Consider the following 115,343-nt stretch of genomic DNA (forward strand, 5'->3'; position numbering starts at 1 on the left):
AGGTATCGCAGTAGCGTTCAATGGAATGATAGAAACGTAAGCTAATAATAAAACCCACCCTGTTGAAAAGCCAACTTTATTGCCGAACTCTTCCCTCGCGAATGTATACTCTCCACCTTTACTTCGATATTTACTCATCAAAACAGAGTAATTACTTTCAATAATCGCAATCATAACAATTGCAACAGAAAATCCAATCAAGGTATTTAATACGCCTGCGTTATTCAAGAAGAAGGTCCCCGGAAGCATAAATGCCCCCCAACCTATAACTGACCCTAATGCAATAGTAAATAATTCGATTTTTCCAATATTTTTCATAAAGTTGCTATTTTAGTGGTTAGATAAATATGCCGGTTTCTCTAATAATACTCTATTAATAACTCCCATTCCTTTCGGGGTGAAAGCACTATTACTAAACTACAGCGAAATATTTGACATCAAGAGTTAATCCTTGATCAGTTTTCAAATTTTCCAATATTTCCCCCATTCTATATCGAATTCACTTGGTATTATCTTTGCGTACCCGCGGTTGGGTGCGAAAGTTAACTCGCCGAAGTATACATCATTGTTGATTGTATATAAGTCTACTCTTACATAGTCAAAATCTACAGAGAGTGACCTAGAAATAGATAATAACTCTGATAAGTTGTCTGGTTTCAGATGAACTATCGATGATTTTTTATTCAAATAAACAACATCTAATTCATTCCATTCAGTATCATATATGTCATTTGTTGTATGAGAGCTATTCGCCACTTGTATGAATTTTGCCTCACCATGAAAACAGTGAATTTTTATGTCAGACGGCAACTCTCCCTTGTCTAACATTAATTTTTCGATAATGATTCTTGGTTGGATGTTCGAGTAGTGGCGCTCTCTTGATTCGCAACCATAGTCATGTTGCATTGACAACCATAACTTCTTTTTTATCTCAAGTATATAATCTTCTTTACTACTTTTTTCGACAATAAATACCGTGCCACTATCATGTGTTGTTTTAATTACATATTCATCAGGCAACGACTTAAAATCTATTTGCTCAATATTATCGTATACTCCAATTAAAGGTATGAGTTTGCAATTAGATTTTTTGGAGACAAATTTTCTAACCTCATACTTGTCCGAGCATTCAGCGTATATTATATCCTTAGGCAATTGATTTAGTTTTCGCCATTGAATTTTTTCGCTGAACGAAACTGGGTTTTCAACGTTTAACTTATAGCCAAATTCATTTTCAAATCGAATCTTAAAGTCCGAATAATCACTTTTAATCATTGATTTTAATCGATGCTTGATTTTTCTCAACCTTGGATACGCTTTAGTTCCTTTGATTCTAATAATAATTTTTTCTTTAGTTTTCATATTTTAATGCCTAGAATTATATGCATGAAATCCCATATTATAACTATATCATTCAACTTACGATCAGTGATATCTTTGAGTTATAATGCTTCTGTTCCATTTTGATAATGACAATTTTATTAAGGGCAAGATTAGGTAAACCTTGCCCGTAAGGAATAGAGAAAGATAAGTATTGTTTCGATACCCTCTAATAACTTAAAACTTGCTCCTACCGTCATTAGAAACGCTATATTGCGAACAGCTGTGAAATTCTCACTACTTTATTCACGCCGATTACGACAACTAACTACATTTATACCAACATCAAGTAGCAAATATATTAAGCCTTAAATGTCCAACGAACTAGTGTTCGTTCTAGCATCGCTTTTGCGCTTTGCTAAACTGATGAAGTGTACAACTTACATAGTTTCTGAGGCGAGCATCCTTATTGATGGGCGTTGTTGATCAATTCCAATGACAGAGCGCACTGCTCCTAGGCGCACTGGCATTTCATGTTGCTTCACGTCGAACAGGCATTCCTAGGTCTATGACTTTGTTCATTGCTTTGATGCCAGCCAGGATCTCACCCACCTGTGCATTGTATTTGCGACAGCTCACTTTACTGCTTATGAGCTGCTTGTAACGATACATTGCTGTCTCAGAGAGTGACCTTTGATGATAGTCATTTTCAACTTTCCACTCAGGCAACTTATCGGCTTGTAGAGCCATGACGGCAGCATTTCTTGGGTGGTCTTTTTCCCACAATGCAGCATTGGAACGAGGCGGTATCGCTGGCTTAATCCCTTTACGTTTAAGCACTTCATGGCATCTTTTCGTATCATAGGCACCATCCGCAGATACTCGGTCAATTTTGCGGCGCAATGGGTTCAGTAACGTGGGCAGAACTTCATTGTCGCCAACTGAAACCGTGCTAACTACTGCTCTGATAACTTCATGAGTGTCAGTATCGACTGCGAGATGTAACTTGCGCCAAGTTCTACGCTTCGCTACCCCGTGTTTTCGCGCTTTCCATTCACCTTCGCCAAAGACTTTAAGGCCAGTGGAGTCAATAGCAATGTGGGCGATTGAGCCGCGACTTTGCTTTCGGTAATTAACTTCTACCGTCTTCGCTCGCTTGCTAATACACGAGTAGGTGGGAGACCTAAGAGGAGCGCCCATTAACTCGAAAACGGAGTTTACGAAGCCTTCTAGCGACCGTAGCGAAAGGTTAAAAACGCCTTTAAGCATAAGCGCCGTTTCGATAGAGACATCGCTAAACTGATTGCTTCTGCCACGGCCACCATGGTGCTCAGTACTGTACCAAGTGTCTTTCGCGGAATCGTCTACCCAAAACGTAATGGAACCACGGTTGACCAAGGCTTTATTGTACTCAGACCAGTTGATGATTTTGTGCTTCGACTTACCCACTACGCTTTCCCAAATGTTGTCTTCTGTTTGATCAGATCGTCAAACTTAGGAAAAGTTCAGCTCATTTAGGAAACAACGCCAATCAAAGTTATCAATATCCTCCCAAACTTCAGCACTGGATATAGCTGCAGTCCCCATTAAAAACATGAGTTTGTGAGGGAGTGTTTTTCTTTTCACTCTTATCCTGTATTGTAAATGACCGAAATAAGCTTAAAAAGACTTGTTTCCTTCATGGTCGCTCCCCTTTTAAAGAAGTATTTGATCACCTCAGCAAATGGTCGTCTAAACGCATCTAAACTTAGCTACAAATCTGCGAGTAGAAAGTAAATTTAGTCAATATTCGATGTAACTTTGAGTCTTTTAAAATAAGTCAGTTTCATTAACACGCCCTAAACAGGTACAACTCGGACCAGTTTCACCTGCGTATTTTCTGTTGAGTAGTGCAAACCTCAAGCTACCCTTCTTTAGAGTTAGGTTAATTATCCTACCCAAATTGAGTAGACTTGTCTGTTACCAACTCTTCATACTTTTTTGTTGCAAAGTTCCTATAAATAAAACAACTCACACTAAAGACAGAAAGATCAATAATCGTTACATCAGGAGTATCGGTATCAATAACTTTCATATATTAACTCGTGTACTGTTTGATATTGTTAAGTGCACACCGCCAATCACTTGGATTCAGTTTAAATATTGTTTTTATCTTCGAGCAGTTCATCTTTGAATTTGCTGGACGTGCTGCGGGAGTCGGGTACATTTCAGTCGAAATCGCGGTAAGCTCGGGAGTTTTTAGTAAGCCTTGGTTTTCAGCATGTTTGAAGATTTCTTCAGCAAACCCATACCAATTCACATGAGGAACCCCTGAGAAATGATAAACACCGTAGTGGCTTGGATTGTCATCTATATATAATTGATTCATCATGGCGATTAAAGAGCCTGCGATGTCACCCGCGTAAGTCGGTCCACCGTATTGGTCGCCAACGATGGTCAGTGTATCTCGGCCTTTCCCTATGCGAAGCATTGATTTGACAAAATTGTTGCCATGCTCTCCAAAGACCCAAGCGGTTCTCAAAACGATGTGCTTGTCATTTGCCTTTGATAGAGCAATCTCACCTGCTAACTTACTTTTTCCATAGACACCCAATGGTCCAGTTTCATCATCTTCAACGTATTCACCTTCTTTGTTGCCTGGAAAAACGTAATCAGTGGAGATATGCAGAATTGTTGCGTCAACCAACTTAGCTGCTTCAGCTAGATAAAGAGGCCCATCGCGGTTAATCGCGTATGAAAGGTCGACTTCTTCTTCAGCTTTATCTACAGCGGTATGTGCGGCCGCATTAATAATGAAGTTAGGCTTAAATTCCTCTACTGTTTGAAACACAGCATCACGGTCAGTAATGTCTAGGTCTGTTCGGTCTACAGCAAGTAGCTCAACTTTATTTTTGAGCTGTTTCACTAGGCAGTGACCCACTTGGCCATTACATCCTGTCACTAATACGCGCATTACTCAGCGTCCCTCACAAGTCTCATAAGATACTGGCCATATTCATTTTTCATCATAGGTTGTGCAAGCGAAGTTAATTGTTCTTTAGATAGCCAACCGTTGCTGAACGCAATCTCTTCCAAGCAAGCCACTTTTAAGCCTTGCACGTTTTCGATAGTCTGCACAAAAGAAGAAGCCTCGTGCAAAGACTCGTGAGTACCAGTATCCAACCAAGCAAAGCCACGCCCCAGCAGCTCAACGTTTAGAGAACCATCGTTTAAGTACATTTCATTGAGAGTAGTAACCTCAAGCTCACCACGCTCAGAGGGGGTCACTTGTTTTGCCATCTCGACCACACGGTTGTCATAGAAGTACAACCCCGTTACTGCATAGTTAGATTTGGGCACTTTAGGTTTTTCTTCAATCGACACTGCACGCATGTTGTCATCAAATTCGACCACACCAAAGCGCTCAGGGTCTTTAACTTGATAACCAAATACCGTCGCACCTTGTTCTTTGCTTGCTGCACGCTTTAGTGCGTCACTAAAGTGTTGGCCGTAAAAGATGTTGTCCCCCAGTACCAGACAACAGTTGTCATCACCGATGAACTCTTCGCCAATTAGGAACGCTTGCGCGAGACCATCTGGACTCGGCTGCACTGCATATTCAAGGTTGATACCGTAATCCGAGCCATCTCCAAGTAGGCGTTTGAAACTGTCGCTATCTTCTGGTGTGGTAATAATCAGAATGTCACGAATGCCAGCCAACATGAGTGTAGAAATTGGGTAATACACCATTGGTTTATCGTAAAGTGGCAACAACTGTTTCGACACACCACGAGTAATTGGATACAGACGTGTACCAGAACCACCAGCTAAAACAATCCCTTTCATAATTATTTCACTCCTAAACGCTCGCCTGCGTAAGAACCATCAATTACGCGACTCCACCACTCTTTATTATTCAGATACCACTCTACTGTCTTACGAATACCTGACTCAAACGTCTCTTCTGGCGTCCAACCCAATTCACGCTCAATCTTCGATGCGTCGATGGCATAACGAACATCGTGTCCAGGACGGTCAGTGACATAAGTAATCAGGTCTTCGTAGTGAGAAACGCCTTCAGGCTTATTAGGCACTAAGTCTTCTAATAGCGCACAAATGGTTTTAACTACTTCAATGTTCGCTTTTTCATTGTGACCACCAATGTTATAGGTCTCTCCTACAATGCCCTCTGTAACCACTTTGTAAAGTGCACGCGCATGGTCTTCAACAAACAACCAGTCACGAATCTGCATGCCGTCGCCATACACTGGCAGAGGCTTTCCATCCAAAGCATTGAGAATCATCAACGGAATGAGTTTTTCAGGGAAGTGGTAAGGACCGTAATTGTTTGAGCAATTGGTGACAATTGTTGGTAGTCCGTAAGTTCGAAGCCAAGCACGTACTAAATGGTCACTGGACGCTTTTGAGGCGGAATAAGGGCTCGATGGTTCGTAAGATGTTGTTTCTGTGAATAGGTCATCAGTTCCTTCAAGGTCACCGTACACTTCATCGGTAGAGATGTGGTGGAAACGAAAGGCTTGTTTCTTATCTTCGTCGAGAGCGTTCCAGTATGCGCGAGTGGCTTCGAGAAGCGTGTAGGTACCAACAATGTTAGTTTCAACGAAAGGAGCTGCACCGTCAATCGAGCGGTCTACATGCGACTCTGCCGCAAGGTGCATTACTGCGTCTGGTTTATGCTCAGAAAAAATTCTATCTAGATCAACACGGTTACAGATGTCTACTTGCTCAAATGCATAACGCTCATTTGAATCTACTTCTCGTAGCGACTCTAAATTGCCAGCATAAGTTAATACATCAACATTAACTACACTGTCCGATGTATTTTTTATGATGTGACGAATTACCGCTGAACCTATAAATCCAGCGCCACCAGTGACGAGTATTTTCATTTTATTCTCTTTATTTTTGTTCATGAATATCTCTAAGAGTTTAAAGATACATTAATTACACTTTATTTTATGAATGAAAAACGACTCGATTTTTCATAAGCCATGAGACACTTTTCAGCCATTTTGAGACAGTCCATTGTGGGCAATCCCTTATAAAACCTTGGTTTGCTACTTTTCCAAAAACTGCCCCAATAGGTCCATAAAAATATCTATCTCTATGCAGCTTAGGGCTTTGAGTGTCTGACACGTATCTAGCCGAGTTTTTGTGCATCATTATTATTGGAGACCGTTGTAGCTAAGGTCCCAGATATTTGCTAAGCAAATTCTGGGATGACGTAGACCCTCAAACTCTGGGATTACACAAACTCGCAAACTCTGGGCTACACAGACACGAAGGATGACGAACAAGATAAAGCTGGGTGTGCCTTACCTACACTTTAGCGCTGTTTACTCAATAAACTTACGCATCACTCTTGTATGCATAATTGTAGTAACCATAGGTGTAGTAACTAGACGCTGTTTTCTCTACTGCGTTGAGAATAACGCCCTTAGTTTCAACACCGGCTTGTTCTAGTCGGTCGCTGGCCACTTCGAGTTCTTTCGTTGATGTTAAGGCGAATCGGGATACCATTAATGTAGTACCACTGTGGCGACCGACGATTGCTGCATCTGTTACAGCAAGTACTGGTGGTGTATCGATTAGAACGATGTCGTAGTTTTCACTCGCCCATTCAATTAACTCGGTAAATCTTGCATGCATCAATAGCTCTGATGGATTTGGTGGTGTTTTACCTTTAGAGATAAAATCTAGATTATCAAGCACAGAAGTATGAAGCGCTTCTTTAACGCTTTTGCTACCTACTAAGATTTCAGACAGACCCAAATTATGAGGAAGCTTTGCACTAGCACCAATATGCCCTTTACGCATATCCGCATCGATAATGAGTGCTTTTTGTCCACTACTTGCGATAACTGCTGCAAAGTTAGTTGAAACAAAAGACTTACCAATATCCGGCGATGGACCCGTAATCATAATAACGTTGTTTTTCGCTTCCATCATAGCGAAATGAAGGCTCGTACGAAGTGAACGTAATGCTTCAATAGCTAGATCTGCTGGGTTAATCTCCGTTAACAGAGCATCCTGAACAGGTATTGCCTTTTTCGCTTTCTTTAACTTTTGTATCTGCTTGTTTAATTTCTCTTGTTGCTCTGATCTAGGAATCGTCGCATATACAGACAAGCCAATTTCTTCGATTTGGTCAGGGCTTTCAACACCACGATGGAATGCCGCGCGAAGAAGCACAAATGCCACACTCAACATACCGCCTAATAGCGTTGCCAAAACAGCAATCAGCGGTTTTTTAGGTTTTACTGCTATACCATTAGACTCTGCTTTATCCAAGATACGAACGTTACCTACAGTACTTGCTTTAACAATCGCCAGTTCTTGTGATTTGTTTAGAAGTTGAACGTAAATTTCTTGGTTCACTTGAACATCACGCGTTAGACGTAACACCTCACGTTGAGTTTTAGGAAGCTTTTTGATTTGACCTTCTAATCTGCGCTTTTGCGCTAGTAACGTTTTACGTTTTTCCAATACTGCAATATAAGCAGGATGCTGTTTAGTAAAGCGCTGAGCAAGTTCACTTTCTTTAAAAGTTAATTCATTGAGTTGAGACTCTAACTCAACCATTACTTTCAACGTAGATTGTGCTTCTAGACCTAAATCAACAGACTCATTGTCTTGACGGTATTGATTTAGAGCATCCTCATTGATTGTGAGTTGGTCTTTTATCTCAGGAAGCTTATCTTTCAGGAAGTCCAAGCTGTTTTCTGCTTCAGCCGCATTTCTATCAACATTCTGCAAAAAGTAATTAGTTGCAACGTCATTGAGTAAGTCAATGTTTTGGCTAGCGTCTGGACCTTCAAACCCGAAGGAAAGAATACCTGATTGCTTGCCTCGTTCAGAAACGGTAAGGCCTGCAGAAAGCCAGTTAATAGCGCTTAATTTAGAACGCTTTGCAAGATTAAATTCTTGGTCCTGCGGTCCATCTAAGTAAGATACGAAAATAGAGAATGGCGTTTGTTCATTATTGATAGACTCATCTGATGATTTAGCTAACTCACCAACTTTACCCTTCAGTACCAACGTATCATTGAGATCGAATAGTGAGTACTCACCCGTTTGCGGGTTATTCAGCGTAAGTGTATAACCGCCAGCTTCTGCGTAGTCAGGAATGTCAAAACGCTCTACTTTAATATGCGCTTCATTTCCTAAGCGTGTTGCAAGCCCTTTACCAATAACAGGAAGATAATTTGGCTGTGCAACAGTCGTTAAATTGAACTTATCAACCGTCTTACCCAATACCATACGAGATTTAATAATCTCGATTTCAGTTGCCGCATTAGACTCTTGTGCAAACATGTCGCTTAAGCCTTCACTTAACACCGGCATGCCACTATTTTTTTGCTCCACCTGCACTAAAGCATCGGCTTTGTAGATTGGTGTCGCCAATAACGCATACGTCACACCTAGAGCAGCAAAGACAAAAGTAGTAAAGATGATGATCCATTTACCATCAAGTAATAGACCTAGCAATTTACCTAAGTCTATTACGTCTGGTTGTGGTGGCTGTTGAGAGCGCTGTGAACGAGTATTTTGGGTCATATAATTTAATGGTTCTGGGATTTATTAATAGGGGTCAGCTATCAGCTATCAGCTATCAGCTATCAGCTACAAGTTTTAAGATTGAAGCTAGCAACTAGCAACTAGCAACTAGCAACTAGCAACTAGCAACTAGCAATTACAATTTTTTTAGAGGCGCTTGAGCCATTCTTTGGCTGATTTATCAATCAACTCATATACATGTTCAAACGCTTCAAAGCTTTGTTTATATGGATCTGGGATTTCTTTGTTTAACCAGTGTCCATACAACATCGTTTTACCGCGTGCAGCTGGGGCAAGTTTAGTAATAGCATCAATATGCCCTTTTTCCATAACAAGAATAAGGTCATTATCAGCAATCATTTTAGTTGTTATTTGGCGAGCTGCATGCTCAGTTAAGTCTACATCATGTAATGCTGACACTTTGACCGAGTTCTCATCTGCCGGCTTATCGACAAGCGCACCTAAACCAGCGGAAGTTATTGTCTTGGCAGGTAATGCTTGCTTTAAAATTTCTTCGCCAATTGGACTGCGACATATATTACCAATGCAGACCACTAAGATATTATTAAACATTGTATCACTTCGCTACGTTGGCAAATTACCAGTTACGGACTCGGTTAACGAACTCACTACCATCATTCAATGCAGTAATCGTCGGCAACAATTGACGAACAACACGGTTATATTGTTCGATTGGTGCAGCGGTGACATAAACAACATCGTATGCTTCTAGCTCAAACTCAGTGCCTGTCACTAGGGCAGTCGCATCACTAATATCTAACTGATAAACATTAGCGACGATATGTTCTGGTCTTGGTTGCTTGCCTTGTTTTGCCAGTTCTTGCTTCTCAGCTTCAAGCTCTTTTCTTTCGTCTTCACTCAGTGATTGGTCTCGAACCTGTGCTAAATATTCTTCGTGTTGCTTATCGCGCTGGCCACTACGGAAAACGAACACACCCGTCGCATTAGCTGCTAATTCATTGATGCCACCGACTTCACTCAATGCTTCAGTAAGGGTCATGCCTGAACGATCAATCTTCAACTGTGTTGGATTATTGACTTCACCTAGCACAAATACTTTTTGTGCATCATTTCGAGGAACATGGATAATATCCCCTTTTTGCAACAAGCGGTTTTCGGTCAAATCACCATTTTGCATTAAATCATGCAAAGACAGTGTCTCCGCCTTACCATCACGCGTAAGGGTAACGTTACGCCAGTCTGCATCCGAGGTTAGGCCACCAGCTTGATTGATAGCATCTAAGAAAGTAAGGGGCACGTTAGTAAGCGGCTGATAGCCTGGCTGGCGAATCTCACCCGTTACATACGCTTTTTGGGAACGGAAACCAGCAATGTTAACGTCAACCTGTGGGCTCTCAATGTAACGAGCTAAGCGGTGGGAGATTTCTTTACGTACTTCTGTAACCGTTCTATCCGCAACTTTTACAAACCCAATGTATGGATAGAAAATTGTTCCATCAGCATGCACCCAGTGACCCGCATCTTGCGCACTACGGTAAGAACCCGCAGGAATCGTTAGTTCAGGATGATCCCATATAGTGATATTAAGAATATCACCAGGACCAATGACGTACTCATAGTTTGCAATCTCTGCATCAAGAGCAGGGTTACTACGAGAATGAGCCTCTACATTAAAATCGGCAGCAAAACGGCTAACAAACGATGGCGATAAAGGATAAACGTTAACCACGTTGACTGGTGTTTCAGCTAATTCTTGTTCAGACATTTGAGATTCGTCTGGAGAGGTGTTGTAAATTTGCTTATCACCAAGATCAACCGTTGACCCCGGCATAGTACAACCCGATATGGCAAGCATTGTTGCTAACGGCAACACCGTTTTAAAATGAAGTTTCATAAGAAGGAGTATAAGTTCTTTTTGAGTGAGCGGTATTCTACACGATTTGCGCAATTTGGATACGCTACCGCCCAGAGGATTATTCGAAATTCCACGATTCGATGTTGTTTAGATTTGAGGTTAACCCCCACTAATTATGCACCCAATGCAAAAGATTGCATTTGGGCGGGGATTTAACACTCTTAAGCGATGCAAATCCTTGATCCGCATCACATTTAAATTCGTATTGATGAGCTTTATGGTACCTTGTACCTTTAATTCATTCAACTAATTCATAACGCTTATCTGTAAGTTTTAGCTATAAACAAAATGCTAAAAAATCGATAACAGAGCCCACATTAAAAACTAACAACAAATGATAGCCAAATATGATTTCCAATTCATATTCCATCTGATGGACGTGGCGTAAAATGACAGATTATTTTTACAACTTAATGAATAGCATCGCTGAATAATACTTTCGAGGTAGAACAATAACTCTAAAAACATCAATATATCAAATTATTTTGTAAAATATCAAAAAAATATAAGCCTAATGATGCATAAGGTTTAATTTAGATCAAATTGATATTTTCAAACATCATCATTATGTAACAAATTGAAATTAATACTAAATATGTTTTGCTCATCATTAGTTGTGGCTAATTTGTATATGGCAGGTAGTAAGCTTGATTTGATTGGGACTGTTCTGGTTTTCGAGACGATATTTAACAACAATCGTCTTGAGAAGAAGTATCATTTCGTCTAAATGGCGGAAATTGATAACAATATTCCTGTTGTGGCGCATCAGCGGCATTTGATGATGACAAGTGACGATTGGCTGAAGAGATCCTCGATAGGAGCACTCGAGGATGACGTTTTTTATTCCAGGGGGAGTGATTCAGTAAAAAGTACTTCAGTTTTGGATGAGCTAACTATACCTAACGACAAAGCAACTCCACTAAGTCGTCGTCTCCGAGGGTTTTTATCGGAGACCTTTTCAACTGAAGAACGATTAGATCCTCGATAAGAGCGCTCGAGGATGACGTCTTTTATTCCAGGGTGTGTGATTCACTAAAAAGGGCTTTAGTCTCGAATGCACACAAATATATCCAAGAACAAACAACTCCACCAAGTCGTCGTCTCCGAATTTTTTTATCGGAGATCTTTTCTACTGATGAACGATTAGATCCTCGATAAGAGCGCTCGAGGATGACGTCTTTTTTATTCCGGGGGAGTTATTCAGTAAAAAGTACTTGAGTTTCGGATGAGCCAAATATACCCAAGGACAAAGCCCCCGACCAAGTCGTCGTCTCCGAGTTTTTTTATCGGAGACCTTTTCTACTGATGAACAATTAGATCCTTGATAAAAGCACTCGAGGATGACGTCTTTTTAGTGATATCTCTAATTTCCCTATACTTTATCGCTGCAAACCTATCCTTTAAAACCTTTAGTTATAACTATTGTCTTTTTATGCTTTGAGCATAAACATAAACAATCCACTACCACCACCCAGGTTAAACTATTGATATTTATAGCTTAATTTTCAATTCAGCCATAAGAAACCTTCTCTTAGTCCTTACTCGCCTATCTTAGACTGTTTGATTATGAGTCAAATGCTCTGTTTGTTGTTAGTTTTCTAGCACACCGAAACAATAGGGATAGAACTTTCGACTATGGATACAGCCAGACTTACTCACTTAAAGGCTCTAGAAGCTGAATCAATTCAAATCTTCCGTGAAGTGACCGCTGAGTTTGAGAACCCAGTAATGCTTTACTCTATCGGTAAAGACTCTTCGGTATTATTACATTTAGCTCGAAAAGCTTTCTACCCAGCGAAAGTTCCGTTTCCCCTTCTGCACGTCGACACGAACTGGAAATTCAAGCAAATGATTGAGTTTCGAGATGAACTGGCAGACAAATATGAACTCGATCTTATCGTCCACAAAAACCAACGCGGTTTAGACATGGACATCAGCCCTTTTACTCACGGTAGCGCTAAGCATACCGACATCATGAAAACTGAATCCTTAAAACAAGCACTGGATGAACACGGTTTCGATGCCGCCTTCGGTGGTGCACGCCGAGATGAAGAAAAGTCACGCGCTAAAGAGCGTGTCTATTCATTCCGCGACCAAAACCATCGTTGGGATCCAAAGAATCAACGCCCAGAACTTTGGCAAGTTTATAACGCCCGAGTCGACAAAGGTGAAAGTATCCGTGTCTTCCCGCTATCAAACTGGACTGAGCTTGATATCTGGCAATACATCTATCTAGAAAACATCGACATGGTGCCTCTGTACTTTGCTAAAGAACGTCCTGTCGTTGAACGCGATGGCACCTTAATTATGGTTGATGATGAACGTATGCCTCTTGAGCCAGGTGAAACCCCAGAAATGAAGAAGGTTCGTTTTAGAACTTTAGGTTGTTATCCGCTGACGGGGGCTATTGAATCGCAGGCCGAGACTTTGCCTGAGATTATTCAGGAAATGCTTTTAACTGCCACTTCTGAAAGACAAGGACGAGTAATTGATAATGATTCTTCTGGGTCGATGGAGAAGAAGAAGATGGAGGGGTATTTTTAGCGGAAGCTACAAAGTGAGAGCTACGAGTTTTTAGCTGCAAGCTACGAGATAAGAAGTAAAGACTAAAAACTAGAAGCTAGAAGCTAGAAGCTAGAAGCTAGAAGCTAGAAAATTTAATCATTTTTTCAAACCTTGCAACTTCTTCATTTAGCCAAGCTTTGTGAGTGTAGGCGGTGAAGATGAATTTTGAAAAATTGGCTGTATGGAAGCGATCTGTCAGGTTATCGGCGGATATTTACATGGAAACAAAGTGCCTTAAAGACTTTGGATTTCGTGACCAGTTAACACGTTCTGGTTTATCTGTACCTAGCAATATTGCTGAGGGTATGACTCGTTCTAGCCCCAGAGAAAAGATTCGGTTTTTAGATATTAGTCGCTCGTCTCTTGCTGAGGCAAAAACGCAGATAATAATAGGCTACAAAATCAATTATCTATCAAAACACAAAGTTGAAGTTTGGCTACAAGAAACCGACGAATTGTCCGCGATGATTACAGGACTGATGAATAAGCTAAATGCTACTAACTAGAAGCTTGAAGCTAACAGCTAGTAGCTATAAAGGGAGTTAGAATGAACACAATTTCAAATTTGCTTTCAGTCGATGTGGAAGCGTATCTAAAGCAACACGAAAACAAAGATCTGCTGCGTTTTATCACTTGTGGCAGTGTGGACGATGGTAAATCAACCTTGATTGGTCGTTTGCTGTATGACAATCAAATGATTTTTGAAGATCAGCTTTTGGCCATTCAAAAAGACTCAAAGAAGTACAACACTACAGATCAAGAGTTTGACTTAGCGTTGCTCGTTGATGGATTGCAGTCTGAACGAGAGCAAGGTATTACTATCGACGTTGCTTATCGCTATTTCACTACTGACCAACGCAAATTCATTATTGCAGATACTCCAGGGCATGAGCAGTACACTCGCAACATGGCAACGGGTGCTTCAACGTCTGATCTCGCTATCATTTTGATTGATGCGCGACACGGCGTCCAAACCCAAACTCGTCGCCACTCCTTTATCTGTTCTTTGCTTGGCATTAAGCACGCCATTATCGCCGTCAATAAGATGGATACCGTGGACTTTAGCCAGCAGCGTTATCAATCTATCAAGAAAGAGTATCGCGAATTTGCCAAGGAATTGAATTTCGAAAGCATTCAATTTGTTCCTGTGTCTGCCTTGCACGGCGATAATGTGGTATTTCCGAGCAAAAATATGAGTTGGTACCCTGGCTCTACGTTAATGCGTTTACTTAACTCGGCTAAAACTAATAAAACAAAAGAAGAAGGCGAATTTAGATTCCCGGTTCAATATGTTAACCGCCCTAATTTAGATTTTCGTGGCTTTTGTGGCACGGTTGTATCAGGAGAGATTCGTGTTGGTGATCGCATTCAGGTATTGCCATCAGGCAAAGAGAGTAAAGTTAAATCGATAGTAACATTCGATGGCGACTTAACCTCTTCATATGCAGGACAAGCGGTTACGCTCACTTTGGAAGATGAAGTCGATATTAGCCGTGGTGACATTTTAGTGCGCCCCGATCAACAGCCACATTATTCCAATGCCGTTTCATCGAATGTCGTGTGGATGAATGAAGATGCTTTGCAACTCAACCGTGAATACCTGATAAAAGTCGGCACTAAAACAGTGACCGGACAGGTTTCTAAGATTGAGCACCGCGTCGATGTTAACAGCATGCAAAAGCTAGAGGCTAATCAGTTAAACCTAAACGAGATCGGTCTGTGTCACCTCAATCTTAATGAAAAAGTAGTGTTTGACGCCTATGACAGCAATCGTATTACCGGCGCGTTCATCATCATCGATCGACTGACTAATGCTACTGTCGGTGCAGGTATGATTGAAGGCGCTCTAGAGAGTAAGCGTCAATCTGGTCATGAATATTCTGAATTTGAGCTTGAGCTAAATCAGTTGGTTCGCAAGCATTTCCCACATTGGGATGCTAAAGACTTGCTTAGCAAGGGCTAAACAATGGGCATTAGCTTGCAAAGTGGAATTGTATTGGTGGTATTCATTACCACCATCATTGCACTCATTCGCTTTCAGAAACATCCAGCGCGTGTGTTTGGGCTAGCGCTGCTGGTACTTTTCTCTTTGGATCTCGTCTCTAGCGAACAAGTGATTAACGCAGGTTCTAACCAGGGCTTGCTCACTCTGATATTGCTAATGCTGTGCTCTATTGCTCTCGAAAAGACGCGCGTACTGAGGATTATGGCGCAGTACGTTATCCGCCCGAGTTACGGTACAACCTTTGCTCGATTATTTGGCTTTACTGTCGTGTTCTCTGCATTTCTAAACAATACGGCTGTTGTATCTAGCTTATTGTCCCCAATACGCAATAACCCACATCACAGTGCGACCAAGCTACTTTTACCGTTATCTTACGCGGCAATATTGGGGGGCACACTCACGCTTATCGGCACCTCCACTAACCTGATAGTGAACAGCCTTCTTATTGATACTGACCTGCCGCCGTTGGCATTTTTTGATTTTACAGCGGTTGGACTATGCGTCGTGGTGGCATGTGGCCTGGTTTTAACTCTGTTATTGAGATTTCTGCCTAGTTCCGAAACCAATACGCCTGTCAGCGACAGTTACTTTATTGAAGCCAGTGTTTCAGCTGGCTCCACGCTAATTGGTAAAGATATAAACCAGAACGGCTTGCGTCATATGGAGTCATTGTTTCTTATTGAAATGGAGCGTGACGGAAACATAATCAGCCCTGTATCCCCTAGCGAAATACTGCAAAAAAACGACCGACTCTTTTTCAACGGTGATGTATCGAAGGTATCTCAGCTCAAGCATTACAATGGACTTGAAATATTCGCTGATAAAGAGGGCTTAGCGTCGCACAGTTTTGTTGAAGCTATATTGCTACCACAAAGTCGCTTAGTTAATCGCTCACTCAAAGAGTGCAATTTCAGACAAACCTTCAACGCTGGTGTTGTCGCCATAAAGCGCAATGGCGTACGCTTATCTGGTAAGTTGGGAGAAGTAAAACTTAAAGCTGGGGACTACTTAGTTTTGACCGCAGGTGAGCCGCCTTCACTGGCACCAAGCTTTCAAAAACACTTTATATTACTCAGTGATATCGCAGTCGAAAATAAGATTCAGGGGATTGGTGAAAAAGCGACGTTGCTTGGATTTGTCGTTGCTCTTTTCGCTGCTTCATTAGGTTTGGTGTCACTGTTCAAGGCAATGCTACTGTTATTTGGCGTATTACTATGCTTTGGCGTACTTAATATAAACGATGTAACTCAACGTTTTCCCTATCACATATGGCTTATCATCACCTCTGCCATTGTGATGTCCTTTGCAATTCAAAATAGTGGATTATTCGAACACTTAGAGTATTTGCTAACACAGAACAACCTTACATTAAGCCCACATTTGGCTTTGGTGTTTGTATTTTTATCTACATTATTACTGACCGAGCTGGTCACCAACAATGCAGCGGCTGCTGTCACATTCCCGATCGCTTACTCTCTTGCTCTGAGTCTAGACGCGAACCCTATTGCATTTGTGATGGCTGTCGCTTTCGGCGCGAGCGCGAGTTTTATTAGCCCATATGGTTATCAAACGAACTTGATGGTGTTTAATGCTGGGCAGTACAAGTTGTCAGATTTTGTAAAAATTGGCGCTCCGATCAGTGTGATTTATAGTTTTACTGCGATATTTGCGATTGAGCACTTTTTTGGGTTGTAGGAGAATTGAGAGCTATCAGCTAAAAAGTATCGTCATTCTCGCGAAAGTGGGAATCTAATTGGTAGCTAAGCACAAAGATCCCCGATAAAAGCGCTCGGGGATGACAAGAAACCATACTGGGAACACTAAAGATATTTAGCGTAACCCTAGACGTCATTCTCGCGACGGTGGGAATCTAATTGGTAGCTATGCACAAAGATCCCCGATTAAAGCGATTGGGGATGACAAGAAACAATACTGGGAAGACTAAAGACATTTAGCGTAACCCTAGACGTCATTTCCACGAAGGCGGGAATCTAATCGGTAGCTATGCACAAAGATCCCCGACAAGAGCACTCGGGGATGACGAAAAACAACACAGGGAAGACTAAAGGCAATAGCCTCACTCTAACCGTCATTCCCGCGAAGGCGGGAATCTAATCGGTAGCTAGGTGCAGAGATCCCCGATAAGAGCACTCGGGGATGACAAGAAACAATACAGGGAAGACTAAAGACAATAGCGCCACTCTAACCGTCATTCCCGCGCAGGCGGGAATCTAATCGGTAGCTAGGTACAAAGATCCCCGATTAAAGCGATTGGGGATGACAGAAAACAATACTGGGAACACTAAAGACATTTAGCGTCACCCTAACCGTCATTCCCGCGAAGGCGGGAATCTAATCGGTAGCTAGGTGCAGAGATCCCCGATAAGAGCACTCGGGGATGACAAGAAACAATACAGGGAAGACTAAAGACAATAGCGCCACTCTAACCGTCATTCCCGCGCAGGCGGGAATCTAATTGGTAGTTATGTACAAAGATCCCCGATAAAAGCGCTTGGGGATGACAGGAAACAATACAGGGAACACTAAAGACATTTAGCGTCACCCTAACCGTCATTTCCACGAAGGCGGGAATCTAATCGGTAGCTAGGTACAAAGATCCCCGATACAAGCACTCGGGAATGACGGTAAAAATACATTATCAAAGGCACTTCTAACACATAAGGAAATACAAAAAACATGGGAAACCAAAACATAGTATGGCATCTGGCATCGGTTACCCCAGAGCAGCGCCAGCAACTAAAGGGGCATAAGCCTGCAGTATTATGGTTCACTGGGCTTAGTGGGTCGGGGAAATCAACCATAGCCAATGCCGTTGAATTGAAATTGAATCAACTCTCTATACACAGCTATTTACTAGATGGTGACAATGTACGTCATGGCCTTAACCGTGACTTGGGGTTTTCAGACCAAGATCGAGTTGAAAATATTCGACGTATTGGTGAAGTGGCTAAGTTGTTCGTTGACTCAGGTAGTTTAGTGCTAACGGCTTTCATCTCCCCTTTTATCGCAGATCGAGAACAGGTTCGCGCGCTTTTACCTAAAGATGAGTTCATTGAAGTGTTCGTCGATACTCCAATCGAAACATGCGAGTTGCGCGATCCAAAAGGTCTGTATAAAAAAGCTCGCAAAGGCGAGATAGAGCATTTTACTGGCCTAACATCAGACTATGAAGCTCCGCAGTCAGCGGAAATCCATTTAAAAACGGATCAAAATTCAATTGAAGAAAGTGCCGAGCAAGTTGTTCAATACCTAAGAGATAACGGCTATGTCTAAACAACCTACGCATTATGACGTGTTTAACGGGGATGCTGACGGAATTTGTTCTCTGTTGCAACTTCGACTAAATACCCCAAAAAACTCGACACTCATTACTGGAGTAAAGCGAGATATTCAGCTAATACAACAAGTTGACGAACAGCAAGATGTTACTTCAGCAACGGTGTTAGATATCTCTATGAAGACAAACCAATCAGCCTTGCAATCTTTATTAGATAGAGAAGTGGACGTATTCTACTGCGACCATCATAGAACTGGGAACGTCCCAATCTCACCCTATTTAAAATCTCTTTTAGATGCCTCGTCAGACGTTTGCACGAGCCTACTCATAAACCTGTACCTCAATAACTATTACTATTTATGGGCCTGTGTTGGTGCCTTTGGTGACAATTTATCAGAACAAGCTACTGATTTAGCTTTGGAACACAGCGTGGCCAGTGAAGACATTGATTTTCTCAAACAACTAGGGACACTGATCAACTACAACGCTTACGGTAGTTCGATAGAAGATCTTCATTTCCATCCTAAAGCTTTATTTGAGTCGCTATTAAAATACCCAAACCCACTGCTCCTCAGAAACAAAAACAATGGTGTGTTTGATCAGCTAAAAGCAGGGTTTGATAACGACTGGAGTCATGTTAAATCTATTCCAGCAACCTACTCTTCTCAAAATATCGAAGTATATCAACTTCCCAACGAGGCATGGGCAAGGCGTATAAGTGGCACATACGGAAACTGGCTCGCCAATGAGCATCCGAACAAGGCCTTTGCTGTTTTAACGGCAAATTCTTCTGATGAGTCTTATACCGTTAGCGTTAGAAGCCCACTAACGAATAGAGAAGGTGCAGACGATGTTTGCTCACAGTTTGCAACGGGTGGCGGTAGGAAAGCCGCAGCTGGGATTAATGCGTTGCCTGAAAAAATGATTGACCTGTTTATTGAAAAGATGGAAGAACAGTTTGGCTATTAAAAAACACATACGTTACAAATGACATTACATTCCTTTTCTAAACAGAACGATTTTAATCGTCTTCAATAGAATATAGATATCGAGGTTGATATTTAAGTTTTTAATGTAGTAAAGGTCGAAACCTAGCTTCTTTGAAGTTGCTTCATTGGAGTCAGTGTAACCTTGTTCTATCTGAGCCCATCCTGTAATACCTGGTTTTATAGTATGACGATAACTATAAAATGGGATACTGTCCTGAAATGTTTTAGCCAACCCTGGTTGCTCCGGTCTCGGACCGATAAGCGCCATTTCTCCTTTGAGTACATTAAACAATTGAGGAACTTCGTCCAGGCGGCTTTTTCTTAAAAAATGCCCCAATGTATCTACTCTGTGTAACTCACTAGTAGCAAATGACTCGTCAGTCTCTTCATCGGAAGACATAGTCCGAAATTTATACATAGTAAAAGTTTTACCTCGATAGCCTATGCGCTTCTGCTTGTATAAAATAGGTTCTTCAGGGCTGTTAAACTTAATCACAAAAGCTGTCACTGCTGCAAGAAATAGTGAAATGGGAGCAGCCACAATCACAAATAATGACTCTAATACATACTTAACCTTAATATAGGTAGGGCTTGGGCTAAAAAGAGTGATACTTATAGGGTTAAGATTCTCCGTATTAACCTGTTTAGAGAGTCGCTCTATCAACAAGTCTGCATGGTAAATAGGAATATCATGTAAGCTGCATTCTGCTAGTAATCTAGAATCATTCTGATTAAGCGGTTGATGGAAGTCAGATACAACACCCAACTTAATATCATTAACTTGTGTAGCATCTGTTGTATCTATCAATTTAATACTTGAAAACGGGGCAAATCGTAATGAGTCAACCGTACTAAATCTATAAAGGATTAACTCCATATTCTTAGTCTGAAAGAATCTAAAGATGATAAACCAAGCAAACGTAAACCCAAAACCCGTAAGTAACACCGGCCTTGAGTAATCAATACGCATAAATGCAATAGCGGCAATATGAACACAATAACAACCGAGTAACACTGCGATCACTGGGTATCTCTTGCGTTTCAGTATTGACGGTATCGGCGGAGGAATCAGCAACAAGCTAATGTAAAAGCAGGCCACCACACCAATAGAACTATTGGTAATACTGATTTGTGGCTCGGCGTACACTATCCCGCCCCAAACCTGAACGACTACGATAACGATAGCAATGGCTAAGCCATGCATTAGTGATATTTTGCTAAAGCGCATCTTCCTTGATTAACTTTTAACATCTGATAGTAAGAGTGTAATGAGCTAATCTAGTGTTTGACAGCTTTTTTGTTGCATCAAAGTCACAAATGTATTGGTTCGTAGTTGGATTTCGATTTAATTATCAAATTAACATTAATTCGTCATTTCACCTCATTGCCGAGCTTGTTAAGATGAGAGGACTGTTACTGAGTTTTGCAAAAGGGATCGCCAGCTAAATGAAGGACATAGATGTCATAATGGCGACATATAATGGAGAAGCTTATATAACTGAGCAACTTCAGAGTATTGTCGACTGTAGAGGCTTCGATAAGCGTGTTAATCGCATAATCATCTCAGATGATGGCTCTACTGATGGAACTAAAAATATCGTAAAAGAATTCAAAAGCGAGGCTATAGAATTCTATTTAAACAAAGGTAAAAAAGGCGTTATTAGTAATTTCAATAATGCAGCTGATCAGTCAAACGCTAAGTACGTCGTTTTTTCGGATCAAGATGATGTTTGGCTCAAAAACAAAATAGATATCCTCTATAAAGGCATAACTGAGCTTGAACGTGAAGACGAATCAAAGCCTTGTCTATTTTTTACTGATTTAGAGGTAGTGGGGCAAAGCCTTGAACCTATTGCTACATCATTCTGGAAGCACCAAAAACTAGATCCAAGAATGACAGAATCTTTTTCATCTATTTTGGTCCAAAATATGACCCCTGGTTGTGCGATTATCGTTAACCGCGCACTTTTAGACATAGCATTTCCCTGCCCTGTTGATGCTGTTATGCATGATTGGTGGTTGTTACTGTGTGCGAAGACTTTTGGTAAAACCGGATTTAGCGAGAGTCAAACCGTTAAATATAGGCAGCATGACTTAAATACAGTTGGTGCAAAAAAAAGTACGTTCCTCAAAAATGTATCTAGGGTGCTAAGAGATCCTACGGATAGGTTCGATAAAATCGTCCAACAGTCGACTTTACTCGCAATGTTAATGCCCGTTAACCATGAATATATTAGCTTAATTGAGAAATTTAGTAATATAAGAGCACTTTCGATTTCGTCAAGATTATCGCTTTATCTAAGTATAGTGAGCCCTTTTCAATCTTTTGAGCGAAAAATAGCGCTCTTAACCCGCCTAATGGTTATGAAGTAAATGTTATCTATATCGATTGTCACATATAACAACTCTATTGAATCGCTAAATAAATGCTTGAGTAGTTTTATAAATTCATCATTGATAGATATAGTGTGTATATATGAAAATAGTGAAGTTCCTTGTTTACAACAAGAAGAGGTGGTTAAAAAGCACACTAAAGTGATTTACTGTTCTGACAAGCGTAATCTTGGATATGGTTTCGGACATAATCAAGCATTTAGACTATGCCATGAAAAAGTACATTCTAAGTACCACTTGGTTATGAATCTTGATGTTGAAGTTAGCATAGAAACCATAAACACCTTAGTTTCTTATATGGAAACATCTCCAAATACACTTCATTGCATGCCAAAAGTGCTTAACTCTAACTTAAGCATCCAACACGCATGCAAAAGACTTCCTTCTCCTTTAAATCTAATCACAAGACGATTTTTCCCATCATTCTTCAATCGCATTTCCATTCAGAAACAGTACGAGTTGCGTAGTTATGATTATTCATATGTTCTCAACTGCCCTTATCTATCGGGGTGCTTCATGTTACTTCGCTCAAGAACTTTCGAACAAGTAGGCATGTTTGACACTCGCTTTTTTATGTACCCCGAAGATATCGACTTAACCCGTCGTTTACATCAAATTGGAAAAACGGAATGCTATCCTTTTGTCTCTATTATCCATCATCACGAACAAGCTTCATATAGTTCATGGCGTATGACATGGGTACACGTAAGATCAATGATAAAATATTTTAATAAGTGGGGCTGGGTTTTGGATAGTGAACGGCGTAGATCCAATACACGAATTGAAGAGACTATTAGTCTTAATTCTCCTAAAAACTAATGCAATTTACCTTTCACTCCAAGTAATCCGTGATAGATCCCTTTAAGACTATAGCCTAGCTTTTCAAATTTATTACGTTCAAATAGCAGTATAGAAATCAACGAGTAGATTCCAATATAAACATCATAAAGTATCCAGTTAGGAAAAGTCCGATAGAACTCCCGATACATAAATATTGTATTTCTAGCAATATAATATCGCCTAAAACCACTATGATTGAGTGTACGTACCTTATTCCCCAGTAGGTTTTTTACTTCAGGGTTACCGAGGTTATGTAATAACTTGGCTTGACTACTAAAAGCTATTTTATATCCTGATTGAATCAGTTTTAAACTCAAAAAGCTATCCACATAATCAATAAAATATTCAGTAGGAAATCCTCCAACCACCTTAATTTTAGGGATAGAAGTCAAACAACCAGAAGTAATCGCCAAGATTAAATCATCCCTATCTCTATACGACATATCAGTAAGTTCAAAATATATTTTTTTGTTATTTATTAATAACTTACTTATCTTTCGTGGGTTACTACTATCTACCACTGTCGGTGTAAGCAATGCTACATTTTCACGCGATACTAAATTATTAAGTGAAGTACACAATTGGTAGATAAAATCATGCGTAGGTTCCGAATCTTGGTCCATAGTGACCGCCCAATCAAAGCCATTGTTGCTCGCGATTTCAATACCTCTATTGAGTGAATATGCTATTCCTGAATTCTCTTCATTTCTATATAAAGTTACCTTTTTATTAAGTGAACATATCGTTAATATCTCTAACGATATAGGCATCTTTGACCCATCATCAACAATAATAATAGAGTTTACTTGTTTGCTCATTGTTTCAATATTTCTTATCAGAGCCTGATTCGGTTCATAAGTAGTAAATACTGCAATTACATCTAATGGCTTTAACATTCTTCTTTTATTCTCGCCTGTAAGCCAAATTGCATATACTGAATATCCTGACCAAAAATAAAAATTGGGATACTGTATTTTAATATGCTCTTAATCCAACTTATTGATTTTTCCTTATCTCCATATATACTATTTATACCTTTTATTCTTATAATTTCAAAGTGATTTCTTTCAAGTAATGTCAATATGCTTTTTTGGGTAAAAAACCGTAAATGCGTTCTATCTAGAATTCCACTGTCTTTATATTCCCAATCTTTAAAAACTAGCATTTCTTTAAGATGAGAGATATGCCTTATATTTGGGATAGAAGCGACTAAGCAACCATCCTTCTTAAGTTTTTTCCTAAAATATTTAAATAATTCATCTGTATTTTCAACATGCTCAATAATATCATTGCATACAATTACGTCAAAATATCTGTCTGGCAATTCTTTTTCTATATTTGGAAATAGCCCTTCTAGAAAATTAGCTCTACTATTTTTATCTCTTCCTAGAGCAATCGCGTCGGCATCTGGTTCTACACCCCAATACTCAACAAATTGGTTTAAGTTCTTAGAAAACTCTCCTTCACCACACCCTATCTCAAGAACTGTTTTATATATTTCGGGCATAAACTCAAGCATGTCATCTCTACCAGAACTACGATATCCTTGCGGAACGGATGTAACAACCTTATTTTCCTTCATTCGGTAGCATACTCCTTGAAACAATCACCAAAATAATACAATCAATTAGACTTCTTAAGACCCATACTATTGCAACGCCAATTACCCCGTATTGTTTGATAGCATAAGTTAGTAATATCAAATATGGGAACAATTCGCACAAATGAATAATTGCGGTTGTTTTTGAATAACCGGCTGCTAATAATTTCATAAAAGGGATCTGTGCAATAGCATTAAAAACTAGGCCAATACATAATATGTTAAAAATTGTTGTCGATAATTCTGTGGATTTATCACTAATAACTAAATTTAAGAATGAATCAGAATAAACAATCAGTAAAAACAAAAAAGGAACAACCCCGACTATAATTGATTGATATCCAAGCCTAGTACTTCTATGGCCGTCAATCGATATTCTTGCCATTAACACGAAGAATACTCTTGAAATAGCCGTTGGAATAATAGCAATTTTTATGGCCAATTCAGATACAGCAAGATATTGCTCAGCAATTTCCAAACCAAACTCACCAGATACAAAGAATCGATCAAAATAAACCATTACAGGCCCGATAATACTACTAATGGTGAGCCATCCACCAAACTTGATCATTCCTCCTACTTTGGTTTTTGAAAATTGCTTTCTCTCTATTAGCTTAGGTCCAGAACAATAATAATAAATAAAACTCAATGTTACGTACTTACCAATGCAAAATACTATTAATAATGTATACAAATCACCATAAATAAGTAATATCGTGATTAATAGCAATGCCTCTAGCATCGAACTTACAAGTTTTATTTTGAGAATTGCCCCATACCTTAGTGACCCTTCTAGATATGCATAAAATAGTTGGTTCAATAAAATAGCTGGCAGAGCAAAAGCTGATATCTTTACTCCTATTACAACCGAGCTAGATAGACTAAAAAAAAGCTGTGCAACTTGCGATCCTATCAGTAGGATCAAGGTCCCTAGTAGACCTAAACCTAACATAGTATAAAAACCTGAAGCTAACGTGATCTTCGTTTCTCTCTCATCGCTATGCTCAGAAGAAAACTGTTTAATTAACGCTCGAGACATACCTAATTCTAATAAACCGCTGTAACCCAAAGTTGTCATTATTATCAAGTAAGTGCCAAAATCACCCGCAACAAGATAACGAGCGCTTAAAGCCAATACCAATATCGGAAATAGTGCAGGAAGCACCATTGAAAGAAAGCTCATGAAGCTGTATTTGAAAAACTTCATAGAAAACGTTGTGTTTCTGTTTATGCGACTAAATACCATTCAACATACTATTTTGAGCAACAAACGCTTCAAGGGTGATAGCAGTTTGGTCTTTTATAGAAAGCTCAGGCGGAACGACTATACTCGGCCACTCGACACTAATGCTTGGATCGTCCCAAGCAATACTCACCTCTGCTTCTGGATTATAATAATCGGTGCATTTATAAACGAATTCAGCTTCTTCACTTGTAACGTAAAAACCATGAGCAAAGCCTTCGGGAACCCATAGTTGTCGTTTGTTTTCTGCTGACAGGTACTCTCCTATCCATTGCCCAAAGGTTGGTGAGTTTTTTCTTAGGTCAACCGCTACATCAAACACTTCTCCTAATATGACCCGTACTAGCTTTCCCTGCGTATTTTCAGTTTGAATATGTAAACCACGTAGAGTCCCATATTTTGATTTAGAATGGTTGTCTTGAACAAACTGTGTCGGTTTTCCGGTTACCTGCTCTTCAAATCTCTCTTGATGCCAAGTCTCCATGAAAAAACCGCGATCATCTTCATGGACTGTTGGTTCTATAATTTTTACGTCAGCAATAGCGGTATCTATGACCTTCATTGTTACTCCATGTACTTACTGATATCGTTCAGTGCACTTTTCCAGTCGCTAGGCTTTATTCTGAACTGTTGGTAAATCTTGTCACAACATAGGCGAGAGTTACTAGGTCTCTTGGCTTTTGTTTGGTATTGATGAGCAGCTATTCCTTTAATTTCCATACTACCAGTAATATCACTTTTGATAGCTTGTTTAAATACAGTATCAGCAAAACCTCGCCAAGTGACTACTGGCAAACCCGCCAAGTGATACAGGCCATAACCTAAATTTCCTTGCTCCAACGAATCAATAATAGAGAGTAGAGCTTCTGCGAGGTCTCCAGCATAAGTAGGGCCTCCGAACTGGTCATCTACTATTGATAGCTCCTGGTGGGTTAAGCCAAGCCTCAACATAGTTTTTACGAAATTATTCCCATATTCACTAAATACCCATGAAGTACGAACAATAATATGTTTCGAATGGGATTCAGCAATGGCTAATTCCCCTTCTAGTTTACTCTTGCCGTAAACACTTAAAGGCTCAGGAGTATCAAACTCAGTATAGGGCCCAATCTTTCTTCCAGAGTACACATAATCTGTAGAAAGGTGCAGCATTACCGCATCAATTTTCTGAGAGCCAAGAGCCAAATTACGAGCTCCATCTCGATTAATAGAAAAACATTTACTTGATTCATCTTCCGCTTTATCTACCAAAGTGTAAGCCGCTGCATTTATTACATATTGGGGCTTAATATCCTGAAGTGCTTTCAGTACAGCGTCGTGATCTGTGATGTCTAGTTGTCTCTTATTTTGAGCAACTACATCCCAGTTTTCTGGCATTCGTTCCATTAAGCTACGTCCAACTTGGCCATCACAGCCAGTCACTAAAACTCGCAACCTAAACCTCTTTTGCAATTTTAGCCAAATATTGGCCATAATCATTCTTTGCCATTGGCTTTGACAACTCCAATACCTGCTCTCTAGTAAGCCAACCATGCCTAAGTGAGATTTCTTCCAAACAAGCGACCTTAAGACCTTGTACATTCTCTATTGTTTGTACAAAAGATGACGCTTCATGCAAACTTTCGTGAGTCCCTGTATCAAGCCAGGCAAAACCACGTCCTAATATTTCCACCTTCAAACTACCGTCTTGAAGGTATAATTCATTGATATCTGTGATTTCTAACTCGCCTCTAGCTGAAGGTTTGATCTTTTTGGCAAATTCCACAACACGATTGTCGTAAAAATACAGGCCTGTAATGGCACAGTTCGATTTAGGACTCTTAGGTTTTTCCTCGATTGAAATAGCTTTGTGTTGATGATCAAATTCCACAACACCAAATCGTTCAGGATCCTTCACTTGATATCCAAATATCGTTGCGCCTCTCTCTCTATCATAGGCATTTTGCAATGCTTCAGTAAACCTTTGACCATAGAAGATATTATCACCAAGTATCAAACAGCAGTTGTCATCTCCAATAAAATCCTCTGCAATAAGAAATGCTTGAGCTATACCTTCTGGCTTCGCTTGGACTGCATATGTCAGTGCTATCCCAAAATCAGTACCATCACCTAATAGACGCTTAAAATTATCTTTGTCTTCTGGCGTGGCAATTATCAAAACATCACGAATACCCGCTAACATTAAAACTGATAATGGGTAGTAAATCATTGGTTTGTTATATAGCGGTAAAAGCTGTTTTGAAACGCCTCTTGTTATTGGATATAAACGAGTTCCTGAGCCACCCGCAAGCACGATTCCTTTCATAGAGTTACTGTCCTTGACCTAAACGCTCTCTAGAGTATGAACCATCTAAAACTCGGCTCCACCATTTGTGATTCTGTAAATGCCACATTACAGTTTTTCGAAGTCCTGACTCGAAAGTTTCTTCGGGCTTCCATCCTAGTTCTCGTTCAATTTTAGAAGCATCAATAGCGTAACGAAGATCGTGACCTGGTCGATCTTCAACAAATGTGATCAATGAGCGAAAACCTGAGATATTCCAAGTGTCGTTGTTTTGAGTGATTAATGGGCTCAAATCTTCTAAGAGGTCACAGATAGTTTGGACTACGTCGATATTAGTCTTTTCGTTGTGTCCACCTATGTTGTACGTTTCACCCACTTGGCCTTGTGTTGCCACTAAATATAACGCCCTAGCATGATCCTCCACATGCAACCAATCTCTCACTTGCATGCCGTTTCCATATACAGGTAATAGTTTTCCTTCCAACGCATTGAGTATAACCAAAGGAATTAGCTTCTCTGGGAATTGAAACGGTCCGTAGTTATTCGAGCAGTTTGTAACTATGGTTGGTAACCCGTAGGTTCTGAGCCACGCCCTAACAAGGTGGTCGCTAGAGGCTTTCGAAGCAGAATATGGGCTTGATGGGAGATAAGAAGTCGTTTCTGTAAATAGTTGCTCAGGGGCCTCAAGGTCTCCGTAAACTTCATCTGTAGAGATATGGTGGAATCTGAAGTTTTTCTTCTTTCCCTCTTCAAGCTCATTCCAGTAACTTCGAGCTACTTCTAGCAGTGTATAAGTCCCAACTATATTGGTATGAATAAAATCAGCAGGACCATCAATAGAGCGATCAACGTGTGATTCAGCAGCTAAGTGCATGACTACATCGGGTTGGTGAAGAGAAAATACTCGGTCTAGTTGTGGCCTATCACAGATATCAATCTGTTCGAAAATATACCTTGGGTTATTATCAAAACCAGTAAGCGATTCTAAATTACCCGCGTAGGTAAGCTTGTCAACATTGACTAGAGTGTCTGAAGTATTATCAATAATATGGCGTATTACAGCAGAGCCAATAAAGCCCGCCCCACCTGTGATAAGAAATTTCAATCAATATTCCTTTTGTCGAAAATTTCAGTTTGTTCAATTATATAGACTTCTAAGTGATCATACTCACAAAAAAGGGACAATCCATTCATTGTGCAGAAGTCAGTAGGTTTTGTTTGCTAATGCGGAGAGAATCAAATAAAAGCGAACAACTGCAATATAAACGTAGCGATTGCCACCTAAAGCATACGCAACATCTCCGACTCACTAAGCCAAGCGTTTTCATAATCTTAGTCACGCGGTATCGACTCAAATTAGTGAAGCGTTTAGCGAAGTTACCTAAGAGACACCGCCCTCTTCAAGTCTTTTGTCGAAGTCCCTTCAACGAATATACTATTAAAATCGTTGGTAAACCTTAACGTATTACTCAACATTGATAATCTCCTTTCACTTCTGCGGCACATAATAATCGTCTCGCGCTTGGAGAAGTTTAACGAACGTGGTTTTGCGTTTATGTAACTGCTCAAGGTTCGCTTTATATTCGGTAAATACCCCAAGTGCTCTAGGGTTGGATTTTATCTGTTCATAAATTTTGTCTAGTCTTTTATCTGCCCAGTGGTAGTTTGCCTTAGTGCCCATTTGGATATCACGAGAAATGCTGGTATCCAATAGATTCAACGCATAGTCAGTCTCATCTATCAACAAAGCTAATCCCAACTGTTCAACAGCCGGAGTGCCATGATTTTGAGCTATATAAGGCTTGCCCTTCTCTGGCTGTGAAAAATGCAGATAAAACAAGATAAGTACCTGTTCTATTTCTGACTCGAAAGCACTATTTATGGCTAAATCGAGACAACGTATAAGTGACTGTTCAATTTCTTGTCTATGGTGGGACAAGTCAATGTGTAATTGTTCGCAACTTTTAACCAAGTGCTGCCACACTTCACAACTGGGCTTGGATTCAAAGTTTGCAATGGCTTTTTGCCAAACTTGTTCTTCATCGCCTAAGGCATGCAAAACCTGTAGCTCCATTTCATTCCAACGTTGTTGGTCGAAATCACCAGATATTTTCTGCTTAGCACGAAGTAACCAATCTTCAGCATCCAGTTCTTCATCGTGTTTTAAACAGATCTTCGCTAGTTGCAAATAGTCATCACAATCTTTGGCGATTAGCGCCTTATATTTTACCTCTTCTTGCCATGACGTAGCGCCATTTATCAATATGCGGATGAGCAACCGTCTATTATCATTCGTCAGTTTTACGTTTGACTCTAGTTTGGACTGGCACAGAGAAAGGACTAAACCACGAGTTTGGGCATCATTTTCTATAGCTTGCTGAAGCACCTCCGCGTACATCTCACTACTATTAAGTAGCTCATTTACCAACCACTTGGCTTTCTGGTTATTGTCCCAGGTGATGTCACTATAGCTTTGCTTGAAGCTTTCCCTAATGCTGTGCTCTAGATCCAAGCGATATCCATAAGAATCGTCTATTTGGTATAAAACTGATCCCAATCGATTCATCAATGCGCCAAAGAAATCTATCTTTGCGTCAGGCTCTAGGGATTTCGCTATATCTAATGGCGCTTGAAGCTTTTCTGTCGCATTTTGAAAGTAATTTGCTACCTTTTGATAATCCCAAATAGAGCGCTTTGGTAAAGCTTTCGTAATGAGCTTTTTCAGCTCTTTTTCAGAAGGAGGGTTTAAAGAAAGCTCCATCTTTTGATACCAAATGGTACGCAATGTTTCATCTTGCTCTATCACCTCAAGCAAAGATTGAAGCAATTCTGGTTTCGACTTTTTACTTAACCAGTTTTCGAGGGTAGGATGTTTTTTTGAAGAGCCTTGTTCATAAATTATTGCTAATGCGACCATATGCTTACAAATAGCTTGGTAGTCAGCAGCGGGACAAGTACAACTGCCATGTAAATGAGCCCCGCTATCTAAAGCTACGTTATATCGATGAGTACCCAGCACCTCTCCAACCACTGTTGAACCCTTCACTGACACATTGACCACTTTGCTTTTATTAACAAGTGCCACTCCACGCTTAATTATTTTTTCGTCTACGGCCGATTTGATTCGTTCTACTAACAACAACTAATGTGTTTCCTAATTCAGGGTGTATGAAAAGAGAAGTTAGATTCCTTCAGAGGATGAGTGTTTCGTTAGTATCAGTAATCCATCTGACGCTAAGCCGCGAACTCTTTTTAACCTATTGGCTACAAATGCCAGTTCAACTTGTTGTTTAATCTTAGAAAATGCGTTTCTATATTATGAATGCCAAGTGCCGATAGTCAAATATGAGGTAGGTAGCATGAGAGGAAAATTAAATTATTAGCTTAAGTATGAGGTCGTCATTTAATGGAATAAAAACTTAGAACAGATCCCCATATAAGTCTCTCCACTGCGAGTTAAATTTGTTCACTAAGTGCTCTTTCCAAGCTCTATTCCACTTCTTAAGCTGCTTTTCTCTTAAGATTGCAGATTCCATTGAGTCATGCATTTCATAATAAACTAGGATAGAAGCGTTATATTGGTACGTAAACCCTTCTACAACCTTATTTTTGTGTTGCCAAACTCTTCCAAGCAAATTAGACGTCACACCAATATAAAGAACGTTTCTGTTATTTGATGAGAGTATATAGACGCAAGGATGCTTGCTCATGTTGGAAGTATCCTTGTCATTTTTTGGTACTCTTATTGAGCTGTGGAGCTAAGTAGGTTCCCGATAGAAGCGCTCGGGAACGACGGTTTATGTTCAATGGCAATACATCTAATCGCAGACTCTATATCGATATAGCAGAGCGTAATCTTGTCATCCTCGAGTGCTCTTATCGAGGATCTCAACGCCTATTGAACTCATTAGGTTCCCGATAGGAGCGCTCGGGAACGACAGTTTATGGTTAATGGCAATACATCTAATCGCAGACTATATATCGATCTAACAGAGCGTAATCTTGTCATCCTCGAGTGCTCTTATCGAGGATCTCAACGCCTATTGAAATCACTAGGTTCCCGATAGGAGCACTCGGGAACGACAGTTTATGGTTAATGACAATAAAGCTAATCTCAAACTTATATATCGATATAGCAGAGCATAATCTTGTCATCCTCGAGTGCTCTTATCGAGGATCTCAACGCTTATTGAAATCATTAGGTTCCCGATAGGAGCACTCGGGAACGACAGTTTATGGCCAATGGCAATAAAGTAAATCCCAAATTATATATCGTTCTAAACGAATGTGACCTTGTCATCCTCGAGTGCTCTTATCGAGGATCTCAACGCCTATTGAACTCATTAGGTTCCCGATAGGAGCGCTCGGGAACGACAGTTTATGGTTAATGGCAATAAAGCTAACCTCAAACTTTATATCGATATAGCAGAGCCTAACCTTGTCACCTCCGAATGCTTTTATCGGGGGTCTTTTTAAACAGCAATTGCTTTCAATATCTTTAAACAAACTCGAATAAATCATCCCATTTAGGATTGTTCGTCGTTATTAGTTTCCTCAAGTCGATCTCAGGTAACATAGTCAACTCTTGTTCGCGAGTACGCGCATCTATTACGTTGTCGAATTGTTCCACATACACCAATTTTTGCTCGAAGATTGTAAGCCCTAGGTGATCGGTTGTTCGCTTTTTATGTAGCCAAACCTTTGACTGCAGGTGCTCTGTTTGGCCTATATAAAGCAAAGCGTCGTTGACTGAGCTCAGTATATAGACACTGAACTGTTGAGTTACGGAGTAGATGTGCTTTAAAACTGGATTTGAATTTTCTTCGAATTGCGCTTGAGCAGATTGAGTTTTCACGTCTAAGTCCTTTTCTTTTTTACTGAGACTCTAAAAGTAAGAGCAGACCGTGATAATTCGAATTTTTGTGTAGCACCCTTGGATCTACTTCCAGCAATCTCATACTTTTGGACATACACGTTCCTAAGATCCTGAATCACGTTCAGGATGACGCTACTGTGAAGCCTCACTCCCCCTCCCTTTTTCCAAAAACGAATAATTACTTCCCAAGATGAACACTATTCATCATACAAATAGGAGGTTACATTTATTGCCACGTATTGCATTCCATCGCTATCAACATCCATATACTATGCGCCACTTTGCGCACACTTAGGAAACGTTCGATGAAAGTTTTAAAACTCGCATTGTTGGGTATAGGCGTTGCTTCTCTTAGCGCTTGCTCGCAATTGCACCATGTACAACTTAGTGATATTGACCAGACGCAAGGTGAACTTACACCTATCAGCATCAAGGTGAACGAATTGGGATTTGATGCCGCAGGAACCGCGCGCATTGGTTCTAAAGTTGCAACTAGCGAACGTGCTTCGGAAAATATGGAGATTGTCGCAACTGTTCTTGCATTGATGAACATGGGGCCGACTACTGGCAACCCCGTCTACAACGACGCCTATGCTGACCAAATCATGCAGCAAGTCGATGCTCAATGCCCAACTCATAACCTTACCGGCTTAACATCTGTTCGCGAATCAACTAATTTCGGCACCATCAGTGGCGAGGTGGTTCGAGTTGACGGTTTCTGTATCAAGTAGGAATTCATACCATGTTTAAAAAAGCACTTTTATTAGCCATTGCGGCTGCATCACTTTCAGGCTGTGTAGGTCTAAATACTGTCTCTCTCACTTCTGTACCAGCCCAACGCGATCAGGCCGTTACCGCTTCGGCATCTGACTGGAACTTCATTGGTATTAACTTTAATAACGACATTGTTGATGAAGCAGTCACCAACCTTAAGCAGCAATGTACTGGCGGGAAAATTGAAGGCGTAATGACCAAGCATCAAACCACTGGTTACGTGCTGTTCTTCAAGCGTGAAATCATCGCAACTGGTTACTGCAATAAGGCGTAATGATGAAAAAGCTAATTCTTCTATTGCCGTTTTTTTTAGCTGCTTGTAGCAGTAGCGTTCATATGTCTCAGGTGAGTAATGACCCAAGCGTTCATCTGAACAACCCGCAGACAGTTGAGGTAGAAACCTCTCAAACTGTGGTGATGGGGTTTGCCTTTGATACAGACTATGTTGACGACGCTTACGCTCAAGTAATGCAGCAGTGTCCAACCGGCGCCTCAATGGTGAATGTTGAGTATGTAACCGACCATGGTTTTCTACATTGGACCAACATCATCCGAATGAAAGCTCTTTGTTCAAAATAACTTTGCCTAAACACTGAGAGTTTTCTCGCACCGTTTCGTTTAGGCACACATTGATTCCATCGCACTAAGTAAGGATAGGCTTTATGATTACCAACGAGCTAGATAGCGCAATGCCAGAGTTAGAGTTGTCGCAACTGCATTACTCTACTGATAAAACACTAAAGAGTGTTTGGCTAAAAGCTCGGCTTTTTGTATTGAGTAAAGTCTACCATTCCACATTTACCCGCATTGCCTCACTAACGAGCAATGAGTTATTTAGAAATGCAGTAGAACAAAAACCTCGTCTTCTTGAAAAAGCGCTAAAGCCTTATTTGTTTGTCGATACTCCTGTTGCAGAACGAATGAAGCTGATCGAACAACACTTCAATCTACTTAATTCAACCTTCGGTAGTTCGTTCAAACAAGCGTTTGGTGAAGGTGGTTTACCACTGATTGACTTAGCCGATTCAAAGGGCAATCAATTTACCCTGATTATCTTTGATGGTGAGATGCGTGAAGGTTCACTTGGTCTTCGTCTTATTAACGATCTTGGTCAGACAATTTACTCAATTACCTTCAATCTATCCACCAGCCCAGTAAAAACCATGCACATAGGGGCATTGAAAGGCCCAAGTGATCAAGTCGAAGATCGTAATCAAGTGATTAAAACTCTCACTCGTTCTTTCCACGGACTTCGCCCTAAAGCGCTAATGGTAGAACTAGCCTTAATGTTTGGGAAGTCGCTAGGTGTGACTGAATTTATTGGGGTGTCTAATAAAGGTCACATCTATCAGGCACTTCGTTATAAAGGCTCCAAGAATAAAGCGGTAACCTTTGATTATGACGAGCTGTGGGCAGAATATGGCGCGGAACAAAGTGACAAATATCGTTATGAGATCCCAGCTTTTCCTGAACGTAAAGACCCTTCTGCCTTGAAGAAGAACAAGCGTCGTTTGTATACGAAGCGATACGCTTGGCTCGATGAGATGGAAGTGGAGTTAGATAAGAAAGTTCAAGGGATTAAAAGTACTACGGTTGAGTTGTGAGTGAGGGTTGTGCCCTAGTATTTTAGACACGTAGAAGACGTAGGCTTTTCGTATCTAAGGCCCTGACTTTCGTCAGGGTGACGTTTTGATAAAGCCTTGCACTCTATAAATAGTCATACTGGAAACTACGCAGTAGTTATCCAGTAACTTAGAGACGTACAATACTCAGCCTTTTCACACCTAAGATCCTGAATCAAGTTCAGGATGACGGTTATTTAGGCTTTTGTGCGTGGAGTCTAGCGCAACAATTGCTCACAAAGTCTCATAAAGATCATTCCATTTAGGATTCATCTCATCAATCAAAGCATCCTTCCAGGCGCGCCGCCAAAACTTTAGTCTCTTTTCCTTTTCGATTGCGTGCTCCATATCATCGTGAACTTCATAGTAGACTAAACGAGTGACGTGATAGCGAGAGGTAAAACTAGGGAAGTAATGACTTTTGTGTTGCCACACTCTGCCTTTTAGGTTGCTTGTAACACCAATATACAGAACTTTTCGGTTTATAGAGCTAAGAATATAGACGCAGGGAGCTTTCACTAGATTCCCTCACATGAATGATTTCTTTGAGGTTAGATGAGAAAGCTTGGTCGAGATTAATAGGAGGTCTGTTCTTCGTATGAGGTCGAAAAAGTGCATGCTTTTGTAATGCTTGGACTACCTCGTCATACAGGAAGCAATGAAGTAGTTATTCTGTATCTTGATACGCACATTACTCAGCCTTTTCGTACCTAAGATCCTGAATCAAGTTCAGGATGACGACTCTTCGAGCTTTAGTACTTGGGTTAGAGTTCAATTCAGCTAAAAACCTAGCCCTAAACCCACGTCATACTAGAAAACACAAAGTGTTTACCCTGTATCTTTGGCCGTATAATACTCAGCCTTTTCGTACCTAGGATCCTGAATCAAGTTCAGGATGACGACACTTCGAGCTTTGGTACTTTAGGTGAAGTTAAATTCAGCTGAAAACCTAACCCTCAACCCACGTCATACTGGAAAACACACAGTGTTTATCCAGTATCTTCGGACGCACGAGTACACCCTAACCTACAAAACTCAAATCAACCGCTTGATAGTATTTGTTTTTAAGGATCTTTCCTTCCTTAATCATTACACCGTCTTTAGCTATCGAATCTTGGTTACAAAACACTATGTATTTGTCATTTTTCAATTTGTAATCAGCGCTGACGCCTTTTTCAGAGTACACTTCAACGGTTTCTTTTGCCTGTTGCTCATCAAGCGCGGCTTTACTCATGTTGCTCGAATGTACTGCATCCCAGCATTGCTCGAATGGGATATCTAGTGTATTCGCTACATTCAAAAGTACATCAACTTGGCGTGCAATAGTCGTATCATTTAACGCTTCATGACCCGCATGCACAGCGCGACCAACGGCAACATAGACCGTATCGGTAATAGCATCGGCCTGGTCTTCTTTGTTGGTTGCGCGCGCTAGTTCGGTCAACTCTTCTATCATTAAGTTTGAGTGCAGGTGGCATAGCTTGTCGCTTTCAATACCTGTGTTGATAGGCAGATTAAAAAGTTGGCGAAACTCAACGATGTCTTGATAAAGCTTATTCCAAAGCTCAGGCGTTAGTAGGGTGAAGGTTGAGAAGAATTCTTTATGTGCAGTCACGAGGGTATCCAAAAATGAAAGTGATTAACAAAATAAAAGACGCAGAGAACCGTCCAATTTAACAAGGATACCATAGACATACAGACAAGACTTCTTAATCCGCAACAGGCTTTTTCAGCTCAAAGTCATCACTTTAGCACCGATTAATTGCATATTAAGCTACTAAGTCTAATGTAATGCACTAGACTTCATACTTGTAATCTAAATAACCATAAAAACAAATACTTATGGAAAGATGTAAGATCACGTATTACATTTGTATAACAGAACGAATCTTCGCGGAAATTGGAATTCAGTGAACGGTGAACAATACATGTCCAATCATATAAGCGCATTACAATCCAAAACAAAAACGATTGTAAGAGTTATCCCCTCATCCCTGCTCATCAACTTATTATCGTTGGCTATTCCCTTAGTGGTATTGCAGATATACGACAGGATATTACCTAATCAGAGCTACGGTACGGCATTTCTTCTCATTGCTGGTGCCAGTATCGCAATTTTATTAGACGCCTTTCTTCGCTATGTGCGTACTTGGATGCTAGGTGCTGCGGCAGTAAATACTGAGCACGCCACCTATCAGGTAATCGTTGATAAATTGAATCAAGCAACTTCGAAACAGATCAAGCAGCTTAGCCCAGGGGCTTTACAAGAGAGTCTCAAAGGCGTTGGACTGATCAAAGATTTCTACTCCGGTGGTTTTGTTAGTGGCCTTATTGACGTGCCTTTTGCCATTATATTTTTGCTGTTAGTCAGTTATGTTGGAGGAAGCCTTGTTTTTGTTCCAATTGTAGTTTGGGCTATCACTTTCGCTTTTGTGTGGCTATTTACTCAAAAATCCAGTGAGCATGCAAAAAACGCGGCCTATTCCGAACAAGACCGTATGAATTTCTTGATCATCGCCTTTTCTTTTCTTGATGGAATCAAGAAGCAAGCCGTCGAATCTAAAGCCTTTCAACGCTTTCGTGCTCTCAACAAAAGTCGCACTCTTTCACTAGCGGAATCAGAACGAAAAGTTGCTGTAGCACAAGAACTGATACAGATAGCCGCTATGGGCACCTCTGTTGCGGTAGTCCTAATTGGCAGTCTCAGCGTGTTAGATGGAAGCTTAACAACAGGTGGTCTTGCTGCTTGTTCTATATTATCGGGACGCGCAGTCGCGCCGCTAAGCGCATTGATGGGACTTCGTCTTAAGTACAGCTCATTTATGGTAGCAAATGAGTCACTCACACAGTTGATTGATAACCTCAAGCGTGATCAAATTGACATCCAACCATTACCTTTTTATGAATCATTGATCGCCGAAGATGTTGAGTTTGAGCGGTTTCAGCAGAAATACCACTACTCCTTTGCGCTATCAAAAGGTCAAATGTTAAATTTCGCTCACAGTGAACTTGATATCGCAGGGCATGCGAGTACTGTTATCGCTGGAAACGAACAGCCCACTAATGGCGTGTTTAAATGGAATGATGAGGTGGTCGACAACGAACATTATGCGTGGCGACGACAGTTTAGTTATGTCCCCGCAAATCCAGAGCTAATATCTGGCTCTTTAATTGATAATGTATGTGGCTTTGACAAGTCAAGGCTAGAGGAAGCCCATCTACTTGCTGATGCATTAGGGTTGAATAAAATAGTATCTGAGCTTGCCGAGGGAATGGAAACCAAAATAGGCTTTCAGCTAGGTACTAAGTTAAGCCGTGGCGCAATCAAACTCGTCGGCTTAACCGCTCAGTTAGCTAAAAGTACGCCTATAGTTGTGCTCGACCACCCGGAAAAAGACCTCGATATTGATGCAGTAAATAGACTCAAATCTGTCATAGCGTACTACTTGTCCAAAGGACGTACTTTTATCATTAATACTGAAAATACAGCCTTACTAGAATTGTCTAACCAAACAATAAATATCAGCGAGGTGGAGCACGTATCATGAATAAAGAACTGATACAGTCAATGCATCGCACTCTTGATGCCATGGAAGTTGAACCGAGTGTCCAACATTTTGCCAACGAATGGATTTCTACTAACGTAATAACCAACAGTGCCGATATATTTGATTTACTCGACCGTTTGATGATTCCTTATGGTGTGTATAGTGCCAATGATAAACTCCACAAACATGAGCATATTGTTGCCATCAAATTCTCCGGAGATGAAGCCATTACTTGTAAGTACACCCTCGACGGTTACTTTGAGTATGATGGTGAACAGTTTATTGAAACAAAGAAGAACAATCAGATATCCGACCTTGTGATTCTTATCTATGGTCCTCCTTTAGAGAAGAACGACCCCGATTGGCTAGCCAACAAGTTAAAACGTTTTAAGCCTATTATTCCAAAAATTTTACTCATTAGTTTAATCGCCAATATTTTTGCCTTAGCTATTCCTTTTATCACTATGTCTGTATATGACCATGTTATTGGCGGAGACGCAGGGCATGAGGTCATTGGAATTGCAGTCGGTGCATTTTTATTGTTTAGCATGATGATGCTATTAAAAGTCATACGTAGCCAGCTATTGACCACAATTGCCAACCGTATTAGCCGTGAAGTCTCTGAGTCTATAATGCAAAAACTGCTATTCACTTCTTTGATGCAAAATAGACAAGCGTCAACATCAATGCTCATAAATAGACTTTCAACCGCGGAAAGCTTGAAAGGTATTGTTCAAGGGCCTCTTGGTGGCGCACTGTTTGACCTGCCGTTTGTCATTATATTCATCATTGCGATTGGCATATTAGGTGGATGGTTAGTCATAGTGCCTATCATTTCATTGTTGCTTTACTTTGTGCTTGCCCAGCGAAGCCAGAAACAACGATCGATAATGAATAACCAACAAACTATTTCAGGGACATCTCGCAGCACTCTTCTAGTTGAGTTGAACAGTAAGCTCAATTATCTTCGCTCTAGCCAAGTATTGCCTTTTTGGATGAATCGATTTGACAAAGCAAGTACATTAGCTTCGAAAAGCAGCTTTAATCAGCTTGGGCATCAAGCTAAGTACACTTCGATTTACTATGCTATTGGGCTACTCTCTACTCTTGCAGTTATAGGGTTAGGTGTCGATCTGATTTTTATACAATCCCTTACCCCTGGTGGTTTAATTGCCACTATGATGCTGATATCACGTGTCACCAGCCCTGCGCAAATGATGTGCAACAGCTACGCACGATTGCATCAAACTAAGCAGGCAAAGGCGCAAATTAACCAATCCATAAACCAGAAAGGAGAAGGCTCTTTTTCTTTTCAGCACCATCATCTTCCTCCGGCAGCACCAAGCTTAGAACTCGACCAAGTAACATTACGATTTCCAAATCAACTCAAACCTGCTCTTTCAGGTATCTCATTCTCTGTTGAACCTGGTCAAGTAGTTGCAGTGACAGGGCCAATGTCATCAGGAAAAACCACTTTACTCGAGGTCATAGCCAATCTGGTTAGCCCACAAAGTGGTGTCGTCAAAGTCAATGGGCGCAACCTCACTCAATATGATCCGCAACTGCTTCGTAAATGGTTAGGGTACTACTCTGATCTTCCTGAAATGCTACCTATTTCAATTCGTGACTTTGTTGCTGATAACAGAGCTGTAAACGATGACGCCATTATTGCCGCCTTTGAAGTTATTGGAGGAAAGCAGTGGCTTGAGTGTTTAGATTCGGGCATTGATACACGCTTAGATGAGATAGAGTCTATGTCTCACCCATTGTCGAATTTTGAGGCAAGTATTCTGACTCAGGCAAAATTACTTTGCCAACCCTATCCACTCGCACTATTAGATAGCCCTAGTTCATCAATGAAGGACCAAAAAGGGTTCATACAATGGGTCGAAAGTTGTCGTGGCACTAGTACTATTATTTTCACTTCACACGATGCAGAGCTTATAAAGATCGCAGACCAAGTTGTAGTACTGGATTCAGGTAGCGTGAGTTATGCCGGACCACTTCCAGACAAAAGCCCGACTGACACCGTAGAGGAACAATAATGAGTAGACAAGCTATCGAAGTCATTGAGTCTGGTGTTACTAGACGTTTATTAACCCTTAGTACTTTACTCATCGGCATGTGTATTATTCTATTTGTATGTTGGACTGTGTTAACGAAAGTTGATGAGATTGCCAAGGCAAAAGGAGCGGTTATTCCCGAAGGAGAGCGCCAGGTTCTACAAAGCGAGATTGGTGGTAAGTTAAAAAAGGTGTTTGTTAAACGAGGACAATTAGTAGAGATTGGCGATCCTATTGTCGAATTTGACGCTACATTCCAAACTACAGCTCTCGAAGAGCTAAAAGCCGAGCAAGCAAGTTTAATTATGAGCATAGAGCGTATGTCTTCGCTTATCGATGAACGCAAGCCAGACTTTTCTAAATTTGAGGATAAATATCCCGAAGTGGTCGCAGAACAAAGAGCTCAACTCGCCGCAACCATTGCAAACTACTACCAAAAGCGCGTGGTACTCGAGAAAGAAAGTGAACGCATTGCAGAAGAACTGAATGGGGTTAAACGAAGGGTTCCTGCGAAAAAGCGTCAATACAACTCTTCAAACCAGGAACTTGAAATCCTGTTAAAAGGCCAAAAATCTGGAAGCGTCTCACGAGTAAGAGTGCTCGAAATGCGTCAAACTCTTGCCTCTATTGAAAGTGAACTTGAAGATGCGAAAAGTAAACGTTCAGTGCTAATAAAGCAGGCTGAGTCCAACAAAAGTAAGATTAATCAATTACTTGCCGAAGGGAAACTAGAAGTCAGCAGAAAGAAATCTGAGGCCGTTTCTAAATTATCGTCACTAAATGCCCGTGTACGTTCCGGTGAAGCGAAATTAAATAATACCGTTGTCACATCCCCAGTTAAAGGTTTAGTGCAAAGCCTACCAACTACACGCACAGGCGGCGTTATTCAGCCTGGTGGTACCATTGTTGAATTGGTGCCTATTGATGGCAAAGCCGCATTCAAAGCGAAGCTTTCCCCACGAGATATTGGCTTTGTAACTGAAGGCCAACCTGCCAGAGTTAAAATAGATGCATTCGATTACAGTCGCTTTGGTGCGCTAAAAGGCAAAGTCACAGCCATTTCTCCAACCACTAGCCAAACTGAGCGAGGAGAAATCTATTACGATGTATTTATCGAGGTTGAGCAGGCTTACTTTAGAGATAACCCTGAGAAGTTTTCTATTTTACCGGGTATGACAGGTGAGGTTGATATCACTACCGGTGAAAAAACTGTATTTCAATACCTTTGGAAGCCAATTTACACCAATGTTAGCCGAGCATTTGGCGAGCGGTAGTGATGTATACTTATTGATTTGAAAGGAAAACAGCGCCAATTTGCGCTGTTTTTTTATATGCAGTTATTGCATTTTAGTTCAATGGTAACAGGTCGCATGTTACTGCTCCTAAAATAGGCGTGACCAATGCAACCCATTGATTTGATGCTGTATTTAGGCCACCATACGAAGCATCGCATGTTACGATATCCGAGCCACTACGAGATAAATTGATTTCAATATCACTTTGGCTTTGATCTAACACCAACTCGGCTGAGATAGCTTTCACTACCACACCTGTTTTACCTAACCCAACTTGTTCAGCACCACTGTAAGTAACCTTAATATCATAAGGTTGAATTTCAGCAATATCGGCTGCATTAAAGACATACACGGAATATTCATTGGTACTTGCGGTTGATGTGGGGGGCTTATCTACAGCCAATTCATAAACTGGTGGTACAGATTTGGAATCACCGATAGCAAAGATCAACTGTTTACCTGTTCTGCTTTCTACTTGTAGAGATTGCGTTACTTTCGCTAGCTCAGTTTCGTCGTCATCTTCTTCGTATTCCAAATAATACTCTAAGACGTATAAAGGGCTTTCTTCACTATCCCTTATAGACAGGAATGACGAATCACCAAACAAATAATTCGGTAGCTCTATTTCAGTATCTAATTCGCCATCAACTGGATGAGAGTATTCAATCTCAACCTCTAAAGATTTATATATAGGGTCATTTATCCCTAAGCCTTGATCAACCAAGTTAATAACTTGAAACGAGAGCGTATTAACATCGTTATTTGGTTCTTCACCGCCACCATCACTACCGCCGCAAGCGGAAAGCAGTAACGATGATGTCAGTACACTTAACAATTTAATCTTCATAGGTAACGTCCTTATTTCATACCTTTATTAACTATGGTCCATGTAGTCATTTGGGTCAAAATGATGATCTATTGTTGGTTCTTCATGTTGGTGCTTATCATGTTCATCAACCGATGTATCTTCATCATTTACAAGGCTATTACCTAACTCATCTAGATGAGCTTCACTTCCAGTTAAATGGTCAGCCTGAGCTAAAATCAAATCCATGTCACTTGGAGCTGCTTGATCAACACTTTCAGAGCTATCACCTTTTTCAATACCTAATTGAGCCAAGTAGTGTTGCGCTCCACTCTGGTGCTCATGCGCATCGCTAGCTAAAGATTCAAGCGTGATGGTTGGTGAATCTTCAACTCCAGAATCAAACCCTGGTTCATCGTAAGCCACACCTGTAGGTGGCGGAGGCGGTGGTGCAGGATGACTAATCGCAGGTGTCACATCCATACCCACCATATGGGTAGAAACTGTGTTGTGACCACTGTGTCCATGAATATACGTTATATCTAAGTTCACTTTTACATCCACATTTGAAGAGTGAACATCATGGTAAAGAACTTGGAATACATCATGATGCTCTTCAGATGTGGTTGACCCAACCCAATGAGTGCCACCTTGCGTTTTTTGACCTGCTGTTGGAGCTTGGCTATACACATAGTCGACCTTACCGGTGTGCGGGTCTATAGTAAGGGTTCCGTATTGACCGTGTAAACTCAATACACTATGACCATGCCCGTCAGAAATCCCCCAACCGCTGCCTAATTGTGGATTGAGCTGCTGCAGCAATGGGGGAGCTACCAACACTCCGGTCATGTGAGAACCAAGTCCCCCTCCACCAGTGGGCTGCGGCGGCGTTTTAAACCCTAACATTGGTACTTGGTTGGAAGAGTCTTCTACAAATAGTGGGCTGTTCGTTGATACATGGTTACCTGCGTTATCACTTACGCTTGCGGAAACATCGTTAACACCACCATGTAATGCTTGAACATCAGCCGAGCTCAACTGAGTTGACCATGCGCCATGTTGAACTTGCGCTTGATGGTGCTGACCTGCAATCGTAACAGTGACAAACTGGCCATCTTCTACGCCATTAACCGAACCTGAAATAGTTAACGAGTGGTTTTTCTCAGTGGCATCTACAATGTTGTCTGATGCTATAGGGTTCACCGTGATGCTTGCATCAGTATCTATTTTGATATCCAAAACCGATGATACCGCAGGGGTTACTGAAGCCGGTGCTAATGCTTTAGCTGATATGTGGTGGCTTCCATCACTCAATGTTGAAAGTGACGCACTATAATCCCCATTTGCATCAGAAATCGCATGTCCTACGGCAGTCGAACCATCATAAAGGGTTACTTTCGAAAATGGGATTGCTGTAGTGCCACTTATGGTCGGTGTATTATCATTAGTAACATCATCCGAGTGCGAAATCCCACTATCGCTTGCTGCGGTTAAATCTACCGTGACACTATTGGTGGGCGCGACATTACTGCCGCTAGGCATGCTAGGTTGGCTGGTCGTAATGGTTGGCACATTAGGTACTGTAGTACTAATAGTTGGTTGGTTACCAGTGCTTGCCGTCACTTGCCCGTTTGCGTCAAATGTGATGAATTTAGAAGCTTCTCCACCATGGTTATCTGCTACTTTGACTTCGAATACGTCTAAACCATGATAGGTTTTAGTCGCCGTGTTGTAACTCATACCGGCAACGGTTCCATTCGGAGTATAAGAGTATGCACCGGAGTCGGGGTCTACCGTTAGGTCGCCAAATTGACCATGTGAAGTAACCACTGAAAATGAATGCGTATCTTGGGTATCAACATCAGTTTCAGTTAATTTACCCGTAGTGGGTGTCGATTGCTGTACTGCCAGTGTAGGCTGATCATTGGTTCCAAACACCGTAACAGTTAGTGTATGCGTACCACTGCCATCAAGTGAAGAAACAACAATTTTCTCTTCAAAAGATTCACCAGCACCTAAACTTTGAACAATACCGCCCCTATTATCAATTTGATAATCCCAGTGACCATCTTGTTGTATATGGAAAACGCCACCGTGAGCGGTTGTAATATCTTGCGTCTGAAGGCCACTTTCTCCATGATCATGATCGAGTACATCAAGACGCCCCCCTGCATGTAACATGTTGGGGTAAAAAGTAATGTTATGATCTTCCTGTACGCTCTGTGTAGAAGGAGAAGACTGAGGCATAGCATCGACAATAATTGCAGTGTCTTGTTCACCATTAATTGTAATTTTAACCGGTAGCACTTGGCCATCACTAGTGGTTACATTAAAGGTGTCTGTCAATGTTTCTCCTGGTTTAAGTGATTCAACCAACTTCTGATAACGGTGATTTTGAGATGCTGAGTTGAGTTTAAATTCATAGGAGCCATCTTGCCAAACAGTCAATGCTCCATAGTCATGAGAGCCGTGATAGACATCAAAATCAAAATGAGAGTTGCTTGAATCAATATCTGAAATCTGAAAATTCCCCCGCACAGCTTGATGATGAGCTCCAATGTACCCACTTCCAATTGCTTCAGTTTCGGTAATATCGAGATCTGCAACCGTTACCTTTGCAAGGTCATCAGTACCATGCACAACGATTGTCAAATTTTCTGTACTAGAAGCATTCTGTTCATCAGTGACTGTTACCGGAATAGTAATAGTCTGATCTTGTCCTGCACCAAGGTGCTGATATGAGGAGTGAGATGGGTCAAAAGTGTAGCTTCCATCAGCATTAAAGGTAAGACCATCTACTTGATTTGCAATACCGTAGGAGAGATGCGTATTATAATCTTGGTCAGTTGCCTGCATTTGCCCTTTTAGAGACATGCCATCTTCTGTGACAGAATGTGTTTGTGCAGTGAGAAGGGGCGCGTCATTAGTTCCGTGTACCGTTATAGTAATATCGTGTGTTGTTCCATCAGCAGATCGAACTTGATAGACTACATGTTCAACATCTCCTTCATGAAGATACTGCAGAGCACTATTGGCAACTTCATAGCCCCAATTACCTTGAGCAGTTATGTGTAACTGACCATGGAAAGGATCGTGAATTGCTTTTTCACCTAGCTGACTCCACTGAAAATGGTCTTGTCCAGCATCGGGATCTGTGACTGAAAGAGTTCCGGATACTGCAACGGGGTGTGCCGAACTATGTCCAACATTCTGATCTTCAGTAATAGAATCTTTATCATCACCAGTAATAATCGCAGCATCTTCTGTCCCTTGTACATTTACCTGTATATGCTGGGTCGCTTTTGAACCATCACTTGAAATGGCGACAACATCGAACCCTTCAGCTTTATTATCTGAGCCTCTAAGTTGGTTAGCTTTACTTGGATCTAAATCATAATGCCAAGAACCATCACGATTTACCGACAACGTGCCATAAGCACCTACGGAATTTTGCGCCTCAAAATGCACCGTATCATCAGTATCTAAATCATGGGCTTGTAAGGTTCCAGAAATGGTGGTTTTACTATCTTCAACTGCAGTACCTTGTGTGGCTGTTGTGGCTGCAGGCGTATCGATGATCACATGATCATCTGTACCACGAATCGTCGCAGTAATTGGAATTCGGGTACCATCTGCCGTTATCAAGGTCATTGAGTCCGTTAAGCTCTGTCCATCTTTTAGACCTTGAATTTCACTGTGGTTATTATCGGCGACATAACGCCATTTATTATGGCCATCTGTGCTATGAGTAGTAACAAAGCTGCCATGAGAGCCTTGAAGAGATAGTGCGAAATCTGCTGGAACCTGATGTATCACACCATTAACTTCAATTTGAACAATATTAGCTTCAGCGCTGCTATCTACATCGATCGTATCAAGGTTGGTCCATGGAGAAGCGAGCTCATGAGAAGCAGGACGTGAAATGTTATCTTCAGTGACTGTAGCAGATGAGAACTGGCTAGCTAGGCTGGATGCATCATTGACTGCTGTTAGAGTGGTGTTTGCACCTGTATGCGTGATACCACCGTGAGCATCTGTAACATCGTAAGAAAAATTAACTTGTCCGTTGTAGTTGGCATCGGGATGGAAGGTAAAAGTTCCATCTTGGTTATCGACGATCTTGCCGTGATCAGCAACTAAATTAGCAACGTCTAATTGACCTATATCGTTATGATCGATATCTGTTGCATTCGCTAATAGGTCAGCCTTGCTTAATTGAATATCAGTATCTTCTGAACCTGGTGCTAATTGAACTTGCGCTGAAACAATCGGCGCATCATTAGTGCCCTGCACTGTTACTGTTAATAACTGGCTTGCAGTACCATCAAGAGAATGCACGGTATGAGTTTCCGTAAACGATTCACCGGCACCTAACTTTTGAACTTCATCTAATGAATTATCAATAGTGTAGTTCCAGCCTCCATCAGCGCTAATGTTGAAATGCCCTTGGTGCGCGGTATTGATGACTTCAGCTTGTAGGTAAGATTGATCATGGTCTGGATCGACTACTTGTAAACGACCGCCTGCATATAAGTGCGTAGGGCTGGCGTTTACAAAATGATCTTCGGTAACGGTTTGACTAGCCGATAATAAATTAGGCAACGGTACATTAATGTGTGCATTACTGTCTTCGCCCGTTACTCTCACCATTACTGTCAATGTTTGACCATCAGAGGTTTTTATTTCATATGGGAAATCTATTGATTCTCCCGAATGTAAACCGCCAACTAGATCATCCGCATGGCGGTTGAGTGCACCTTGTAATCTAAATTGATAAGAACCGTCAGGCCAAATTTCAAACGCACCTGGTGCATAACCTTGTCCTAGATATTGGCCACTAAATACAAATTGAGTATTGTCGCCGGTATCAGGGTCGACTAACTGCAACTTGCCACCGTAACCGTGTTGTGCACTATCAAGAGCTTGTGTCTCAGTCATCTGAATGACATTTGAAGCTAGTGTTGCTTTGTCATCAGCCCCAACCATAGTGATCGTCGCAGTAGCAGAAGTTTGCCCACCATGATTGTCATCAATCATGTAGTGCACAACGATATCTGCTTTTTCTCCAGCACTCAGGTGCTGGAATATCTTCGCATGACTATCGATGATAAGTGAATGCCCATCTTTAGCGATCGTTACACCTTGCGGCAACCCTCCTGAACTCCCTTCAAAAGAAGCTTGGATTTGGCTAATAGATAGTGTGTCACCATCAACATCTGTCGCTCCGGCGAGCAAGTTTACAGCGTGATGCGTATCTGTATCCTCTGTTAATGAATCAATAACAGGGACGTTGTCAGGACTATCATTAACCGCGGCTAGTGTTGTAGTGGCGCCCGTATGTGTAATGCCTCCATGATTATCTTTCACATCATAAGTAAAATGTACATCACCGTTATAATCTTTCTCCGGTGTAAATGAGAAACTCCCATCAGGGTTAACAGCAATTGAGCCATGATCGGGGTGAAGATTTTCAATCGTCAATAGTCCTACATCATTATTATCAACATCAACCGTATTTTGTAATAGTTGTGCAACTGTAATGGTTTGGCGTGTATCTTCGGTGCCGGCGTTAAGTTGCACTTCTGATGAGCAATACGGGCGGTCATTACTACCATGAATAGTAATAACAATATCGTGCGGTGTACCGTCTATAGAATGGACCGTGATGGTATCCGTTAACGTTTCACCGTCACCAAGTTGGTCAATTGCAGTACCTCTGGTAGTTGGTCTTCCACCAATATGGCTAACGCTGCCAGCATCGGCAACGTAATGCCAACTGCCATCCGTGTTTAAAATTAAATCGCCGTATGTACCGTGATAGTTATACGCATTAGTATGGGGAGGAAAGCCTTGTTCGCCGGTGTCTGGGTCAATTACAGTTAATTGACCATCAGCATATAGCACGCTGTTTCCGAGTGTCGCCATACCCGAATGGGCATGATCCGGTGACATGTTATCGCCTGCTGTTTTCTCAGTTACTGACCCTGTATCAACACCTTGAATAACAGCCGCATCCCCTACCGCGTTCACAGTAAGCATCATGCCAGAGATGCCAGCTTTGCCAGTGTTAGGGTCTAGAGCTTGCGCTCCATGATTGTCCATCACCGCATAGGTAAAAGTTGCCTGACCATTGAAGTCTTTCTCTGGTGTGTAAATAACGCTTTTGCCATCTGGTGAGACAACTGCAGTTCCGTGATCAACGTGTAATTGCTCTATATGAAGCGTATCACCATGATCTATATCTTTTCCTACCCACATGAAACGTTCAATTGGAATGCTTACCGCTTTGTCTTCATCGGTCGTAATTGGGTGAGGGCCACCACTTAAGTTTCCGTAACCAGAGAAAATAAGTTCAGGGTTATCATTGGTCCCATGAAGGGTAATGGTGATACGCTGTTTTGTACCATCCACCGTCGAAACTTCATAAACAATGTCTTTTGTTTCCCCCTCCGCCATACCTTGTACAAGGCTGTTGTTAACAGAAAAATACCAAGAACCACTATCTGAAATGATTAAACCATTGTGATTGAGATTATATGGGTCATCAATTTTAGTGACCGATATAAAGCGTGCTTCTCCTCCATCAGGATCAATCACATGAAGTTGTCCCTGCAACTCTAATTGAGTGTGATATTGGTCAAGCTTATCTTCGGTTATGTCTCCTGTGTGCTGACCTGATATTTGAGCTGCATCCGCCACACCTTGCAATTGCATCGTTGCTCCGGTAGCAGTTGCTCCACCATGCGCATCTTTTACATCATAGGTAAAATGCACTTGTCCGTAATAATCTGGATCTGGTGTAAAGGTAAAAGAACCATCTGCATTAGTTGCAATAGAGCCATGGTCTGCATGCAGGTTCGCAATGCCTAATCTACCTGCATCATTAGCATCGACATCTACTGTGTTTTTAAGTAATTCAGCAACTGTAATGGTCTGCGCTGTATCTTCCTTACCGCTATTTAGCTGTACTTCCGACAAGCAGTAAGGGCGATCGTTGTCGCCATGAATTGTGATGACAATGTCATGTGTAGTGCCGTCCTTAGTAGAGACTGTTACGGTATCGATAAGGGTCTCCCCTTCACCAAGTTTATCGATCTCTGTACCTCTTGAAGACAGTGCGCCACCGACGGTTCTGATGCGCCCTGTATCTGCATAGTAATCCCAGTGACCACTCTCCGTCAGATGGAGATCACCATACTTACCTGCATATTCATAACCTTGCCCATGTGTCTCAAATACAGACTCACCACTGTCAGGATCTATGATGGTCAACTGACCGTGAGCACCAATGGTTGTATGACTCAGAATCGCCATTCCTGGTTGTGCGTAATTCGGTGACATGTCCACACCGGAAGTCTGCTCCGAGACGTCCCCAGTATCTACTCCACCTACTACTGCAGCATTATTGGCTCCCGTAATTGTAATGGTTAAAGGTTGAGTACTGGACGCATGATGCTCATCCGTTACCGTAACAGGAATAGTCAGCGTTTTTGTCACGCCAGAAGGAATAGATTGATAAGTCGCGTGGCTTGGATCAAACGAGTAACTACCGTCTGAGTTGAAAATAAGACCATCAACACTTGGTGTGGTGTATGTAAGCACTGCACCTGTGTCTATATCTTGCCCCTGCATCTGTCCTTGCATTAAGGCGCCTCCCTCCGTTACAGAGTGAGACTGTGCACTTATGGTTGGTGTGTCATTAGTGCCATGAACGGTAAATTTCATGGTGTATGTCGTACCATCAACGGAATGGATCACGACAGAATCTTGCTTCGTATCCCCAGCAGCAAGGCCTTGGATGTTTCGGTTGTCTAGCGTGTAGGTGTAGGTACCATCTTGGCTTAACACCACATGGCCACCCATTTTGGTGTCGTAGCCGATTCCCATATAGGTTTGTGGCCCGATATTAGGATCAAATTGAGCTTCACCCGCATCAGGATCTTGAATGTTCAATTTACCATCGTAGTGAAGCATATAATGGGTATCAATATACCCTCTATCTTCAGTGACTCCCCTTACATCGAGATCCGGTTGTGCATCAGTAATAACTGCGTTGTCTGGACTTGCCGCAAGATTAAATCGTGCCTGCGTATTTGTCGAACCGCCATGACCATCTTGAACACTGTAGGTTAAGTGAACTTCACCGTTATAGTCTTTGTCTGGTGTAAAGGTATAGGTACCATTGTGGTTATCCACTAGCGAGCCATGATTAGCTTGCAGATTGGTGACAGTTAACACATCTCCAGAATCGACATCCGTCGCATGAGTTAATAGATCTGAGGCTGTGATAGTAACGGATTTATCTTCTAGGCCATCAGTGAGCTGAGTCCAAGCAGAGATTACAGGTTTGTCATTGGTGCCCGATACACCTACTGTAATAGTTTGTTGTACAGCATTACCCGATGAATCTGTTGCCGTAACGGTAAAGATTTCTTGTGCTTTTTGGCCTTCACTAAGCGCGTCCGTCGCGGGATTGCTGTTGTTTAACTGATAATGCCATTGACCATGTTGATCGACGGTCAAATCACCATAAGTACCTTGTCCCTGAGCTACAGCCCATGTCAGCGTATCTCCGGTATCAGGATCCGTTGCTACTAAATTTCCTGTAGCCGTTGGTGAGCCGACAGTACTAGCACCAGCTTCGATCACATCTCCTGTTGTAGTACCAGAAATAACAGGTAGATCATTGGTGCCGTTAATGGTCACTTTGACGGTGGATTGCGTACCGTCTACTGACGATACCGTGAAGGTTTCCTCTACTTTATCGCCGACATTTAAGCTGTTAAACGCTCTGTTCGCGGTAAACGTCCAATGACCGTTTGCATCAATAGCAAAGTCACCGTTGGTGCCTGAGGTTGTGCTCGGCGTAAACGTATTGTCTGGACTGTCCACGTCAGTACTGGTGAGCGTGCCTGCTGTGGTAATCGCGGTATCGGTTTCATCTACAGCAACAGTAGCTGAGCTCACCGTCGCACTGTCATTGGTGCCATTAATGGTCACTTTCACGGTTGATTGGGTACCATCTACCGACGATACGGTGAAGGTTTCAGTAACTTTGTCGCCGACATTTAAACTGTTAAACGCACTGTTCGCGCTAAACGTCCAATGACCGCTTGCATCAATGCTAAAGTCACCGTTAGTACCAGCAACACTGCTTGGCGTAAACGCATTATCAGTATTATCCGCATCGGTACTGGTCAGCGTACCTGCAGTGGTGATCGCAGAGTCCGTTTCATCTACAGCAACCGTAGCTGAGCTCACCGTTGCACTGTCATTGGTGCCATTAATGGTCACTTTCACGGTTGATTGGGTACCATCTACCGACGATACGGTGAAGGTTTCAGTAACTTTGTCGCCGACATTTAAACTGTTAAACGCACTGTTCGCGGTAAACGTCCAATGACCGCTTGCATCAATAGCAAAATCACCGTTGGTGCCCGTGATCGCATCGGGTGTAAATGCATTATCGGTATTATCGACATCGGTGCTAGTTAGCGTACCTGCAGTGGTGATCGCAGAGTCCGCTTCATCTACCGCAACCGTTGCCGAGCTCACCGTTGCACTGTCATTAGTGCCGTTAATGGTCACTTTGACGGTGGATTGCGTACCATCTACTGACGATACCGTGAAGGTTTCCTCTACTTTATCGCCGACATTTAAGCTGTTAAACGCTCTGTTCGCGGTAAACGTCCAATGACCGTTTGCATCAATAGCAAAATCACCGTTGGTGCCCGTGATCACATCGGGTGTAAATGCATTATCGGTATTATCGACATCGGTGCTAGTTAGCGTACCTGCAGTGGTGATCGTGGAATCCGTTTCATCTACCGCAACCGTTGCTGAGCTCACCGTCGCACTGTCATTGGTGCCATTAATGGTCACCGTGACTTGTGAAGGCGTGCCATCTACTGAGGTGACATTAAAGGTTTCAGTGACTTTGTCGCCGACATTTAAACTGTTAAACGCGCTGTTCGCGGTAAATGTCCAATGACCGTTTGCATCAATGCTAAAGTCACCGTTAGTACCCGTGATCGCATCGGGTGTAAATGCATTATCTGGATTATCGACATCGGTACTGGTGAGTGTGCCCGACGTTGAAATAGCAGCATCTTTTTCATCCACTGCAACACTTGCTGAACTAACCGTTGCTTGATCGTTCGTACCATTCACCGTAATAGTGATTTGATGTGGGGTGCCATCTGCCGAGTGCACCGTGATGGTATCAGTTGCTGTCTTACCTTGGCTTAATGCTTGAACCGTTGGATTCGTGTTATCTAAATCGTACGTCCAACTACCGTCTTTATTGATATGCAGTGAGCCAAGAGCACCAACTAAGTCTCCAGCTTGAAAATGGTCTTGTCCCGCATCAAGATCAGTGACTGTCAATTGACCAGCAGTGTGTAGGTGTGTGTCTTCTGTTGTAACTCCAGTATCAACACCACCGATAAATGCATTATCGTCAGTACCGTCGATCAGAAGTGTTATTGGCTGTTCGGTACCATCAACAGTATGAACCATTAAGGTTTCTAACAGTGATGAGCCCGATGTTAACGCCTGAACCACAGATTGAGAGTTATCGACCAAGTATTGCCAATGCCCATGACTATCAATGGTTAATATTCCATATTTACCCTGAACTGTTTCTGGCTTCAAAGCACTTTCATCGTGATCTTGATCGACGGTCGTAATCTGGCCTCCTACTGATAAAAGCCCCTGACTATCCACATTATGGTCTTCAGTAACACCACCAGAAATGTCACCTGATATGGTTGGCTTTTCATTTTGTCCAGATACAGGAATACCGATTGCAACATGTCTTCCATCGGTCATTTGGACACTAAAATGATCGACTGCTGCCTCTTTACCTTGAAGCGTGATGTAGGCTATGAGCTTTGGATTTAGTTCATAGGTATACGTACCATCTGGTTTAATCGTTAGAGAGCCATATTTCCCCTGAATCACTTCAGGTACATAATTGGGTACCGTAGGGGGTTGCGAATGAGTTGCTGTTGCATTTTGATGGTCATCAACATGAGATGTGCCGACTGCCACAGTAGCGGGAGTAATAGCCACAGGTCGAGAGTAAACAGGAGAATGATGAAAGTGGTGTCCCGACGTAGCGTGATTTACAACAGAATCAGCATGAGTATCTTGTGCTTCATGATGAGAAGCCGTGGAAGGGATAACTGAACTATTTGTTGCTGGTTCATTCGCATGACTCGTCTCTTTTAATCCACCTAAATGAGTACCCTTAGAGCTTGAATCATCGGTTTCCAATCGCTCACTTTCATGTTCAGCAGCCTTAAGTTTGAAGCTAGGAAGAATAATTGCGAGCATCGATGCCAACGGAACGTAAACTTGGCGAGCTTTACGGCGCTTTTTGATACTTACCCTTTTTTGAGGTGCTACAGACTCTGATTTCTTCTGATCGCCTGAATATTTTTCTTTCTGTTTTGCTTCAATTTTTTTATTCTTCATCTGCTCAACTGACTTTTAGACGCTCATTTAAAAATACTAGTCTAATTTCAGTGAGTTACTATCTCCTGCTGCGCTATTTTTTTTAGCCTAGGATTTAGTCGTATAGATAGAAAATTGTTTAAAAGAAACATCAACTAAGATAATTGAGCCAGTGTTCGAGATAACCCTATTAATATTGCAAGCGATTGATTTGATCAGCTAGGCAGATTAATACTCCCTTAGAGTGTGTAACTAGCAAGTTGCATATTAAGTTTTATCAGACATTTTGTGAAAGATAACCCGTTTTCTACTTTGTGCTCTTTAAGATCATGGCTCAAGCCAAGATGACATTTTTTTAGAAATAACACCAACTCTATAGAAAGAAATAAAATCTGTCTTTCCATATATTGCAATATTCGTGACTCATTTTGTTATTACACACTTTAGTGAACTCTATCTCTTCGGAAGTAGATACTGTGTTACCTAAGGTCCTGACTTCCGTCAGAACCTTTGCGCTAGATTATGTCCACTCCTCTACCCATGGTTATCCGTCCAATCATGATGATCAACCGTCGGATCATCGTGTAGGTGAAGTTCATCATGATGTTTGTGACCATTATCTGCAGAATTTGCATCCGCACTACCAGTATCAGCAACTACTAGTCCATGCTCATCCAACACCGGAGCATTGTCCGAATTCAAACCCAAATCCAAGTCCTGTGGTTGCGATTGAGCACCCAATTGATGCTGAGGCTCAGTGACACCTAATTGATTTAGATACGCTTGTGCTCCTGTATGAGCATCTTGGTTTGATGCTAAGGCTTCAAGGGTTATTGCCTCCACTGGTGTATCTTGAATTGATTCGTCAGCAGATACGACTGGTGCTGGAGACGGTGCTGGCTGTGATACTTGTGGAGCTACATTCAGTATAGCCGTGGCTGGGGTAGATAGACCACCTAGATCAGACACCGTGTACCCGAGCTGAATATCACCTGTATATCCGTGCTCTGGAGTAAGAGTCCAAGTACCATCCTGATTATCCGTTATGACCGCGTGTTGTGCGGTTATTTGTGAAATATCGAGCTCTGCATGAGTATTATCCGCATCATGAACATTTAACAGTAAGTCTGCTTTAGATAAGATCACTGGCGTATCTTCTTGTGTATGCAAACTAACACTACTCGTTACGGTTGGAGCATCATTTTCACCTGAGATAGTCACTTCAAGCGGGTAGGTAGTTCCATCTTTTGTCGTAACCATGACTGTATCAATGAGCGTTTCACCATCTTTAAGCCCCTGTACCGCAGCATTATGTTGACCTGTTAGCACATATTTCCACTGTCCTGACTCCATGATCTCAAACTGACCGTACTGACCTTGAAGGCCTGCTTGAGCATTAAACAATTCCTCAGAAGCCCCATCGGCATCGGTAATCAATAGATTTCCAGCAGCAACACTAAAAGAGGAATGCTCACGAACCATCGCAGGAGAACCAACGGTAATGTGTGCTGGATCATTAACTGCAGTTACATGAAGCGTTGCAGTTTGAACTCCAGATTCAGCATGACCGTCACCAACCTTGTAATCGAAGTGTGCATCACCATTAAAATTACTCGCTGGATGGAAAACTAAATGCCCGATTCTACCTGCCGGTATGCTCTGACCTGCTCTAACCACCTGCCCGTTTAGAAGTAATTGGCCATCACTGGCATCAGGGACAGAGGTAATGATTACCTCCGATAACTTGTCAGCGCTATCCGCATCATGGAAACCAAAATAGCCTTTTCTAAAGGTTAAATCTGTATCCTCATCGGTACGTCGAACAAGCGCTTGGCTGATCATTGGTGCATCATTGGTACCAGTAATGGTAATGGTAATATCCTGAGTATCCCCACCCAATGAACGCACTCGATAGGTAACAGTATCAGTTTCACCTGCACCAAGTTTCTGTATATGGGCGTTAGGCACCGAATAAGTCCAAGCACCAGACTGATCAAGGCTCAAGGTGCCACCATATGGGTCATGGACCGCGTGAACATTGCGATTAGTAGCAAAGCCACCTTCACCAGCATCAGGGTCTCTCACACTAAGAACACCAGTTGTGAAAACCGTATGGTCTGCGTCACCTTGTACAGCAACGTCCTCTTGAACATTACCTGAAGTATCCCCACTGAACATGCCAGGATCATTGACCGGATCAACGGTAAAGGTCGCAGTTGCGGTAGCTTTAGCTCCATAGCTATCGACAACCTCATAGGTAACCGTTACATCACCATTGAAGTTACTTGCCGGATTGAATACTAGGTTGCCGTTACTATCCAACGAGACAGTGCCAGTTGCAGATGGAACACTTGGGTTCTCGATATGCAAAACATCGGTAGTATCTACGTCACTTGCGTTGGCTAACAAGTCCGCTTTAGTAATGGTTAAGCCTTGGTCTTCTGTCCCATGACCACTAAGTGTTAGTGTGCCAGATACCGTTGGTCCATCGTTGGTACCATTGATAGTTATAGTAATTACTTGCTGAGTGCCATCTTTCGATTCTACTGTAACCGTATCTGTCATACTGTCACCAGCACCCAAGCTCTGCACCTCTGGCTTACGATTATCTATATAATAATTCCAGTTACCATCAGGATCTATCTCTAACTTTCCTCCAAGTGCAGAAGTGTACGGGGCTAAATTAGGATGAGTTGATACACTAATCAAAGTTTTGTAGTCAAATCCAGACTCACCAGCATCAGGGTCAGTAGCTACCAAGTGGCCCCGAGCCTGAATCATATAAGCATAATTACCTTGAACGGGTGCATGAACATTTGAGTCCTCCGTTACTGAACCAGTCACATCACCAGTAATCACAGCCGCATTGTTGGAACCCACAATATCCACGCTCACCTGATGGAGTGTCCCATCAACAGATTCAACGGTAAACATTTCAGTTACTGTTTGACCATGAGGAATAGCTTCAATCGCATCTGGATCATCAACGTGATATTGCCAATGACCATCGGCAGTGATTGATAGATGGCCATAAGCAGTCTGCTGTAACCCTGTGCCGGCTTGGGTGCTATCAGGGGCAATGTTTTGTTCAGCAGCAAAGCTATTTTCATCATGATCAGGGTCGCTAACGCGCAAGTGTTCCACTTGCGTAACTGTTGTTGCAGATATACTTGGCCCATCGGTTACCGTCGTATGGCTTGAACCAGAGATATTTGCGGCATCATTTGTACCTGTAAGATGAATAACTAGCTTTTGAGATGTACTGTCACCGTGGTTGTCGCGAGCCACTATTGGAATTTCAATATCCTTGGTTTCACCATCTTGTAACGAATTGTATGCATGAGGATCAAAGGTATAGCTACCATCAGGATTCAGTGTGAAGCCAGCAACCGACGAACCTTGCAAATGATAGGTTGTTAGTTGCCCTTGGAGGTTATCACTGTCGACATCAGACGACGTAAGTTGCCCATTAACCACACCATCATCTTCATTGGCATTAATCTCAGCAATCTGATTAAGAACAGGGACATCATTTGTCCCCGTCACAGTAATAACCAGGTTCTTGATATGACTAGCACCACCATGGTTGTCCTCAACAACCACAGGGATAGTCAGTATTTCCTGCTGACCTTGAGCAAGATGCTCAAAGCTTGAATCTTTCATATCCAATGTATAAGAACCATCAGTATTCAAAGTGAAACCAGCATGGATATAACTCGTTTTAAAGGTCAATATATCTGCTGGGTTATCTGACGTGCGAGCGCCTTGAGCATCAATATCTGTAGCACTTAACTGACCGGATACAGTGTTACCACCCTCTGTGCCATTCCTAGCTGTGATCGCCTGAAGTACAGGGTTATCGTTATCACCTTTAATATCGACGGTTAGGTCGTAGTGTGTTCCATCTTGCGATGTTATCTGAAAGTGCTCAACAAACTTACCGCCTTCGCTAAGTTGCTGCACACCAGGTTTGTCGCCGCGAGTGAGCACGTAATTCCAGTTGCCGTCCTTATCTAGCTGAAGATAACCAAACTGACCACCGATATGACTGTTCGCATGGAAGCTTTCTTCATTGTGTCCGTCTACATCAGTAATACCCAATTGACCATGAGCGGTTGCCTTGCGATCTTCTTCAACAAAGTCTGGATGTGGGTTAGTAATAACTGCCGGATCGTTGGTTGGAGTTACCACGATCGCAGCTTGAGCCGTAGCCTTTGCTCCAGATGAGTCTGTTACTTCATAGGTAACATGAACAGTGCCATGGAAATTTGGATCTTTTGGTACAAACTGATACCCACCAGTTACAGCCTTAAATGTACCGTATTGAGCATCACCAGAGACCAAAGTTGGAGTGCCAGTCAGATGCAGTACATCCTGGTCAGTAGCAATGTCTGGATCCTTGATATGATCAAGAAACTCTTGCTCCGTAAATACACGTGTAGGTTTAGGTGTCGAAGTAGTTGACTCAGTTACAGACCCTAATCTGAAGTCCGCAGCAACTGGATTATCGTTTACCGCAGTCACAGGAAGAGTCGCACTGACAGTTCTCACTTGGGAGTGAGGCATACCATCGGTAACCTCAAACGTGAAGTGGAGGTCGCCATGTTGGTCCTGTTTAGAGGTAAAGATGAATTCATCCTGACCGTTATCTTGCACTGATACAGGTGCTCCACCTGATCCTGTGATTTTCACATGTGTAACATGCAAAGTATCACCATCAGGATCCGTTGCACCTGCAAGCGTTAGTAACTCTTGTGTCGATACTCTGTGAGTAACAAAGTCCTCTTTTTGAGCTGCTAAGTGTATATCTGTATCGGTCACTTCTGGCGGTCTATTATGACCAACAACCGTTAAAGTGATTTCTTGAGTATCTGTACCTCCATGCCCATCAGTAACCTCAATCGGCACCCTAAACACTCGGGTTTGACCTGGGGGAATGGTACCAAAGTGAGCACTATCAGGGGTGAAGGTGTAACCGCCATGACCATTCACAGTCAATCCAGCTAGATGGCCATGCCCATCTAAAAATTCTTTGGGCAGAATTTGTCCTTGACCGTCAGTTGGCACTCCAGCTTTATAAGCTAATAGTAGCTCATCACCATTATCAATATCCCTTGCTGTAACTTGACCAACTACATGGGTAGTATCAACCTCAGCAATATCAGTGCCTGAAATCATCTGATTTTGAGCATTCTCTATATGCTGAGCTACATGTGTGATCTCTGGGTCATCATTGGTACCAGTGATAGTCACTACAAGGGTTGTAGGTGCTGCGTTTGGCCCTCTTACCGTGAAGGTTTCAGTGGCTGTTTCGCCTACTGCCAATTTATTGATTGGATCCGTCGGACTGTTGTGTTGATTCAGATGATATTCCCAACCACCATTGGGCTGTAACTTCAAATAACCATACGCTGGCGAGCCATCACCGTGCGCATTAGGCTGCAAATGGTTAGCGCCATACACATCATCGTGGTTGTGATGAGTACCTGACACGTGTACTTGATGGATCGTACCGATGACGTTGTCTCTACCCTCAGCAATCTGAATGTTGTAGATGTCCTGTTCGAATTTATCTACATCCGGTGGAGGCGTAGTTGTAGTTGTACCTTGATTATTATTACCACCATTGGATGGATTTTGTGGGGGCAACTGTGGCGGAACATGACGAGCAACCTCAAAGGAGGTATGCATTGGTGTTGATGCAATTCCATCGGTAACTGTGTAGTCGATTTCTACTCTACCAGTGAAGTGTGCCGCAGGGATAAAGTCGTACCCACCGTTACCATCTTGCTTCAAAGTGCCGACACTTGGATCATGTAAGTGAACATCGGTGAGTTTATGTCCTGCACCTGTGGCGGAAAGTTTACCGATCGTTAGCTTATCTCCAGTATCAGGATCTGTAGCTCTATCCAGAAACATCTTATCGTCGAAGTGAGCCGTTGGATGACTCACTAAATTACCTTGGGAATCATCAACATACAAATTAGGTAATGGAGCGCCGGTAGCTTCCGGCGCATCATTCGTACCGGTAACTCGAATCTCGACGGTATCCTTGACCGATGCACCACTTGAATCAGTGATTGTCACAACCGCTTTTACTAACTCGACTATACCTTCTCGAAGATGGTTATAGGCCGTAGCAGTTGGATCAAAGGTATAGACACCAGTATCAGGATCAATGGTGAAACCTGGCACAGGTGTGTCCATAGTGAAATGCAACACATCGCTCGTATCCTTGTCAGATACATGCAACTTACCAATTACTGGGTGTCCATCTTCGATAGCAGCAACTCTATCTACTTGCGTTACCTCTGGAACCTCATTCTTACCAGTAATATCAATATTAATAGTGTGAGGAGTACCATCAGCAGATCGGAATATGACTGTATCTAGCATGTGCTCGCCTGCACCTAACGCAAGCACTGCAGGATCTTTATCATTTAATGTGTAGTGCCAATGACCACTTCTATCGATTGATGCAAAGCCATGAGTTCCAGGAATTGAGCTTGTCGCCCTAAAATGATCTTCGTCTTTGTCCGGATCCGTTACGGTTAGATAGCCTTCAGCATGCAAATCACTACCATCTGTCACACTCAAATCTTCAGGTTTTGTTGTGTCTGTGACGATCAGTGCAGGATCTGGCAATGGATTCACATGTAAAGTTGCGTGAGCGCTAGGTGTTTGCCCATGCTCTGCCGTTTGAATGTCTGCTCCGGAATATCCATCCGAAACAGTAAAGCTAAATCTAATATCATGACCAAATTTATGACTATTCCAGTTCGGTGCTGGAGTAAACAACCAACCACCGTTCGGATCTTTGGTTAACTGACCAGCACCCTGTGTATTTAATTGAAGAGACGTAATATGCAAATCACTGTTCGGGTTATCTATATCCGCTGTATTTGCTAGTAGTTGCGCTTCACTAATGTGGATAGCTTGAGAATCCTCATCTATCTGCGGCAACCCGACATTTTTGACATTTGGTGCGTCATCTACAGGATTAACATGAATATAGCCACGTTCTGTAACCACCCCTCCATGGTTATCATCAATTTTAAAGACAATCGGTACATCACCATTAAAGGTATCTGAGTTCTGGTTATGAGCTGGAATAAATTCAAATCGTCCCATACCATGGTCGACCAATCGGCCATATTTAGGGTCTACCGTTGGGTTAAATACATCGAGTTTATCCTGTTCAACATCTAGGATTTGAAGAAGCGGATTCCCCCAAGTTGCATCTGCTTTACCCAAGGTGAATCTGATTGCGCCATCTTCATCCACATGTAGTGGTGCTACTTGATTTACAGTTGGGTTATCGTTTTGACCATTAACCGTAAAGTGCATGTGTTGCTGATCGTGTGCACCGTGGTTATCAGTAACCGTAACCAGAACATCAACCTTAGCGTTCTGACCCACTTGCAAATGCTGATAAATCTGAGCGCTCGCATCAAATACGAAGTGACCATCATTATCTAAGGTTAAGCCAGCATCTTTAGCCGAAACGGTAGTTTCATGGCCATGTTCATCCGTTACTTTAACAAGCGTGTCAAAGGTATAGGTATCGCCTGATGGGTGACTTGCATCTTTATGATCATCGACATCATTGAAGAAGATCTTCCCTGATATCTGGCTATCTTCATCGACTGATAGTTGGGGTTGGTGAGCATTACCACCAGAACTGCGCATCCCTTGCTGAGAGCTATACTGCCCTGGATTATTCTCAACCTTCAATACTGTGAGATGCGGTTTGTCGTTTGTACCTTCAATGGTAAGGTGCAGAGTCTGCTGAGTCGTGCCGCCATGTTTATCATGCACCGTTACTAAAACATCTTCAGTCATGGACTCTCCTACAGAGAGATGCTGAAGAATACGAGCATCCGTATGGACTGTAATTTGTCCTGAGTGAGAGTCTATATCTATCCAACGCGGGTGGCTGTTTCGAGTGTCTAAGTGGTCATCAATACTGTAGGTCAGGTCAATATCATCAACATCACTTACGTGCGGTAACGCTACTGTTTGAATGTGTTTATTCTGGCCCGCTTTTCGTTCATCTTCATGAAATGTTACTGGAGCATATGCAGCAAGCACAGGATCATCATTGGTTCCGTGAACGGTAACAGTAACTTCTTGTTCTACAGGCTTACCTGATGAGTCGGTAACCAATACCGTGAAGACCTCGGTAGGGTTCTGACTGTTTTGAAGCTTTTGTGTATCCGGATCTGAATTGTCTAGCTGGTAGTTCCAATGGCCATTCTGGTCGATGGTGAAAGTACCATACTTACCAACACGAGTCTCTGTCCCAGTAGTCGCACCATCAACAGACCAACTCAACGTACCGTCGTTGTTGTCGTAGTCGGTGGCAGTAAGATCTCCAGCAATGCTTGGAGTACCAGCATTCGCATTTGCAGTGCCTCCCGCCTCAGTTACAGCACCTGTATGGGTGCCGCTGATAACAGGAACGTCATTGGAGCCCGTTACCGTTATCACTACCGTATGCTTGACAGGTATGCCTGATGAGTCGGTATCAGTTACCTCGAAGGTATCCTTGACCACTTCATTTTCATTAAGCCTGTCTGCTGGGCCACCTTTAGAGTTGTCTAGAGTGTACTCCCAGCGTCCCGTACGAGCATTAATTACCAATGAACCATATGCACCTTGTCCAGTAGTCACTGCCCAGTGAGCAGGGTCGCTTTTATCCGTCTCTTGAGCATCCAAGGTGCCAGATATACTTGGTGTCCCAGTTTCTGCGCTCGGATGGCGATGACCATCAGGATGAGAGCCCGCCTCTACAACCTTTCCCGTATCTCCAGTATTCGCAATAACTGGCAGGTCGTTAGTACCATTGATGGTGATCACTACCTGATGCTCTGTACCGTCTACACTGTGCACTATGATGGTATCTACAAGCGAATCAGTCGCTTTTAGCGCTTGAACATCGTGCTGATTATTGTCGGCTTCATAATGCCAATGACCATGTTCATCCACAGTCAGAGAGCCGTATTGACCGTTAATTGTGCCAGCCTGGAAGTGGTCTTCTCTACTATCAACATCAGTAACAGATAGATCGCCACTTGCATGAAGTTGATCTTGAGTATTGAGAGCTTTATCTTCAGTTAAGGTCGCAGTGTCCTGACCTGTGATATGTGCTTGGTCGTTGCTGCCGGTAACATTTACGGTGATCTGATGGTCAGCAGTCAGACCTTGGCTGTCAGTGGCCCTTACAGTAAAGGTTTCAGTTACATGCTGACCATTGGCCAATGCCTGAGTTACAGTTCGGCTATTGTCTAACGTATAAGTCCACAGCCCCTGAGCGTTGACCGTCAGATGTCCATAGACACCATCACCAGCAACGTGCCCACCAACTGGATTGATAATACTCCAAGCTTGTGTATCACCACTATCCACATCCGTTCCGGTTAAGTGTCCAGTAGCTGTTGCAGAACCCGAAATAGGTTGACCCGTAGCGGTAGTCCCTGCCTCAACCACTTTGCCTGTATCAGTATCACTGCCGTGCATTGAAATGACAGGTCTGTCATTGGTTCCAGTTACCGTCACAAGAATATCTTGGGTAGTGGTACCACCCTTGTTATCTGTCACTAGAACATGCAATGTTTCAGTATGAGTCTCACCAAGAGCTAAGGCTTGTACTTTAAGGTTGCTGTTATCCAGTGTGTAAGTCCACCCTCCAGAGCTCGGATTTAATGTGAACGTACCGTATTGTCCATGTAAATTATTACTAGCAGAGTACTGAAGAGTTGCGTGCTGGTCGGTGTCAGTTGCGGTTACCTGACCGCGTACAAATAAAACATCGTCTTCCTTGACCGCTTCCGCTTGCGGGTTACTAGTAATCACCGGAACGTCATTGGTCCCTTGCACATCAACTGTGACTTTCTGAGTAACCTTAGCTCCATGCTCATCAGTAACGGTAACCAACATATGCTCTTGATAATGCTCACCCTCTCCGAGTAACTGAGAGGCCGCATTATTAAGAGAGTAGTGCCAAGCACCACTGGTTTTATCTAAAGTAAATACGCCATATTTCCCTTGTAGGCTATCAGGCGTATAGGTAAGTACCGCCCCTTTATCTACATCGGTCGCTATTACCTGTCCACCCGTGTCCAGAGCGTGGTCTTCTGTAACTGAACCTGTCTGTGCTTGGCTGGTAATTACAGGCCTATCATTGGTGCCTTCTACCTCAACTGTCACCTGCTGAGTAGTCTGAGCTCCATGTTCATCGGTAACTGTTACAAGTAAAGTTTCAGTATGGCGCTCACCTTGAGCAAGATCTTGGTGATTCTGATTGTCCAGTGTGTAAGTCCACGTGCCAGAACTCTTGTTAAGGGTAAATGAGCCGTACTGCCCCTGAAGATTGTCCGGCGTATAAGTCAGCACTGCACCTTTGTCGACATCTGTCGCAGTCACTTGCCCACGAGCAAATAAGACATCATCTTCTTTGACTGCCTCTGCTTGAGCTTGACTTGTAATAGTCGGTCTATCGTTGGTGCCTGATACCTCTACCGTCACTTGCTGTGTGGTTGTTGCCCCGTACTCATCGGTGACCGTAACCAACAAGGTTTCAGTGCGCTTCTCACCCTGAGCAAGGTTTTGATGATGTTGATTATCAAGTGTGTAGGTCCAGGTGCCAGAGTTCGCGTTTAAAGTAAAACTGCCGTATTGGCCTTGGAGATTATCAGGGGAATAGGTAAGAACCGCTCCATTATCCACATCAGATGCTGTAACCTGCCCCCTAGTGAACAGTGTGCCATCTTCATCAACTGAACCCGTTTGTGCTGTACTCGTTATTACGGGTTTATCGTTGGTGCCCTCAACGGTTACTACTACGTTTTGTGTGGTCGTAGCTCCTTTATCATCTGTAACGGTTACATGCAGTGTTTCTGTGTGAGACTCTCCCAATGCCAACGCCTGATGAGCCGCATTGTCTAATTTGTAATGCCATACGCCAGAGCTTGGATTTAAGGTAAAATTTCCATATGTCCCAGTCATCTCACCTTGTGGTGCCGAATAAGTTAATACGGCTCCATGGTCTACATCGCTAGCCGTTACTTGCCCTGTTGCTGTTAGTACATCATCTTCTTTAACTGTCTCTGCTTGAGCTGAGCTGGTAATGACAGGTTTGTCATTAGTTCCCTCGACCTCTACGGTCACCTGTTGAGTAGTCTGAGCTCCATGTTCATCGGTAACTGTTACAAGTAAAGTTTCAGTATGGCGCTCACCCTCAGCTAGTGCTTGGTGTGCAGCATTATCTAGTTTATAGGTCCAAGCCCCTGAGCGTTTGTTGAGAGTAAAAGACCCATATTGCCCTTGTAGGCTATCCGGGGTGTAAGTTAAAACAGCGTGGTTATCTACATCAGATGCAGCTACTTGCCCACGTACAAATAAGGTTGCGTCTTCTTTAACAGAACTTGTTTGTGCTTGGCTGGTAATTACAGGACTATCATTGGTGCCTTCTACCTCAACTGTCACCTGCTGAGTAGTCTTAGCACCATGTTCATCGGTAACTGTTACAAGTAAAGTTTCAATATGACGCTCACCTTGAGCAAGATCTTGGTGGTTCTGATTGTCCAGAATGTAAGTCCACGTACCCGAACTTGAATTCAACGTGAAGACACCGTACTGGCCATGAAGGTTATCCGGTGAATAAGTTAGCACGGCTCCCCTATCTACATCAGATGCAGTCACTTGACCACTAGCCCTAAGAACATCATCTTCTTTTACCGCACCAGTTTGTACTTGGCTGGTAATTACAGGACTATCATTGGTACCTTCTACCTCAACAGTCACTTGCTGAGTAGTTTTTGCACCATGTTCGTCGGTAACTGTAACCAGTAGTGTCTCAGTATGATGCTCACCTTGAGCAAGGTCTTGATGATTCTGGTTGTCCAGAGTATAAGTCCACGTACCCGAGCTTTTATTAAGGGTAAATGAGCCATATTGCCCTTTCAGATTATCAGGGGTATAGGTAAGTACAGCATGATGATCTACGTCGGTTGCTACAACCTGACCACGCACAAATAGCACATCATCCTCTTTAATCGTTTCGCTTTGTGCACCGCTTGTAATTACTGGCCTATCATTGGTTCCAGTAACTTCGACTCTAACCTCTTGAGTCACTTTTGCACCGTGCTCGTCGGTTACCGTAACCAACATAACCTCGGTGTGATGTTCACCAAGGGCTAGATCTTGATGAGCACTGTTGTCCAACTTATAAGTCCAAGTGCCCGCCCCTGAATTCAGGGTAAAACTGCCATATTTTCCTTGTAAGCTATTAGGGGTATAAGTAAGCACAGCACCATGGTCAATATCTGTCGCGGTTACCTGACCACGCACAAATAGCACATCATCCTCTTTGACTGCGCCGGTTTGAGCCTGGCTTGTTATTACTGGCTTATCATTGGTGCCTTCAACAGTAATCGTGACCGTCTGAGTGGCCTTTGCTCCATGCTCATCAGTTACGGTAACCAACATTGCTTCGGTATGAGACTCGCCCAGAGCAAGTGCCTGATGAGCGTTGTTGTCTAGCTTATAGGTCCATCGACCTGAACTAGAACTTAGAGCAAACGAACCATACTGCCCTTGGATATTATCAGGGGTGTAGGTCAGAAAAGCCCCGTGGTCCACATCCGACGCCGTTACCCGACCATTAACAGCCAAAACATCATCTTCTTTGACTGCGCCAATTTGTAGTTGACTAGTAATCACCGGTTTATCGTTAGTGCCCTCAACATCAACCGTGACCGTCTGAGTGGTCTTTGCACCATGTTCATCCGTTACTGTGACTAACATGGTCTCAGTATGATGTTCACCTTGTGCTAGAGCCTGATGACCTTGATTGTCTAACGTGTATGTCCATTTACCCGTCGAAGGGTTGAGGGTAAATTGACCATATTGACCCTGGGTATTATCAGGGGTGTAAGTCAGCAAAGCGCCATGATCGACATCTGAAGCAGTAACTTGTCCATCTACGAATAAAGTACCGTCTTCTTTGGTTGCCCCAGCCTGAGCATGACTAGTGATAACAGGAATATCATTGGTACCCCGCACAGTTACCGTAATATCTTGTTGTACAGATACACGGGCGGCACTGGTCACTGTTACATGTAAAATTTCAGTGTGAGTTTCGCCCTGAGCAAGGTTTTGGTGATGGCTGTTGTCAAGAATATAACTCCACTCACCCGTGTCTTTGTTTAAGGTAAATTCTCCATATAAACCATGCAAATTATCTGGGCTGAACGTTAGTGGCATGCCCTTTTGAGCACTGTGAATATCAAGAGTTCCTGATACCGCTAATGTTGTATCTTCAACTACCGTGCCAGATTCAGGAACTCCTACAACAGGTGGCGTTAGATAAGAATAATCCTTGTGCCCACCAGTATGTGATGCAATCACAGGAATTGGAGTAATACTTGTTTGTCCATAGTTATTGGCTAACGTTCCAACTAAAGGCGTAACTGGTTTTCCGTAATGATTGTCATGTGTAAAGTGATGATTACCATTGTTCTCTGTATGATGTATTGGCTCGTATTCTCCACCCGCAATGTACGGAGTAGGCTCGGGATGAACGATATGTTCACCTTTGCTTTCAATCGGCGTGTAGGCTTCATGTTGGGGATTCCCAGCGTATTCTGTATGAGATATTTCAGACTCTAAACCCTCCTCTGCGGAGGTAGAACCCACATGATATGAGGGTAAAACAAATGCTACAGTTGAAGGACGTGGTACATAAACTCGAGGAATTACGAAGCGACGTGCTTTACGCGCCTTTTTCTGTTCACTGCTTTTCTTTGATACTTCAGTAGCTTGCTTGTTTTTGTCTTCGTTCGCCATCTAATACATCACCCACAATCATACATAAACAAAAGTATGGTCCATTACTACGAATTTGATGAATAAATCATAAAAAAAATGCTTTCATCACCAATCATGTTCTTTAGGTACTTTTTAGATGCAACTCCCTGATTAATATATTGAACTCCTTAGGTTCAATTTATTAATTCTTTGCCTAAAATCTAGAAAATAAGGACATGATTGTGTACGCGAAGGTACATTGGACATACTGCTGACTAACTACTGTATAAAAAAAGGGACTGATACACAGTCCCCTTTTTTACAAACTAATTTTTACATATATGAAAACAAGCGCTAATTAACCGTATAAATAGCAATCTATACCTTATCAGCCTTACCCGCAGGACCGGCTAATTTAGCCAATAACTTGTCTATGACAAAAGGCTTCTGCTCTTTGTCTTCTGCTGTTTCTTTTCGACGAACGGCATCTCGAACCATCATGGCTCCTAGCCAGCGTGCAGGCTCTGGAGGAAAGTACCCTCTGGGACCCCCCGTTAGCGCACAAACTGCATAGTTGTTATTTTCACCAAGCACCATCGAAGATAAAATTTTCCCACCAATACGTGTCTGAGCTACACCATTGCCTGAATAGCCTAAGCCATAAAACACATTGCTTTGTTGCTTGATGTTGCCAAAGAACGGAAAGCCGGTCGTAGAGCGGTCAGAGCCTCCGGTCCAATTTGCTGTAATCTGCTCTTGTCCGATGGTAGGGAAAAGGGTATCAAATGAATGTTTTAATAAGCCCAAGTACTTTGATTGTTGGTTAAACATTGGCTCGACTTGGTTATTAAAGGAAAACTGATTCCCTCCTTTGCCTAGCATCAAACGTCCATCAACCGTATCTCGATAGTAATGTACAAAAATACGCGAATCGACCACCGTTGCACCGTTGGCTAACTTAGCCTGTTTCAGCTTTTCTGGGCTTGGCTTAGTGATCACCATATCGGATGAAACCACCACAATACTGTTCTTAAACGTCTTAAACTGCTCTACCATCCAAGCATTGAGGGCTAATACGACCTTCTTTGCTATGACTACGCCTTGCTTAGTGACAACCTTTGCCGGTGCACCATATTCCAATTTAGTCATCTCGGTGTTTTCATAAATTTCGACACCAAGCTGCAGCGCGACTTTTCGCAACCCTCGGGCCAATAAAGCGGGTTGAACACTGCCCGCCGCTTCAGAAAAGTAGCCCTCTATGTGCTTATGAGAACCTGTATTCTCTTTTAACTCATCACTACTGGCTCTGCGCCAACTATTTACCCCAACAGCTTCCAATTTCTCTACTGTTGGACTCATCGAGCCTTTCTGTGCGGTGTTAGTGGCAGTGTAATAAGTGCCATGGCGACGAAGACCTGCATCAATATCGTGCTCTTTACAAAAGGCTTCAATCTCATAAATGACCTGCTCGGACTCTTGCACAAGAAACTTTGCTTGTTGCTCACCAAACAGTTTTACCATAGACGAGTATTTTGTTGCCCAAGTCAGCATGCAACCGCCATTCACACCGGATGCACCCGATCCGCAAAAGCGTTTTTCTAATACAACTACTTTGGTTTCTGGCGATTTTTGTTTGAGCATAATCGCGGTCCATAGACCCGTATAACCACCGCCAACAATACAGACATCAGCTTCGATATCATGTTGTAAAGGGCTAGGCTCTTCCCAATTTTCCTTTTGTTTGGCTTCTGCAATCCAATGACAAGGATGAGTTTTTTCACTCATGACACACCTGCTTTTGAGTTATTTTTGTACAATACGCCGAATTTTAGGCGTGAGAATTTAACCCAGAGCTTTTGTCTGGGTTGTGTAAAAAGTTAAATGATAAAAATGTGGTTATTCGAACCACGTCATCCTGACGAAAGTCAGGACCTTAGTGAGCACTTAGCTAGATTGGACAATGGCTAACTTCGGTTCTCTCTAAGATCCTGGATAACTGCTTTGCAGCTTCCAGGATGACGATGGAGGTAATGGAGTGCGAGTGGAGAGACAACGTTATCGATCCCTCTCCACTCGCATCAAACCTCGCCTGAACTACCGAGTTCACATCATTCGAATAAAACTTCATCCAAACCACCGTGTCTGCATCATTCGAACAAAACCTCACCTGTACCACTGCCTCATCCTGACGAAAGTCAGGATCTTAGTGAGCACTTAGTTAAATTAAGTAATGGCCAAGTTCAGCACTCTCTAAGATCCTGGATATCTGCTTTGCATCTTCCAGGATGACGATGTAGTCATGGCTAGCGAACTTCACCACCTAGCAACTAACTCACCGCTCCAACTTAGCAAACGACTCGATACAAATTGCATCATGACGCCAGCATTCGATATCACAGTCAACAAGGTTACCGTGTTGGTCGTAGTTCAAGCGCTCTACCATCATTGCGGGACTGCCTGACGTGGCGCGAAGCGCGGTTGCTGTTTGCCCTAGCAATGAGGTGGTGCTAACACGATAGCGGGTCTCTAAGTACTCAATGCCGAAGTGCTCTTTGTAAAGTTCGGTGAGTGATTGAGACAAATCATGATCAAGAAGATTTGGCACTATTTCAGGCCGAATATAGTTAATCACATACACCACAGGTCTATCTTCAAGGTAACGAACACGCTCTACCTGAATGACATCTGAAAACGGTGGCAAATCAAGCAACTCAGAAGCCTGCTTAGTCGCCATCACGTTCTTAGACAACGCCAGTTCTGTTCTTGGTATACGATTTTGCTGTAACGCCATGTTATTAAAGTTAAGAGTTCGGGTTGGGTCATAGCGCAATGGCGCAGGAGAAATAAACCAACCACGGCGATCTTCTCGATAAATCTTCCCTTCGGCTTCAAGCAATGACAGTGCTTCTCGTAAAGTGACTCGCGTGGTATCAAACGATTCAGCTAATTTGCGCTCAGAAGGCAGTTTTTGTCTTGCGCTCAGTAAGCCTGACTCAATTTGTTCAACGATAACGTCTTTAATTTTTACGTACTGCACGGAGTTTCCTTTTCGTTCGTTACAAGCTTATCGCTTACGCCAGGCTTGAGTTTTCTTTCCTAGCACTTTGTCTAGTACGACATGCACCAGTTTAGCGGTTGCTGCCGAAATCATGATCATCACGGCCATTGCTGCGGCTGCGCCTGTTTGCCCAGTATCATCCATATTCAACACCGAAACAGAAGCAGGAATAGTATTCGTAGAATACAAGAATACTACTGCAGAGGTCGTGGTTAAAGCATTGATAAATAGGTATGTTGCAATATCGAGGATAGCAGGTAGGCAGACAGGTAGCGTCACCTTAAAGAACAGCTTGTATTGGGGTAATTTCACCGATGCCGCTGTAGACTCTATTTCGGCAGGTATCTGCTTAAGTGAAGTAACAGCCGTCATGTGTCCAACAGTGTAGTAATGCACCACTGTATTCACCACCAAGAATGCCATAGTGCCATACATAACATTTAACGGGTTATTTGCATCATTGAAATAAAAGATATAACCCAAGCCAAGTACCATCCCCGGCACCGCCATTGGTACCACACTTAGCATCTGCATAGCTTGACGCAACGGAGCAAACGCTCGCCCCTTCTCAATACAGTACGCACCGATAAAGATAATCACTGTACCAATTAATGCGGTCCAACCGGCTAGGGTCAATGAGTTAAAGTAAGGGCTCCATCCGTAAGTACTTAGCTCACTAAAGTTATAGTTATTTAGGGTCAGCGCTTTATTCCAAGGCCAGAATGTGACAAATGAACCGTACACTGCCATGCCCAAAACACCCAACACTGCGATACAAATTACAATGCAGTAAACAAGGCAGGCATTATCACGAAGCTTGTTTGGTGTTGGTTCATACGCAACCGAGCGAGTATCGAATAGACTTTTTTGTTTCTTTTGTACCCAACGATCCACAGCAAATGCAAGCAGCGCAGGCAACAATAGTAAAATACTGGTCACCGCACCCATCGCAAAGTTCTGTTGTCCTACTACTTGCTTAAATATGTCGGTAGCCAAAACGTTGTAGCTACCGCCAATGACCTTAGGAACACCAAAGTCACATACCACTAAGGTAAAAACTACAATTAGGGTGCTGATAAGGCCGTACTTTGCAGCAGGGAGAGTCACCATGAAAAATGTCTTTAGTGGTGATGTTTTAAGAGCTCTCGCCGCTTCATAAAGCCTTGCATCAGAAGTGCGAAGTGAGGTAGTCAAAATCATCAACGCATGAGGGAAGGTCCAAAACACCAGTCCCATAGTGATACCAATCAAACCATAAACTGACTGACCTCCAAGCCAATCCTTAAGCACGCCTTGATTGCCAAACAAGAAGATCAAACTGATAGCGGGCAGTAGCGATGGCGCTAATATTGGGGCCATGCCCAACACCTGAAATAGCGTCTTAAATGGCATACATGATCGTGTCAACGCAAAGGCGTAACCAAACGCCAGCACACCCACAATCACCATGACCAAAAAACCAACGGTTAATGTGTTAGTCAGGGAATACCACAGACTTGGTGATGAGAAGTAAGTGATAAAGTTCTCAAGGCCTACAAACTCACCACTAGAGTTCTGTACACTCTTGGTCAGCATCGCCCACAGTGGCATCAAGATGAACACCAACATGAAGAGCGATAGGACACCCAAAATCCCCAACAACATAAGGTTGTCACGACTCAGTTTCTTGGTCCAAAACGTCCAAATATTGGCACTAGGCACCTTTGTCGGTACAGGATTATGATCCATTGCACTTGTACTCATGACTAGGCTGCCTCTTGCACGGTTTTGTTAGCGAGTGGGTAGGCATGCATATGCTTAGTGACAAACTCAAGATAGCGTATTTCATGAACCTTTAAATTCAGTTTTCTCGCTTCCCTAACTGGTACATCAACACCAATCAGTGGTAACTCAGGATGGCCATAGATACGGCAATCCACACGCATATAAGCTCCTTGGAATTCCAGCATTTCAATCATTACTGTGAGTGAGTTATGGTTGGATTCACTAAAAAACAGACTTTCTGGTCTTAAGGCCAATTCAAACTTGTCGCCCAGAGCTTCAGCAACCACTTTGTTTTGCATGAACTTGGCACACTCAACATCGATCAAATGATCATGCACCACCACTTGAGTGTCACTCACTTTTTTCGCTTCCAAAAAGTTCATGCTACCCACGAATTCAGCAACAAAGCGAGTGACTGGTTTCTCATAGATCTCTTGCGGTGTACCCACCTGTTCAATCACCCCGTGATTCATGACCACAATACGATCAGCCATAGAAAGGGCTTCTTCCTGATCGTGAGTCACCATAATGGTCGTGATACCCAACTTACGTTGCAAGAGACAGATTTCCTCACGAAGGTGAGTACGTACTTTCGCATCCAGCGCTGACAGCGGTTCATCTAATAGCAATAACCCCGGAGACAGAGCAAGTGCACGCGCTAAGGCAATACGCTGCTGCTGACCGCCAGATAACTGACTAGGGTATTTGTTACCTGAAGTGGGCAGGCCAATGGTGTCTAACCATTGATTCACCGTTTCTTCAGCCTCAGATTTACTAGAACCTTGATTGCGCAGACCGATCGCAATGTTGTCTGAAACGGTCAGATTGGGGAACAGTGCATAGGACTGGAACACGATCCCAAAGTCACGCTTTTCAGGTGGCAAGAATGTAATATCTTGATCTGCTTGTTCAATCTGACCGTAAGTTGGCAAGTCTAAACCTGCGATTGCGCGCAGTAAGGTTGTTTTTCCACAGCCAGAAGGACCAAGGAAGCAAACAAACTCACCCTTGTTAATGCTCAATGAAATGTCTTTAAGTGCAGTGAATTGACCGAATTGCTTCACTACATTATTAATCTGTAAATAGGTTTGATTGGTATCCATAACACCCTCCAAATGGTATATACCAACTTTAGATTTATTGCATGACAGCCAGATTACACTTAGGTAGACAAATTATGACAATTTCGATAGTCCGGTATGAACGGAAAATAGGGTGCTGGATGTTTGGTTCTAGGTCGACATTGTAAAAACATAGGCTAATCAAACCGTCGCCCCCGAGTGCTCCTATCGGGGACCTTTTCAATCGAACTGCATAAACACAGATGCCCGATAGAAGCACTCGGGCATGACCAGGGACCTTAAGCTCGGCCGCACTCATGGGATGCACTGATAGTTGATGGCTCGATTTTCATAAACGAATTTGGTTAGCTCTGGGCACAGGGCCATAGGTAGACATTGAAAAAATACACCAAACAAGCTGTCGTCCCCGAGTGCTCCTATCGGGGACCTCTTCAATCGAACTGCATAAACACAGATGCCCGATAAAAGCACTCGTGCATGACCAAGGCTCTTAAGCTCAGCTGTACTCAAGGGACACATTGCCAGCGGCTAGCGGCTAGCGGCTAGCGGCTAGATTCTCAAATATATGCACGTAATGCATAGATTAATCCACTTTTTATCATTTGCTTCATGCGTGCTCTATCCTTAGTATTCGCGCCTTCAATTTCGAACAACCTTTACCTATGTTCTCACAATCTTTGACCGCACAATTAATACGCTGGGCTCTTGCGCTTAGCGTCAGTTTGCTAGCGGTACATAACTGCCAACCCATGCTAGATGTGCTCGCAGAGCAAGCTATGGCTGCAGGTTGCCACCAGCATGATTCTATAGAAAGTCACATGCACGCTGAACATCATCAACACCATCACTAGGAGCCACACATGAGCATTTTTCGTTTCCCACCTATCGTGTGGATAGGGATTGGTATATTGATCATCAGTCTCGGTATCAGACAGTCGTTTGGTATCTTCATGATGCCAATCTCAGACTATTTTGATACCGGCCGTGAATTTTTCAGCCTAGCTATCGCACTGCAAAATCTGCTTTTTGGAATGTTCCAACCTTTTGTTGGTATGGCCGCTGATAAATGGGGGGCTAAACGCATTATTGTCATGGGTGCTTTGGCCTACGGCTTAGGCCTATTTTTGACCTCAATTACGACGTCTACAGCCGTGGTGTACTTATCATTAGGTGCATTAGTTGGGCTTGGGTTGAGTGCGACTAGCTATGTGATCATTTTGGGAGTAGTCGCGAAAGTGGTTCCTGCACAACATGCCGCGAAAGCATTTGGTTTGACTACCGCTGCAGGGTCTTTTGGTATGTTTGCCATGATTCCAGGTGCACAGGCTATGCTTGCTAACTTCGGTTGGCAGGGTGCAATGCAGGGGTTTGCCATGCTATGTACTTTAATTATTGCCTTTGTTGTCTTTATGAAAAGCAACAAGAAAGCTAAAGTCACCAACGCTCAAGAACCGAAACATCATGATGACATCACTCTAAAAGAGGCGCTAAAAGAGGCATTCTCACACAAGGGATATTGGCTAATTCACCTAGGTTTCTTTGTGTGTGGTTTTCACGTGATGTTTATCGCGACTCACTTGCCAAGCTACCTAGCAGATAAAAACCTGCCGGCAACTAGCGCGGCTATGGCTCTCGCTTATGTTGGTATATTCAACATCTTTGGCTCATATTTTTGGGGCATGATGGCGGATAAATTCGATAAACGACACATTAGCTTCGTTCTATATCTGCTTCGCGCAGCCATCATTGCTGCGTTTGTGACACTGCCCATTACCGAGTTCAGCGCGACGATATTTGGAGGTGCGATTGGCTTCGTTTGGCTAGGAACCGTGCCTTTAACTTCAGGTTTAGTACGTCAGATTTTCGGTCCGCAGTACATGTCGACACTTTATGGGTTAGTATTCTTTAGTCATCAAATCGGCAGTTTCTTGGGTGCTTGGGTTGGCGGTAGCATTTATGATCACTACGGTTCATACGAACCCATCTGGTGGTCTACCGTTGCCTTGGCTCTGCTAGCTGCAATTGTACACTTACCGATCAATGCAACGCCTATTGATCGCAGGGTTACGGTGGAGAATTGAGATAGGTTAAACATGTGCACTGCGTCATCTTGGAAATTGCAAAGCAACTATCCAGGGCCTTAGAGAGTGAAAGTTCAAACTCTATGCGCCCTAAGAACCTGATTTTCATCAGGATGACGGGGTGGTAAATACAAAGTTCATAACCACGTCATCCTGGAAGTTGCAAAGCAACTATCCAGGACCTTAGTGAGTACAAATTCAAACCATGTGCATCCTAAGAACCTGATTTTCATCAGGATGACGGGGTGGTAAATACAAAGTTCATAACCACGTCATCCTGGAAGTTGCAAAGAAACTATCTAGGACCTTAGTGAGTGCAAATTCAATCTATGTGCACCCTAAGGTCCTGATTTTCATCAGGATGACGAGGTGGTAAATACAAAGTTCATCGCCACGTCATCCTGGAAGTTGCAAAGCAACTATCCAGGATCTTAGTGAGTGCAAATTCAAACTCTGTGCACCCTAAGATCCTGATTTTCATCAGGATGACGGGGTGGCAAATACAAGGTTCACCCCGACGTCACCGAAAAGCACGAATTACTTCGCTTCCGACTTGCCGTCAAATTTATCAGACCATGTTCTTAGTACGTCTGAGCGCTCGTTGCCCATGCGTGCGAAGTCCATTTTAGCCATTTTCTGTTGTACGTTAGGGAAGTTAGCGATGGTTGCTTCTACGTCTTTGTGCCCTACAACTGGGTACATTTCAATGTAAAGCTCATTGGCTTCTTTTGAGATAGACCAATCCACGACACGCTTAGCAGCGTCAGATGGATTCACTATGCCTACTGCCTCTGATTCCCAGCCAATACCTGCAGGAGTAATTACATCTAACGGCGCTCCTTGTGTTTTCAGCTTTGCGCCGCGACTTGCCATAGAAATACCGATAGCAACTTCACCCATTCCTGCTTCTACACATGGTTTAGAACCAGAATGCGTGTAATGAGCAATATTCTGGTGAAGGTCTTTCATGTATGCCCAACCTTTATCTTCACCCATGTTTTGTAGCCATGCCGATACCTGCATGTAACCCGTGCCTGATGACGCAGGGTTTGGCATTGCGATTTGGCCTTTGTAAACAGGGTTGGTTAGATCTTCCCAAGACGTTGGTTTTGGCAGGTCAAGTTGCTTAGCTACTGCTTCGTTGAAGCACACAGCATTAAAGAATGCATCATTACCGTACCATGCTTGCTCACTTTGAGGGTCATTCAACTCAACACGTAACTTGTCTAGTCCGTTTGGCGTATATGGTTTAAGAATGCCTTCTTCTTTCAATAGAGCCATTGAAGAACCAGCAAGTCCCCACACTACTTCCGCTTGTGGATTATTCTTCTCAGCCAATAACTTGGCAGTCATGATGCCCGTTGAATCACGAACCCATTTAATTTGGATATCTGGGTTAGTTTTCTCAAACGCATTTTTGTATTTAGCAAGAATGTCAGCTTCAAATGCGGTGTAAACCGTCACTTCCGTTGCTGCAAATGCATTGGTTGCCAGTGTCGCTACTAGTGCTGCTAGAGAGCCCTTAATAAAACGGTTTTTCATCTACTTATTCCTTAAATATTGATGGTCTGTACCAGATAACGGAAGCTAGGTTAGAGCGCTTTGATTACGGTTAAATGAACAAAAAATGGCATTTATAAGACGGAATAGAACAATGATTGTCATTTTGAGTCGTTAGATGAAGGTTTTATGAAACCTGCTTATTGCCTATTTACCCATCGATAGTGGTCTTGTTATGGTGCACACATAAATTGGTATAGTCCAAAAGAGATGAGAACATGCAAAATGAATATCTATTGCTGACACCTGGCCCTCTATCAACTTCTGAAACCGTTCGTGAGGCAATGCTTAAAGACTGGTGTACTTGGGATGACGAGTACAATAAAGAGATCGTTGAGGTCATTCGCCGAAAGTTGGTCACACTAGCAACAAAGAGTGCCGGTTATACCAGCGTATTAATGCAAGGCAGTGGTACAGCCTCTGTTGAAGCAACTATCGGCTCCGCTATCCCTAATGATGGCAAGCTATTAGTGGTAGACAATGGCGCTTATGGCGCGCGAATGGCAGAAATTGCCGACTACCTTAATATTGCCTGTGAAGTATTAGCGCCAGGAGAGACTAGCCAACCCTCAGTTCAAGCGGTTGAGGAGCAGCTTCAACGCGATAGCGACATCACCCACCTTGCGGTTGTTCATTGTGAAACCACAACAGGAATATTGAACCCAATCAATGAGTTAATCACTATTGCTAAGCGCTATAACAAAGTAGTCATTCTTGATGCTATGTCTAGTTTCGGTGGAATCACGATGGATATTGGCGAGATGGGAGTCGACTTTATGATCAGCTCAGCCAATAAGTGTATTCAAGGCGTGCCCGGATTTGGTTTCGTTATTGCAAAGCAAAGTGAACTGGAGAAATGTAGCGGACAGGCACGCTCGTTAAGCTTAGATCTTTATGCCCAATGGAAGTGCATGCAAGACAATCACGGTAAATGGCGATTCACTTCACCGACTCACACCGTGCGTGCCTTTTATCAAGCATTACTTGAGCTTGAATCCGAAGGAGGCATTGAGGCTCGTGAAGCTCGCTATACAGAAAACCAGCGAACATTAGTACAAGGTATGCGCTCTCTTGGCTTTACTCCCTTGTTAAATGAGGAACTTCATTCACCCATCATTACCTCATTCTACTCACCCACGCATAGTGACTACCAGTTCAAAGAGTTCTATAACCAATTAAAAAATCTTGGCTTTGTTATCTACCCAGGCAAAGTCTCTAATGCCGATTGCTTTCGTATTGGAAATATAGGTGAAGTCTATCCGTCAGACATCAAACGCTTAATCGGCGCTGTTAAGAAAAGCATGTACTGGGAGATAGTGAAATGACTGATACAGCCACCATGAAACCTACACACTTTCGAAGTGAAGGGGATGTTAACACTACCCCTGCACGTATTTTGTGGAATGAATCTTTACAGCATGATCCCACTCAGGCCCTTCTAAAACGAGATTCTGAGGTATTTCTACATCAAGCGATGTCGACACCCTGCCTTGATTCATTAGAAAGTGCTGATGGCATCTATCTAGAAGACACGCATGGCAAAAGGTATATGGATTTTCACGGTAATAACGTCCACCAGCTTGGCCATGGTCACCCAGCCGTACTTAACGCCATCAGCGAACAATTGACAAAATTGCCTTTCTCTCCACGTCGCTTTACCAACGAAACCGCCATCACCTGCGCCGAAAAACTGGCACAGATTTGTGGTGGCGAGCTAAATCGAGTTCTGTTCGCACCCGGCGGCACTTCTGTTGTGGGTATGGCGCTAAAGTTGGCTCGTCACATTACTAGCAATTTCAAAGTGGTATCGCTGTGGGACTCTTTTCATGGCGCCTCTTTAGACGCTATATCTGTGGGCGGAGAAGCTTGCTTTAGGGAAGGTATGGGCCCGTTGATGTCAGGCGTAGAGCGTATCCCACCTGCGGTATCCTATCGAGGAGCCTTGCCATCTCAAGATGGTAGCGATGTACATTATGCGGACTATTTAGAATACGTTATTGAAAAAGAAGGTGGCATTGGCGCTTTCATTGCAGAGGCGGTGCGTAACACAGATGTACAAGTGCCGAGTAAAGCCTATTGGAAGCGGGTGAGAGAAATATGCGACAAGCACAATGTCATGCTCATCATCGACGATATTCCTAATGGAATGGGACGCAGCGGCGAATGGTTTACCCACCAAGCCTACGATATTGAACCGGATATTCTGTGTATTGGCAAAGGCCTTGGTGGCGGTGTAGTGCCAATTGCAGCCATGGTAACAAAAGACAAATACAACACGGCGGCGCAAGTGTCCCTTGGGCACTATACACATGAAAAAAGTCCTATCGGTTGCGCTGCAGCTCTTGCCACCATGCAAACCATTGAACAAGACAAACTATTGGAAAAAGTACGTCTCGATAGCTTGTATGTTAAAGCCGAACTTGAACGCATGAAAGCGCACTATCCAATAATTGGAGATGTTCGAGGTATTGGACTTCTTTGGGGGGTAGAGCTAGTCACAAATCATGTCACTAAAGAGCGGGCATTCGACGAAGCCGAAGCCGTTTTATATCAATGTTTGAATGATGGACTGAGCTTTAAGGTCTCTCAAGGCAACGTAATCCAGCTGAGCCCGCCGCTGATTATTTCTCGTCAAGAACTCTCGAATGCACTTCAAATATTTGAAAGTGCGATTGCTAAAGTATGTAAGGATTTTAACTATGTCTAACTCATCTATTTCACCAGTCCAAGCCGTTATCTTCGATTGGGCTGGCACCATTGTAGATTTTGGTTCATTCGCACCAACCAGCATCTTTGTTGAAGCATTCAAGAAAGAATATGACTTCGACCTAACCTTAGGAGAAGCCCGTGAGCCGATGGGGCTTGGAAAGTGGGATCATATTCAAGCAGTAGGTCGCCTTCCATCAGTAAACACTCGTTGGATCGAGCGATTTGGACAGCCTATGGGCACACAAGATATCGATAAGATCTATCAAACCTTCATGCCATTACAGAAGGCAAAAGTAGCAGACCACGCAGCGCCGATCCCTCATGCACTTGATGTTGTTCAAGCGCTTAAGGACAAGAAAATTAAGATTGGCTCATGTTCAGGCTATCCACGACAAGTCATGGATATACTGGTTACTGCAGCTTCAGATTACGGCTATCAGCCTGATTGCGTTGTGGCAACTGATGATCTTGCGCAAGGTGGTCGTCCGGCACCATTTATGGCACTGAAAAACGTCATTGAACTGGGCGTTAGCGACGTTCGCACTTGTATCAAAGTTGATGACGCCGCACCGGGCATTGATGAAGGCCACAATGCAGGTATGTGGACTGTTGGCTTGTTACTGTCGGGTAATGAAGCAGGCTTAACACTTCAACAATACCTAGATGCAGATGAAGCAACACTGCAAGCAGGTCGTGACAAAGCCCGCGCTAAGCTAGGAAAAAGTAAGCCCCACTACTTAATTGATACGATTGCTGATTTCCCTGAGGTTGTCGCCGATATTGAGCGTAGATTGTTGGCAGGCGAAAGACCATAGGTATAGGGGCTATTACGCACCTTCATTTCCGAGCGTTCTTATCGGGAATCTATTTATATTCTCCAGATGAAAAGGTCCCCGATAAAACACTTCGGGGACGACGAGCGCAAGAAACAACACATCGGCACAAGTCATTCCCGAACGCTTCTATCGGGAATCTGTATTCTGCAAATCCAAGGAGGTCCCCGATAAACACTTCAGAGACGACGAACGTAGCAGACAATACATCGGCACGAGTCATTCCCGAGCGCTTCTATTGGGGATCTGTTTTCTGAAAATCCAAGAAGGTCCCCGATAAAACACTTCGGGGACGACGAGCGTAGGAAACAATACATCGGCATGAGTCATTCCCGAGCGCTTCTATCGGGAATCTGTGTTCTGCAAGTCCAAGGAGGTCCCCGATAAAACACTTCGGGGACGACGAGCGCAGGAAACAACACATCGGCACGAGTCATTCCCGAGCGCTTCTATCGGGAATCTGTGTTCTGCAAGTCCAAGGAGGTCTCCGATAAAACACTTCGGGGACGACGAGCGTAGGAAACAATACATCGGCACGAGTCATTCCCGAGCGCTTCTATCGGGAATCTATTTTCTGAAAATTCAAGAAGGTCCCCGATAAAACACTTCGGGAACGACGAGCACAAGAAACAACACATCAGCACGACGTAAACACTGGCACTTTACGATATGTTTAATTTCCACTAACATGGAAATATTAACTGGAGATCCCAATGCAATTAGAACACGTCGCAAAAGCCCTGAAAGAACTCGGTCACCCTACTCGTCTCTCAATTTATAAACAGGTAGTGCGTGCCGGTCATAAAGGGATTCCTGTCGGTGATATTCAGCAGGTGTTGAACATCCCAGGTTCTACTTTGTCACATCATATCTCTAGCCTTTCTTCGGCAAACCTCATCACCCAGCGCCGTGAAGGGCGCACTCTTTACTGCCTAGCTCAGTACGAAAATCTTAATAGTGTTATCGATTTCCTACAAAACGAATGTTGCATCGACGAATGTGAGTAAACTTTAACCTGAATACTTTCAATTAGTTATTGTTTTTCACTCTTTTATTTCTATATTTATCGAAATAAAAGCTTGACTCATTTCGTTACATTTCTATAATTCCAATATATTCGAAATATAGAGTTTACCATTATGAACAACGAAATAATGACTATGGCGCAAGAAGCCGGTCACATGTTTTTATTCTTAGCGGCAGAATTAACTGTGCTATTTCTTGCCATCAGCTACTTAGTTGGCGTATTGCAAGAATTTATTACACCGGAGAAGATCCAATCGATCCTGAGCTCGAAAAACGGCAAAGGGTATTTTGTTGCTGCCCTTCTTGGCTCAATTACTCCTTTCTGCTCATGTTCAACTATCCCATTTTTGAAAGGTTTGTTGCGCGCTAGAGCTGGCTTTGGACCTATGATGGTGTTCTTGTTTGCAAGTCCGCTACTTAACCCAGTGATCATTGGATTATTTGTAGTGACATTTGGCTGGCAGGTTGCACTATTCTATTTTGCAATCGCAATGACAGTATCTGTTGTAGCGGGTTATGTACTTGAAAAGTTGGGTTTTGAAAGATACGTTCGCGAAGAAGCGTATCAAACTGATACTTCAACAAGCTCTTGCGGCACTAGCTGTGATGACACGCCAAAAGCTTCAACTTGTGGTGAATCAAAGCCAGCAACTAGCTGCTGTGAACCAAAGCCAGTAACAAGCTGTTGCGATTCATCTGAAGAGAAAGTTGAAGTGAAAACTAACTGTGATGGCACGTTAGCAGTAGAAAAAGTAGAGCCAAGCCGTTGGGTTCGTATTTGGAATTCGACTTGGAAAGATTTTAAGCAAGTACTGCCTTACCTAATGTTAGGTATCTTTATTGGCTCATTTATCTACGGGTTTATTCCAACAGATTTAATCGCTAAATATGCCGGTGAAAACGTATGGTACGCCATTCCAGTAGCTGCAGTTATCGGTATCCCACTTTACATACGTGCGGAAGCGGTAATCCCTCTTAGCGCCGCGCTGGTTAAGAAAGGCATGGCACTAGGTTCGGTAATGGCGTTGATCATCGGCTCTGCAGGCGCAAGTTTGACTGAAGTGATCTTGCTTAAGTCTATCTTCAAGAACCAAATGATTGCGGCATTCTTGACGGTAATCCTAGGCATGGCAATGGGCGCAGGTGTTTTGTATAGCTACCTATTTTAAGCCGGATACGCGTTATCCAATCCACCGCGTCATCCTGATGAAAATCAGGACCTTAGGATGCGCTTAATTTAGATAATCACCCACCAAGATCCTGGATAGTTGCTGTGCAACTTCCAGGATGACATTTTAACTTTCGAGTTACTTACGACGAGCCTTCTTAGCCGCCTTGCTCTTCTTTCTATCTTTAGCCTTTTTAACACCCGCCTTACGACCAACATTACCTTCAACGCCAAAGCCCCCTTTTTTAAGTAGCGCTTTTCCTTCTGTAGAGTTCATATAGGTTCGTGCTTGAGCATCACCTTCATTGGCTGCCTCTTGCAACATCTGACGCAGCGGCATCGGCGTTTTCACTGAACGCATTTCTTTAAACAGATCAATCGAGCGTAATGCAACCACTGACTTGATATGTGCAACCTTTGTTGAGTCATCCGTTTGCGCCACTGCTCGGTCAAAAATCTTAATTAAAAACTCTTGATGCCCTTCAGCCTGTCCGATCACATCAATCAGTTGAGCTTCCACTTCCAAAGCAATTGGTAAATCCTTATAAGACTCAACCATCAAATCGGCGCTCTCTTGAACGGACACCCTTTTACATACGGCTTTATTATCTGAAATAAACGCCGCATAACCTTTGAAAAAATTCAACGCTGGAGCTTTCTTTGCTTCTGCCTCTATCAAACCGGAGCGCAGTGAACGTAGTGCGACTTCATCTTGTGAATCTGCTTCATAGCGTTTAATTTTCTCAAACAAATCTAGGGTTAGAGAGGCTTTATGCTTAGCCTTTAGACCTTGCTGAATAAACTCTAAATACGTTTCATTATCTAGCTTGTAGGCTACTGAAAGCATAATCGATAAAGCTTCGTGATTGCCCTTCATCGCAGCTTCCGATAGATAATCGAATCCTAATCTCGATTCTTCAATATTAGTGAGATATAGACCAAATCCGAGAAATGCCTCTCCTTCTTTGTCGTATTGAAGCGCTTTTTTGTAGAGATCTTTGATCTGTTGTGAGGTCTTATCCACTAGATGCTTTTGGGCATAAGCGTTAGCAAGTAGTAACCACGTACTTGTACATCCCTGAAGAATCGCTTTATCTGACCAATACTTCACATCGAGTTGCCAGTTAGCGCGCTGTTGTTTACTAGCAAACTCCTTGGAGGAAAGCTTATCTAAAAAATGCTTGGCTATGCTGTAGCTTGATTGGTAACTACCACTTAAAGCAAAAGCAACTGAATCCGCTAGCTCGAGGGAATGATTCTCTTGCCATTCTGGCATCTGATTGTGATCAATGTTCAAAACCTTACCCGCCACATACTTGGCTATTTCATGCATCCCTTGCATAAGCTCGCACATACGTGAATGTGACAAGGTAATTTGCGCCACAAAGTGACCATGACTTTCGCTGATGTGGACTGATTGATTACCTAAATGACGCAGAGTGTTCATACTTTCAATCACCCAATCATCAACTTTTCCAGAAGCCTCAAGCTGCTTAATTTTATTAATTAAATCACCTGAAACTGGTGGTTTAAGACCATAAAATCGCCCTAGTTCATGGCATGCGAGCTCAACAAATAAGCGCATTTTTACCAAACTGGATTGAGAGTCAGAAGTGGCATACTTTTCAGCTTGTATCGCTTGGATATATAACTCATTTAGTTCGATCTGCAAAAAAGTGTAGTTATCGACTGACTGGGTCGTGAATAGTGAAACGTGTTGAGTTTGGGACATTATTTAAGCCTTTTATTTAATTATTTGCGGTAATAATAACCAGATAGGCGACAAATAATGTCTCGTAACACAGATGTGTATTTTATAAGCAGATCAATATTGGGTTTTACCTAAGGTCTTGAATCATGTTCGGGATTACGGTTGTCATAACGCATTGTGCCTGTAGGATAGTAAGCTGTTAAATTTCTTCACCCAAGGATGATTGTGAGCTGGATTCTCTTCACTTTTTTGGCGGCCTTTAGTCAAGCATGGCGCAATGCATTTCAGAGTCAATTGAGTAAGACTCTCAATGTAGCTGGGGTAACACTGGCACGTTTTCTTTGGGCAAGTCCGCTAGCCCTCATTTATCTTGTAGCGCTTTATCAATGGCAACCCACCGATTTACCCACGTTCACTGGTCACTCTTGGTTTTTCTTGATTGGCGCCGCCATCATGCAGATAGTTGCAACTGCGCTTATGGTAGTCCTATTTAAGCAGAAGAATTTTGCTATTGGTGCTGGGTTAGCTAAGTCTGAAGCCCCTGTTTCCGCCTTTCTAGGGGTGCTGTTCTTCGGCACAAGCTTGACGTTTCTTGGTTGGATAGGGGTATTAGTCGGCGGTATCGCTGTATTGATACTCAGTTGCCCGCAAGGCTTTCGAAGCATATCTATCAATACCGCGGCATTAGGATTGGCCTGCAGCAGTGCCTTTGCTCTTACCTCTCTTTGGGTACGAGAAGCTAGCCTCAGCTTATCATTGCCGTTTCCCCACCGCGCTGCTTGGGTATTATTTATCGTTATCTTGCTACAAACCATACTGCTGACAAGTTACCTATTGCTGAAAGATAGAGAAACCCTAAAGCAAATGCTTGCCAAGCCAAAACTCGTAGTCATGACCAGTGTCGCTAGTTTTGTTGGCTCTTTCGGCTGGTTTAGTGCCATGTCACTGCAAGCCGTGCCTTATGTAAAGACACTGGGACAAGTGGAGATCTTTTTTACTATGTTGGTTTCATTCTTCTACTTGAAAGAAAGTATCCCAAGAAAGGACATTGTTGCGCTATTACTGGTTGCGGTAGCTGCTGGGTTGGTGATGTGGCAGTAGATTGGACCAGATGTTTATAAAGGCAACCGTCTTCCCTGAAATGTTTAATCAGAGTCCTTTTTATTACATCGTTCATAACTAGATTCCCGATAGGAGCGATCGGGAATGACCCGCCCTTTAAAGTCAGTGGGCTAAAAATCTCCACGCCATTTCTGGAGTAAATGGTCATACAGCCAAAGGGGATATTGAGTCCAAGCTATGGAAATACATCCGTCGTCCCCGAAGTGTTTTATCGGGGACCTTTGAACTGCATTGTTAACAAGTAGATTCCCGATAGAAGCGCTCGGGAATGACCCACCCTTTATAGTCAATGGACTAAAAATCTCCACGCCATTTCTGGAGTAAATGGTCATACAGCTAAAGGGGAGATTGAATCCAAAATATGGAAATACATCCCTCGCCCTTGAAGTGTTTTATCGGGGATCTTTGAACTGTATTGTTAACAAGTAGATTCCCGATAGGAGCTCTCGGGAATGACTCACCCTTTGAAGTCAGTGCGCTAAAAATCTCCACGCCATTTCTGGAGTAAATGGTCATACAACTAAAGGGGATATTGAGTCCAAGCTATGGAAATGCATCCGTCGTCCCCGAAGTGTTTTATCGGGGACCTTTGAACTGCATTGTTAACAAGTAGATTCTCGATAAGAGTGCTTCGGAAAGACGCACTGTTTAAAATAATTTCGAAGCCAATAATTAACAGCTTGTCACTCAAAGCTGATAGCTTTATATAACCGTTTGAATCAAACTAATAACACTTTCACCCGCACATTCACCATGTTGCTCTAACTTGGCTTGTATATCTTGTGCGTGGTATTTCTTTGAGTCATAAAGAATAACAGCCGTTTTATCACCGCTCTGTAAATTATGGACTTCACCATACTCTGTGTAGCGAACCGCACCCACCATAATATAGATATCATTTGAGGATTCAGATACATCAAGCAAGCTTTGTATAACATGCAATGCGCCTTCATCACTTTGAGTGGCTATTTGGCTGTTAATCCACTGCACCAATTGATCATAGAAGACGGTGTACTCAGTCAAAGCCGTATCTTTACCGGTCAGATTCCAAATACCTTCGCGACAATGAAAGCCGCAGAGCCGAAAATGCTCTAAGCCACTATCAAACTGATCAAGTATGACCTCCTCTGTAGCCAATCCTTTGGATGCCTGTCCCCAGTTTTTCTTCTGAGCTAACTTCTTAGCTTTGCAGTTTCTATAGGTTGCATCATTAGCAATCGTCATTGCATGGGGTGTCAATTGAATAGCACGACCGAGCAAGGGTTTGCTAACGGAAAATCTAACCGCTAATTCAGGTTCCATCTGCACCAAAGCATCTTCATCATTAGGCAATAAAAGGGAATCCGATGAATAGGGGTCTACACGTAAATAATCCTCCTTGGCATCAAATACGTAAATTGGAAACAAAGCGCGAGGTTTGTCTGATTTATCGCTTACTTCAAGTGCGGTAATCTCTCCGGTTTGGTCGAGGTGACCCGCACTATTACCTGCAATACCAAATCCGGTAAGGCGTTGATGAGTTTTCATATCAAGCTTCTGTAAGGTCTGAGGTAGCTAATAGCTGGACCATATCCACCAGACAATTAAGAGCAACGCTGACATCTTGTTCATTCACTTGCTCTCGAGGGTTGTGGCTAATACCTTTCTCGCAGCGCACAAATAGCATCCCAATATCCGTGATGTTAGCCATCACCATAGCATCGTGGCCTGCTCCGCTTGGTAAAAGGCACGCCTCTTTGCCCGTTTGTTGTTTTACAACCATGCCCCACTGCTGTTGCAATTGAGGATGACAAGGCACAGCACTTGCCTGATAGGTCATTTCAGACGATAGTTTCAGTTGACGGCGCTGAGCGATCTGTTCAAGCTGAAAGTGAAGTTCACTGCACGCTACTTCTAAATCACCTTGTACTGCACTGCGAGTATCAAGAGAGAATGTCACCTCACCAGGAATGACGTTTACCGCACTAGGCTTCACATCACACTTACCTACAGTAGCAACCACATTATGCTCTAAACCATAGGTCTCTACGGCACTTATCATCTCGGCAACACCACATAGCGCGTCCATACGCAAAGCATGTGGCACTGTGCCAGCGTGACCCGCCATACCCTTAACTGAAAAGTAATAGCGCTTGGCTCCGGCAATACCCGTCACTACTCCAACAGGCAAATTGAGTTCTTCCAATACAGGTCCTTGCTCAATATGCACTTCAAGATACGCTTTTACCTCCTCTGCTACACGTGCATCCTTTCCGGCTAATTCTGGGGACAAACCGAAGCTCAACATCGCCTCACCCATAGCTGTATTCTGGTCATCTTTGATGTCCAGCCATGCAGGCTGAAAGCAACCTGCCACTGCGCTTGATCCGATAAGCGTGGTATTAAAGCGCACGCCCTCTTCATCAGCAAAGGCCACTAAGTCCACATGAAACGGCAGGTCGACACCGCTGAGTTGCTCTAGCGCTTCAAGTCCAAGCAAGATGCCTAAATTGCCATCGTATTTTCCCGCATTAACCACAGTATCACTGTGAGATCCTATGATAATTGTCGACTGTGTTGGATTTGCTGAGGTTTTTCTTCCCCACTGATTTCCAACACTGTCCTGCCAAACCTCTAGCCCGGCATTAATCATCCAATCAGACAATTGCTGATGGGCTTGCTTGTGCTCTTTAGTAAGATAAGCTCGAGTTAACCCTTCTTCCATCGCACTAAATTGGGCCATTTTATCGGCTCTTTGTAATATTTTTTCGCCGCTACCTTGCGTCATTGTTCACATTCCTTATTGGCTGTAGTGACCCATGGCTGCAACTACCGCTTGCCCCGCAATGATCTTCGCTTTGTGCTTGATTAAAATAGATTCCAATGCAGCAAGAGTAGTCAATACACACTCTTGACGAGCATTGAAACCCATTGTGCCAATACGCCAAATCTTGCCATGTAGCGGGCCAAATGAAGTGCCGATCTCAATGCCAAAGCGATGCAGTAATTCAAGACGAATTTTCTCACCATCAATGCCTTGCGGAATATAGACTCCTACTACGTTGTTCATTTTAAATTGCGGATTACCAAACAGCTCCAATCCCATAGCACGTAGGCCTGATGCCATTGCGTCACCCGCTATTTTATGACGTGCAACCACTTGGTCCGCTCCTTCCTCTAAGAACAGACGTGCACACTCGCGTGCGGCATACAGCATACTTGTCGCTTCAGTATGGTGGTTAAGGCGCTCAGGCCCCCAGTAGCCCATCACCATAGCAAGGTCGAAGTAATTTGATTGAATCATCGCCTCGTCACCAGCGACATGGTGGTCAGCTCGGATCCCAGCTTCAATGTGCTTGCGGCGATTAATCACCTCGGCACAACGATCGCTTAACGTAATTGGCGCACTGCCCGACGGGCCTCCCAAGCACTTTTGCAAACCCACAGACACAGCATCAAGGTGCCATTCATCGGTTTTAAGGTGGTTACCCGCTACCGAAGCCGTAGCGTCACAATAGAACAGCACATCGTAGCGTTGGCAGATCTCTCCCATCTGTTTTAGAGGCTGATTCATCGTTGTAGAGGTATCCCCTTGTACCGTCGCTAAAAGCTTAGGTTGAAACTCTTTAATGGCTTTCTCTATTGCCTCTGGCGGGCACACTTCACCCCATTCGATATCAATAGTTTTGACCTTTGCCCCTACACGCTGGGCTATTTCACACAACAGATGACCAAAGCGACCAATCACAGGGATTAGCACTTTATCACCCGGTTGTAATATAGAGACCAATACTGCCTCGATGCCAGAGCGCGCCGTACCGTCCACCAGCATAGTCTGCTGATTCTGAGTTTGAAATACACCACGATACAACTGCTGAACTTGATTCATGTAACCCGTCATAACCGGATCGTATTGACCAATCAAAGAAGACGAAAGTGCCTGATGAACCCTAGGGTAAGCATTGATTGGACCCGGTCCCATCAGCATTCGTTGTGGCGGGTTTAGAGTTTCAAAAGTGGTGTTATTGGTCATGTGTTTCTCCAAGAAAATAAGTTCCATCACTACGAGGATCGCTGGTTGCAGACGCCTCCCCTTGTGGATTCAATACAACGGCACCGGCGTGGCCCATTAATTCATTGTGGTCAGTTACGGCGGTCACATCGTGTCCCATAAGGGTCAAGTCCGCGGAATACTGTTGGTAGAGTGTTTGTTCCAGTCTTAGATTATTAGTGGAGTCACCCCAGGTTCTACCCAATAGCCATCGAGGCTCTGTAATAGATTGAGAAAGGGTTTTACCTTGATAAAGGTAACGACTGAACAAACAAGCTTGAGTTTGAGGTTGACCCTCGCCTCCCATGGTTCCGTACACCATACGCCGACCATCGATAAGTTCGACATACGCAGGGTTTAGAGTATGAAAGGGCTTCTTTCCTGGTTGCAAGGCATTGTGGTGTGACGGGTCTAAAGAGAAGCTCTGACTACGAATATTCCACAGGACTCCCGTTTCTGGCAGCACCACCCCAGAACCAAATTCCCAATAGATACTTTGGATGAAGCTCACCATAGTGCCGTATTGATCCGTAGCACCCATCCAAATGGTATCGCCAGGCTTGGCAACGTGAGGCCACGGCTGTGCTTGCGTAGCAGAAATACCAGACACACATTGCTGGATCACCTCGTCGGTAAGCAAAGATTGCAAAGGCTGCTCAAGATAAGATTCATCGGTGACAACACGATCACGAATAATGAATGCCTGCTTAGTCGCTTCAACCAGCAGATGTATGTGGTGAATCTCTTGCTGAGCTTGGCTAGCAAGCTTGTCGTAGATTGCCAAGATGAGTAACGAGGCAACTCCTTGAGTGGGTGCGCCGAAGTTAAACAGCTTGCCTTTTGAAATGTTCACATTCAGAGGCGGTAATACTTTCGCCTGATGCTGATTAAGATCCTCAATAGAAATTGGACTGCCTGCCTTTTTGAGATCTGATGCTATCCGATTTGCAGTCTCGCCACGGTAAAAGTCATCAAGTCCATGTTCAATCAAGGCTGTGAATGTCGAGGCCAAAGCAGGGTTCTTGACGGTGTCGCCAACGGATAGAGGCTGACCTTTCTTTAGGTATAATTTGGCAAACTCTTCATCACGGCCTAGGCGTTGTAAGGTTTTCTCACTCGCGTTCACTAAGCTTTGCGTCACGCGAATGCCATTTTTGGCAGCATCGACCGCCGGTAACAGCAACTGCTGTAATGAGCAGTCACCTCCATTGAGTTGCAGGGCTTTATCCCAGCCAGATACAGTACCAGCCATAGTAATAGCAGATGCTCCGCCACTTTCTGGTAGCTGTTTGCCTTGACCTCGGTAAGCGTCAGGATTAACCGACAGGCTAGCCGCGCCACAGGCATCTATGGCAACAGGCGTTTCACCTTTTTTGCAAATCAGCCAAAAACCGTCACCACCAATGCTGTTCATATGTGGGTATTGCACAGCCACCATAGCAGCCGCAGCTACCATTGCCTCACTTGCTGTGCCTCCTGCGTCCAGTATCGACTGTCCAACTTTGGCGGCTTCTGAATGTGGCGCAGTAAAGGCAGTTTGAAAACTCATGCCCATTCTCCTTCAAGCATTCGCTCTGCCGTCGCAATTAGCGTTGATTCACTATTCGCAAGCCCCATCAAAGACATCCCCGTTGGGCCTTCAATCATCCCAGGCATAGGTAGGTGCAACTGAGGAATACCTGCAAGACCAGCAATAGAGGTTAATCCCATAAGCTCGGTTCGATATTGAGCAAGAGATGAGTCGCTTGTGTTTAGCTTTGGTGGCCCCATTGGTGTGGTAGGCAATAACCAAGCACCCTTTAACATACTGATATTATTAACTAACGCATCAGTAAAGCTCGCCTGCTCACTCTTAGCGGACAGATAGTCATCTTCGCTGATAGTTCGAGCCCATTTCACTCGCTGCATAATCCTTGGGTCTAAGCTCTCACCATGTTGGCTAAGCCATTGCTCATGAGTTTGAATAATCTCGTAGCCCTGAATAGTACGGAACATCAGACTTAGAGAGTTCAGGTTTAAACCAATGTCAGCCAAAAAGCGTACTGGTTTAATGCTAATACCCGCACTTTCACACCATTTAACCAGCATTTGATGGCGCTCTTTACTCAAGAACTGAGCGAGGTCCTGATCAAGATATAAGGTATCGACTCTCTCAACTTGTTGACGGTCTTGGTTTAAAGCACTAAAGACCGTCTTCATCGTCGTAAGGTTACGAGTAAACACCCCTGCAGTATCAAAGCTCGAAGACAGTTCAAAGCAGTGCTCAAGAGTGAGCGAACCTAATGTAGGCCTAAGACCATACAAACCACAGTAACTGGCAGGCACGCGTACCGAGCCACCTGTATCAGTACCGATGGCAAAGTCAGCATGCCCAAGGGCTACGGCCACTGCACTGCCACTCGAAGATCCACCGGGAATGCAGTCAGGGGCAAGCGGATTCAATGGCATGCCGTAGTGAACGTTAGTACCATTTAGGCTATAGGCAAGCTCATCAGTTTGAACTCGACCCACGCAACTTGCTCCCTGCTTAAGCAACGTTTCGATAATTGGCGATGTACTTTTCGCTACTGGGTGCGTCGCAAGCCACGTTGGGTTTCCTACACCGGTAGTAAAGCCTTCGACATCAAATAAGTCTTTAAATACAAAGCTAGTGCCATCAAGCACCCCTTGATTGATGGGGGCTAATCCAAGAGGGCCTTGCTGACAATAGAGGCTGGTATCGTGTTGACGTATATTCATCATGCCTCCATCACTTCGCCATGACGGCGAGATCTTGCTCTGCACTCTTCGCGTAACGATTTGCCATTACCGCGCAGTAAAAAATCTGAATTGGGTGATACAGCATGATAGGTAATAAAATCATGCCTAGAGATGGGTCCGAACCAAAGATTACCGCTGCCATTGGAACCCCTGCAGCGAGGGTTTTCTTGGTACCGCAAAATACCGCAGCTACTTCATCTTCATGACTAAAAGCACTCTTGCGTGCCCCCCACTGGAAAAAATGGATCATCACCATCAATACCACAATACAAACAGCAATGGTGGTGGCTAACATAGCAATAGAGAATGTATGCCAAATGCCATTTGCCACAGAATCACAGAACGCATTGTAAACAATCAGCAAGATGACGTACTTATCGACTTTGTTGACCACAGCTTTGTGTTTTTCAGCAAACGCCAGTAGCAACAGACGCGCCAGTTGACCTGCTAGCATTGGCAAAAGCAGTAACTTTGCGATCGAGACTACTGAATCCATCAGGTTGAGTTCTGCCCCTTCAAAACCCATGAACAATTGAATTAAAAATGGCGTGATCAAAACACCGATAATGCTAGAAAGAGACGCATTGAAAATAGCGCCTGGTACATTTCCCTTGCCCACACTGGTCATGGCTACAGACGAAGAAACGGTACTTGGCAATACGAATAGGTAACAGAAGCCAAATGCAAGGGCCGCTGGCATATAAGCTAGAAACAAGTCACCAAAGATTACCCACAATAAGGGGTAACAAATGAAAGTGGCTGATTGGATAAATAGGTGCAGACGCCAATTACTTAAGCCCGCTTTGATAGCACTTGGCGCTAAGCCTAAACCGTGTAAAAAGAATACAATGGCAACTCCAATTCCTGTCAGCTTTTCTAGATGAATCGCTCCTCCGCTTTTACCAAGATCGGGTGTTATAGTCGCCAGAGCAATGGCAAGTACCATACCTACTAGAAACCATTCTTTTTTTAACTTACTTACTATGTTCATTGTTGAAATTACTTCTTTAGTTTATTCAAGTTCATCGAGTTGAGAGTAGTGGGAACTGACCTTGCCACTGACCTTGACCGCTTCAGCCCCTAAATGGCGATACACTTTGTTCACTAAATAAGAGATCAAGCTCATTGGCGCTGCATAACTATCTAACGGGTTCTGATTGTTCATATGACAAATCAAGTAATGAGAAACACTAGGAATGTATTTTTGTCCTGACTGATCGGTGATCAGCAAAGTGTCATGTTCTGCTAACGAGTCTAAAATTTTGGAAAAATGACTCACACGCCGGCGAATACCGATAACAATGACAAAATCCTCATCAGTAATTGAGGCAATATCCTCACCGATGGTTTGCCCTGGCGTCGGTAGCAATTCAACATTGCCACGGCACTGCATCAACTGCTGTCTAAAATGCAGTGCCAAAGGATAACTATTGCGATAGCCAATGATTTTGATCCGTTTAGCCGATGACAGTTTCTCGGTAAGATCCGTCAAGTCCATTTCACCCAACTGTGCCCATAGTTGTTCAAGAGAAAGAAGCTCTTGCTGCAGTTCTTTCTCTTCCATTGGCGCAGTAATAACAGGAGTGCCTTTGTCACGCTCATTCAATAGTTCATTACGCAGCGCGACATGGTCCTCATAACCCAGCTTGCGAATAAATCGGCTGACACTGGCCTTCGATACCTCACACGCTTCAGCAATCTCATTGGTTGATAGCATCAAGATCTTTTCAGGGTTGAGCTGCAGGTAATCGGCTAAGCGACGATTGCTTTTAGTCAGCTCTGAATAGTGCCTTGTAATTCGTTCACTTAACGGGTTACTGATGGGACTCATTGAGCGCTCCTATAAATAAAATGGTTTAGCGTACTGCAGACAAAAAGCCTTGTAACTCAGGCGTTTGAGGATTAGCAAATACTTGACTGCTTTCCCCTGTTTCCCATACTTTTCCCTCATTCATAAACACTACCTTGTCACCTACATCGCGAGCAAAGTTCATTTCATGAGTGACTAAAATAAGGGTCATTCCTTCCGCTTTCAGTTGCTCTAGAACCTTGAGCACTTCTCCAACAAGTTCTGGATCAAGTGCCGATGTAATCTCGTCACATAGCAGTACCTTAGGGTTCATAGCCAGTGAGCGAGCAATGGCTACACGCTGCTGCTGACCACCAGAAAGATTACCGGGGTAGGCATCAAACTTGTCAGCAAGTCCGACTTTTTCAAGCAACTCTTTTGCTATCTCTCGACACTCTTGGTAGCTTTTCTTTAGCACTAGCTTAGGTGCGAGCATAACGTTCTCTCCCACAGTTTTGTGCGGAAAGAGATTGAAGTTTTGAAATACCATGCCAACACTGCGACTAAGAAGTCTCAGTTTGTAATCGTCATCTTCTACTGACTGGCTATCAACAATAATTACGCCTTCTTCGTAGGTCTCAAGGCCATTCATGCAGCGTAATAACGTACTTTTCCCTGAGCCACTACGACCAATAATTGAGATAACTTCACCCGCATTAATCTTTAGATCTACACCTTTTAATACGTGGTTTTCGCCATAGTATTTATGGACTTTTTCAACACTAACGAGTGACATGATTTTTACTCTCCAAGTAGCGAGCTAATAAAGACAGAGGAAAACAGATAACAAAGTAAAGCAGTGCCACAAAAGCAAACACCTTGAATGGTTGGAAAGTCGCATTGTTTAGCATGGTTCCAGCCTTGGTTAATTCGACAAAACCAATTATCGATGCCAGTGCTGTACCTTTAACGATCTGAACTGAGAATCCAACAGTCGGGGCAATTGCCATGCGCATAGCTTGAGGCGCAATGATATAGCGCATACTCTGCAAGTAAGTGAGCCCGAGTGTGCGACAAGCTTCCCACTGACCTTTTGGTAAGGCGTCAATACATCCGCGCCAGATATCATGGAAAAATGCACTACTAAATAAGGTCAGCGATAGAATGGCAGCAGACCAAGCACTCACTTCTATTCCGACTAAAGACAAACCAAAGAAAGTAAGGAACAACTGCATCAAGAGTGGCGTACCTTGGAAGATCTCCACATACACTTGGATGAGGCGAGTAAACACCACATTGCGCGTGCTACGCAAAAAAGTCAGCAGAGCACCTAATAAGCCACCACCCACAAAGGCGATAAGAGATAATAAGATAGTCCAACGTGCGGCTAGTAAAAGGTTGCGTAAAATATCCCAATCAGAGAATTGCATCATGTTTGGGCTCTCCTATAACGATGGGTTTTTGAAGCTTGCCTGTTTCACCATGGCAAACACTTGACGCATAAGCATGGATAACATCAAGTAAATCAATGCAGTCACTAGGTATGCCTCGAAGCTTAAAAAGCTTCTCGACTGAGCAAAGTTGGCTGCAAATGTCAGCTCTTCCACTGAAATCTGCGAGACAACAGCTGAGCCTAGCATCACGATGATGCATTGGCTGGTGATCGCCGGATAGACGCGCTGATAAGCCGGTGGCAAGATAATATGCATAAAGGTTTGGCGGTTGGTCAGACCTAATACCCGACCGGCCTCCCATTGTCCCTTAGGTGCTGCTTCAATCCCAGATCGTATAATCTCTGCACTGTATGCACCTAGGTTGATCACCATAGCAATACAACCCGCCTCCCAAGCAGTTAACTTCAAACCAATGGCTGGTAAACCGAAGAAAATAAAGAACAGCTGCACAATAAATGGCGTATTTCGAATAACCTCTATATAGCTAGCGCTAAGAAAACGTAGCCAACGATAGCTATTGATGCGTCCTGCGGCACACAAGGTTCCCAGTAACAGACCACCCAACGTAGAAATGGTCGTTAACTTAATCGTGGCCCAAGCTCCGGTTAGGAGTTGGGGCACATACGGAGCAAGACCTGCAATATCAAGTTGATAGCTCATTAACAGGTTCCTAATTAAGCGCCAAGAGAAGCTGGGAATGGTGCCTTAAGCCATTTCTGAGAAATGTTTTCTAGCTCTCCCTGTATTTTTGCTTGTTTGATAAGAACATTGATTTCATCTAGCAGCTCAGTGTCACCTTTCTTAATGCCGATGTAGCATGGAGAATCCTTCAACATAAACTTCACTTGAGGCGCTTTAGCTGGACTTCGGTTGGCGATTTCAGTCACGACTAAGTTACCTGTAGCAATCAAGCTTACTTGACCTGATAGGTATGCAGATAGTGTTGCGTTGTTATCTTCGTAGCGTTTTAGCGTTGTGCCCTTAGGTGCTAGGTTGCTCAGCTCGATGTCTTCAACAGAGCCACGTGTTACGCCAACCGTTTTACCCGCTAATTCTTCTGGAGTAGATACCGTTTCAGCATTACTACCAAACACACCAAGGAAGAAAGGCGCATAGGCATCAGTAAAGTCGATCGCTCTTTCACGCTCAGGGTTTTTACCAAGGCTAGAAATCACCAGGTCAACTTTACGTGTTTGTAGGTAAGGAATACGGTTAGCACTGGTTACTGGCACCAGTTCAAGCTTTACTTCCATTTGATCGGCTAGGTACTGCGCCATATCGATATCATAACCCTGTGGTTGAAGGTTGATATTCACAGAACCAAATGGAGGAAAGTCTTGCGGCACTGCCACCTTTAACACGCCACTCTCTTTAATAGCATCTAATTGATTAGCACTGGCTACTTGCGCGCTCAGCAGTAAAGATGCGGTCAAAACGGTTTTGAGTACTGCCTTAAATACTTTGGTAGAAACGTTCATATGGTATTTCCTTATAGAGAAATGAAACAATTGGAACAACTAATTAAGTTATTGCAACGAACGTGCCAAAAGTGAAAAATACTTATCAAAGCTAAGAAATCAGGGGCCTAACAGCATTTATAGGTGAGAGTTAATTTGTTGAAATGAAACGAGAATTGATTTATTTGGTGCAATGCTTGCGCCATAACGACGCAATGGGAGGAATTTGGTTGTATCTAAGATCCTAGATAGTTGCGCTGCAACTTCTAGGATGACGACGTGTGAGTTAGTGACGTGCTAAACAGCAGCACACGTTGCGCCAATTACAGCAACGTCACTCTGGAAAGCTTGAAAGGACTTATGTTGTGCACTGGTGAGTTCAGTTGTCTCTAAGATCCTAGATAATTGCGCTGCAACTTCTAGGATGACGACGTGTGAGTTAGTACCGTGCTAAACAGCAGTATACGTTACGCCAATTACAGCAACGTCATTCTGGAAAGCTCAAAGAGCTTATCCAGAACCTTAGAGAATACAGAATTCAATTAGGCACACCGTAAAGCAAGATTAACCCAAATGCGCCCTAAGCGCAGCCACAGCCTGCTTGGTTGATTCAAACGCAAACCCATTCAAATCTATCTCATTCAAAGGCATCCAGCTCAGACTTTCAACATCGTCATCCGCGACAATTTGTGCGTCATCATCAAGCGTTACAATAAACACCATATCGCAGGTTGTGTAGACCACGTTTTTATAAGGGTAAACATTAGGAAAAGAAGTGAGATATTGAGATGAATTCGGTTCTACACCGATTTCTTCTTTTAGCTCGCGGTTTAACGCCGTTTCAGCACTTTCGCCGGGGTCTACATATCCACCGGGTAAGTCCCATTGCCCTTTGCCGGGTTCGCGCGAACGAGTGGCAACTAGGAGTAGCGTTTCTGAATCGGCGTTTTGCTTGATGACTGCTGCCATCACAGCCGCCGCCATATTTTGAAAGTAGGTGAAGTCGCACTCGCGACAGTTAAACTGGTTTTTGATCGTGGCTAAGCTCTTAACTCCGCACTTAGGGCAGTAAAGCATTGTTTGGCACCTAGATTGAATACATGGAATTGCTTCACTTTATTATTCATAGCAAGGGTTTACAATCGACCAAATGTTGCAAACCCGTCGTTTCTGACTTCTTTTACAGTCAACCTATTCACCTCACAACGCTTATTACTGTATATTCCGCTCACATCATAATAACTTCAATTACTGATTGGTCACTCTAGGTAGTGATGCGTTTATGGTAGCTCAGTTGATGTACAGCTATTATTGAAGGATAAGCCTTCAAAATTTGGCAGTGCTTCATACCCCTAAACAGGCTTTTGGCCGTATTGTCGTAATAGGTAAAGAATATGTACTCAATTTTTGATATCTACAAAATAGGTGTCGGTCCTTCTAGCTCTCATACCAATGGTCCTATGCTTGCTGGGTATCATTTTACTCAACTTATTCAGAAAGATGTGGCGAAGATAACCCGCGTCCAGGTGGATTTATACGGCTCGCTATCTCTTACGGGGAAAGGTCACCACACGGATCGAGCTTCGATTCTTGGTCTACTTGGCAATCGCCCTGACACCATCAAAATCTCTAGTGCCAACGCTGAAATGCGCAGTGCGATTAGTGATGGGAAAATGAATATATCCGGTCATCACCTGATTAATTTTGATTACGACAAAGACATTCTGTTCCATACCGATAACCTACCACTGCATGAAAATGGCATGACGATCTCTGCATTCGATGCTGTAGGCACACGTATTGGTTTTGAGACTTACTACTCTATTGGTGGCGGTTTTATTGCAACAGAAGATGAATTGCAACACGGCAAAAAGACCCAGGATATCTCGGTAGAGTTTCCTTTCTCAAGTGCCGATGAAATGCTTGCGCAAGCTGAGAAAAACGGCTTAAGCCTTGGTGGTATGGTACTTCGTAATGAACTAGCCTTCCAAGATACTGCGGTTATCAATGCCAAAGCAGATCAAATCTGGAAAGTCATGCGCTTGTGTATGGAGCGTGGCTTTGAAACCGAGGGTATCCTAGATGGCGGGCTCAACGTGACGCGCCGTGCACCTAACTTGCTAAAAAAACTAGAAGCGAATGCCTTAGTTGAAAACGATCCTATGGAGATCTTGGATTGGATAAACCTATTTGCTTTTGCGGTAAGTGAAGAAAATGCGGCAGGAGGGCAGGTGGTCACCTCACCAACCAATGGTGCAGCTGGCGTTATTCCTGCGGTACTCATGTACTACAATCGCTTCATCAAGGAGCTCGATACCAAGCAACTTAAAGACTTTATGGCGGTTTCTGGTGCTATCGGTATTTTATACAAAACCAATGCTTCAATCTCTGGCGCCGAGGTCGGTTGTCAAGGTGAAGTGGGTGTATCTTCGTCAATGGCTGCTGCGGGTTTAACAGCGCTGCGTGGTGGTAGTAACGAACAGATCTGTATTGCCGCTGAGATTGCAATGGAGCATTCGCTAGGTATGACATGTGACCCTATCGGTGGACTGGTTCAGGTACCTTGTATCGAGCGGAACGCTATGGGTGCGATGAAGGCAATCAATGCGTCTCGCATGGCACTTAAGCGTTCAAGTAAGTGCTTGATTTCTCTGGATGATGTTATCGATACCATGTATCAGACAGGTAAAGATATGAACAAAAAATACCGTGAAACATCATTAGGTGGATTAGCAATGATTCACCTTGCTCCGCCATGTGAGTAATTGTTTCTGTTTGTTGGTTAATCCGTGAGAGAAAGGCATGTTAGTTTTACTAATGTGCCTTTTTAGGATTCTTTTAGTACTTTTCGATTAATACCAATCACACTAAGTAAGTGATCAGAAATAGCGTAGGAAAAATGCTCGAGGACAAGGCAGAATTCTTTGATAAGCAGTTGTTCTACAATCAAAAATTCTAACACAGTCATAGAGTATTTTAACAAGCTAGGATGACCAGTTATTTAGTACGATTGGTATAAGTAGATGCCCGATAAAACACTTCGGGCATGACGACTTTTGACTGGGTCACCTCCGCGTGTATAACCATGTCATCTCCGAGTGTACAACCACGTCATCTCCGAGGGCTCTTATCGGAGATCTAGAAATTTGCCTTGCGAAACCAATGCCAAACTGTAAGTCCGAAAGCAAAAAAAAGGGAAAGCCATAAGACTTTCCCTAAATGCAAAGCAAATATCAAAACAAGTTATCGATTCGATGCCCAAGCATATATTAACTCCAGCGCTACTGTTGCTCCTGCCAGAGCTGTCATATCGGCGTGGTCGTACGCAGGAGAAACCTCTACTACATCCATACCAACGATATTCAGCCCAGCCAAGCCACGCAGAATCTTTAACACTTTGTCTGAATTTAGCCCTCCGCATACAGGAGTCCCTGTACCCGGTGCAAATGCTGGATCTAGACAATCGATATCAAAGGTCACGTACACGGGTTTATCACCAATCACCTCACGAATTTGAGCGACAACCTCATCAGCGCTTTTATCGTTCGCTTGCATAGCATTAATGACATTGAAACCGTGGTCTTGCTGCTCATACTCTGTGCGAATACCAATCTGCACTGAATGCTGAGGAGAGATCAGTCCTTCATTTGGCGCGTGATAAAACATGGTGCCGTGATCATACGCACTGCCATGCGCATAAGTATCGGTATGAGCATCAAAATGAATCAATGCCATTTGACCGTAATGCTTCGCATACGCACGCAATATTGGCAACGTAATGAAGTGATCTCCACCCAATGCCAGCATTGTTTTGCCACTTTTGAGGATTTCATCGGTAGCCGCTTCTAAACGATTGGTAAAGCCTTCGGCATCACCACTGTCGAATACCAAATCACCAGCATCAATCACCTTAGCGCGATCAAATACATTGAAATCCCAAGGGAACTTTTTGCCTTCCCATACAAGATTGACCGATGCTCTGCGTATCGCGTCAGGTCCCATACGTGCGCCCGGTCTTCCCGAAGTGGCTAAGTCTAGCGGTACTCCTAATACCACTAAATCAGCCTCTGCAGTCACAGGATCACGCAGATAAGGTCTACGCAAAAAACTCATAGAATTTGAGTATAGAGAATAATCAGTTTTAGTAAACAAATCATTCATTTAGAAATCCTCTAAGTAGGTGTACCCCATTAGGCCACCTTCTAATTCTTCTAACACTTGTTGCTGCTCATCAGCGTCTACACGTTGAGCGACTAAATCGCGATAGTTATCGCGAATCTTATCTACATCGATGTGAACATAGCGCATCATGTCTTCAACACTATCCCCTTCATCGACACGCTCGATGATCGACTCACCATTTTCATTTACCGTGACAACTGCGCTGTGAGTATCACCAAACAAATTATGCATATCACCCAGAATCTCTTGATACGCTCCCACTAAGAAAAAGCCCATCAAGTAAGGTTTATCCTTATCCCAAGCAGGTACTGGCAAGGTTTTTTCAATGCCTTGACCTTCAACGTATTGCTCAATCGCCCCATCTGAATCACAGGTAATGTCTAACATAACCGCTCGGCGATCTTCCACGTTCTCCAGCCCGGATAGAGGCAAAACAGGGAATACCTGATCTATGCCCCATACATCCGGTAGAGACTGGAATAGCGAAAAGTTAACAAAAAACTTATCTGCTAAACGCTCACTCAACTCATCCATAATTGGACGATGAAAACGGTTTTTGTTGCTCATCTGACGACTCAATTCAAAGCAGATTCGAAGGGAAAGTTGCTCTGCCCATGCTCGTTGTTCTAGGTTTAAGACCCCTGTCGCGAACTGGGAATGTACCTCAGCTAAATCACTCTGAGTGTCGTTGTAGATCTCGATTAAAGCACGCGCGTCACTGCCATCTTGTAGGCTTTCCCAATTACGCCACATATTTTGTAGTAGCGTTGGAGCAAGTTGCTGTGGAGCATCAACTGCTTCAGGGTAATACGCCTCAGTACCAATCACGTTGGTAATCAATACCGCGTGATGCGCCGTTAAAGAGCGTCCAGATTCAGAGATAATCGTCGGAACGGGTTGCTCATACTGCTGACATACATCCCCTACAGTACTTACAATGTTACGCGCGTACTCAATCAAGCCATAGTTCATCGAGCTAGAAGACTGACTGCGTGTACCGTCATAGTCCACTGCCAAACCGCCCCCAATATCGAAGTACTTGATACCGGCACCCATTGCTCGCAATTCACAATAAAAACGAGCTGACTCATTTACACCGTTGCGGATGTCACGGATATTCGCCATCTGTGAACCAAGGTGGAAATGAACCAGTTGTAATACATCCAGTAGGTCTTCTTTCTTCAATCGCTCAATCACCGACAATACCTGAGAAGCTGCCAAACCAAATTTAGACTTCTCGCCACCACTGGATTGCCACTTACCTGCCCCTTGGGATGCAAGGCGAATACGAAGACCAAGGCGAGGTGTCACGCCTAAGTCTTTTGCTTCTTTGAGTACCAGATCGAGCTCAGAGAGTTTCTCAAGTACGATAAATACCTTGTGTCCGAGCTTCTCGCCAATAAGAGCTAAACGAATGTATTCTCGATCTTTGTAGCCATTGCATACAATCACTGAGCTCGCTTTTTGCGCCAATGCCAATACTGCGAGTAATTCAGGCTTACTGCCCGCCTCTAATCCTAACTGTTTAGTTTCAAGCTGAGCTTGGCTCTCTAGGATCTCATCGACCACTTCTTTCTGCTGGTTTACCTTAATTGGGTAGACCAGCAAGTAATTATTTGGGTATTGATATTCTGCTATCGCTTGATTAAACGCCTGGCAAATACCGTGCACACGTTGATGTAAAATTTGAGGAAACCTTACTAGAACAGGCAGGTTAAGTTGTTTTTTCTCTAATTGAGAAACAATATTACTCAACGGTACTTGGTGTGCATTGTCACTGCGCGGTGATACATACACCTCACCTTGGTTATCAATACCGTAGAAGCCTTGGCTCCAGTAATGAACGTTGTAATCCGCACGAACACGGTCAAGTTTAGAAAGTTTTTCCACGTCAGATCTCACAAAGACAAGAGGAAGGACAAATGACCCAGAACAACCTGAAGCCAAACCTAACACGGGTTCATTCGGTTTCGTTTCACCGCCGTGCGGGGCGCATTAACGGATAAAATGACGGTGGTGTCTAACAAAAGAATTTTGTCGTGAGGATAAATCGTGGCGATACCTTCTGTTAAGACAAAAGGAACAAGGGTAGTGGAGGGTTTGCGTCTTCAATATAGATAAATTTGGTAGGAGGTCTACTTGGCTTTCGGTGTGCTTAGATCCCCGATAAAAGCACTCGGGGATGACGACTGTGTGGATAAGTGAGCATCATATAGCTGCGTCGTTCTCGCATGTTGTTAGCGGGAACCTTGTGCGTGCTAGATCCCCGATAAAAGCGCTCGGGGATGACGACTGTGTCACATATCTACGTCGTTCCACATGTCGTTAGCGGGGACCTTGTGTGTGGTAGATCCCCGATAAAATCGCTCGGGGATGACGTCTGTGCGGATAAGTGAGCATCACATAGCTGCATCGGTCCCGCATGTTGTTAGCGGGGACCTTGTGCGTGCTAGATCCACGATAAAAGCGCTCGGGGATGACGACTGTGCGGATAAGTGAGTGTCACATAGCTGCGTCGTTCCCGCATGTTGTTAGCGGGAACCTTGTGCGTGCTAGATCCCCGATAAAAGTGCTCGGGGATGACGTCTGTACGGATAAGTGAGTGTCACATTGCAACGTCGTTCTCGCATGTTGTTAGCGGGGACCTTGTGTGTGGTATATCCACGATAAAAGCACTCGGGGATGACGACTGTGCGGATAAGTGAGTGTCACATATCTACGTCGTTCCACATGTCGTTAGCGGGGACCTTGTGCGTGCTAGATCCTCGATAAAATCGCTCGGGGATGACGTCTGTGTGAATAAGTGAGTGTCACATATCTACGTCGTTCTCGCATGTTGTTAGCGGGGACCTTGTGCGTGCTAGATCCCCGATAAAATCGCTCGGGGATGACGACTGTGTGGATAAGTGAGCATCACATAGCTGCGTCGTTCCCGCATGTTGTAAGCGGGGACCTTTTGAGTGCTATATCCCCGATAAAAGCACTCGAGGATGACGACTGTGCAGATAAGTGAGTGTCACATAGCTGCGTCGTTCCCGCATGTTGTTAGCGGGAACCTTATGCGTGCTAGATCCCCGATAAAAGCGCTCGGGGATGACGACTGTGTGGATAAGTGAGCATCACGTAGTTGTGTCGTTCCCGCATGTTGTTAGCGGGAACCTTTTGAGTGCTAGATCCTCGATAGGAGTACTCTGGGATGATGTTACGATAAGCTTAGTTGAATTAGTTCAGACTAACTCAGCCCAGTAATATTACCATCTTCATCAATATCAAGATTCATAAAGGCTGGTTTATCTGGTAACCCCGGCATGGTCATTACATTGCCACAAAGTGCATAAACAAAACCGGCACCCGCACATAGTTTTAGCTCGCGAATGGGTACGTCAAATTGAGTCGGAGCCCCTTTAACGTTGCCATCCGTTGAGATCGACATCGGTGTCTTCGCCATGCAGATAGCTAGGTTGTCAAAACCAAGTGACTTGTACTGTGCCAATTGAGCTTTAGCTTTATCACTCAAGGTGATTGATGCCGCGCCATAACCTACCTCAGTGACTGCCATGATCTTCTCTTCTAGTGTCTGAGATATCTGATAAAGAGGTTTAAATTGAGCAGGCGTTTGACACTGAGAAACGACTTTAGATGCAAGTTCAGCTGCTCCTGCACCGCCTTGTGCGAATGCTTCACATACAGCCACTTCAACAGAAGAAGGGAGCGCCTCAACCATTTGTTTTAGTTTCGCTAACTCTTCTTCACTGTCTTGTGGGAAGCGGTTGATAGCAACAACCGCTGGCACGCCGTACTTTACTACGTTCTCAATATGCCATTTTAGATTGGCAAATCCAGCTTCTAGAGCAGCGCTGTCTTTATCAAACATGCTGTCTGGAATTGGTTGACCCGGCTTTAGATTGTAAAGGCCAGAATTTGCCTTCAAGCCACGAAGCGTTGCCACAACTACTGCGCAATCTGGCGCTTTGCCAGAAGCTTGTGCTTTGATGTTGCACGCTTTCTCAAAGCCCATATCTGAGCCAAAGCCACCTTCCGTCACCGTGTAATCAGCAAGCTTAGTTGCGATGTTATCGGCAATGATTGAAGAGTTGCCATGGGCAATATTTGCAAAAGGTCCAGCGTGAATAAGCGTTGGAATACCCTCTAGGGTTTGCATCATGGTTGGCTCAATAGCCTCACGCATGCTTACGGTCATCGCGCCCGCCACACCCAAATCTTCAGTAGTCACTGCCTTACCATCAAGATTGTAGCCAATCACTATCTTGCCAATACGACGACGCAAGTCTTGCAGGTCACTCGCTAGGGCAAGTACCGCCATAAGTTCAGATGCAGCTGAGATATCAAAGCCATCTTCACGCTCGTAACCATTGATGGTCTTGCCTTCATCATTCATGCCTACAGTAATTTTGCGCAGTGCTCGGTCATTATGGTCAATTACACGCTTCCATACGATGCTTTGAGAGTCGATACGAAGCGCCGTTAGGCCAGAGCGTGCTTCAAAGTCTTCGTAGCCATTACGCTGTTCATGATAGATGCGAGCGTCAATCGCCGCAGATGCGAGGTTATGAGCGGCAGTAACCGCATGAATGTCACCGGTAAGGTGCAGGTTTAACTCTTCCATTGGTGCAACTTGCGAGTAACCACCACCAGCTGCGCCACCTTTAACGCCAAATACAGGTCCCATAGAAGGTTGTCTGATACACGCCATCACAGATTGACCGATTTTGAATAGACCTTGCGCTAAACCAATCGCAGTCACCGTTTTACCTTCCCCAAGAGGGGTTGGAGTGATCGCAGTAACAACGACTAACTTACCTGTTTTTTTGTTTTCTAGGCGCTTAAGCGCTTTAAGAGAAACCTTGGCTTTATGTTGACCATGAGTTTGAATCTCATCAGCATGCAAACCTACAGCAGTAGCTACATCAGCAATAGGGCGTAATGGGGTAGAACGAGAGATTTCAATATCCGACAGCATGGCTTCCTCAGGGAGATAAAAGAGACAATCTGATTTTTGCGGGGATAATAAAGAAATTTGATAATAAGTAAAGTGCAAACGTTTGCGTCGAATGAAAAACGAACATTCCAATTATGCAAGGATGGTTAAATGCAAAGTAGGATAATTATAAACTGCTTTTATTTTAATACCTTAGCAATCCAAGCACGAATTCCTGACTCTGATCCGGTAAATCCTTTCAAAATGTTGCTCCCTTTATAGAAGGACTCATTCCATTCACAACGCAATTCATCGGCAGAAACCGAGGTAAACGAAACCAGTAATTGACTGGCTTCTGTTGCGTAGTCATTCGCCAGTGAGTAGTCCATACCTAGCTCTCCTTGTACAAATAACCAAAGATGCATAGTGACCCAAAATTCCATCACCAATGGAGATTTGAAAGCCGCAGCGTGTTTACCCTCTAAAGACTCATCGATCACACTCTGCATGGCCTGTAGGCTCTCTTGCTGAGCATTCAACTGATGCAATAGTTTTTCATGATGCAGAGTAAACAAACCGAGTAACAACTGGAGGTCAGTGTGTTGCGAATGCTTCAACTTTGAACGTTCAAACAATGGTGAGAGTTTTTCACATAGCTGGTCAAATTGCGATGCATCGACATTTACAGAAACTGATTTTGTGGGTAGTTCAAAACCAGCCGCATGAACAGCATTGAATAAAGCGTTAGGTGTTGTCATAAGGTGCAAGGATTGGGTGAAAACGCTAACGATACCTCATCTCTATGATTGTGCCTATGACATCCATGAATTTCGTATCACCTTATACCCGTCGTAGTAAATTAAAGCCTGCACAGGTTCAGACTTTGAGTTGAGGTTGATGAGTTCAAGAGCACACTCGAATCACGTTCATGACTTGTCTGGTGGTAATCAATACCTGTCTTACCACTCAAAGCAGTGCTTTGCTTGGTATCAATTTGCCAAGTAAATTGACTCTGTTATCGATTTGATAGAGCATTGAGACTTATTATCAAATACCAATGAATCAGAAAAGGTCACAATGAAATTTATCAGGATTGTTCTAGGAAAGATTATCTTGTTGCTCAACTTTATCTTCACACCACGCGGAGTCAAAAGGTCTGAAGAAGCACAGCAAGCGGCCAATGATAAAGCCAATGATTTAACACTGTATCAGTTTGAGGCTTGCCCATTTTGCGTGAAAGTCCGCCGTGAAATGAAGCGTCAATCAGTTGATGTCGCTTTAAAAGATGCGAAACATGATGAAGTGGCTCGCGAAGAACTGATGACCGGTGGTGGCCGCGTTAAAGTGCCATGTCTAAAGATCACGCAACAAGGTAACGACACTTGGATGTATGAATCTAAAGATATCGTCGCGTATTTACAGAAAGAATTTGCGTAACCTTTAAATCAATATCTTTGTTCAAAGCGCCCTGATACCTATCATGGGCGCACTGTAGCCACTACACAGTAAACTCGCCTACCCCACCTAATTTGAATGCAGTGTTATGTTAGATAGACGATGAACACCAATAAATAGCGCCCACGCTTAACCTAACTTCCCATAGATATACGCCAGTTCCGCTACCGTCTTGGATGAGAATTTCTTTAATAGATTAGCCCTGTGTACTTCAACTGTTCTCACTGCAATACACAGCTCATCGGCAATACGCATGTTCCGTTTGCCTTCCACGATCAACCTTAAGATGTCTTGCTCTCTTTGCGTTAGAGAGTCATACGCACTTTGTGCTGATGATATCTCGAGGTTTGCCAACGATTGAACTAAGCCTTGGCGGATAGCTTGACAAAGCTCATCACCCTTAACCGGTTTTTGAAAGAAATTAACCGCTCCTGATTGGAGAGCATCCACAGCCATTGGTACATCGCCATGTCCCGTTAAATAAATAACGGCTAATGGGCTTCGAGCTTGTTTTAAAATCTGGTGAACCTGTTGCCCACGTAAGTTGGGCATGCGGCTATCAAGAATGACACAACCCGCTAGCTGATTATCGACACCCTCTAAGAATGCTTGACCATCCTCAAAATCATTAACCGTAAAACCGTGCTCTTCTAGCATAAAGCTCAAAGACTCTCTCACTGATTCGTCGTCATCTACTACATGTACCGGAAGTAACTCAATTTGCTCGTTCATTTAATCATGTTGCTCCATATTGAGTGTATTATTGGCAGACATTTTATTTGGCAAAATCATCGTTACGCAGCAGCCGTTTGTTTTGTTTGATTCAATCAAAAAATCACCTTGATGCATCTCCATGACATCGCGACAGATACTCAGCCCCAAACCCAAGCCATCACTTTTTGTACTGACGAAGGCCTCTGTAGGGTGCTCTTGTTGAAGTCCTATTCCATTATCACAAATTATCACCCTTACCTCTGATTCTAAATACTCAGTCTGAATAGTAATTTGCGCTTGATATTCATCGACATTGCTTTCAGCTAGGGCCGTGCATGCCTCAATCGCATTATTGATAACATTCACTAATACCTGCTGTACACCCACGGAGTCTATAGTGACGGTTCGCTCAGGACCTTGGGTGGTTCGAGTAAAGCTCACCGATTGTTTTTGTAGTCGATAGTTGAGTAACTCAATAGTATCCGTAATTAACCGCTCAAGATCACACAACGTCATCTGTACACTGCGTTTTTTGATCAAATTTCGCAGGCGGCGAACGATAGCGTCCGCTCGTTCTACCTGTGCTTGAATCTTCTGCATAACCGGCACAATATCTTGATGGGGACGTTGTTTTTGCAAGCGTAACATTCCACCTTCGCTGTAATTACGGATTGCGGCTAACGGTTGATTAATTTCATGTGCAATGCTGCTTCCAAGCTCACTGACTATCATCAAACGCTGTGAGTGCTCTAGCATCTCACTCTTTTCTTTTAACCTCAGTAAGGTCTCTTCTAGCTCTCTTTTACTTTTGCTAAATCGATACTCTAACCAAAAGTGATAAGCATTGAGTACAATCACAAATAAGAATAGTGCCCAACCCCACTCCTGATGTGAGCGAAGCCAGCGAAACCCTTCTTGCCACCAGGGCTGCTGTAACGGGTGCAAATCCATCGCCTGATACAATTTATCGATAGATAAAAGGCTAATAGGAGAAGTCCATCCTGAAGATCTCGCCGCTTGCGCAGCCTGGCTCGTTTCAGGCATAGCCAGTAGTACCTGACTGACTTTTTTTGCGAGCTCCCCGGAGGCAATACTGGTTTTTGCAAGTGACCAGTTAGGATAAAAAGAAGTAGACACCTGACATGGAATGGGGGGAGATGGCTTTGCGTTCAGTACATGGTAATCTTGTATATCGATTAACCCTTCTTTACTCATCGCCTCCAGTAAGCAGGCAGGCACGACCGCAGCCTCAACAATACCATCACGCAGTTGGTACAAACTGGCATCCACAGGAAATCCAAGATAACGCACTTCTGAATAAAATCTATTCGGGTTGATTCCTTGCTCAATCACTTCATAGCGTAAGGTGAGATACCCACCAAAAGCACGTTCAGAAACTGCAGCCATAGGAAGGCCTGAAACATCTTCAATAGATTGATAAGGTGACTCTGCTCTCACCACGAGCGCCGAGCTGATACTGGAGTTGGTATTAATAGGTGACTTGCTTGAAAGGGTGGCTATCCAAGAGAGTGAATATTGGCGCCCCAATCGAACCGCTTGTCCAGGATTAGTCAGAATAAATCCCATACTCTGTTGCTCTACCACCTTACCCATATCATTCAAATTTAAAGGATGAAGCACAAAATGAGCTTCAGGAATCTTTTGGTTGAGTAAATCAATGGTCGGACGCCAACGTCTCTCAGCATACAGATGTCCACGAACAGCCAACACTGCAATATCAACCTGCTGTTTCGGTGTGGTTTTCTCAAAATCAGGGGATGATTGGGCAAAAGTATTGAGCGGCATTAGGCTCAGTATCGACAGTAAAAAAAAGTGAAGCATACTCAATATTTTCATAGTGGACAGATTGACGATTCCTTATCGGTTAAGTTCCAGCATATCATTTCGGTAGCTAAATCCATTTATTGATTTAAATCAATTTTAATTCTGGTATGTGGAAATCCACAATATCAAACAGCCACTACTTTATCGACAATGCGAGCACGCTTTAAACAATCTTAGCAGGTCCATTATGGATTCTACGAAACGTCGATTTCTCAGTGCCCTTACCGCAGGTGCCGCACTGATCCCTGTAGCAGGAATAGGCACAGCTACTGCCGCTCCTATTATACGAAACAACAATGAGCCCGATCGCAAAGGTCAGGTTGGTAAACGCTACGCAATGGTGGTCGACTTACGTAAATGTGTTGGCTGTCAAGCATGTACCGTCGGTTGCAGTATCGAGAACCAAACACCTATCGGTCAATTTCGTACCACAGTGAAGCAATACGAGGTAAAGCTCGATGATGGAACTACAGCTACTGAGGAAGTGAAATCCTTCATGCTACCTAGGCTCTGTAATCATTGTGAAAATCCGCCGTGTGTCGCCGTATGCCCAGTGCAAGCAACCTTCCAGCGAGAAGACGGTATTGTCATGGTCGATAACAGTCGCTGCGTTGCTTGCGCTTATTGCGTTCAAGCATGCCCATACGATGCTCGTTTTATCAATGAATCTACTCTCACAGCAGATAAATGTACCTTCTGTGCTCACCGCCTCGAAGAGGGACTATTACCTGCGTGTGTAGAAACCTGCGTAGGAGGTGCTCGAGTAATTGGGGATCTTAATGATCCTAATAGTGAAATTCGTCGCTTAATGGCTGAAAACAAAGATGACATCAAGGTACTTAAGCCAGAGCAAAACACTAAGCCTCACGTCTTTTATATCGGCATGAACGAACGCTTTACTTCTCAAATTGAAGGAAAAGCCGCCATCTATGAACCTACAGGAGAAAAAGTATGATCATCACTGAAGTACTGGTTCCTTCTCAAGCAGTTGCTTGGCTTCCTTGGGCTGTACAATATTTTTTCTACATTGGTTCAGCGTATGCAGCCGCAATTTTATTCTTGATTGCTTTGGTTTTTTCAGAGCACACCAGTCACCGTATGCGTTCTGCTTTTGCACTAACTATGGCTATCGGGGCTATAGTAGGCCCACTAGCATTAACGGGTGATCTCCATCAACCGGGCCGCGCTTGGCATTTCTATACACATTTGACTCCTTGGTCCTGGATGTCACTAGGCTCTTTGTTCTTGCCCGTATTTTCTGCCACGACTATTGCTGCAGCATGGCTGTATTTGCGCGCTGATTTGATCCGTTTGCAACAACACCCATCCAAGGTATTCCAACTACTGTCCAAACTTTCTCTCGGTGATTGGAAAACGAGTAAAAACCAGATGCTAATCTCAGCAAGTATTGCCGTGTTATCGGGGCTGTCAATTGCGCTTTATACTGGCGCTGAGATTGCGGTGGTACAAGCAAGGTCACTGTGGCACCAACCCGCTTCACCCATCATCTGGTTTGTGACTGCATTCTTTGGCGCAGTAGGCTTTAGTCTGTTAATTACACTGCTAATTCCAACACGCTCATCCGATACTCTCTCTAATGGAGATCGTCATCTACTAAAAAGAACCACATCAATCTGCTCGGTGTTGTCATTGTTGGTACTGTTTATTTGGGCCGCTGGTAATCAAAGTTTTTCTTTGTTTGATAGCAACCAATGGTTGCTCCGCCTTTCGGCACTTTTTGCAATGATTATCTGTTGCTTTGTAGTGGCGTTTTGCACATTGAGAACAAGTTCTAAACGAAGATTTGGCTTGGCCATTTTGTCAATGATCACTCTTGCCACCGCATGGGCTGTTCGTTGGGTCACTATGATTGACGTTCAAACCATTCCAAAGTTTGATCTTGGACCCTACCCTTACGAGTTACCTATGGGTGGCAGTGGCTTACTAGGTATCTTCGGTATGTTTGGACTATGGATGGCCTTAGCTCTACTCGGTTCTGAGTTGGTGCAAACTGAACAACAGTCTTCATCTCAGTCGTTACTTTCTGAACAATAATCTAAGAGGATTTCATCATGGATAACAAACGTCGCCAGTTTTTGAAATCTGGTCTTGCAGTAGGTGGTATAGGTGCCTTTGCTGCAGGTTACGCTTCTACAACTAAACATATGGTTGAAGGTGCTATCGAAGGAACGGCAGGAGAAAAAACCAAAAGTATTCACAATGGCAATTCGCTTGAGCCTGAATACAAGGTGAGCAAAAGTGGAAACTTGATCCCTAATCCTAACCAGCGCGTTGCACCTTCTATGTGTTTTGGTTGTTGGACTCTTTGTGGCCTGCGAGTTCGTGTGGACAATCGTAATGATGAAATACTGCGAGTGTCAGGAAACCCATATCATCCGCTCTCTCACCAACAACACATTCCTTATCAAACGCCTGTTAAGGATGCTTACCTAGGATTGACTGGAGAGTCAGGCCTCGAGGGCCGCTCAACGGCCTGTGCTCGTGGTAACGGCATGTTAGAGATCCGTAATAGCCCGTATCGCATCACTCAACCACTTAAACGTGTGGGTAAACGTGGTGAAGGCAAGTGGGAACCTATTAGCTACGAACAACTAGTCAAAGAAGTCGTTCAAGGCGGAGACCTATTTGGAGAAGGGCATGTTGAAGGTTTGGCCTCTATCCGAGACTTAAACTCACCTATAGATGCAAAAAACCCAGAGTATGGACCTAAAGCAAACCAACTACTCATGACCAATGGTACTAATGAAGGGCGTGATGATATCTTCAAACGTTTTGCATTCAACAGCTTCGGTACTCGTAACTTTGCTAATCACGGCTCTTACTGTGGCTATGCATTTCGTGCGGGGAGTGGTGCATTCATGAATGACCTCAATAAATTTGCTCATCTAAAACCTGACTTTGACAATGCCGAATTCATTATTTTTATCGGAATGTCACCCGCTCAAGCCGGCAATCCATTCAAGCGTCAAGCACGTCAACTTGCAAAGGCGCGTACCGATGGTCATCTTGAATATACGATAGTGACACCAAGTTTGCCTGCAGGGTCTTCAAGCTTGGCCGCAGGTGATACGAATCGTTGGTTACCCATCAAGCCTGGTACCGATTCTGCTTTGGTGCTTGGAATGATTCAATGGATCATCGAAAACCAACGCTACAACAAGACTTTCTTAGCTCAGCCTGGACCAAAAGCAATGGCAAACGCGGGAACGGCACACTGGTGTAATGCAACTCACCTAGTGATCAGTGATGAGTCACACCCTAGATACGGTAAATTCCTACGCGCCTCTGAAGCAGGAATGACCTTTGAAGGTGAAGCATTATCGGATTCTGATCCCTATGTAATTGTAAATTCGCAAAACGGTGAACTCGGCCTACATAGCCAAGCAGGAGAAGCCAAACTATTTGTAGACCAAGAAATCATCTTAGATTCAGGTCAAACAGTACGTGTTAAGTCTTCACTGCAGCGTTTAAAAGAAGAGGCGTTCAAATACGACCTGAATTTTTACAGCAAACAATGCGATATCCCTGTTGAAGAGATTATTTCGTTGGCAAAACGTTTTACCAGCCATGGTACAAAAGCGGTCGTAGATACTCATGGTGGCAACATGCACACCAACGGCTTCTATAATGCATTCACCATCATGATGCTCAATGCACTGATCGGAAATATTAACCTGAAGGGAGGTGCAATGGCTCAAGCTGGCGGTTACCCTACTTCAGCTAATGGTCCGCGTTATGATTTCACTAAGTTTGAAGGCAAAGTTGCGCCTAAAGGAGTATTCCTGTCGCGCAGTAAATTCCCATACGAAAAAACCAGTGAATACAAACGCCGAATCGCAGCAGGGCAATCCCCATACCCAACGCGTGCGCCTTGGTATCCTATCTCTGCTCCGCTCCTTACCGAGCACCTTACCGCAGCAATAGATGGCTACCCTTATCGCGTTAAGGCATGGATCAATCACATGGGAAACCCTATTTACGGCATCCCTGGATTAAAGAACCTCCTTGAAGAGAAACTAAAAGATCCCAAGCAACTTGGCTTGATAGTTTCGGTCGATGCATTCATTAATGAAACCAGCGCACTGTCTGATTACATAGTGCCAGATACCGTCACTTATGAAAGTTGGGGAATGGCAGTTCCTTGGCATGATGTGCCGGTAAAAGCGGTTACAGCGCGCTGGCCTATCGTAGAAGCACGTACAGAAAAAACCACTGATGGTAGGCACATTTGTTTAGAAAACTTCCTTATTGATCTTGCCAAAGAGATGAAGCTTGGTGGCTTTGGAGATAAAGCGATTAAGTCTAGTGACGGATCATGGCACAGTATTCATAGCGCAGAGGA

General features: G+C 43.4%; 77 protein-coding genes (2 of these 77 only partly in view). 28 read left to right on the forward strand and 49 right to left on the reverse strand.

Annotation, left to right across the window (positions count from 1 at the left end; genetic code table 11):
- The 9 genes from OCU48_RS17635 to OCU48_RS17675 all read right to left on the reverse strand — a co-directional run.
- Nucleotides 1–318, reverse strand: partial view of an APC family permease gene (locus OCU48_RS17635; protein WP_141346805.1) — the 5' end (the start) only. The gene continues 981 nt to the left of window position 1, outside the view; the window shows 318 of its 1,299 coding nt (coding positions 1–318); its start codon is at nt 316–318; its stop codon lies beyond the left edge, outside the window.
- Nucleotides 319–462: 144 nt separating this feature from the next.
- A complete protein-coding gene (locus tag OCU48_RS17640) occupies nt 463–1,362 on the reverse strand; it encodes an ATP-grasp fold amidoligase family protein (RefSeq protein WP_141346806.1) in 900 nt (299 codons plus the stop codon).
- Nucleotides 1,363–1,851: 489 nt separating this feature from the next.
- Nucleotides 1,852–2,769 (reverse strand): IS5 family transposase, encoded by a 918-nt coding sequence (locus OCU48_RS17645; protein ID WP_141346807.1) that lies wholly within the window; start codon nt 2,767–2,769, stop codon nt 1,852–1,854.
- Between the two features lie 628 nt (nt 2,770–3,397).
- Nucleotides 3,398–4,273 (reverse strand): dTDP-4-dehydrorhamnose reductase, encoded by an 876-nt coding sequence (rfbD, locus tag OCU48_RS17650; protein WP_141346808.1) that lies wholly within the window; start codon nt 4,271–4,273, stop codon nt 3,398–3,400.
- Nucleotides 4,273–5,145, reverse strand: a complete 873-nt coding sequence (rfbA, locus tag OCU48_RS17655; protein ID WP_141346809.1) for a glucose-1-phosphate thymidylyltransferase RfbA — start codon at nt 5,143–5,145, stop codon at nt 4,273–4,275. Before rfbA (OCU48_RS17655) ends, rfbD (OCU48_RS17650) begins: the two co-directional genes overlap by 1 nt.
- A gap of 2 nt (nt 5,146–5,147) precedes the next feature.
- Nucleotides 5,148–6,209, reverse strand: a complete 1,062-nt coding sequence (gene rffG / locus OCU48_RS17660) for a dTDP-glucose 4,6-dehydratase (protein ID WP_141346810.1) — start codon at nt 6,207–6,209, stop codon at nt 5,148–5,150.
- A 460-nt stretch (nt 6,210–6,669) separates the two neighbouring features.
- A complete protein-coding gene (locus OCU48_RS17665; RefSeq protein WP_141346811.1) occupies nt 6,670–8,877 on the reverse strand; it encodes a polysaccharide biosynthesis tyrosine autokinase in 2,208 nt (735 codons plus the stop codon).
- 147 nt (nt 8,878–9,024) lie between these two features.
- Entirely contained in the window at nt 9,025–9,450 is a 426-nt protein-coding gene (locus OCU48_RS17670; protein WP_141346812.1) for an arsenate reductase/protein-tyrosine-phosphatase family protein, read from the reverse strand.
- Between the two features lie 25 nt (nt 9,451–9,475).
- Nucleotides 9,476–10,753 (reverse strand): polysaccharide export protein, encoded by a 1,278-nt coding sequence (locus OCU48_RS17675; RefSeq protein ID WP_141346813.1) that lies wholly within the window; start codon nt 10,751–10,753, stop codon nt 9,476–9,478.
- A 1,656-nt stretch (nt 10,754–12,409) separates the two neighbouring features.
- Between OCU48_RS17675 and cysD the strand changes: the two genes are divergently transcribed.
- The 6 genes from cysD to OCU48_RS17705 all read left to right on the forward strand — a co-directional run bounded on the left by cysD (nt 12,410) and on the right by OCU48_RS17705 (nt 19,611).
- Nucleotides 12,410–13,318: a sulfate adenylyltransferase subunit CysD gene (cysD, locus tag OCU48_RS17680; protein ID WP_141346814.1), complete on the forward strand. Its 909-nt coding sequence runs from the start codon at nt 12,410–12,412 to the stop codon at nt 13,316–13,318.
- Nucleotides 13,319–13,497: 179 nt separating this feature from the next.
- Nucleotides 13,498–13,845: a four helix bundle protein gene (locus OCU48_RS17685; protein ID WP_141346815.1), complete on the forward strand. Its 348-nt coding sequence runs from the start codon at nt 13,498–13,500 to the stop codon at nt 13,843–13,845.
- A 41-nt stretch (nt 13,846–13,886) separates the two neighbouring features.
- On the forward strand, nt 13,887–15,302 hold the full coding sequence (gene cysN / locus OCU48_RS17690; RefSeq protein ID WP_141346816.1) for a sulfate adenylyltransferase subunit CysN: 1,416 nt from the start codon (nt 13,887–13,889) through the stop codon (nt 15,300–15,302).
- Between the two features lie 3 nt (nt 15,303–15,305).
- On the forward strand, nt 15,306–17,039 hold the full coding sequence (locus OCU48_RS17695; protein WP_141346817.1) for an SLC13 family permease: 1,734 nt from the start codon (nt 15,306–15,308) through the stop codon (nt 17,037–17,039).
- A gap of 1,002 nt (nt 17,040–18,041) precedes the next feature.
- The gene (gene cysC / locus OCU48_RS17700) at nt 18,042–18,638 is read left to right on the forward strand and encodes an adenylyl-sulfate kinase (RefSeq protein WP_141347226.1); all 597 of its coding nucleotides are present in this window, start codon (nt 18,042–18,044) and stop codon (nt 18,636–18,638) included.
- Nucleotides 18,631–19,611, forward strand: coding sequence for a DHH family phosphoesterase (locus OCU48_RS17705; protein WP_141347227.1), 981 nt, complete (start codon nt 18,631–18,633; stop codon nt 19,609–19,611). Before cysC ends, OCU48_RS17705 begins: the two co-directional genes overlap by 8 nt.
- A 24-nt stretch (nt 19,612–19,635) precedes the next feature.
- On the opposite strand, the gene OCU48_RS17710 is transcribed toward OCU48_RS17705, so the two are convergent.
- Nucleotides 19,636–20,859, reverse strand: a complete 1,224-nt coding sequence (locus OCU48_RS17710) for a sugar transferase (protein WP_141347228.1) — start codon at nt 20,857–20,859, stop codon at nt 19,636–19,638.
- A gap of 239 nt (nt 20,860–21,098) precedes the next feature.
- Between OCU48_RS17710 and OCU48_RS17715 the strand changes: the two genes are divergently transcribed.
- Together OCU48_RS17715 and OCU48_RS19740 are read left to right on the forward strand one after the other, a co-directional pair.
- Nucleotides 21,099–22,004 (forward strand): glycosyltransferase family 2 protein, encoded by a 906-nt coding sequence (locus OCU48_RS17715; protein ID WP_167496241.1) that lies wholly within the window; start codon nt 21,099–21,101, stop codon nt 22,002–22,004.
- Complete coding sequence (locus OCU48_RS19740; RefSeq protein ID WP_141347230.1) at nt 22,005–22,844, forward strand: glycosyltransferase; 840 nt, start codon at nt 22,005–22,007, stop codon at nt 22,842–22,844.
- Here OCU48_RS19740 and OCU48_RS17720 read toward each other — a convergent pair.
- From OCU48_RS17720 to OCU48_RS17765, 10 genes are all read right to left on the reverse strand, one after another.
- Complete coding sequence (locus tag OCU48_RS17720) at nt 22,841–23,761, reverse strand: glycosyltransferase (protein WP_141347231.1); 921 nt, start codon at nt 23,759–23,761, stop codon at nt 22,841–22,843. The two genes, OCU48_RS19740 and OCU48_RS17720, sit on opposite strands and share 4 nt — an antisense overlap.
- A complete protein-coding gene (locus OCU48_RS17725) occupies nt 23,755–24,447 on the reverse strand; it encodes a class I SAM-dependent methyltransferase (protein WP_141347232.1) in 693 nt (230 codons plus the stop codon). The genes OCU48_RS17720 and OCU48_RS17725 overlap by 7 nt, the downstream gene beginning before the upstream one ends.
- The gene (locus OCU48_RS17730) at nt 24,434–25,648 is read right to left on the reverse strand and encodes an oligosaccharide flippase family protein (RefSeq protein ID WP_167496242.1); all 1,215 of its coding nucleotides are present in this window, start codon (nt 25,646–25,648) and stop codon (nt 24,434–24,436) included. Before OCU48_RS17730 ends, OCU48_RS17725 begins: the two co-directional genes overlap by 14 nt.
- A gap of 52 nt (nt 25,649–25,700) precedes the next feature.
- The gene (gene rfbC / locus OCU48_RS17735) at nt 25,701–26,270 is read right to left on the reverse strand and encodes a dTDP-4-dehydrorhamnose 3,5-epimerase (RefSeq protein WP_141347234.1); all 570 of its coding nucleotides are present in this window, start codon (nt 26,268–26,270) and stop codon (nt 25,701–25,703) included.
- Between the two features lie 2 nt (nt 26,271–26,272).
- Nucleotides 26,273–27,181: a dTDP-4-dehydrorhamnose reductase gene (rfbD, locus tag OCU48_RS17740; RefSeq protein ID WP_371859139.1), complete on the reverse strand. Its 909-nt coding sequence runs from the start codon at nt 27,179–27,181 to the stop codon at nt 26,273–26,275.
- A complete protein-coding gene (gene rfbA, locus OCU48_RS17745) occupies nt 27,144–28,013 on the reverse strand; it encodes a glucose-1-phosphate thymidylyltransferase RfbA (protein ID WP_141347235.1) in 870 nt (289 codons plus the stop codon). Before rfbA (OCU48_RS17745) ends, rfbD (OCU48_RS17740) begins: the two co-directional genes overlap by 38 nt.
- 4 nt (nt 28,014–28,017) lie before the next feature.
- Nucleotides 28,018–29,097, reverse strand: a complete 1,080-nt coding sequence (gene rfbB / locus OCU48_RS17750) for a dTDP-glucose 4,6-dehydratase (protein ID WP_141347236.1) — start codon at nt 29,095–29,097, stop codon at nt 28,018–28,020.
- A 384-nt stretch (nt 29,098–29,481) separates the two neighbouring features.
- Nucleotides 29,482–31,134, reverse strand: a complete 1,653-nt coding sequence (locus OCU48_RS17755; RefSeq protein WP_141347237.1) for an SWIM zinc finger family protein — start codon at nt 31,132–31,134, stop codon at nt 29,482–29,484.
- Between the two features lie 277 nt (nt 31,135–31,411).
- Nucleotides 31,412–31,702, reverse strand: coding sequence for a GIY-YIG nuclease family protein (locus OCU48_RS17760; protein WP_141347238.1), 291 nt, complete (start codon nt 31,700–31,702; stop codon nt 31,412–31,414).
- 788 nt (nt 31,703–32,490) lie between these two features.
- Nucleotides 32,491–32,847: a GIY-YIG nuclease family protein gene (locus tag OCU48_RS17765; RefSeq protein WP_141347239.1), complete on the reverse strand. Its 357-nt coding sequence runs from the start codon at nt 32,845–32,847 to the stop codon at nt 32,491–32,493.
- 326 nt (nt 32,848–33,173) lie between these two features.
- On the opposite strand from OCU48_RS17765, the gene OCU48_RS17770 reads away from it, so the two are divergent.
- From OCU48_RS17770 to OCU48_RS17785, 4 genes are all read left to right on the forward strand, one after another.
- Nucleotides 33,174–33,599 (forward strand): hypothetical protein, encoded by a 426-nt coding sequence (locus tag OCU48_RS17770; protein ID WP_141347240.1) that lies wholly within the window; start codon nt 33,174–33,176, stop codon nt 33,597–33,599.
- Between the two features lie 11 nt (nt 33,600–33,610).
- On the forward strand, nt 33,611–33,916 hold the full coding sequence (locus OCU48_RS17775) for a hypothetical protein (RefSeq protein ID WP_141347241.1): 306 nt from the start codon (nt 33,611–33,613) through the stop codon (nt 33,914–33,916).
- Between the two features lie 2 nt (nt 33,917–33,918).
- Nucleotides 33,919–34,221 carry a putative periplasmic lipoprotein gene (locus tag OCU48_RS17780; protein WP_017028529.1) on the forward strand — a complete coding sequence of 101 codons (303 nt, stop codon included), beginning with the start codon at nt 33,919–33,921 and terminating at the stop codon, nt 34,219–34,221.
- Nucleotides 34,222–34,304: 83 nt separating this feature from the next.
- Nucleotides 34,305–35,246, forward strand: a complete 942-nt coding sequence (locus tag OCU48_RS17785) for a VirK/YbjX family protein (RefSeq protein ID WP_141347242.1) — start codon at nt 34,305–34,307, stop codon at nt 35,244–35,246.
- 252 nt (nt 35,247–35,498) lie between these two features.
- Here the strand turns inward: OCU48_RS17785 and OCU48_RS17790 are convergent, their stop codons facing one another.
- Together OCU48_RS17790 and OCU48_RS17795 are read right to left on the reverse strand one after the other, a co-directional pair.
- Nucleotides 35,499–35,783 (reverse strand): GIY-YIG nuclease family protein, encoded by a 285-nt coding sequence (locus tag OCU48_RS17790; RefSeq protein WP_141347243.1) that lies wholly within the window; start codon nt 35,781–35,783, stop codon nt 35,499–35,501.
- A 502-nt stretch (nt 35,784–36,285) separates the two neighbouring features.
- Complete coding sequence (locus tag OCU48_RS17795; protein WP_141347244.1) at nt 36,286–36,879, reverse strand: nucleoside triphosphate pyrophosphohydrolase family protein; 594 nt, start codon at nt 36,877–36,879, stop codon at nt 36,286–36,288.
- Nucleotides 36,880–37,192: 313 nt separating this feature from the next.
- Between OCU48_RS17795 and OCU48_RS17800 the strand changes: the two genes are divergently transcribed.
- The 3 genes from OCU48_RS17800 to OCU48_RS17810 are packed head-to-tail and all read left to right on the forward strand — an operon-like array spanning nt 37,193 to nt 42,149.
- Nucleotides 37,193–38,812: an ABC transporter transmembrane domain-containing protein gene (locus tag OCU48_RS17800; protein WP_141347245.1), complete on the forward strand. Its 1,620-nt coding sequence runs from the start codon at nt 37,193–37,195 to the stop codon at nt 38,810–38,812.
- On the forward strand, nt 38,809–40,857 hold the full coding sequence (locus OCU48_RS17805; RefSeq protein WP_141347246.1) for an ABC transporter transmembrane domain-containing protein: 2,049 nt from the start codon (nt 38,809–38,811) through the stop codon (nt 40,855–40,857). Before OCU48_RS17800 ends, OCU48_RS17805 begins: the two co-directional genes overlap by 4 nt.
- On the forward strand, nt 40,857–42,149 hold the full coding sequence (locus tag OCU48_RS17810; RefSeq protein WP_141347247.1) for an HlyD family type I secretion periplasmic adaptor subunit: 1,293 nt from the start codon (nt 40,857–40,859) through the stop codon (nt 42,147–42,149). The genes OCU48_RS17805 and OCU48_RS17810 overlap by 1 nt, the downstream gene beginning before the upstream one ends.
- Nucleotides 42,150–42,222: 73 nt before the next feature.
- On the opposite strand, the gene OCU48_RS17815 is transcribed toward OCU48_RS17810, so the two are convergent.
- From OCU48_RS17815 to OCU48_RS17845, 7 genes are all read right to left on the reverse strand, one after another.
- Entirely contained in the window at nt 42,223–43,017 is a 795-nt protein-coding gene (locus tag OCU48_RS17815; protein WP_141347248.1) for a hypothetical protein, read from the reverse strand.
- Nucleotides 43,018–43,044: 27 nt separating this feature from the next.
- Complete coding sequence (locus tag OCU48_RS17820) at nt 43,045–54,453, reverse strand: VCBS domain-containing protein (RefSeq protein WP_337983905.1); 11,409 nt, start codon at nt 54,451–54,453, stop codon at nt 43,045–43,047.
- 513 nt (nt 54,454–54,966) lie between these two features.
- On the reverse strand, nt 54,967–68,280 hold the full coding sequence (locus tag OCU48_RS17825; protein WP_141347332.1) for a VCBS domain-containing protein: 13,314 nt from the start codon (nt 68,278–68,280) through the stop codon (nt 54,967–54,969).
- A gap of 339 nt (nt 68,281–68,619) precedes the next feature.
- Nucleotides 68,620–70,026: an FAD-dependent oxidoreductase gene (locus OCU48_RS17830; protein ID WP_141347333.1), complete on the reverse strand. Its 1,407-nt coding sequence runs from the start codon at nt 70,024–70,026 to the stop codon at nt 68,620–68,622.
- Nucleotides 70,027–70,573: 547 nt separating this feature from the next.
- Nucleotides 70,574–71,278: a phosphonate utilization transcriptional regulator PhnR gene (gene phnR / locus OCU48_RS17835; RefSeq protein ID WP_141347334.1), complete on the reverse strand. Its 705-nt coding sequence runs from the start codon at nt 71,276–71,278 to the stop codon at nt 70,574–70,576.
- A gap of 27 nt (nt 71,279–71,305) precedes the next feature.
- Nucleotides 71,306–73,042: a putative 2-aminoethylphosphonate ABC transporter permease subunit gene (locus OCU48_RS17840; RefSeq protein ID WP_141347335.1), complete on the reverse strand. Its 1,737-nt coding sequence runs from the start codon at nt 73,040–73,042 to the stop codon at nt 71,306–71,308.
- 2 nt (nt 73,043–73,044) lie between these two features.
- Entirely contained in the window at nt 73,045–74,166 is a 1,122-nt protein-coding gene (locus tag OCU48_RS17845) for a putative 2-aminoethylphosphonate ABC transporter ATP-binding protein (RefSeq protein ID WP_141347336.1), read from the reverse strand.
- 641 nt (nt 74,167–74,807) lie between these two features.
- On the opposite strand from OCU48_RS17845, the gene OCU48_RS17850 reads away from it, so the two are divergent.
- Entirely contained in the window at nt 74,808–74,996 is a 189-nt protein-coding gene (locus tag OCU48_RS17850; RefSeq protein ID WP_141347337.1) for a hypothetical protein, read from the forward strand.
- Nucleotides 74,997–75,005: 9 nt separating this feature from the next.
- The gene (locus tag OCU48_RS17855) at nt 75,006–76,226 is read left to right on the forward strand and encodes an MFS transporter (RefSeq protein ID WP_141347338.1); all 1,221 of its coding nucleotides are present in this window, start codon (nt 75,006–75,008) and stop codon (nt 76,224–76,226) included.
- Nucleotides 76,227–76,763: 537 nt separating this feature from the next.
- Here OCU48_RS17855 and OCU48_RS17860 read toward each other — a convergent pair.
- Nucleotides 76,764–77,768: a putative 2-aminoethylphosphonate ABC transporter substrate-binding protein gene (locus OCU48_RS17860; protein ID WP_141347339.1), complete on the reverse strand. Its 1,005-nt coding sequence runs from the start codon at nt 77,766–77,768 to the stop codon at nt 76,764–76,766.
- A gap of 236 nt (nt 77,769–78,004) precedes the next feature.
- Here OCU48_RS17860 and phnW point away from each other — a divergent pair, with 236 nt between their 5' ends.
- The 5 genes from phnW to OCU48_RS17885 all read left to right on the forward strand — a co-directional run bounded on the left by phnW (nt 78,005) and on the right by OCU48_RS17885 (nt 83,523).
- The gene (gene phnW, locus OCU48_RS17865) at nt 78,005–79,111 is read left to right on the forward strand and encodes a 2-aminoethylphosphonate--pyruvate transaminase (protein WP_141347340.1); all 1,107 of its coding nucleotides are present in this window, start codon (nt 78,005–78,007) and stop codon (nt 79,109–79,111) included.
- A complete protein-coding gene (locus OCU48_RS17870) occupies nt 79,108–80,493 on the forward strand; it encodes an aspartate aminotransferase family protein (protein ID WP_167496243.1) in 1,386 nt (461 codons plus the stop codon). The genes phnW and OCU48_RS17870 overlap by 4 nt, the downstream gene beginning before the upstream one ends.
- The gene (gene phnX / locus OCU48_RS17875; RefSeq protein WP_141347341.1) at nt 80,486–81,310 is read left to right on the forward strand and encodes a phosphonoacetaldehyde hydrolase; all 825 of its coding nucleotides are present in this window, start codon (nt 80,486–80,488) and stop codon (nt 81,308–81,310) included. Before OCU48_RS17870 ends, phnX begins: the two co-directional genes overlap by 8 nt.
- Nucleotides 81,311–82,041: 731 nt before the next feature.
- Nucleotides 82,042–82,335 (forward strand): ArsR/SmtB family transcription factor, encoded by a 294-nt coding sequence (locus tag OCU48_RS17880; protein ID WP_141346375.1) that lies wholly within the window; start codon nt 82,042–82,044, stop codon nt 82,333–82,335.
- A gap of 132 nt (nt 82,336–82,467) precedes the next feature.
- Nucleotides 82,468–83,523, forward strand: a complete 1,056-nt coding sequence (locus OCU48_RS17885) for a permease (RefSeq protein WP_141346374.1) — start codon at nt 82,468–82,470, stop codon at nt 83,521–83,523.
- 138 nt (nt 83,524–83,661) lie between these two features.
- Here OCU48_RS17885 and OCU48_RS17890 read toward each other — a convergent pair whose 3' ends face one another.
- Nucleotides 83,662–85,254 carry a DUF4145 domain-containing protein gene (locus OCU48_RS17890; protein ID WP_141346373.1) on the reverse strand — a complete coding sequence of 531 codons (1,593 nt, stop codon included), beginning with the start codon at nt 85,252–85,254 and terminating at the stop codon, nt 83,662–83,664.
- Nucleotides 85,255–85,452: 198 nt separating this feature from the next.
- On the opposite strand from OCU48_RS17890, the gene OCU48_RS17895 reads away from it, so the two are divergent.
- The gene (locus OCU48_RS17895) at nt 85,453–86,334 is read left to right on the forward strand and encodes a DMT family transporter (protein WP_167496209.1); all 882 of its coding nucleotides are present in this window, start codon (nt 85,453–85,455) and stop codon (nt 86,332–86,334) included.
- A 723-nt stretch (nt 86,335–87,057) separates the two neighbouring features.
- Here the strand turns inward: OCU48_RS17895 and OCU48_RS17900 are convergent.
- The 12 genes from OCU48_RS17900 to OCU48_RS17955 form a co-directional block, all read right to left on the reverse strand.
- Nucleotides 87,058–87,882 (reverse strand): DUF5718 family protein, encoded by an 825-nt coding sequence (locus tag OCU48_RS17900; RefSeq protein ID WP_141346371.1) that lies wholly within the window; start codon nt 87,880–87,882, stop codon nt 87,058–87,060.
- Nucleotide 87,883: 1 nt separating this feature from the next.
- Entirely contained in the window at nt 87,884–89,122 is a 1,239-nt protein-coding gene (locus tag OCU48_RS17905; RefSeq protein ID WP_141346370.1) for an allantoate amidohydrolase, read from the reverse strand.
- Between the two features lie 12 nt (nt 89,123–89,134).
- Nucleotides 89,135–90,367, reverse strand: a complete 1,233-nt coding sequence (locus OCU48_RS17910; RefSeq protein WP_141346369.1) for a pyridoxal-phosphate-dependent aminotransferase family protein — start codon at nt 90,365–90,367, stop codon at nt 89,135–89,137.
- Complete coding sequence (locus OCU48_RS17915) at nt 90,357–91,934, reverse strand: gamma-glutamyltransferase family protein (RefSeq protein WP_141346368.1); 1,578 nt, start codon at nt 91,932–91,934, stop codon at nt 90,357–90,359. Before OCU48_RS17915 ends, OCU48_RS17910 begins: the two co-directional genes overlap by 11 nt.
- Nucleotides 91,931–93,124: an amidase gene (locus OCU48_RS17920; protein ID WP_141346367.1), complete on the reverse strand. Its 1,194-nt coding sequence runs from the start codon at nt 93,122–93,124 to the stop codon at nt 91,931–91,933. The genes OCU48_RS17915 and OCU48_RS17920 overlap by 4 nt, the downstream gene beginning before the upstream one ends.
- Nucleotides 93,125–93,134: 10 nt before the next feature.
- Nucleotides 93,135–94,136, reverse strand: a complete 1,002-nt coding sequence (locus OCU48_RS17925; RefSeq protein WP_141346366.1) for a bile acid:sodium symporter family protein — start codon at nt 94,134–94,136, stop codon at nt 93,135–93,137.
- 21 nt (nt 94,137–94,157) lie between these two features.
- Nucleotides 94,158–94,976, reverse strand: a complete 819-nt coding sequence (locus tag OCU48_RS17930; protein ID WP_141346365.1) for a MurR/RpiR family transcriptional regulator — start codon at nt 94,974–94,976, stop codon at nt 94,158–94,160.
- Nucleotides 94,977–95,001: 25 nt separating this feature from the next.
- Nucleotides 95,002–95,730 (reverse strand): amino acid ABC transporter ATP-binding protein, encoded by a 729-nt coding sequence (locus OCU48_RS17935; RefSeq protein ID WP_141346364.1) that lies wholly within the window; start codon nt 95,728–95,730, stop codon nt 95,002–95,004.
- Nucleotides 95,717–96,367 carry an amino acid ABC transporter permease gene (locus tag OCU48_RS17940; protein ID WP_141346363.1) on the reverse strand — a complete coding sequence of 217 codons (651 nt, stop codon included), beginning with the start codon at nt 96,365–96,367 and terminating at the stop codon, nt 95,717–95,719. The genes OCU48_RS17935 and OCU48_RS17940 overlap by 14 nt, the downstream gene beginning before the upstream one ends.
- Nucleotides 96,368–96,379: 12 nt before the next feature.
- Nucleotides 96,380–97,048, reverse strand: coding sequence for an amino acid ABC transporter permease (locus tag OCU48_RS17945; RefSeq protein WP_141346362.1), 669 nt, complete (start codon nt 97,046–97,048; stop codon nt 96,380–96,382).
- 14 nt (nt 97,049–97,062) lie between these two features.
- Nucleotides 97,063–97,866 carry a transporter substrate-binding domain-containing protein gene (locus OCU48_RS17950; RefSeq protein WP_141346361.1) on the reverse strand — a complete coding sequence of 268 codons (804 nt, stop codon included), beginning with the start codon at nt 97,864–97,866 and terminating at the stop codon, nt 97,063–97,065.
- Between the two features lie 543 nt (nt 97,867–98,409).
- Nucleotides 98,410–98,814: an NUDIX hydrolase gene (locus OCU48_RS17955; protein WP_244312343.1), complete on the reverse strand. Its 405-nt coding sequence runs from the start codon at nt 98,812–98,814 to the stop codon at nt 98,410–98,412.
- Between the two features lie 425 nt (nt 98,815–99,239).
- Between OCU48_RS17955 and OCU48_RS17960 the strand changes: the two genes are divergently transcribed.
- Nucleotides 99,240–100,610 (forward strand): L-serine ammonia-lyase, encoded by a 1,371-nt coding sequence (locus OCU48_RS17960; RefSeq protein WP_141346359.1) that lies wholly within the window; start codon nt 99,240–99,242, stop codon nt 100,608–100,610.
- Between the two features lie 478 nt (nt 100,611–101,088).
- Here OCU48_RS17960 and speB read toward each other — a convergent pair whose 3' ends face one another.
- The 4 genes from speB to OCU48_RS17980 all read right to left on the reverse strand — a co-directional run bounded on the left by speB (nt 101,089) and on the right by OCU48_RS17980 (nt 107,724).
- The gene (gene speB, locus OCU48_RS17965; protein ID WP_141346358.1) at nt 101,089–102,006 is read right to left on the reverse strand and encodes an agmatinase; all 918 of its coding nucleotides are present in this window, start codon (nt 102,004–102,006) and stop codon (nt 101,089–101,091) included.
- Nucleotides 102,007–103,917 carry an arginine decarboxylase gene (speA, locus tag OCU48_RS17970; protein WP_167496208.1) on the reverse strand — a complete coding sequence of 637 codons (1,911 nt, stop codon included), beginning with the start codon at nt 103,915–103,917 and terminating at the stop codon, nt 102,007–102,009.
- Between the two features lie 1,342 nt (nt 103,918–105,259).
- Nucleotides 105,260–107,008 carry a formate--tetrahydrofolate ligase gene (locus OCU48_RS17975; RefSeq protein WP_141346357.1) on the reverse strand — a complete coding sequence of 583 codons (1,749 nt, stop codon included), beginning with the start codon at nt 107,006–107,008 and terminating at the stop codon, nt 105,260–105,262.
- A 158-nt stretch (nt 107,009–107,166) separates the two neighbouring features.
- On the reverse strand, nt 107,167–107,724 hold the full coding sequence (locus tag OCU48_RS17980; protein ID WP_141346356.1) for a hypothetical protein: 558 nt from the start codon (nt 107,722–107,724) through the stop codon (nt 107,167–107,169).
- A gap of 319 nt (nt 107,725–108,043) precedes the next feature.
- On the opposite strand from OCU48_RS17980, the gene OCU48_RS17985 reads away from it, so the two are divergent.
- Nucleotides 108,044–108,403: a glutaredoxin family protein gene (locus tag OCU48_RS17985; protein ID WP_141346355.1), complete on the forward strand. Its 360-nt coding sequence runs from the start codon at nt 108,044–108,046 to the stop codon at nt 108,401–108,403.
- A 147-nt stretch (nt 108,404–108,550) separates the two neighbouring features.
- Here the strand turns inward: OCU48_RS17985 and OCU48_RS17990 are convergent, their stop codons facing one another.
- Entirely contained in the window at nt 108,551–109,153 is a 603-nt protein-coding gene (locus OCU48_RS17990) for a response regulator transcription factor (protein ID WP_141346354.1), read from the reverse strand.
- Entirely contained in the window at nt 109,154–110,977 is a 1,824-nt protein-coding gene (locus tag OCU48_RS17995; protein WP_371859123.1) for a sensor histidine kinase, read from the reverse strand.
- Between the two features lie 190 nt (nt 110,978–111,167).
- On the opposite strand from OCU48_RS17995, the gene dsrO reads away from it, so the two are divergent.
- The 3 genes in view from dsrO to OCU48_RS18010 are tightly spaced (at most 17 nt apart) and all read left to right on the forward strand, a layout consistent with a single transcriptional unit that may run on beyond the window.
- Complete coding sequence (dsrO, locus tag OCU48_RS18000; protein WP_141346352.1) at nt 111,168–111,935, forward strand: sulfate reduction electron transfer complex DsrMKJOP subunit DsrO; 768 nt, start codon at nt 111,168–111,170, stop codon at nt 111,933–111,935.
- Complete coding sequence (gene nrfD, locus OCU48_RS18005; protein ID WP_141346351.1) at nt 111,932–113,035, forward strand: NrfD/PsrC family molybdoenzyme membrane anchor subunit; 1,104 nt, start codon at nt 111,932–111,934, stop codon at nt 113,033–113,035. Before dsrO ends, nrfD begins: the two co-directional genes overlap by 4 nt.
- Nucleotides 113,036–113,052: 17 nt before the next feature.
- Nucleotides 113,053–115,343, forward strand: the 5' portion of a protein-coding gene (locus OCU48_RS18010; RefSeq protein ID WP_141346350.1) for a tetrathionate reductase subunit A. 805 nt of this gene lie beyond the right edge of the window; the window shows 2,291 of its 3,096 coding nt (coding positions 1–2,291); its start codon is at nt 113,053–113,055; its stop codon lies off the right edge, out of view.

Source organism: Vibrio inusitatus, assembly GCA_024346935.1.
In the GTDB taxonomy this organism is placed as follows: domain Bacteria; phylum Pseudomonadota; class Gammaproteobacteria; order Enterobacterales; family Vibrionaceae; genus Vibrio; species Vibrio inusitatus.

What these genes read in the sequence shown, in the direction of transcription:
- OCU48_RS17760 (WP_141347238.1), bottom strand. Translation starts at nt 31,702, where the DNA reads ATGAGCAAGCATCCTTGCGTCTATATACTCTCATCAAATAACAGAAAC.
- phnW (WP_141347340.1), top strand. Translation starts at nt 78,005, where the DNA reads ATGCAAAATGAATATCTATTGCTGACACCTGGCCCTCTATCAACTTCT.
- phnX (WP_141347341.1), top strand. Translation starts at nt 80,486, where the DNA reads ATGTCTAACTCATCTATTTCACCAGTCCAAGCCGTTATCTTCGATTGG.
- OCU48_RS17845 (WP_141347336.1), bottom strand. Translation starts at nt 74,166, where the DNA reads ATGGATACCAATCAAACCTATTTACAGATTAATAATGTAGTGAAGCAA.
- OCU48_RS17960 (WP_141346359.1), top strand. Translation starts at nt 99,240, where the DNA reads ATGTACTCAATTTTTGATATCTACAAAATAGGTGTCGGTCCTTCTAGC.
- OCU48_RS17665 (WP_141346811.1), bottom strand. Translation starts at nt 8,877, where the DNA reads ATGACCCAAAATACTCGTTCACAGCGCTCTCAACAGCCACCACAACCA.
- OCU48_RS17815 (WP_141347248.1), bottom strand. Translation starts at nt 43,017, where the DNA reads ATGAAGATTAAATTGTTAAGTGTACTGACATCATCGTTACTGCTTTCC.
- OCU48_RS17800 (WP_141347245.1), top strand. Translation starts at nt 37,193, where the DNA reads ATGTCCAATCATATAAGCGCATTACAATCCAAAACAAAAACGATTGTA.
- OCU48_RS17925 (WP_141346366.1), bottom strand. Translation starts at nt 94,136, where the DNA reads ATGAACATAGTAAGTAAGTTAAAAAAAGAATGGTTTCTAGTAGGTATG.
- OCU48_RS17695 (WP_141346817.1), top strand. Translation starts at nt 15,306, where the DNA reads ATGGGCATTAGCTTGCAAAGTGGAATTGTATTGGTGGTATTCATTACC.
- rffG (WP_141346810.1), bottom strand. Translation starts at nt 6,209, where the DNA reads ATGAAAATACTCGTCACTGGTGGCGCTGGATTTATAGGTTCAGCGGTA.
- rfbC (WP_141347234.1), bottom strand. Translation starts at nt 26,270, where the DNA reads ATGAAGGTCATAGATACCGCTATTGCTGACGTAAAAATTATAGAACCA.
- nrfD (WP_141346351.1), top strand. Translation starts at nt 111,932, where the DNA reads ATGATCATCACTGAAGTACTGGTTCCTTCTCAAGCAGTTGCTTGGCTT.
- OCU48_RS17935 (WP_141346364.1), bottom strand. Translation starts at nt 95,730, where the DNA reads ATGTCACTCGTTAGTGTTGAAAAAGTCCATAAATACTATGGCGAAAAC.
- OCU48_RS17855 (WP_141347338.1), top strand. Translation starts at nt 75,006, where the DNA reads ATGAGCATTTTTCGTTTCCCACCTATCGTGTGGATAGGGATTGGTATA.
- OCU48_RS17770 (WP_141347240.1), top strand. Translation starts at nt 33,174, where the DNA reads ATGAAAGTTTTAAAACTCGCATTGTTGGGTATAGGCGTTGCTTCTCTT.
- OCU48_RS17840 (WP_141347335.1), bottom strand. Translation starts at nt 73,042, where the DNA reads ATGAGTACAAGTGCAATGGATCATAATCCTGTACCGACAAAGGTGCCT.
- OCU48_RS17870 (WP_167496243.1), top strand. Translation starts at nt 79,108, where the DNA reads ATGACTGATACAGCCACCATGAAACCTACACACTTTCGAAGTGAAGGG.
- OCU48_RS17885 (WP_141346374.1), top strand. Translation starts at nt 82,468, where the DNA reads ATGAACAACGAAATAATGACTATGGCGCAAGAAGCCGGTCACATGTTT.
- cysC (WP_141347226.1), top strand. Translation starts at nt 18,042, where the DNA reads ATGGGAAACCAAAACATAGTATGGCATCTGGCATCGGTTACCCCAGAG.
- OCU48_RS17940 (WP_141346363.1), bottom strand. Translation starts at nt 96,367, where the DNA reads ATGATGCAATTCTCTGATTGGGATATTTTACGCAACCTTTTACTAGCC.
- OCU48_RS17850 (WP_141347337.1), top strand. Translation starts at nt 74,808, where the DNA reads ATGTTCTCACAATCTTTGACCGCACAATTAATACGCTGGGCTCTTGCG.
- OCU48_RS17820 (WP_337983905.1), bottom strand. Translation starts at nt 54,453, where the DNA reads ATGAAGAATAAAAAAATTGAAGCAAAACAGAAAGAAAAATATTCAGGC.
- OCU48_RS17950 (WP_141346361.1), bottom strand. Translation starts at nt 97,866, where the DNA reads ATGAACGTTTCTACCAAAGTATTTAAGGCAGTACTCAAAACCGTTTTG.
- rfbA (WP_141346809.1), bottom strand. Translation starts at nt 5,145, where the DNA reads ATGAAAGGGATTGTTTTAGCTGGTGGTTCTGGTACACGTCTGTATCCA.
- OCU48_RS17710 (WP_141347228.1), bottom strand. Translation starts at nt 20,859, where the DNA reads ATGCGCTTTAGCAAAATATCACTAATGCATGGCTTAGCCATTGCTATC.
- OCU48_RS17675 (WP_141346813.1), bottom strand. Translation starts at nt 10,753, where the DNA reads ATGAAACTTCATTTTAAAACGGTGTTGCCGTTAGCAACAATGCTTGCC.
- rfbD (WP_141346808.1), bottom strand. Translation starts at nt 4,273, where the DNA reads ATGCGCGTATTAGTGACAGGATGTAATGGCCAAGTGGGTCACTGCCTA.
- cysN (WP_141346816.1), top strand. Translation starts at nt 13,887, where the DNA reads ATGAACACAATTTCAAATTTGCTTTCAGTCGATGTGGAAGCGTATCTA.
- OCU48_RS17720 (WP_141347231.1), bottom strand. Translation starts at nt 23,761, where the DNA reads ATGTTAAAGCCATTAGATGTAATTGCAGTATTTACTACTTATGAACCG.
- OCU48_RS17705 (WP_141347227.1), top strand. Translation starts at nt 18,631, where the DNA reads ATGTCTAAACAACCTACGCATTATGACGTGTTTAACGGGGATGCTGAC.
- OCU48_RS17785 (WP_141347242.1), top strand. Translation starts at nt 34,305, where the DNA reads ATGATTACCAACGAGCTAGATAGCGCAATGCCAGAGTTAGAGTTGTCG.
- OCU48_RS17880 (WP_141346375.1), top strand. Translation starts at nt 82,042, where the DNA reads ATGCAATTAGAACACGTCGCAAAAGCCCTGAAAGAACTCGGTCACCCT.
- OCU48_RS17810 (WP_141347247.1), top strand. Translation starts at nt 40,857, where the DNA reads ATGAGTAGACAAGCTATCGAAGTCATTGAGTCTGGTGTTACTAGACGT.
- rfbA (WP_141347235.1), bottom strand. Translation starts at nt 28,013, where the DNA reads ATGAAAGGAATCGTGCTTGCGGGTGGCTCAGGAACTCGTTTATATCCA.
- OCU48_RS17725 (WP_141347232.1), bottom strand. Translation starts at nt 24,447, where the DNA reads ATGAAGGAAAATAAGGTTGTTACATCCGTTCCGCAAGGATATCGTAGT.
- OCU48_RS17955 (WP_244312343.1), bottom strand. Translation starts at nt 98,814, where the DNA reads ATGGCAGCAGTCATCAAGCAAAACGCCGATTCAGAAACGCTACTCCTA.
- rfbD (WP_371859139.1), bottom strand. Translation starts at nt 27,181, where the DNA reads ATGGCCAATATTTGGCTAAAATTGCAAAAGAGGTTTAGGTTGCGAGTT.
- OCU48_RS17980 (WP_141346356.1), bottom strand. Translation starts at nt 107,724, where the DNA reads ATGACAACACCTAACGCTTTATTCAATGCTGTTCATGCGGCTGGTTTT.
- OCU48_RS17975 (WP_141346357.1), bottom strand. Translation starts at nt 107,008, where the DNA reads ATGCTGTCGGATATTGAAATCTCTCGTTCTACCCCATTACGCCCTATT.
- OCU48_RS17640 (WP_141346806.1), bottom strand. Translation starts at nt 1,362, where the DNA reads ATGAAAACTAAAGAAAAAATTATTATTAGAATCAAAGGAACTAAAGCG.
- OCU48_RS17905 (WP_141346370.1), bottom strand. Translation starts at nt 89,122, where the DNA reads ATGACGCAAGGTAGCGGCGAAAAAATATTACAAAGAGCCGATAAAATG.
- OCU48_RS17860 (WP_141347339.1), bottom strand. Translation starts at nt 77,768, where the DNA reads ATGAAAAACCGTTTTATTAAGGGCTCTCTAGCAGCACTAGTAGCGACA.
- OCU48_RS17920 (WP_141346367.1), bottom strand. Translation starts at nt 93,124, where the DNA reads ATGAATATACGTCAACACGATACCAGCCTCTATTGTCAGCAAGGCCCT.
- OCU48_RS17825 (WP_141347332.1), bottom strand. Translation starts at nt 68,280, where the DNA reads ATGGCGAACGAAGACAAAAACAAGCAAGCTACTGAAGTATCAAAGAAA.
- OCU48_RS17985 (WP_141346355.1), top strand. Translation starts at nt 108,044, where the DNA reads ATGAAATTTATCAGGATTGTTCTAGGAAAGATTATCTTGTTGCTCAAC.
- OCU48_RS17685 (WP_141346815.1), top strand. Translation starts at nt 13,498, where the DNA reads ATGAATTTTGAAAAATTGGCTGTATGGAAGCGATCTGTCAGGTTATCG.
- OCU48_RS17830 (WP_141347333.1), bottom strand. Translation starts at nt 70,026, where the DNA reads ATGAGTGAAAAAACTCATCCTTGTCATTGGATTGCAGAAGCCAAACAA.
- OCU48_RS17890 (WP_141346373.1), bottom strand. Translation starts at nt 85,254, where the DNA reads ATGTCCCAAACTCAACACGTTTCACTATTCACGACCCAGTCAGTCGAT.
- OCU48_RS17895 (WP_167496209.1), top strand. Translation starts at nt 85,453, where the DNA reads ATGATTGTGAGCTGGATTCTCTTCACTTTTTTGGCGGCCTTTAGTCAA.
- OCU48_RS17915 (WP_141346368.1), bottom strand. Translation starts at nt 91,934, where the DNA reads ATGAGTTTTCAAACTGCCTTTACTGCGCCACATTCAGAAGCCGCCAAA.
- OCU48_RS17930 (WP_141346365.1), bottom strand. Translation starts at nt 94,976, where the DNA reads ATGAGTCCCATCAGTAACCCGTTAAGTGAACGAATTACAAGGCACTAT.
- OCU48_RS17990 (WP_141346354.1), bottom strand. Translation starts at nt 109,153, where the DNA reads ATGAACGAGCAAATTGAGTTACTTCCGGTACATGTAGTAGATGACGAC.
- OCU48_RS19740 (WP_141347230.1), top strand. Translation starts at nt 22,005, where the DNA reads ATGTTATCTATATCGATTGTCACATATAACAACTCTATTGAATCGCTA.
- cysD (WP_141346814.1), top strand. Translation starts at nt 12,410, where the DNA reads ATGGATACAGCCAGACTTACTCACTTAAAGGCTCTAGAAGCTGAATCA.
- OCU48_RS17780 (WP_017028529.1), top strand. Translation starts at nt 33,919, where the DNA reads ATGAAAAAGCTAATTCTTCTATTGCCGTTTTTTTTAGCTGCTTGTAGC.
- OCU48_RS17715 (WP_167496241.1), top strand. Translation starts at nt 21,099, where the DNA reads ATGGCGACATATAATGGAGAAGCTTATATAACTGAGCAACTTCAGAGT.
- OCU48_RS17805 (WP_141347246.1), top strand. Translation starts at nt 38,809, where the DNA reads ATGAATAAAGAACTGATACAGTCAATGCATCGCACTCTTGATGCCATG.
- OCU48_RS17995 (WP_371859123.1), bottom strand. Translation starts at nt 110,977, where the DNA reads ATGCTTCACTTTTTTTTACTGTCGATACTGAGCCTAATGCCGCTCAAT.
- OCU48_RS17670 (WP_141346812.1), bottom strand. Translation starts at nt 9,450, where the DNA reads ATGTTTAATAATATCTTAGTGGTCTGCATTGGTAATATATGTCGCAGT.
- OCU48_RS17910 (WP_141346369.1), bottom strand. Translation starts at nt 90,367, where the DNA reads ATGACCAATAACACCACTTTTGAAACTCTAAACCCGCCACAACGAATG.
- dsrO (WP_141346352.1), top strand. Translation starts at nt 111,168, where the DNA reads ATGGATTCTACGAAACGTCGATTTCTCAGTGCCCTTACCGCAGGTGCC.
- OCU48_RS17945 (WP_141346362.1), bottom strand. Translation starts at nt 97,048, where the DNA reads ATGAGCTATCAACTTGATATTGCAGGTCTTGCTCCGTATGTGCCCCAA.
- speB (WP_141346358.1), bottom strand. Translation starts at nt 102,006, where the DNA reads ATGAATGATTTGTTTACTAAAACTGATTATTCTCTATACTCAAATTCT.
- OCU48_RS17730 (WP_167496242.1), bottom strand. Translation starts at nt 25,648, where the DNA reads ATGAGCTTTCTTTCAATGGTGCTTCCTGCACTATTTCCGATATTGGTA.
- OCU48_RS17900 (WP_141346371.1), bottom strand. Translation starts at nt 87,882, where the DNA reads ATGAAAACTCATCAACGCCTTACCGGATTTGGTATTGCAGGTAATAGT.
- OCU48_RS17775 (WP_141347241.1), top strand. Translation starts at nt 33,611, where the DNA reads ATGTTTAAAAAAGCACTTTTATTAGCCATTGCGGCTGCATCACTTTCA.